The following is an 85,507-nucleotide window of genomic DNA, read 5'->3' as shown; positions in this document are numbered from 1 at the left end:
TTCAACCCCTCCCAACCTCCCCTTACTAAGGGGAGGTGCCGTAGGCGGTGGGGTACATCCATATCAGCCTTTTCGTGAAATAGTATTACTAAAACAAATAGATTAAGTTATCGGATAAAACTGAATAAGACATATGAGGTATGCTGCAAGTGATTGTGACGTACCATTTTTGAGTTATGCAACCTATACAATGAGTTATCTAAACTAGAGAAGATATATAAACTTGAGCATCTAATGAGCATGATATATGTATAAAAAAAACTTAAATTTATTTAGGATTTACTTAGAGTAGCAATTTTGAGCATAATTTGAGCATTTTAAATAATTTGATGACTAAAAGTATTGATTTTACATTAATTGTATGGAATTTCACCTTTCCGTAACTCCAGTAGGGCAAAGTGACTACTTAGTGCGGACGGAACAAGTCGCGCCTGGGGTGCCTTTGGCAGAAGAATTAGTGACTTGGCCTGTAGCTGATTGGTTAACGGCTGCTGGACATTTGATGAATGACCCTTTGAAGTCGATGTTACAGGGGGATGCGATCGCACTCAACTCTGTCAACTTGGTAGCATTAGGTCAGCAACTTTATAATACGCTGTTTCAAGGCACTCTCAGAGATAGTTGGATTACTGCCCAGGGTATTGCTCAAAATCACCAACAAGTACTGCGCTTACGTTTGGGGCTAAAAGATACCAGGTTAGCACGTCTGCCTTGGGAAGTGATGCATGCAGGCGATCGCCCAATAGCAACAGGCCCTTACATCGCTTTTTCACGTTATCAAAGTGGGATGAATGGGGTATCTAGGCTACCATCCACAAATATGCCCATACCTCTGGAAGAAGGTGGAATCAGAGTATTAATGATCATTTCTTCTCCCACGGATCAAGTTCGTTTGGATTTGCTGAAACAAGAAGCGATCAAACTGCAAGAGGAACTTCACCGTCAATCACCACGCATCAGCGAAACTGGCCATTTTCTGCCGAGAATTGAACTCACCTTACTAGAACAACCGGGGCGAGAGGAATTAACACAAGCCCTAGAACAAGGAAGGTTCCATGTTCTGCACTACTCCGGTCATAGTAATGTTGGTGCTAATGGTGGTGAAATTTATCTTGTCAGTCGGAGAACTGGCTTAACAGAAGTCCTCAGTGGTGATGATTTAGCCGGTTTGCTTGTCAATAATAATATTCAAATAGCTGTATTTAATTCCTGTTTGGGAGCATACCCAGCCACTGTCAACCTACAGGGAGAGACAGGCGAACGCAACTTGACGGAAAGTTTGGTGAGGCGGGGGATCAGAGGGGTTTTGGCAATGTCAGAGCGCATTCCCGACGAAGTAGCGCTGACACTTACACAATTGTTTTATCGGAATCTTGCTCAAGGATATCCAGTAGATTTGTGTGTCAGTCGAGTACGCCAAGGCTTAATTTCTGCCTATGGTTCGCACCAGATATACTGGGCATTACCAATTTTATATCTCCAACGTGAGTTTGACGGTTATCTCAACCCAGAAATTTATTTACCCCAAATGGGGCAGTTTTATAACGATTACGATTCGGCTTTAAGCTCCACCTCAACCATATTCTTGACAAGGGCAGATGATGCCGATATGCCCTTACCAATTGATGAAATTATGCCTTCGGGTTTGGTAGATGACTCTTGTGATTGGTTAGGTGAAGATACTTGGGGTGATTTAGTCGATGAAATTGAGTATGACGATCCAGGCTATGCAGAAGATTCTGCTATAGTTTCTGATTTGCTGCGCCAACTAGAACAATCAACGGTGGCGAATGAGGAAACAGCGATCGCACCGGAAGTAGTGCAGCAGGTTGGGGAAGATAATATTGACAACCAAGAGGTTTCAGGACAGGCAACATCGCCAGATCATAATCTCAGCAGCAATTTGCGGGCAGAACTGCCAGAGGAGACGGCTCAAGACAGTCAAGTTGGAGCAGAACGTCAGGCACTAGTAAATGATGCTAACTTGACAAGAGATTTGCGCAATGCTTTTCCCTCATCGGTTAATTTCATTCCACCCCAAAAACCTAATTTCAGACAACGCGCTCAACGTCGATTTTGGTCTAGAGTTGGGATTGTAGGAGTAAGTGCGATCGCAGCAGTTATTGGTTTAAGTGTGTGGAATAGTCACCAAAAGTCACAATTACCTGATCTACCATTAACTCCGACTGTCCAGTCTCAAACTAACCCTAATGTCTCTGAACGTAATTTAAAAACAGAGGAAACCGGAATTGTTACAGCCTATGCGATCGAAAAAGTCAGCAAAGGAGAATTGCAAAAGGGACTATTAGCTGTGGAAGAATTACTAAATCGTAATGCTCTTTCTAATGCTAAAGCGGCTCTAGCTCTTGTTCCTAATAATAATATTGAAGATCCATCTGTTAACTTTTTGAAGGGACGGTTAGCGTGGCAATCAGTTCAAACAGGAGATAAAAACTATAGTATTGATGATGCCCGCCGTTATTGGGAAAGTGCTGTCAAAGCCGAACCTGATTCGCTATTATATGCTAATGCCTTAGGTTTTGCTTACTATGCAGAAGGTAATATCAACCGTGCTAATGATGCTTGGTTCAAGGCATTGAATGCAGCTATCAAACAACAAAATACATCTGCCAGTGCCATAGCACCCACACCGAAAGAAATTAATCATGATGCTTTGACTGCCTATGCTGGTTTAGCTATTGGATTGTATAAATCTGCCCTTAACCAGCCAGTTTCTAAAAGAGAGCGATATTTTAATGAAGCCATCAAGCTACGCCAAATGGTAGTCAAAGACGATCCCAGCCATTTTCAAATTAATAAATTAGCCAACAATTGGCTATGGCCACAGAAAGCAGTTAAAGATTGGAACTCGCTCCTTCAGCTACCCTCTTCCCCATCTCAAGAAGGGGAATCATAATACCAATTTTGGATTTTGGATTTTGGATTTTGGATTAAAATTATTGATTGAGATACTATCCCAGAATTTTGAAACCAAATGTCTATGTCGATTTGCTATAAGCTATTGCTGCTAATAGAATCTCTGCTACCGAACTACAGCACCATCAAAGCAAACATAGGATAAAGGAGTTTCCTAAATTTGCTACTAGAATTTTACTTATGATTTGAATATTGTTGCGTCAATTATTGCATCAAATATGTTACCAAACAAGCTTAGACGCGGTAATATATGAGGGTGATTTTTTCTGTAGCTGCAATAACTTTTTGGGGCAACAAAGATGAGTCAAGCAGCAGGGGCAAGGGCAGATATTCTAACGCTGGGTACAATAGACAGGCAGTACTGGTACGAACAGGGCAAGCAGTTCGATAATCAAGAGCTTTATGCAGAAGCAATTGTATGTTACGACAAAGCTTTAGCAGATTGTCTTGACGGGTACTGGATTTGGTACGATCGAGGCAGCGTTTTACGGGAATTAGGTGAATATGAACAGGCGGTAGCTAGTTTTGAGCGAGCATTGATAGTACGTCCTAATGATTATTGGGCTTTGTACAACCGAGGCTGTATTTTGTTAGAAGATTTAGATCTGTTTGAAGAAGCGATCGCAAGTTTTAATCAGGCTTTGGCAATACGCCCTAAAGACTACTGGTCATATTTTCGTCGAGGAGACGCCAAACGACAATTAGGACGTTACGAAGAGGCGATCGCTGATTACGATCTAGCTTTATCAATTCGTCGTGATGATTATTGGGCTTGGTTTCGGCGTGGAGATGCTTTGAGACATTTAGGTCGTTACAATGATGCAATCAAAAGTTACGATGAAGCTTTAGTGATAGAACCAGATGATTTCTGGGCTAATTACAAACTAGCAGATGTATTAAGATATGTAGGGCGTTATCGAGCTGCACTTACAACCTATCAAGAAGCCATTGAAATCAAACCAGATGATGAATACGCTTGGTATAACAGTGCCTGCTGTGCAGCCCAACTAGGAAATATCTCATTAGCAACACAATGCCTTGAGTCTGCGCTGCTAATTAATCCAAATTTTCAGGTACTGCTGAAAACAGATCCTGATTTACAAGTAATTCGAGATCAAGGATTGTTGGGAGACTTGCTACGCGAAACTAATTGTTTATATTGATGTTTTCTCAACTTTGCTCATGTCAATCTTGTCGAAAAGTAGTGGATCTCGGTAATGTACCAATTGAAAGCATTGGATTAACAAGTTATTGCTATGACAAATAATGTCCTTGGAAAACCATTAGATATTTGTTGCACCTCGCCAATGACAGGTTTTTACCGAGATGGAATATGTAACACAGGTGCGGGTGATATTGGTGCTCATGTTGTCTGCGCACAACTCACAGAAGAGTTCCTGGCATTTACCAAGTCAAGGGGAAACGATTTGAGTACACCCGTTCCCATATTTGACTTTCCAGGTTTAAAACCAGGCGATCGCTGGTGTTTGTGCGCTTCTCGTTGGAAAGAAGCATTGGATGCTGGAGTTGCACCACCTGTAATTTTGTCAGCCACTCACGCATCAGCTTTGGAATATGTTTCTTTAGATGAATTGAAGCAACACGCTCTCGATGAAGTGTAAGTCAGTAGAATAACCAGATTAAAGGATAAAATTTGCCCTATAAGATTCCCGGCTTTTGAGATAAGTCGGGAATCTATGTTTTTGTTTATTTAATAGTAAAGAGTGGCTGCTTTTTTAGATAATAATCACTAAATTTGGCTACCGTGTATAGAAATTTTCTTTTTGGAAAGCACAACAGATGAAGTTTTACAAATATCACGCTCTTGGCAATGACTATGTGGTGTTAGATCCTAAAGATTTTTCCTTTCCCTTAAACCCAGAGATAATTAGAGTTATTTGCCATCGCAATTTTGGGATTGGATCTGATGGTATATTGTGGGGGCCACTTCCATCTGACACCGCACAGTTTGTATTACGTATTTATAATCCTGATGGCAGTGAAGCGGAAAAGAGTGGTAATGGCTTGCGGATATTTTCTCGCTATCTATGGGATAAGAAACTTGTTGGCGAACAACTATTCTCAATTCAAACCTTAGGCGGATTGGTTCAATCGGTGGTAAAAGACGCTGGGAGAACTGTTCAAGTAGAAATGGGAAAAGTTAGTTTTTGGAGCGATGAAATCCCAGTTATAGGCGATCGCAGAGAAGTAATTCAAGAGCAGATCAATTGTTGTGATCGCACGTTTTCCTTTTGTGCTGCCACAATTGGGAATCCACATTGCGTGATTCCTCTCTCCGAAATTACGCCAGCGATCGCAAAACAGTATGGGCAGCTTTTAGAAGTTCATCCTTTCTTTCCCAATCGTACCAATGTTCAGTTCATGAAAGTACTGAATCGAAACAGTATCCAAATTGAAATATGGGAGCGGGGCGCTGGTTACACCTTAGCATCAGGTAGTAGCAGCAGTGCAGCAGCAGCAGTGGCACATAAACTTGGTTTGTGTGATCCCTCAATTACCGTGCAAATGCCTGGTGGTGTGATTTCGATAGAAGTAAACGACGATTTTATGATTTCAATGACGGGTGCTGTGACAAAAGTAGCAGAAGGAGAAATCTCAGCAGAATTGTTTGATGAACTAAACAAAACAATTAATTTCTCTTTGTATTCTTGATATAATTTGGTGCAGAGTTGGGCTACCAGCGCCAACTTTTTTAGCCTTTTTTAGCCAATTTTTTGCCTGCTCTTCATTACCCAAAAAGTAATCTGCTTTAGCAATATAGCAACAACTAACTACTATATCGATAGTATCATTGCCTGCTTCCGTTAAAGGTAAAAGCATTTCTTTACCTTCATTATATCTACCTAATTCTATCAGAATAGAACCTCTCGTTCCCTGCACAGTCTTGATATCATTAGCTAATAAAAGTGCTTCTCCTGACCATTTATCAGCTTTTTGTAGATATTTATTTTCTCCATGATTTATCACAATAGAAGCTAAAATGTCGATAATATAAATTTTATCTCTTGTTATAAAATGAGAATTATTTAAAAGTAACTCCAGTAATTCAACTGCATCATCAAAATTTTGTCTATTAATTTGAGCTTGTGCTTTAAATAGTAACTGTAAACTTTTTAAATCATTGTTGAAAAATTGATTTGAAGAATTATCTTGTTTTGATGTGTATCTTGATAATCCTAATAGTTTTTGAATAAACTGCTGATTGCTTTTAGTTAAAGCATCTATTACTTGTTTACCATCACTTCCAACATTCATGCCATACTGTTTAGCTTCTAACGGTAAAATATTAAAAATAAATAGTAAAATTTCTATATAAGCTAAAAAATTTATGATTTCTACAAAACTTACATCAACTAAAATTTCACCATCATAGTAGTTAGAAAGTTTTGTGAGTGCAAAAAAAAGAATAAAATTAACAATTGGCCCACCTAAATACATAAGTATAAGTTTCGACTTGAGCCATTTTAGTTCTAAATTAGATATATAAGTTATACCGCCACCAGGAATACTTCCAAACTCAATTACAGAGCTAAATAGCTTGAATTGCAAGATTTTTTTGCCCATTCCTATTTTAACAAGATATGGATTAAAACCTACTATCTTAGCTGTGAGAAAATGTCCCATTTCATGGCAAAAAATTGAAAAGTAAAGCCATATAAAAAGAATTAAAACAAATTCTAATTGCATATTTAATTGCAATCTTACTATCAAGACACTACTTAGGAAGGTAATAAATATACTCTTCTTTTATTTAGTGTTCCCAACCAATCAATATTTGTTATCAGTATAAATACGACTTTTAAATAAAGTTTTTAATTTTACTACAATAATAGTGTCAAAATTAATAAGTAAGTGGGCAAGAGAAATTCGACGTATATGAATAAATATAAATTAATTGTAGGGTGCGTTATGCCGTAGGAATCGCGCACCTTGAAATATCAGGTAATGCTGGCGACAAAACAAGAACAGACAAGTTGAAATGTAGGCGATCGCCAATAATCTTATAGCGCTTAGGAGTAGCTGGCGATGGAAAAAGTGTAGTTTCAACCTGTTCCCCACTATTATCTCTTTAAATAAGTGGAAATCTGATTTATTAATCCACAGAGGAACCTAATACCTGCTGTATGCTTTTAGCGATCGCCTATCTTAGTGCTGATACGCAGGAACATTTAAACGCATCATAATTCTTTCTGGTTCTGTTAAATTTTTAAAACCATAGCGACGGTAAAGCCCATGAGCATCCTTTGTTCCTAACAGCCACCTTTGCACGTCTTGCAGTTCTGGATATTCCAAAATAAACTCAACAAACCATTTTCCTAAACCCTGTCCGCGATAAGGCTCTAATATGAAAACATCTTTTAATAACGCAGAAGTTGCATAGTCAGTAATGACTCTGGCAAAACCAACTTGTTTGTTGCTTTCATACAGTCCAAAACATAAAGAATTTTGAACTGCCTTTTCTACAATCGCTAATGGTATATTTTCAGCCCAATAGGAATCTTTTAAGAAACCATGAATCATTCTTATATCTAATTTTGTTTTATCAGTGCTGATATAAAACTTATGCTGTAACTCTTCTTTCATATTGTTGTAGCATTTTTATATCACGATTTATGAGAAATAATTCTAATTTATAGTAAAATGAACAGTTTAAATCTTGAGGAAATAATAATTTACAGACACTTTAAATATATTACGCTTCATTAGTACAACGCCTGAACCCTTTAATCAGCTTGTTTAGAAGCGTCATTTCTCGCTTTGGCCATGTTCGCCCCCATTGCTCTTCAAAATTGTCACAAAATTCCATCTGACGTAATGCACGCCAGAAAGGTAACACTATTAATTCGTATGAGTCATTTATTCTAAATACAACTTCACCTTGAGATTGAATTCTCCGACTATCAGGAAATCTCACAACTTCTAAAGTTATCTCATCATTATTTCTAGATAAATTAAATTCATATTCTATTGGTTCAGTATTCCATCTTACAATTGTTTGACTATAACCATTTATTAATACTATAAGTGCATCCACAAGTTCAAAAAATGAATTGTAAGGTATTGAAGAAGCTATGAATAATAGCTGCTGTTCCATACTTTTTATGTCCACAGTTATACTACCTTTCTCTGGCTTACCAAAACGAACTTTAAATCTGTGACACATAAACTGATAAAAGTAATGAGATGGAAGTGATTGGAATAGATAGTCAGGATGAGTTGTACTCATTTAAAAAGCCAAGCAATTAACTTCAATAAAAATTTGAATAAAAGCGATCGCACTAGAGTATACTCGCTTTTTATACATTTATCAAAATCCTATAAACATATAAATAACTGATAAAACTACTGAACCAGTAACTCAACAGCAGAGGATATATTCAAAATCAAGCCCATCTACTACTACTTATGAATAACTCTGCACCTACATCCTGGAATGAAGTTCGGGCTGCATTTCAAAAAATCTGGGGTTACGAAGATTTTCGTCCACCACAGGGAGAAATTATCCGCAGTTTGTTGGCGAAAAAAGACGCACTAATTATTATGCCAACGGGTGGGGGCAAATCAATTTGCTTTCAACTTCCAGCTTTATTACAAACAGGGCTAACTTTGGTAGTTTCACCCTTGGTGGCATTGATGGAAAACCAAGTGCAAGAACTACGCGATCGCAATTTAAGTGCAGAGTTATTACACAGCGAATTGTCTTCTTTCCAACGGCGACAAATTCTTAAGGCATTAGAACAACAAAAGCTAAGATTACTCTACTTATCGCCCGAAACTTTACTCAGCAAGCCCGTGTGGGAAAGATTATGTCAGCCGCAACTTGTAATCAATGGTTTAATTTTGGATGAAGCCCATTGCCTAGTGCAGTGGGGAGAGACATTTCGACCTGCTTATCGAAGAATTGGGGCAGTGCGACCAGCATTGCTAAAATTAAAACCACCAGGAACAAAAATAGTACTAGCTGCCTTTACTGCCACCGCCGATCCCCTAGCCCAAAAAATCATTCAAGAAACTTTACAATTACACCAACCAACAATTTTCCGTTTGAATCCTTATCGCTCCAATCTTAGCCCCACAGTCCAGATAGTTTGGACACCACGAGGCAGAAAGCAAAAATTATTAAAATTTATCCAACAAAGACAGCAAACCACGGGATTAGTTTACGTTCGCAGCAGACGAGATAGTGAGAATTTAGCTATATGGCTGCAAGAAATGGGTTATACTACAGCTAGTTATCATGCGGGACTGAGCGCTGAGGAACGCCGCGCTGTAGAAGGTGACTGGTTAGGAGGAAAAATACCTTTTGTAGTTTGTACCTCTGCCTTTGGCATGGGAATAAATAAACCAGATTGCCGTTGGGTAATTCACTTTCACGCACCGTTGTTGTTATCAGAATACGTGCAGGAAATAGGACGTGCCGGAAGGGATGGTAAACCAGCCCAAGCATTAACGTTAATCAGTGAACCGACAGGGTGGTTAGATCCACAAGATAAGCAAAGACAGAAATTTTTTGAGGAAAAAGTGCGACCGCAACACCTACAAGCACGACGATTTATCAACAAACTACCAAAAACAGGAGAAGTAGATGCAGTAGCCCGACAATTTCCCGATGGTGCTATTACTCTTTCTCTCTTACACAGTTGCAGTCAGCTAAAGTGGATTGACCCTTTCCACTACACAATTGTTAGTAGTCCGAAAAGTAGCTCACTTACACAACTCCAAACAGCTACACAGATGAATAAATACCTCACTAGCAAACAGTGCCGTTGGCAATTTTTATTATCTGCTTTTGGTTTTGAAAAAGAAGCAGCTAATTGGCGCTGCGGACATTGTGATAATTGTCAATAATCCTTTGTTATTAGTCCTTGGTCTTTAGTCATTAGCTAAAGACTAATGACTATATTCACGTCTAAATTCAATTTTATGGTAATAACGACCACCGATAAACATAGATGCACACCGATGATTTATCTGTGCTTATCTGTGTCCATCTGTGGTCGATTTCTAAAACTGCCTTAAAAAGCGTAAATCGCTGGCATACACGCGCCGAATATCATCAAGCTGATGTAGCACCATTGCAAAGCGCTCCACACCAAAACCGGCGGCAAAGCCTGTATAAATTTCTGGATCGTAACCTACAGCTTTTAAGACATTTGGATCGACCATACCACAACCCATAACTTCCAACCAGCGACCATTCCATTGCAAATCAACCTCAGCAGATGGTTCGGTAAACGGGAAATAACTAGCACGGAAGCGAATCGGTAACTCACCAAACATTGCCTGCAAAAATACCTTAATAGTACCTTTGAGGTCGGTAAAAGTCAGTCCCTCGTCAATTGCCAAAAGTTCGATTTGATGAAAAACTGCCGCGTGAGTAGCATCTACGTTATCTCTCCGATAGACTCTGCCAGGGGCAACAATGCGGATCGGTGGTTCTTCGTTTTCCATGTAGCGAATTTGTACCGACGAGGTATGAGTCCGCAGCAAATTGCCATCTGGTAGGTAGAAAGTATCCTGCATATCGCGAGCAGGGTGATCGGGTGGAGTATTTAGAGCCTCAAAATTATAGTAATCTGTTTCCATTTCTGGGCCAGAAGCCACTGTGTAGCCCATACCCACAAAGATATCTAGCGCCTTGTCGATCATGCCATTAATCGGATGAACTCGACCTTGGGGATAGTAAATTCCTGGCATTGTCACATCCAGAGTTTCAGCTTCTAGCTGTGCCTGAATTTTTGCTGCTTCCAAGGCTGTATGTTGCCGATCAAGGCTTGTTTGCAAGGCTTCTTTAACTGTATTGGCAACAGCCCCTATTTTTGGTCGTTCTTCTGCTGGAAGTTTGCCCATGCCGCCCAAAAGCACTGAGAGGCTACCTTTTTTGCCAAGATACTTGACTCTCAGTTCTTCTAAGCTTTCTAGGGTGTCGGCAGCTGCGATCGCCTTTTCTCCTTCCTCTCGCAATGCCAAAAGTTGAGCTTCTAAGTTACTTGTCATTACTCAATAGTTAATAGTCAATAGTCATCGGTCATCGGTCATCGGTCATTAGCCATTGGTCATTAACTGTGGACTAATGACAAAGGACAAATGACAAAAGACTAATCAAATTAATTAATAAGCCAATTGTGCATCAAAGGCAATGGTTGAAACCCAACGCACTAATATCAGTTTAGAGGTGATTGATGTAGATAAGCATATTTTTATTCCGTACTTGTGACACATAACATTGACAATTGATTCATGAGCGTTGACTAATGACTTAATGATTAGTGAGTATTTATATTTACGAATGAAACATGAAATTGCTGATTAGTAACGATGATGGTATTTATGCTTTAGGTATTCGGACACTCGCTAACTCTTTAGCCCAAGCAGGACATGAAGTTAGCGTAGTTTGTCCAGACAGAGAACGTTCTGCCACAGGTCATGGATTAACCCTACACCAACCAATTCGTGCCGAAATAGTCGAGTCGATTTTTCATCCCACCGTTAAAGCTTGGGCTTGTGATGGTACTCCCTCTGACTGTGTAAAATTGGCATTGTGGGCTTTGCTTGACTCTCCTCCCGATTTAGTTCTTTCTGGAATTAATCAAGGTGCGAACCTGGGAACAGAAATTCTCTATTCTGGTACTGTTTCCGCAGCAATGGAAGGCTTAATTGAAGGCATTCCCAGTGTGGCACTGAGTTTGGCTAGTTTCTCGTCCAAAGATTTTCAACCCGCAGCTAAATTTGCCAATATTCTAGTGGAACAGATAGCGAAAAAGCCTCTTCCTGATTTGATGTTGCTTAATGTTAATATTCCTGCTGTCAAGTGGGAAGAAATTGCGGGAGTTGCCATCACCCGCCAAGGAGTACGACGCTACGTAGATGTTTTCGACAAGCGAATTGACCCACGTGGTAAAACTTATTACTGGTTAACAGGAGAAGTTTTAGAAGATGTGGAACCACCAACAGGTCTAAATTTACCTCAAAATTTACCCATGGATGTACACATCATCCGCAAAAACTACATTAGTATAACTCCATTGCAATATAATCTCACCTACGTAACAGGGTTGCATGATTTATCTCAATGGAATTTTACCTTTCCGTAAGGTATGGCAAGAATAATTACCGTAATAACTGAGTTAAATGCATTACAAATAAATATAAGTTATAACGTAGAAAATCACTGACCATTGACCCTATAAGAAAGCCAAAAACTTTCAATCAAGTTCTTTGGATGTCTTACTTAAATTGAGTAAATTCGGCTAGAGAAAAGTATAATGAGTTACCAGTAGAGTAACAATCTGCCAACAATGGTGAGACAGCATAAACGTTACCAGTTAAGTAACATCTTTATATTGCTCGCCCGCTCAATCTTTGCAAGCCAACACCCATGTCCAGGATAGAAAATCAATTTAAAGTGCATTTTTGGGGCGTTCGCGGCAGTATCCCCTGCCCTGGGCCTAGCACCGTCCGTTACGGAGGTAATACCTCTTGCGTCGAGATGCAAGTGGACGGCAAACATTTAATTTTTGATGGTGGTACTGGGCTGCATGTTTTGGGGCAATCTTTATTGTCCAAAATGCCGATAGAAGCTCATATATTTTTCACCCACTCCCATTGGGATCATATGCAGGGTTTTCCTTTTTTTACACCGGGGTTTGTGAAAGGAAATACTTTTCATATCTATGGCGCGATCGCTCCTGATGGTTCCACAGTCGAACAGCGTCTTAATGACCAGATGCTGCATCCAAATTTTCCAGTACCTTTACAAATCATGCAGGCAAATTTGGATTTTTGTAACGTCATACCAGGCCAATCCATCCAAATCGATGACATCACCGTTGAGACAGCACCTTTAAACCATCCGGGTGAAGCCGTGGGATATCGAGTTACCTGGCGTGGCGGCACTGCTGTTTACGTTACCGATACCGAACATTTCCCCGACAGGTTAGATGAAAATGTTCTGCGACTAGCTCGTGATGCCGACATTCTAATTTACGACTCCACCTACACGGACGAGGAATATCATTCACCAACTAGACCAAAAATCGGTTGGGGACATTCTACATGGCAAGAAGCTGTAAAGGTTGCCAAAGCGGCTAATGTTAAAAATTTGGTAATTTTTCACCACGATCCAGCTCATGATGATGATTTTTTGGATCGTGTGGGAGAAGAAGCACGTCAAATCTTTCCTCGTGCAATCATGGCACGCGAAGGAATGGAGCTTCAGGTTCCGATTTCAGTTAGCTTATCAGAATCTTTTCCTGTTAGTAAGTTTTTTGCATAGATTTTACTTTCGGAGCAATTACAAATTTTAGATTAGATTGGTGATCAGAGGCTTACCCTACGCTTGGATGACTTCTAAACGTCTGGTGAAAGTTGGCTATTGGCTTTGCAAAGTTAGTTATTAGGCAAAAGCTGATAGTACAATCAACCTTAAAAGTGGTCTTTTGAGGCTAGACACAAGACCCGCCAGGGCAACTTCCCGTAGGGTTGGCCAAAAGCCGAACAAACCTCAAATCCCAGAATCGACGTGCTAAATCTGTCTCAAAATGGGTGTTCTGTGTGGGTTACTTCTTCAACCGAATTAGCTCTAGTGCCAACTGCTGTGGCACTTGGGAAATTTGACGGTGTACATCGCGGTCATCGACAGGTTATTCAACCAATTTTGGAAGACATAGGAACACGGGAAGGTGGGGACATAAAAACATTTTCACCCTCCGTGACATCCAAAGATCGCATCTACTCGACAGTTGTCACCTTTAATCCTCATCCACAAGAGTTTTTTACCGGTCAACCCCGTACTTTGCTGACGCCGCTAGATGAAAAAGTCCAACAATTGCGATCGCTTGGGGTGGAACAACTGGTACTATTGCCTTTCGACAAAGAGTTATGCGCTTTGACTCCCGAAGAATTTGTAGAAAAAATTCTCATTGAGCAATTGCAAGCAGTACAAATTAGTGTTGGGCAAGATTTTCGTTTTGGTTCTAAACGCACTGGTACTGCTCAAGATTTGCAAGTAATCGCTGCCAAGCACGGCGTTCCAGTTACCATAGTCCCCTTAGAAAGTTGTTCTGAGGAAGTTTTTCCTGAGGCTCCCATTAGCAGTTCACTGATTCGTCAGACCCTCAGTAGCGGCGATCTTCAATACGCAAACAAACTATTGGGGCGTCCGTACTCTCTCATCGGTACAGTAGTTAAAGGCCAACAACTTGGCAGAACAATTGGCTTTCCCACCGCCAACCTACAATTGCCCAAAGATAAGTTTTTACCCCTCCAAGGTGTTTACGCTGTGCGTGTCTTTATCACTGATGAGACTCTAGAACTCGATGGAAATGGCTATTTAGGTGTAATGAATATAGGTAATCGCCCCACGGTAAATGGTACTCAAATCTCAGTGGAAGTACATCTTTTCAATTGGTTTGGTGACTTATATGGTAAAAAGCTAACTGTGCAGCTAGAAAAATTCTTACGCCCGGAACAAAAATTTCCTAATCTAGAAGCCTTAAAAACACAAATTCAATTAGACTGCAATGCCGCTAAAGCTTTTTTTGGTTGCTAAGTGTTAATTTCGTCTTGCTAAGGGAACACTAGGGATTAGGGACTAGGGATTAGGGATTAGGGACTAGGAATAAAGAAATCTTAATACCCAATATTTCAGTACCAAATCACCAATACCCAATCCCCAATCCCTAGTACCCTATCCATAATTGCTGTATGAGAGACAAAATTGACGCTCTGACTAAAAATTTGGCTCATACCATCGTTGGTAAATCTGAGGCGATACGTTTAGTATTAGTCGCCTTGCTAGCCGGCGGTCATTCTTTATTGGAAGATGTGCCTGGAGTAGGCAAAACTCTCCTTGCAAAAACCCTGGCTCGATCCATAGATGGGCAGTTTCAAAGATTACAATGTACCCCCGATCTATTACCAACTGATATTACTGGCACTAACATTTGGAATCCCAAAAGCGGCGAGTTTCACTTTCTCCCTGGCCCTGTATTTGCTAATGTGCTATTAGCTGACGAAATCAACCGCGCTACACCCCGTACTCAGTCGGCTTTGCTGGAAGTGATGGAAGAGCATCAGGTAACAGTCGATGGCGTCTCTCGTGCAGTTCCTACACCCTTTTTTGTCATTGCCACCCAGAATCCGATCGAATACCAAGGTACATTTCCCCTACCAGAAGCACAAATGGATCGGTTTATGCTGTCTTTAAGCCTGGGCTATCCTTCTGAAGAGGAAGAATTGCAAATGCTGCAAAATCTTGATGGTAGTGTTAAACGAGGAGATTTACAGCCTTGCATTACCTTAGCTGAAGTTCAACAACTACAGCAAATCTGCTCTCGCGTCAAAGTGGATATTTCCCTGCAACAATATATGCTCGACTTGGTGCGGGCAACACGGTGCGATGAGGAAATTACTCTTGGAGTTAGTCCACGCGGCTCTGTAGCCTTACATAGGGCGACTCAGGCGCTAGCTTTTATTTTGGGGCGTGATTACGCTATTCCCGACGATGTAAAATTTCTTGCTCCTTACGTTCTTTGCCATCGCCTCATTCCTGCTGGCGGACGTAGGGCAAAAACAGTGATGGAAAGATTGTTACGGGCTGTACCAATTCCTTAGTTCAGACTTGAAGCTTGCCGTCCGCCTAAGCGTTGGTTTTGCGATGCAGGCAGAATGTTAACAGAGATAGTTGCATAAGCACCTTGTTGCTGACCAATTATGATTAGGCGAATAAAATCTCCTAAGCCTTCTACCAATCGAGCATTACGTAAAATTCCGGAGTCTATTGGTACAAATCCTATCTCTTTTGCAAGCTGCATTACTGTTTTTCTCGCTTGCCCATCATCTCCTGCAACAAATACAGAAACTCCATAATCTCTTAACGGCTCAGGTGCTAATTCAAACACTTCCTGCGCCATTGTGTTAAAAGCTTTGACTACACGAGCATTCGGCACATCTTTGGCAAGCTTTTCTGCTAACGATTCTACTATTGGCGGATAAGCAAATCCTTCAGGAATTTCCTGATTATTACAATCAATAACTATTTTACCGTTGAGAACTTCAGGATTAGATAGCAATTTCCTTGGCATAATCCCGCGTGCTGTCCATAAAATGACATCAGCAAACGCTATCGCCTCATCGTTTGTACCGCCTTGGGTTCCACGTTCTGCCAACTTTGCGACTGCTTTTCCTTTTTCGGCATCACGGGAGCCAAAAAATACTTGATGTCCCTGCTCTGCCCAAAGAATACCTAAAGAACGTCCCATGTTTCCACTACCAACAATTCCAATTTTCATGGCTCGATATTTCCTATACAAAACAGACAGGTCTGTATCGTTGTTATGATTGTTATATTACAGACAGGTCTGTATCATGTCAATAGAGATATTGGGAGAATTAGGTGCCAAAAACTCGCCTTGTAGCAAAGCAGGACGAAGCAAAGCCTGCGCTCAGAGAACATATCCTCAACATTGCCGATGAACTATTCTATCGCCAAGGGATTCGAGCCACAGGGGTAGATACGATCATTGCCAAGTCAGGGGTGGCGAAAACAACTTTATATCGCTATTTCCCATCAAAAGATGATTTGGTGGTGGCGTATCTGGAACGACGCAACCAGTGCTTTTGGGAACTGATGGAAGTAGAAATTGCCAAGCATCTTAATCAGCCTACCGAACAATTATTTGCAGTTTTTAAATGGTTGGATGAACTATTGACAAAGCCAGATTGTTTAGGCTGTCCCTTCCTAATTGCCACAGCAGAATATGCAGAATTAGACTATCCAGGACATCAGATTGCGATCGCTCACAAAGAAGCGGTACGCGATCGCCTGATGCAATTAGCCGAAAACGCGGGTGCCAGCAATCCGCGCGAACTTGCTGCAAATCTACTGTTGCTAATTGACGGCGCGTTTGCCCAACGGCGGTTATTTGGTCAATTTGTGGAGGTATCTTTAGAAAAAGCAGCAGCTACGCTAATTAATGCGTACTGATCTGCATAAATCTGATAACGCACCCTCTCAATCCTCTGTTATGAGTGCAAATAGATTCGATTTTGAAGCGCTGTTCGATGAAGATTATCTCTATTTCTATGAACCGCTATTAACATCAGAACGGACGGAGCGCAATGTTGATTTAATCTGTCGTCTGCTGAACGTGCAGCCGGAAATGGCTGTATTAGATTTAGCTTGTGGACACGGGCGAATTTCTAATCAACTGGCTAAACGTGGCTGTAATGTGACTGGGCTTGATGCTACAGCTTTATTTTTGGACAAAGCCCGTCAAGATGCAGCTAATAGCGGTGTGGAAGTTGAGTACATCCAAGGTGATATGCGTTCTCTGCCGTGGAGCGATCGCTTTGACTGCATTATTAACTGGTTTACCGCTTTCGGGTACTTTGATGACAATGAAAATCGCTTGGTGCTAGCTCAAGCCGATCGCGCCTTGAAAGTTGGTGGCAAGTTGTTGATTGACACTCAAAACTTGTACCGCATCATCAAAGACTTTCATCCTAGCTTTGTTACTGAACGCGAAGGCAATTTCATGATTGATACTAACCGCTACGATATCTCTACTGGTCGCACATACAACGAACGAATTATCATTCGTGATGGGCAGATACGTCGCTTCAATTTTTTTGTTCGCCATTTTACCTTTACAGAACTCAGCGACTGGTTATGCCAAGTTGGTTTCCGTCATGTTGAGGGTTACGGACACGATGGTGAGCCATTTGCACTGGATAGCCGCAGAATGATTGTAGTAGCAACAAAATGAAGGAATTGGGAACTAGGGATTAAGTAATAGGTCATGGGTGATGGGAAAAAATTACCAATTTTCTATCTTCAATTCAAAATCCAAATTCTACAATCCAGAATCAAATGGGTGTGAGGAATGTCAAATCTTGTTAAGCATCGCAACCGCCGCAAAATCAAGGGCAAGTCTATCGGTTTACTTTTGGTAGTCTTTACTTGGAGTTTGGCGATGGGTTGGTTAATATCCTTTGCGACAAATGTCCAAAGTGCTACTCCCGTCTCCGAAATTGGTACTGTTGATGTAGTACCTAGTCAATATCAATTGGGGCAAGAACTTTACTTAGAAAACTGTTCCACTTGCCACATCGCCTTACCACCCGCAGTACTGCCTACTGAAACTTGGAAAAATCTTTTGCAAGACTCAGAACATTATGGCGCACAACTCAAACCATTAATCGATCCGCCGCGCATTTTGGTTTGGAGATATCTGTCAACTTTTTCGCGCCTGCTGCAAAAAGATGAACAAGTACCCTACCGCGTCAATAACTCTCGTTATTTCAAAGCTTTACATCCCCAAGTCAAATTGCCACGTCCTGTAGACATAAATAGCTGTGTGAGTTGTCATCCTGGTGCTGCCGACTTCAACTTCCGTCGCCTCAGTTCTGAATGGGAAAAATCATAGTGATAAGCATTGGGCAATGGGCATTGGGAATAGGGCATTGGGCATGGGTTATGGTTGATGGATGGGTTTTGGGTGTTTTGGATGGCACGACCCGATTTTGAAGATTTGCAAGTTTATCAACTAGCTGAGAAGCTAGCTAATGAGATTTGGCAGATTGTTAAGCAATGGGACTATTTCACCAAGGACACTATCGGCAAGCAAATTGTTCGATCTGCTGATAGTGTTTGTGCCAACAGAGCAGAAGGACGGGACAGGTATAATGACCCAGATAATCGACGTTGTGTCAAAATTGCTAGAGGCTCTTTATATGAAACAGTCAGTTGGTTGAGACTAGCCTACGCTCGACAACTTTTAACAAATGAACAAGTAAATCAATTTAAACCAATCATTGACGAGCTATAACCCAAACTCAATGCTTATCTAAACTCTATAGGGAATAGAGAATATAAATAACCAATGCCCCATGCCCATTGCCCATTGCCCCAGTCCCTAATCCCTAATGGTGGGCGATCGCTACTTGAGCTTGGTCGGGGTTCACTGCCCCATCTGGGGGTGAAATGATACTATTAATTAAAGCTTCAAATATAAGCTGTAGTTTAAAGCCATTATTTAAGTAACCTAGATTGGCTGATTTCGTTGCTGTTTTTGAGGAAATTCTCACTGGCAACTCATTACTTGAGTGTTAAAGCTCAATTGGATTAAACACTTATAATTATCCATCCAAATCTAAAATTCCCATCTTCACTTGAGTTTGTTCAATAACCTGCCATGCTAAAAACTTTGTTGGGCGATCCCAACGCTCGTAAGCTTAAAAAATACCAACCTTACATTAGTGAAATTAACCTCTTAGAGGAAGACATTAAAGCCCTTTCTGATGAAGATATTAAAGGCAAAACCACAGAGTTTAAACAGCGTCTTGCCAACGGCGAAACTCTGGATGACATTCTACCAGAAGCCTTTGCTGTAGTTAGGGAGGCCGGACGACGAGTTTTAGGATTGCGGCACTTTGATGTGCAACTCTTGGGTGGTGTCATTTTGCACACAGGTCAGATAGCTGAAATGAAAACTGGTGAGGGCAAAACCCTAGTTGCTACCTTACCTAGTTATTTGAATGCTCTTACGGGCAAAGGTGTACACGTTGTTACCGTCAACGATTACCTAGCTCGTAGGGACGCGGAATGGATGGGACAAGTACATCGTTTCTTAGGCTTGAGTGTAGGGCTAATTCAGGCTAGCATGACTCCTCAAGAGCGGAAGAAAAATTACGATTGTGATATTACCTACGTCACTAACAGCGAGGTTGGCTTTGACTACCTGCGCGACAATATGGCAACGTCGATGGCAGATGTGGTACAGCGTCCGTTCAACTATTGTGTGATTGACGAGGTAGACTCGATTTTAATTGACGAGGCGCGGACTCCGTTAATTATTTCCGGGCAAGTCGAACGACCAACAGAAAAATACACCGAAGCTGCCCGAATTGCCAACGCACTCAAAAAAGACGAGCATTACGAGGTGGATGAAAAAGCTCGTAACGTGCTATTGACAGACGAGGGTTTTGCCGAAGCAGAAAGGCTTTTAGAAGTAAAAGATTTGTTTGATCCGGAAGATCCGTGGGCGCATTTTGTCTTTAACGCCATTAAAGCCAAAGAACTTTTCCTCAAGGATGTAAATTACATCGTTCGTAATGGAGAAGTAGTAATTGTAGACGAATTTACTGGGCGGGTGCTTCCCGGAAGGCGCTGGAGCGACGGACTACACCAGGCTATTGAAGCAAAAGAAAGAGTAGAAATTCAGCCGGAAACCCAAACTCTAGCAACAATTACCTATCAAAATCTGTTTTTGCTGTATCCAAAATTAGCTGGTATGACTGGAACAGCAAAGACAGAAGAAGCAGAATTTGAAAAAATTTACAAACTAGAAGTAACTGTCATCCCCACCAACAGAACCAGAAGACGCCAAGATTTGTCTGATATGGTGTTTAAGACCGAAGCAGGAAAATGGCGGGCGATCGCTCAAGAATGTGCTGAAATGCACAACCTTGGTAGACCTGTACTGGTGGGAACCACAAGCGTAGAAAAATCAGAATATCTCAGTCAGTTATTAAAGCAGATGAGTGTTCCCCACGAACTGCTCAACGCTCGACCAGAGAACGTGGAGCGTGAAGCGGAGATTGTGGCTCAGGCAGGACGCAAGGGAGCCGTAACTATCGCGACAAACATGGCTGGTAGAGGTACGGATATTATTTTGGGTGGTAACTCAGAATATATGGCTCGTCTGAAGCTGCGGGAATACCTCCTACCTCGAATTGTCAAGCCAGAAGATGAAGATATATTTGCCATTCACAGGGCTGGTGGTTTACCTCCTGCTGCCACTGGTGGCGGACAAGGTTTTGCCCCAGGCAGGAAAGTCAAAACTTGGAAGGCTTCGCCTCAGGTTTTCCCAACTCAACTTTCTAAAGAAACAGAACAGTTACTCAGACAAGCAGTGGAATCTGCGGTGCGAGAGTATGGCGATCGCAGTCTACCAGAGCTAGAAGCAGAAGACAAGGTAGCTATAGCCGCAGAAAAAGCTCCCACTGACGATCCCATAGTTCAACAATTGCGACAAGCATACAACCGCGTTAAGCAAGAATACGAAGCGTTTACCAATCGTGAACACCAAGAAGTAGTTGACTTGGGAGGTTTGCACGTAATTGGTACAGAACGCCACGAGTCGCGGCGGATTGACAACCAATTGCGGGGACGTGCCGGAAGACAAGGCGATCCTGGTTCAACCAGATTTTTCCTCAGTTTAGAGGATAACTTGATGCGGATTTTTGGAGGCGATCGCGTAGCGCGGTTAATGGATGCCTTCAATGTCGAAGAAGATATGCCGATTGAATCGGGGATGTTGACTCGCAGTTTGGAAGGCGCACAGAAAAAAGTTGAAACCTACTACTACGACATCCGTAAGCAGGTATTTGAGTATGACGAGGTAATGAACAATCAGCGTAAAGCCATTTACGCTGAACGCCGCCGGGTATTGGAAGGGCAAGACTTAAAAGAACAAGTAATTGAGTACGCTGAAAGAACGATGGATGACATCGTTAACTACTACATCAACCCCGATTTACCCTCAGAAGAGTGGGAATTGGACAAGTTGGTGGAAAAAGTTAAAGAATTTGTCTATTTACTGGCAGACTTGCAGCCAACTCAATTAGAAGATATGTCAATGGGCGAGATTAAAGCATTTCTGCACGAACAGGTGCGAATCGCCTACGACATGAAGGAAGCTCAAATAGATCAAATCCAACCCGGATTGATGCGCCAAGCCGAAAGGTTCTTTATCTTGCAGCGAATTGATACATTGTGGCGAGAACACCTACAACAAATGGATGCTCTGCGCGAATCTGTCGGATTGCGGGGTTATGGTCAAAAAGATCCGTTGATTGAGTACAAAACCGAGGGTTATGAACTCTTCTTGGATATGATGGTCAATATCCGCAGAGATGTGGTGTACTCGTTGTTCATGTTCCAACCCCAACCACAACCAGTAGTGCAAACATCCTCAGAGATGGTTTAAAGTTTGCAAGTAGTTTAAGAGTTAGTCTGTAAATTAAGTAGTTAAGCGGGTTAAGGTTTGAGAGAAACTTTTACCCGTTTTTTTATATTTGGATTTGATTTTTAATTGCTGCCAAGATATTCGGGGATCTGAAACTTGCGGCTTGTCACAATCAATGTGGTGGAGTACTAGCAAGTCACTCCAAAGGATTTGGGTTATACTTATGCCAATTCAGCGTGACTAGAGTTGATATTTAACTCAGCCTGTGTTATATTACTCAAGTTGAAAGTTTGCGGGCATAGTTTAGTGGTAAAACCATAGCCTTCCAAGCTATTGATGCGAGTTCGATTCTCGCTGCCCGCTTCAAGAGTCAATCCTAGTGTTTGCTATTTATCGCTTCTCAAGCTTAATTAGGATATTTACTGTAGTACATAAGTATCATTTAAATACGATCGCCTAGCCATACACCTCGAAGCTGGCTTTTTGAGGTGAGATTGAACCTTTAACACTATTGATGTTTGTGCGATCGCAGCTTAATAAAACCAGTAATACTAAATTTATATAATGACCAATAAATATGGTAATTAAATGCGGGTGTTGTATGACTGTTAGTCAATCTCACTCCTATCTTTCTCCAGAAGATTATCTAGAGGCTGAAAAATCTAGCCCAATTAAACACGAATACATTCAAGGAAAAATTTATGCGATGTCAGGGGTAAGCGATGCCCACGTCACAATTGCGACTAATCTCATCGCCTTCCTCAGAAATCATGTGCGTGGAACAGGCTGTCGTCTCTATGCCACAGATATGAAAGCCCGCATCGAATCACTGAATATTTTCTATTATCCTGATATCATGATTACTTGCGATCAACGAGATACAAATTTTGAATATTTCAAACGCTATCCTTGTTTAATTATTGAAGTTCTATCTCCATCTACAGAAGCTTTTGACCGAGGTGATAAATTTAGTGACTATCAAGAATTAGAAACGTTGCAAGAATATATCCTCATCAGTCAAACCCGCAAGCGAGTTGATTGTTTTCGTCGCAATTGTGAGGGTAGATGGGTGCTTTATAGCTATCGAGGAAATCAAGAATTACAGTTCACCAGCGTGAATTTTTCTTGTTCCCTCGCAGATATTTATAAAGATGTATCTTTTCCTGAAAATGTTAATCCTACTTCCGTTTAATTAAAGCGATCGCTTCATAGCAGACTTTTGCCCTCAAACTAAGCAATTTGAGTGATGCGCTGATTTACACGGGGCTTACCAAACCGCTCCCAAGCATTACCACCACGTAGAAATAGCTCCATCCAGCGTATTGGTTCTCCTCCTGAGGCTGATTGCCAACCAGAGCTACCAGGAGCAAAAGCTAAAGTTCCTTCGGGTACCTTAAAGCTACCATCGGAATACACTGCATCGCTGACTACATCTCCAATCCTAATCACTACTTTGGTTTCAGGTTCTAAGTTGATCGTATCTGCCGGAATTGTGGTTTTAATGTTACCGTAACCATCAATCCAAGCAATCCGATCAAGGGGAACATCTGGAATTTGCTCAGGATCGATGCTATCTCCCAAAAGACTAAAATCTTCATTTACGATCGCAGCCGCAGCAGGAGGAAATACATCCCGTGAGCGAAACTGGGAACCACCACGAGAAACGTTGACAACTTTCAACAACTTAGTATGATTTTTGACGAAGGAAAGGGTATAACCCGCATTCACACCAACCACTTTTACGTCATTGGATAACAAAGCATAGGTTAATCCTTCACCCTCATTGTCTCGACGAGATTGCGGATCGTCTTGGCGAGGTGCGCAGTTGTGATAAATTAGGCGATCGCTATAACCAGGATTTAAGCCTAGTTGAGCAATCCAGAAACCCGTTGCCAGGGTACTGAATGGAGGAACCGAAAGTGAATGAACCTGAGCATGGGGAAAAGCCATCAACAGACGTTGCACGACTTCAGTAAATGCTGGATCTCCTGTACCGTAGTCTGCAATAACACAGATATACATTCTGCCCCTCCAAATCAGGGTATTAATGGGAATCTTATACCATTTCGGATTTTAGATTTTGGATTGGAAATCGTCTTTTTTGTCCGGGTTCCGTGAATCCATCTAAAAATCTGCCTCATCAGCAGTCTAAGTGCGATCGCGATGATAGGCAATAGGCTCAGAGAAAAGTTGCAAATTCCAATGATAAGAATAGGCAAACACAATCTTGCTTTTAGTTTTAAATAACTAATGTATTGCTTTAAAAATTGACATTTTACAAATCGAGTGTATCTGGATAACCATAAGAGTAAGATTACTCACGCCAAAAGTTATTGGAGGCAGCAGCGTATGGTTGTACTTACTGCTCGATCTGAAAATACCAAACCGCAAGGTCGCTTGACCATGCAAACAGTCGAGATCGGATCTGAAACATTGTGTCTTCGTTCTCTTGATTGGGATCGCGATCGCTTTGATATTGAGTTTGGATTGCAGAATGGTACAACTTATAACTCGTTTCTTGTTCAAGGTGAAAAGACTGCCTTAATCGACACCTCTCACCGCAAGTTTCAGGAGTTGTATTTGGACGCGTTGACAGGGTTAATTGACCTTTCAACTCTGGATTATTTAATTATTAGTCACACCGAACCGGATCACAGTGGCTTAGTTAAGGAAGTATTGCAGTTAGCCCCCCAAGTGACAGTAGTTGGGGCAAAGGTTGCAATCCAATTCCTCCAAAATATGGTGCATCAGCCATTTCAATCTCTGATTGTCAAGAATGGTGATCGCTTGAATCTAGGCAATGGACATGAGTTAGAATTCGTTTCTGCCCCGAATCTGCACTGGCCTGATACTATCTTTACCTATGATGCTAAAACCCGCATCCTGTTCACTTGCGATGCATTTGGGATGCATTATTGCAACGATTACACTTTTGATGAAGATCCAGAGCTAATTGAAGCAGATTTTAAATATTACTACGACTGCTTGATGGCTCCAAATGCTCGTTCTGTTTTGTCTGCAATCAAGCGGATAGATAAATTAGATGTGGGTATAATCGCTACCGGACACGGGCCACTTCTGCAACATCATCTGTCAAACTGGGTAAATTGCTATCAGCAGTGGAGTCAAGAACAAGCGAAGGCAGATACTTTAGTTGCCCTTTTCTACTCTGAAGATTACGGCTATAGCGACCAATTGGCAAGGGCGATCGCTCATGGTATTCAGAGAAATGGAGTGGCGGTAGAACTGGTAGATTTAAGTGATGCTGAACCCCATGAAGTACGAGAGTTGGTAAATCAAGCGACAGGTTTAGTTATTGGGATGCCATCCCAATCGAATCAAAATGCCCACGCAGCTTTAAGTACAATTCTTGCAGCCGCACACAACAAGCAAGCGATCGGACTGTTTGAAACTGGGGGTGGAGAAGATGAGCCAATTTATCCCCTGCGGAACAAGTTTCAAGAAATTGGGCTAACCGAAGCTTTTCCACCAATTTTGATTAAAGAACCACCGACGCAGATTACCGAACAGATGTGTGATGAGGCGGGGACAGATATCGGACAATGGCTAACTCGCGATCGCACGATCAAACAAATTAAAGCTTTAGATAATGATTTAGAACGATCACTGGGGCGTCTTAGCAGTGGGCTTTATATTATTACTGCTCGCAAAGGAGACGTAAAGAGTGCCATGTTAGCCTCTTGGGTAATGCAGGCGAGCATGAATCCTTTGGGAATAGCGATCGCAGTTGCCAAAGATCGGGCAATTGAATCATTACTACACGTAGGCGATCGCTTTATTCTTAACGTTTTAGAGGAAGATAACTACCAAAGCTTAATGAAACATTTCCTCAAGCGTTTCTCTCCTGGTGCAGATCGGTTTGCAGGCATTAAAACCTATTCTGCTAGCAATGGCTGTCCAATTTTGGCGGAAGCACTAGCATACATGGAATGTGAAGTTACGATGCGAATGGAGTGTAGCGATCACTGGATTATTTACAGCAACGTCCAAACTGGAAGAGTCGCCAAAATAGATGCTTTGACTGCCGTTCATCATCGCAAGGTTGGAAATCATTATTAGGAAAGGCAGCTACGCTGAGGGCAGAAGGCAGAAGGAATATTCTTAATTTTCCCCCTGCTTCCCATACTCTTCGCCTACCCATTCACCTTCATCGGAGTCTTTACACAATGCTATTACTTAAAGACGTGCCAGTTAAGCCCGTGAAGCGGGAAAGCTGGTTAAATCTGGGACGAATTGTGCAAGCACTGGAATTGATTCAGGATTTGATTGTAATTTCGCTGTGCATCGGTTTATTTAGCTTCATGGTGCTACAAATTCAAACCATGTTCCTCTCTCTTATCCCCCCAATTCAATTCCATACTGTGATGGCAGATATCCTGTCATTGCTGATTTTGGTAGAGTTATTTCGCTTGCTAATCATTTACCTGCAAGAGCAACGAGTTTCGATTGGAGTTGCTGTTGAAGTTTCTATAGTTTCTGTGTTGCGAGAAATGATTGTGCGTGGCGTGCTCGAAACGACTTTTGTGCAAGTTTTAGCTGCCTGTGCTTTTTTACTTGTTTTAGGCGTGTTAATGGTTCTTAGAGTTTGGCTACCTCCAACCTTTGAAGGTATCGATCCTGAGCAACAAGTTTCAAAGCGTTACAAAAAGCGTTTTGCCCAAGAAATCGCTGAAATGAATCCTCATTCTGATTATTGATTGTTAATTGCCCATTGTTAATTGTTCATTGCCATTAACCATTAGCTATTAGCCGTTAGCCCTTAGCCCCTTATCCACCAACAAACTTTTATGTCTCTCCAAACTGTGATTCCTACAACCACCCACCCTCGTGACGTTCAAGTTGCTGAAATTAGTACTAATACGTTAGTGTTGCGATCGCGTACTTGGGAACGCCTTAAGTTTGAAGTTGAATATGCTCGCCAAAAAGGAACAACAGCCAACTCCTACCTGATCCAAGGCGATCGCACTGCTTTAATCGATCCTCCCGGCGAGTCTTTCACCCAAATTTTCTTACAAGAATTACAAAAACATTTGGATTTGACGCGGTTAGATTATATTCTTCTCAATCACGTCAATCCCAATCGCATGGCAACTCTCAAAGTTCTCCTTGAACAAGCACCCCAAGCCACAATTATTTGCTCTAAACCTGGTGCTAATGCCTTAAAAGTGACTTTCCCGAATTGGGAATCGAAAATTCAAATTGTCCGTTCTGAAGACACTCTTGACTTGGGAGGAGGACACCAACTGCAATTTGTGAGTGTACCAACCCCTCGTTGGGCAGATGGATTATGTACTTATGACCCTGCTACCTGTATTCTGTATACTGATAAGTTCTTCGGGGTTCATGTCTGTAATGATGTTCTGTTTGATGAAAACTGGAAAGAACTGGATGAGGATCGGCGCTACTATTTTGACTGTCTCCATGCTACCCAGGCAAAACAAGTTGAAGTAGCTCTAGAGAAATTAGCACCCTTAAAAACTAAATTTTACGCCCCTGGACACGGCCCGATCATCCGCTACAGTCTCAGTCGCTTTACCTACGATTACCGTAAGTGGTGCCAAGAACAAAAAACCCAACAATTGCGAGTAGCCTTGCTTTTTGCCTCTGCTTACGGCAATACAGCGACATTGGCAGTTGCGATCGCTCAAGGTTTAATTCAAAGTGGAATTGCTGTCGAATCTATCAACTGCGAACTAGCAGAACCCTCTGAAATTACTCGTGCGATTGAGTCTTGCGATGGTTTTATGATCGGTTCCCCTACTTTAGGTGGCCATGCACCTACTCAAATCCAAACTGCCTTGGGTATTGTACTGTCTACGGCAGCGAAAACTAAGCTAGCGGGAGTTTTTGGTTCTTATGGTTGGAGTGGCGAGGCTGTCGATTTAATTGAAAGTAAGTTGCTGGATGCTAATTACCGTTTGGGGTTTGAAAGTATCCGCGTTCGCTTCAGTCCTACTGAATTTACCTTACAGCAGTGCCAAGATGCAGGAGCAGAATTTGCCCAAATATTGAAAAAGAATAAAAAACTTCGCGCTCCTCGCCAAGCTCTAACAGAAGCGCATATTGATCGCACAGAACAAGCTGTCGGGCGGATTGTTGGTTCTTTGTGCGTTTTGACTACCCAACAGGATAACAACCACAGTGGAATCTTAACATCTTGGGTATCCCAAGCTACTTTTACTCCCCCTGGTTTAATGATTGCCATTGCCCAGGAACAAAATGCTGATGCCCTCATTCATCCAGATGATCAGTTTGTTCTTAATATCCTTAAAGAAGGACGCAATCTCAGACGGCATTTTTCTTCTCGCAATACACCTCAAGAAAATCCTTTTAGTCAATTGGCAACTCAAACAGCTAACAACGGTTGCCTAATTCTCAGTGATGCTCTTGCCTATTTAGAATGCACTGTCCAAAATTTAATGGAATGTGGCGATCGCTGGTTAATTTATGCAACTGTAGATAAAGGAGAAGTGTTAGAACCTACGGGCATGACAGCCATCCAGCACCGCAAATCAGGTAGCCATGATTATTAAATCCAAAAAGCTAGTCCTGACTAACCGCCAAAGAACCAGCTTCACACAATATGTACCATTAATTGCTGTAATGAAAGTTACTTATTTTAACCGAATTTACCGCTAACGTACTCTTTAGTAGCTTCCTGTTGAGGATTTTGGAAAATAGCCTCTGTGCGGTCAAATTCAACTAAGTAACCAGTCCGGCTACCTTTTTCTGAAGTCTGAACGTTGAAAAATGCTGTCATATCTGATACACGCGATGCTTGTTGCATATTATGAGTCACAATCACCACAGTAAATCGCTGCTTGAGTTCGTGAATCAATTCTTCAACTTGCAGTGTCGAAATCGGATCGAGAGCCGAACAAGGCTCATCCATTAAAATTACATCTGGTTGAACAGCGATCGCGCGGGCAATACACAAGCGCTGTTGTTGTCCACCAGATAAAGACAAACCACTTTGCTTGAGTTTATCTTTAACCTCATCCCATAAAGCAGCTTGCTTGAGCGATCGCTCCACCAATTCATCCATATCACCTTTGTAACCGTTAATTTTCGGTCCAAAAGCAATATTTTCATAAATCGATTTCGGAAACGGGTTCGGTCTTTGAAATACCATCCCGATTTTACGCCGCACCTCTACCGGATCGATGTGAGGAGCATACAAATTTTCACCATAGTAAAAAACTTTACCCTCTGCCCGAAACGATTCAATCAAGTCGTTCAAGCGATTATAACAACGTAATAGCGTACTCTTACCACATCCACTAGGGCCAATGAAAGCAGTCACTCGATTTCTGGGAACATTCATCCAAACGTCACGTACTGCCAAAAATTTACCGTAGTAAATGTTCAGCGCTTCTGTACGTAAAACTGTTTCAGTTTGATTTGCAGTACTAACGTCAGTAGCCATAAATAAATCCTGGGTTTGAAATTTAACTGTGCTAAACTTGTCAATCAAAAAATTAGTATGCTTTGCGACTAGTTGCCCAACGAGCAATAATACTGGTAATTAAAACCATCAGTACCAAAATCAAAGATGCTGCCCAAGCCAATGACTGCCAGTTTCTGAATGGAGCAATGGCAAAGTTGAAAACTAAAACTGCAAGGGAAGCAGTTGGTTCCAATAAACCACTAGGCCAGTATTGAGAGAATAAAGCTGTGAATAGGAGGGGTGCGGTTTCTCCTGCGGCTCTAGCAATTGATAATGTTGCCCCAGTCACAATTGCTGGTAATGCTGCCGGCAGTACCACTAACATCACAGTCTGAAAGTTTGTTGCTCCAATTCCAAATGCTGCTTGACGCAAGTCTTGTGATACTAATTGCAAAGCTTCATCTGTTGTTCGCACAATAATCGGTAACATTAGTACTGCTAGCGCTGCTCCTCCGGCGATCGCAGAAAATGTACCTAGTGTTGTCACCACAATTGCATAGGCAAATACACCCGCAATAATCGAGGGTACCCCACTGAGAATATTTGTGGCAAAACGTACCCAACGAGATATCTTCCCGGAGCTAAACTCAGTCAGATAAATCGCTGCTAACACACCAAAAGGAATGCTAATCAGAGCGCCGATGCCTACCATGATTAATGTGCCGACGATCGCATTACCAAACCCACCCCCTTGCACCAATGGTGGTGGTGGCAATTCGGTAAATAGACTCAACCGAAAACTGCCTAAGCCTTGAATAATGACGTAAGAAAGTACTGCTAGTAAAGGCAAAAGTGCCAATGCCCCGCATAAAAATGCTAAAACTGTCATCACTGTGCTAAACAGCGTTCGTCCTGACATCGAAGTGCGAGTCAGACTGCTGCGGATCAATTTGGGATCGGGCTGATTGGGGACAAAAGAAGACATACTTTAAAACACGCAAACAACAAATGTCTACAGCCGCTTCATCCGCAGAACGATAAACTCTGCGAGAATATTGACTAGTAATGTCAAAACAAACAAAATTAATGCCGCATACATCAGAGCAGCCACTTGCAAACCGCTTGCTTCTGCAAATTGATTTGCTAGAAGAGAAGAAATTGTATTGGCTGGTGCAAATAATGAGGGGCTGATTGTGTTAGCATTTCCAATCAACATTGTTACAGCCATTGTTTCTCCCATTGCTCTACCTAAGGCAAGCATGACTGCACTGACTATGCCAGAGAAAGCTGCGGGAATAATCACTTTTAAAATTGCTTCCCAACGCGTTGCTCCCAGTCCAACTGCTGCTTCGCGTAAGTTCCGAGGCACCGCAATTAAAGCATCGCGCGAAATTGCCGTGATGATCGGCAATGTCATAATTGCCAAGATAACTCCTGCTGGTAACATTCCAGGGCCTGTAGGAGGGGTGCTAAATATTGGTAGCCAACCTAGATAAGTATTCAGCCATCTGCCTATGGCTGTGATGATCGGTACCAAAACAAATATTCCCCAAATCCCGTAAACTACACTCGGAATCGCTGCTAGCAGTTCGACTAAGAATACTAATACTGTCCGTACTGATACTGGTAATAGATTTTCACTCAATAGCACTGCTGTTCCAACACCAATTGGCACTGCTATTAATAGACCGAGAAAGGAACTTACTAATGTTCCATATATTGCTGGTAATACACCGTAATCGTTATTTACTGGATTCCAAACACTTTTACTTAAAAAGTTGGCACCAAATTTTTGGATTGCTGGCATTGCATCTGCGCCAACTTGAATTGCTATCCATAATAAAATGCCTGCGATCGCCAGTGCAAATATTCGCGTCAGCCAAATAAAGCCACGATCCAACGACTTTTCAAATTCTGAACGTGGTTTTACTGTTGGCTGATGATGATTGGCTGATGTATTCATGAATGACTTTATCCATCAACGGTTAAAAAAGTGGGAGCGAACCACATAACCACATTAGTAATTGGATTAGTAAGTTGGTTAATTACAGCAAATCACAAAAGCACAAAATGCTATTTGTTGGCGCTAGGACTATTGCTTGAACCCACAGCAATTTTGTAATCCGGGCTAATAGCATCGGCTGCTGCTGCCACTTTCTCAATTACATTTTGAGGTAAAGCAACGTAACCTAGTTCTGGAGCTACTTTCTGTCCTTCGGTCAAGCCATACTCAATCATTGCTTCAACTGCTTTGGCTTTTGCTGCATCGGGGTATTTCTTATAAGCTAAAATCCAGCTGTAACTAATGATGGGATAAGATGCATCACCTTGTGGATCTGGTTCAAAGGCACGCATATTTGTTGGTAAAGTAATAGCTTCTAAGGTTTTAGATGCTGATTCATCGTTAGGTGTCACAAATTTACCAGCCTTATTTTCCAAAGCTGCAAATTTGAGATTGTTTTGCTTGGCATAACCATACTCTATATAGCCAATTGAACCTTGAGTTTGTTGAACTTGGGCTGTAACGCCTTCGTTACCCTTTGCACCAACTCCCACAGGCCAACTGACTGTTTTGCCTTCACCAACTTTGCTTTTCCATTCTGGGCTAATCGTACTCATGTGTTTGGTAAAGACACCAGTGGTTCCACTACCATCTGAGCGATACACAACTGTAATTGGTTCGTTAGGGAGGTTAACTCCAGAGTTAGCAGCAGCAATTTTCGGATCATTCCAGGTCTTAATTTTGCCTAGTAATATATCTGTATATACTGCTCTTGGTAAATTTAACTGCTCAACACCAGGCAGGTTATATGCCAGTACAATAGTACCAGCTGTCATTGGTAACAGTAATACACCTTTATCCTGTGGTACTTTTTGGATTTCGTCGTCCTTCATTGCCACATCACTAGCACCAAAGTCCACAGTACCTTTGGTAAATTGCTCAACTCCAGCACCACTACCAACTGACTGATAACTCACTTGGAGGCTAGGATATTTCTTGTTCAAATTCTGAAACCAAGTTTGATACAGTGGCGCGGGGAAAGAGGCACCAGCTCCAGTTAATCGTACAGTTCCACCAAGATCCAGTTTTCCTGGGCTAGAGGCAGTAGCATCAGTAGCAGTATTAGGGGATGCATCGTTAGTCGCAGTATTGTTTTCACCACCACAAGCTGCCAAGCTCATCGCTAAAACTAATACTGAAACTGTTTTTGATAAAAGAGACTGATTAATTGCAGGTGTACGGAAAAGCATGGATGTGATTTTAGTGTTTTTTACAACTAATGCCTCTACAAAGTATATATTCGCTTGGTTAAGCAAAGGTTAAGCCAGGTCAAACAATCACATTTTTATCCTGTAATTTTTGGAAAGTTTACTTTCGTTTGTTAGCTAAAACTTGGCACGTATAATTTATTTAAATTGCTTGTTAAATGTTTACCAGTACATTTGTATTTATGAAATTCAAATAAAGTGATTTCAAAAAAATATTAAATATTGATTAAGTTATTTAAAATTGAAAAACAAGAAGTAATAAAGTCTTCTAATAAGTTAGTAAATTTGCATATCACCATAATGATGTTTTTGTATTAATATTCAGTAAATTTTACTAGAGAGTATGAGCAGATGAATCTGGAACAAAGCACCAGAAACAAAAGCGATCGCCGTAGCTTGAGTAGTCAATTACTACATATCTCACATCTCAATTATTTAGTATCAATAGTATCTTTATACTCCAAACACCAAGAATATTTATAAGTATATTTACGCCAGCAAGGCAATTGTTTGCCACATACAAGCTACTGTTTTAGACCAGCCTATAATTGAGAACATCGATCAGTTCTTGACAACTTTGAGTGTGTAGATAGTAATTGTGGCAAAATCCCAAGCAGACTGTTAATTGCTTTACATCTATGCTGAAATTTGTATAATTCAGAGTAACTTTAAAATATGGCAATTTTTTCAGTAAAAGGTAAAAATACAATATTTTATTTTAATTTTCTACTGTGACATGAGAATTATTGGCACGAGTATTTGTAAATGTTAGCTGCATCCAATCAACTGTTATGGTCTATGATTGGCTTACTGCTAACGATGGGTGGTACCTTCTTAGAAGCGCATATCACTACCCTACCTTTAAGTTGGAGTAAGCACGGAATTCATACTTTTTCTCTGGGCGTCACCTTTCAAATTGGCGGAGTGCTCCTAGTGGGTTGTTTAGGCGGCAAAAATGCAGGTGCGCTTTCACAAATTGCCTATTTAGTTATGGGCTTAACTTTGTTACCTGTGTTTGCTGACGGTGGTGGTATAGGGTATGTTAGATTATCTCAGTTTGGCTATTTATTAGGTTTTATTCCTGGAGCTTGGATTTGTGGCTTTTTTGCCTTTAAAGCTAGACCTAGACTCGAAACTTTGGCTTTTAGTTGCATTTGTGGCTTGTTAACTGTTCATATCTGCGGTATTTGTTATTTAATTCTCAGTTATTTTTTTCAGTGGCAAGGTACAGAAACTTTGTCACTAACGCAAGCAATTCTTAAATATTCTTGGTTTGCACTACCAGGACAAATAGCAGTTATCTGCGCCATTACACTCATAGCATATGTACTGCGGCAAATAATGTTCTATTAGCTTTCAATTGCCGCGTCTTTGCTTGTGTATTAATGTTTGCTTTTAATAAGAGTATCTGTATTACAGCGATTCCCTATTAAGTGAGGTACACAACCAATGTTTTAAACGCAGAGGCACACTAAAGTGGCGCACAGAGAAGTATGAGCTTCGGCTTCCGGCAATTATAACTTCGGTGGGTACGCGGAGGTTTGCCCAATTTTATTAAGTATCTAAACAAAATTAATTACACATTTTTTGCTGTTCCCTGTTCCCCGTTAAGAGTTCCCTTGCCTCCACCCATAACTTTAATTTTGCTTCACCACTTAGCAATGTACTCAGTACCTCAGTAGATTAGAAAACGCCATAACGCAAGTTATTGACTATTGACTATAAACCATTGACTATTGACTATTGAACGGACACTTTGTAACCTGCGGGAACCCTTCTTGTGCAAGTGTCCTCCTCTTGACTAACTAGCTATGCATTTAAAAAATTCCCTCTTTTGGATCGCCGCCCTCATAGTTTTTTTATTAGACCAATTGACAAAATACTGGGTTGCTCAAACCTTTAACTTGGGGCAGACGTTGCCACTTTTACCTGGAATCTTTCATTTTACCTATGTTACCAATACTGGTGCAGCTTTTAGTTTACTCTCAGGCAAAGTAGAATGGTTGCGCTGGCTATCATTGGGAGTAAGTTTAGCATTGATAGCTTTAGCCTGGTTTGGCCCAATTTTACATCGCTGGGATCAACTGGGTTATGGACTGATATTAGGTGGTGCAATGGGTAATGGAATAGATCGCTTTGTGTTGGGTTATGTTATTGATTTTCTTGATTTTCGACTGATCAACTTTCCAGTGTTTAATCTTGCAGATGTGTTTATTAACGTTGGTATTGCTTGTTTGCTAATTGCTACTTTTAAAAAAACACCAACTTCAAATCGCAGACCACGGTAAAAGTCTGATCACCTACTACAAATAAACAGGAGACAGATACAATCTGCCTCCTATTTTCTGGCTAAAAATCTTCCTGTGATTTTTTCAACTCATCATCAAAATGCTATTAACTAGTCTCAGATTGAATCTCAACTAGCTTAAAGCCATAATTTGTTAGTTGCCAGTATTAGGAACTGTTTCCACACCGCTAGGAACGCTGGAAGGAGATGTATTGGTTGGATCGCCCATGCTGCCGGGAGTAGTTGTGCTTCCTGGTTCAGTGGTGCTGCCAGGAGCGGGGGTGATTTTAATTGTGTTGCCAGAGTCAGGACTTTGAGTTGCGTCCGGGGCGGGTACTGTTTGAGGAGCGGGAGTAATGTTGCTTGGGCTGCTGCCAGGTACTGGCTCAATTGTGCTGCCGGGTGCTGGCTCAATTGTGCTGCCAGGCGCTGGTTCAAGTGTGCTGCCAGGCGCTGGTTCAATTGTGCTGCCAGGTGCTGGTTCAGTTGTATTGTCAGGAGTAGTCGTGCTTCCTGGAGTCTCAGTGGTACCTTCTGGAGCAGGTGATGCCTCAGGTGATGCCTCAGGTGATGCCTCAGGTGTTGTTGTCGGAGTTGCTTCAGGAGTTGTTGTGGTTCCTTGAGCGCTGCCGCCACAGCGTGAATTAAGTGGGAAACGCTTACACAAAATTTCCTGTGCTTCTGGAGAAAGCTTAATTTCTGCGGCAGACTCACCCGTTTCTAACTCTTGAACTTCTTTTGGAGTTGGATTTCTTGGATCTCCTGGTTGTGGAGTTCTTGATTGGGAGCTTTGAGCAAGAACTAGACTGCTAGTTAGTGCCAAAATCATGCCTGTACCAATCAGGGTTACAAATTTCCCCTTCATATAACTTAACCTCAACACCTAAATACAAAGAAGTACTCGCCCCATTAAATCAAACAATGGGATCAAGAAAATCTTCCTAAAAGAAGATGTATTTTTTTCTTATAGGGTGTAAGAGGGTGTAGCTATTGTAAAAATTAAATCATTCGTTGATTTGTCTATAGTTATAAAAGAATAATACAGAAAAAGCAATTATTGCTGTTTAACAAGTAAATACGGTGTATAACTACAGAATATTAGAATAGCAGGAATCAAATATTAGACTGCAAACAGAAGTTACAAAATTAACAAAACGAGTCATATTACTATATATTATCTTGGTGTCATAGAGAATTAGGAACGAAACCGTACTGTCAACGTCTATGCGGCTCTATGGGTACAATTGTGAAATACAAACATAGAGATTGCGTTTTGCCTCGATTTTCTACTCTTTAAGCGTGGTTCGATTAGCCGATGAGTTCTCCCCCACCTCCCCACAAGCCACAAACACTGCTTGGTCAGATAACGCAAGCAGTACAAACAATCCAAGCTAGGGTAGATTTTTCTAAGCTGGCACTTAAGCCCAATGCCAGAGTACCAGAACTTTGGGTGCAGGACGCGGGGACGGACAAAGCAGAAGTATATCCGCTATTGGGCGATCGCTATGTACTTGGTCGCAGTTCCAAATCCTGCGATATTGTTGTGCGCAACCCAGTTGTCAGTCAAATCCACTTGTCACTATCGCGGGATTCTACTCAAAGAAAACCAGTTTTCGTTATTAAAGATGAAAACTCAACGAATGGTATTTATCGTGGCAAGCGTCGAGTTACCTCCCTAGAGTTGCGTCACGGCGATATCCTGACGTTAGGGCCACCAGAGCTTGCAGCTTCAGTGCGTCTGCAATATGTCGATCCGCCTCCAGTGTATGTCAAAGCGGCAACTTGGGGAGCTTATGGTGTTGGTGGTGTCAGTGCCTTAATGGCATTAATCATCGGCGTAGAATGGTTAAAGTTTTCTGTTAGACCATTACCAATCGCCACCCGTGCTCCAGTTATTGTATATGCCCGTGATGGAGAAACACCGCTACGTGAACCACGGACAACTGCCCATATAGATATGAAACGGTTGGAGGATTTTGGTCCTTATTTGCCTTCGGCTGTAGTTGCTTCGGAAGACAGTCGCTATTATTGGCACTTTGGAGTCGATCCCTATGGAATTTTACGAGCCATATTTATAAACACCAAAAGTGGGGATGTTCAGCAAGGAGCTAGTACAGTCACTCAGCAAGTTGCCCGGAGTTTGTTTCGCGAATATGTGGGCAGACAGGATTCTTTGGGGCGTAAATTAAGAGAAGCAATTGTTTCTTTTAAATTGGAAACTTTTTACAGCAAAGATTACATTTTGTTGACTTACTTAAATCGGGTGTTTTTAGGAGCGGATACTTCCGGCTTTGAGGATGCTGCTAGATATTACTTTGATAAGTCAGCAAAAGAGTTAACTTTGGCAGAGTCAGCAACATTAGTAGGAATTTTACCAGGGCCTAATAGTTTCAATTTTTGTGGGGATAACGAAAGTAGAAGACGGGTGGTAGAGTACCGCAATCGGGTGCTGCGGCGGATGTTGAACGCAGGCAAAATCAAACAAGATGAGTATAACCGAGCGAGGCGATCGCCTGTGGAAATTAGCCCCAAGGTTTGCGAAACTCAAGCCAAGACAATTGCTCCATATTTTTATAGTTACGTCTTTCAAGAACTCGAATCCATCTTGGGAAAAGACATAGCGGGTGAAGGCAACTTTATTATTGAGACTCAGCTAGATCCCGCAATTCAATCACAGGCAGAAACAGCGTTGCGCAATCATGTCAATGACGCTGGCAGAAGTTTCAACTTTTCTCAAGGGGCGATCGTTACCCTTGATTCTAGTACTGGCGCTGTCTTAGCAATGGCGGGGGGTACCGACTATGCCAAAAGTCAATTCAACCGTGCTTTTCAAGCTCAACGGCAACCCGGTTCTACCTTCAAAATTTTTGCTTATACCACCGCTATAGAACAGGGAATTTCACCAAGTACAAGTTATTCATGTAGTTCCTTAACTTGGCAAGGATTTACCTACAAACCCTGTCGAGCCGGTGCTGATGTTAGTTTAGATGTTGCCACAGGGCTTGCCCAATCAGAAAATCCCATTGCCTTGAGAATTGCAAGGCAGGTAGGATTAAATAAAGTCGTAAGCATGGCACAACGCTTAGGGGTTAAATCACAATTAGATCCAGTGCCTGGATTGGTATTGGGACAAAGTGTGGTTAATGTTTTGGAAATGACTGGCGCTTTTGGTGCAATTAGCAATCGCGGCGTCTGGAATCGTCCTCATGCGATTAGCAGGATTTTAGACAGTAGTGATTGTAAGGATCGCAATGACTTAAAAACTTGCCGCGTCATCTACTCCTTTGATCAAGATGCCGATGCCAATAGACGGGTACTGCGCACTGAGGTAGCTAACACCATGACTCGTTTGCTACGTGGGGTAGTTACAAGTGGTACTGGTACTCGTGCTGCCATTGGTGATTTTGCAGTATCTGGAAAAACAGGCACAACTGATAAAAACGTTGACTTGTGGTTTATTGGTTATATTCCCAGCCGCCGCATCGCCACAGGTGTTTGGCTGGGTAACGACAATAACTCTCCTACATCTGGTAGTAGTGCTCAAGCAGCTCAGTTGTGGGGAAATTATATGCGTAGAGTAGTTCGCTAGAAAATAGGTTACAGGTGACAGTTTTTACTGTCCCCTATTCCCTAGTCCCTAGTCCCCTATTTATATCCCCGCCAAGGATTAACTTGCAGTTTGCCACTGGGCTGGAAAACTACTTCAAAGTGAGCAAGGGGTTCTTTGGTATTAGGTGCTGCAACAGTTGAGCCGTAAACGCTATGGAACATTCGCGGCAAAGGTGTCTCTCGAAAATAGTCAAATGCAACTTGGTTTAGTGGTTCATAATCGGCAATAATGCCATCTTTGTTAACTGCGACGCGATATTTCAAGTCACGTGTATAACTAGGAGTGCCTTGCCAATTTTGACGAACAACACTATAAAGCTTTTGATTTAATTCTTTGATTTTATTAGAGTCAGTAATTTTTTGTCCGGTAACATCGGGCGTTTTAGTGTATCCACGCCAAGGACTAATTTGAAGTATACCTTCGTTAGTAAAGACCACTTTGAATTGAGCGATCGCTTCTTTTGGAACAGAAGTACGATTTGTAGGATTGGAGAGTAAATCAGGTAAGGGAGTTTGATTAACTACCTGATTTGATTCAGAATCAACAGCTTTATAACCAATGATCGTACCATCAGCAGCCACACCTACACGAAAAACTGCATTTTGCTGCAATGCTTTGCGATTTTTCCAAGTAGGATTAATTTGGTTATAAATTTGACGGTTTAATGCCCGTAGTTGGGATGCATCCGTAATTTCTGGAACTGTATTTAAAAGTGCTTCTAAATTTGCAACAGTAGGCGATGGAGTAGGTGTCAGATTTTTAGTTGCTGCGGAAATCGGTGTCGGAGTTGGTGTCGAATTTGCTGCTACTTGTTGATTGGCGAGCGGTAAAGGAGTGCTAGGAACTGGTTCAGAAGTATTGGCATTAGGATTAGTTGAACTAGATTGCTCCTGGGTTTCTGGCTGGGGTGAACGCACTTGAGGAGGTGGGATCATGCCGAAAGCGATCGCTGCTGCGGCTAAACTAGTCGCCCCTACACTAGCTGGCAGTGTCTGTTTAAACAAAGCTTGACTGTTGCTGCCATAGCGTTTTGGAACTGGTTGTAATTCCAGTGATAGCTCAGGTAAAGTTTGACTGTCAGCAAAAAATTGGTCAACAGCTTCCACTAAATCAAACAATTGCACTGTATTCAAATCCATTTGAATAGGCTGTTTACCGTTGTGGGAGCTAACCTCTAAATCTTGACCAGGAATTTCTGAATGTACAATTAGCCTATGGCGATTGACATCTATTTTTTGCAACTGCACCAACTCTGACTCAAAGTTATGAGCTTGCGGATGGTTAACATTACTCAAAAATTCTTGAGCATAGGCACTAACTGTCCTCGTCAAACTTTCAAAAAATTCCCGTCCTCCAGATAAAGGTTGACGATAACCAGATAAGTAGCATTCTGCATTCACTAAGATTGAAAGTGCAGGGCGCAATTCTTGATATTGTGCAGTTTGGGCAGCATCACTGAGACCTTCTAAAACCAACGTGCAATTGGGTAGGCTGTACTTACGTTGAATATTCATTCTACTTCACCGTCAAAAAGGCTAATCCAGAACCGCTGCATTCCAGCCGTACCGGTACAAAATAGTAATTTAGCTAATAAATCTATAGCCAATTCATCTAATTTTTCATCTGAATTTAATGCCAGTACACCAGAACGTCGCGGGTTCATTCGGCTTTTAAAATGCGCTCTAAACCGTTCTAAGTAATTAGATAAACGCAAATTTTGTTCGAGAGGAATTTGTTTCTCATTTAGCTGTTGATATATCATCAGCATCTGGCGAATCACAACTGTTAACCGCCGCGCTAAATAGCAAGTAATTACTACTAAGGCTTTTGCCTCCATAATGCTTAAAGAACGGCGGATATGTGCTCGTCTTAAAGGGTTGGAGCTACGCATTCGCCACAAATTCACCCTATCTTTAATGATTCCTTTTAAATCCAATTCTTCGGCAAATGCCAGGATAGCTTCTGAACCACCAAGTTCTAGAGCTTCAATTGCCAGTAAAATCAAGTCAATTTGCACCCGTGTTTTTCTGGGACATCCCTGTCCTTCAATCGCAGGATCAGGTAAAGAATCTAGAATCATTGGTAGCGATTGGGAAGTTGGACTATTAAAAGGCGTTACACTAGCAGAGACATTCATTATAAATACCTTGTGCGGCTGCGACAGACTCGGTAAAACTAATTTAAGATAGATAGCTTAAGCGGGAAATGTTCACTTGTGGCAGTAGAATAACTGCCCGACTATGATACATACATTAGTTACTCTTTCTATTCAAATATTTCCGCATACACAGCTTAATGTTTTCAAAGCGTAAATTTTATTTTCTATTGTTTATTGTTGTTACTATCATTCCATCCTTAGCTTGGTGTAGATTCAGATAATCGTCAATGGATAGCAACAGAGTGCTAATTCCATGCGTATGACATTATAGTGTACGATTTGTCAGGTATCTGCCCGCAACCACCCGATAGATTCCTATCGGCAGATGGGAGCAAGGATGTACTGCTGTATCTTGATCAAAGCTATCTTTAATCTATGGATCTGAAGTCTCTGATTCGTGATATTCCAGATTTTCCTAAACCCGGAATTGTATTTCGGGATATCACTACACTTTTGCGCGATCCAGAAGGTTTGCGCCATACTATTGACTTATTCACACAAAAGATTCTCGATGCCAGGCTGAAGGCAGATTACGTGGTGGGAATGGAGTCACGAGGCTTTATGTTTGGCACGCCTCTGGCTTATAAAATCGGAGCAGGTTTTATCCCTGTTCGCAAACCAGGTAAGCTACCAGCAGCAGTGCATTCTATTGAGTATGAACTGGAATATGGTACAGACTGCTTGGAAATGCATCAAGATGCTTTGCAACCAGAGTGCCGAGTCTTGATTGTAGACGATTTGATCGCCACAGGTGGAACCGCCAGTGCAACAGCACAGCTAGTACAGAAAATAGGCTGCGAACTGGTCGGGTTTGGGTTTATCATCGAGCTACGGGATTTACAAGGGCGTAAAAATCTGCCGGACGTGCCGATTATCACCCTGGTTGAATATTAGTCATTGGTCATTGGTCATTAGTCCTTGGCTAATGACTAAGGATAAAGGACAAAGGACAAATCACAAATGACTACTACGAGAATTTCGGTGGAGGCAAGTCGGGATTGGCTGGTAAGGCTGATTACAAGTGAGACTTTTCTTTATGTCATCAAGCGAGCATTGCAGGCTTTGTTGACTTTGTTATTGGCGTCGGCGTTGTCGTTTTTTATCATTCAACTTGCTCCTGGTGATTATGTAGATACACTACGGCAAAACCCAAAAATTTCTCCGGAACGCATTGAGGAACTTCAGCAACAATTTGGATTGGATAAATCTTGGCCAGAGCAGTATTTTCTTTGGCTTTGGCGAATCCTGACTAAAGGAGATTTTGGCACAAGTTTTGTTTACCAGCGCTCCGTAGCCTCACTGATTTGGGAACGAGTACCTGCAACTTTGTTATTGGCGATCGCATCTTTGATTATTACTTGGGCGATCGCTATTCCATTGGGCATTGTTGCTGCCGTCAAACAAAATCGTTTTACCGATAGGATTTTGCAAGTGGTTAGTTATGCTGGACAAGGATTTCCTAGTTTCATCACTGCCCTGTTACTGTTAATTTTTGCCCAAATGACAGCCCCACTCTTCCCAGTCGGTGGCATAACTAGCATCAATCACGGTGATCTGACATGGTTTGGTAAAATACTCGATGTCGGCTGGCATATGATCTTACCTACCATCGCTTTGAGTATCACCAGCTTTGCTGGTTTACAGCGCATTACTCGCGGTGAACTACTTGATGTGTTGCGCCAAGATTACATTCAAACAGCCCGTGCGAAGGGATTGCCAGAAAATCGAGTTATTTATGTTCACGCTCTGCGCAACGCCATTAACCCGTTAATTACTTTATTGGGTTTTGAATTGGCAGGTTTACTAAGCGGTGCATTCATTGCCGAATTTTTCTTTAACTGGCCTGGTTTAGGAAGGTTAACACTACAGGCAGTACAAGCTCAAGATTTATATTTATTGATGGCAAGTTTGATCATGGGTGCAGTTTTGCTGATCGTGGGCAATTTAATAGCAGATTTACTACTGAAAGTTGCCGATCCTCGCATCCGTTTAGAAAATCTCAATTAGTTATTAGTCATTAGTCATTAGTAAAAAACGTCTAGACTTTTGACTATGGACTATTGACTGTTGATTATGTTTTCTGAAGTTTATTATCTAATACGGTCAAAAACTGACGGTAGTTATCTTGCAGCTCGCCCTAATTCGGAAAAACTGGGTTACTTGTTGTTGTTTCGCGAGCATTTTGACGCCTTGAGCTATCTCAACACCCATGCTACAGAAGTAGCAAACCGCTTTGCAGTAGAGTCTATTGCTGGATCGCAAATAGGAAATTTGCTGAAACGTTGGGGTTTTCTCGGTGTGGGTGTTGTTTCCGATCCTTTATTACCAAAAATTGAATTTTTACAGAAAAGTTAAATTGGGGATCGGGGATTGGGTATTGCTCCTGGTGCTCCTGAAGCCCCTCTGTCCCTGGAGCTTCTTTCCAAGTCCCTAGTCACCTGTCCCCGATCCCTAACTTACACCACCACTTTTTCCAACATCAGCTTAGTACGCTTCATTGGTTCTGGCACAGGAATCGGATAATCTCCTGTGAAGCAAGCAGAGCAAAAGCTTTGTGGATCTTCTCGTGTTGCTGCGAGCATTCCCTGCCAGCTGAGATAGGCAAGACTGTCTACCTCTAGCTGCTTGGTTATTTCCTCTACTGATTTAGTTGCAGCGATCAGTTGATCCTGGGTATCAGTATCAATGCCGTAGAAGCAGGGATGAGTTACCGGCGGCGAGGAAATTCGCATATGTACCTCTAGCGCACCGGCTTCACGCAAGGTTTTGACCAATTTTCGGCTAGTCGTGCCGCGCACAATTGAGTCATCTACAATTACAACTCGTTTGCCATATAACACGTCTTTGAGTGGGTTTAGTTTCATGCGAATGCCCGACTCACGCATAGATTGGGTAGGCTGAATAAAAGTGCGCCCCACATAGCGATTTTTGATCAGTCCTTCCGCATAAGGGATGCCGGAAGCTTGAGAAAATCCAATAGCTGCTGGTACACCAGAATCAGGAACACCAATGACGATATCGGCTTCTGTGGGTGATTCTTCTGCTAGGTGCCGCCCTAATCGCATCCGGTAGCTGTATAAACTTTCTCCCCGCATCACGCTATCAGGGCGGGCAAAGTAAATCATCTCAAAGATACACAACTTACGTTGTGGCTGTTGGTACCAATGATAGGAAGTCAAACCCTCTTCTGTAATCCAAACTAGCTCACCTGGTTGCACATCCCGCAGAAATTCGGCACCGATGATATCTAAAGCACAAGTTTCAGAAGCAAGGACGTAACGCACTGGATCGCTTTCCAAAATACCAATGACGAGGGGACGAATACCATTGGGATCGCGAACACCCATGACACCACTGGGCGTGCCTATGACTAAACTAAAAGCTCCCTGACAACGACCAAAAGCTTTAATGCAACCTTCTAACCAATCTCTACCTACGTTGACTTCTTCGGCGATCGCAAAAGCAATCATCTCTGAATCAGTTGTAGTGACTAAGTTGCAGTTTTTTTGCAGTAACTCTTCCCGCAATTGTGCAACGTTGACTAAATTGCCATTATGTGCTAGCACTATTTTCCCTAAACGAGTATCAACTAGGGCTGGTTGGGCATTAACTTTGCGGCTAGAACCTGTGGTGGAATAACGAGTGTGACCAACAGCTATACTGCCAGGTAAATCACTCAAATTAGTTTCATTAAAGACTTGGGATACCAATCCCATATCTTTGTGCAAGTGTACTTGCTCACCCTCAAATGTGGCAATGCCAGCCGATTCTTGCCCCCGGTGCTGGAGAGCATACAATCCAAAGTAGGTGAGTTTGGCAACGTCTTCTCCTGGTGCATAAATGCCAAATACACCACAAGCTTCTTCTGGCTTGTCTGTTCGAGTTTGTTGATCGTTCATTAAGTTGTTCTGTCGGGGGTAGTCATCCGAAGTGACGCTATGTTTGGGGATCATGCTCGCTTTGCTCCTGGTCGGGGGTGTCAAGTCACTAGGATTATGTAAAGGGATAGTTGTGTGATGATTAATAAAAAATTAACCATCCATTAAAACAGTACCTTAATTACGCTTGTGGTAGCCAGTACAAGTGATGAGTTATTAGTTAAAACCTTTACTTTCAACTTCTTATTTCTAACTCTGTAAGTAATAGAGTTAAGGAGTCGCAGTAGACATGGCTAAACGTTTTTCAATCGCATTGAAGTAGCGATCGCTCATCACCTCAATCCTAACGTTTATTAAAGTTTGCTTATCAGAGGATAAAACCCGCAAACCCATTTCGGAATTCCCAACTTTACCCAGTTTTTGCCACTCTTGAGCAAGATTTTCTCGTAAGTAAGATTCCCAAATATCTTGTTGTTCTGGCGTTACGGAAACTACTATTCGCGCACCACCTTCACCAAACAGCACTTCATCTAGTCGTCGGGAATTATTTTCAGCTAAATCTAAGTTAACTACTGCACCAAGTTTGCTAGTTATACAACTTTCAGCAATGGCAGTTACCAAACCACCCTCAGCACAATCATGAGCTGAACGTATCCAATCTTGACGAATTCCCTCACGACAAACTTTTTGCACCCGCCGTTCCAATTCAAAATCTACCCGTGGTGGTTTTCCAGCAATAGTATTGTGAATAGTCGCTAAATACTCTGAACCACCTAAAGTGGAATCAGAAGATAATCCACCCAATAAATAAATTACATCGCCTTCTGCTTGCCAAGCTTGACCGCAAATTTTGCTCAAATCGGGAATCAAACCCACCATTCCGACAACAGGAGTTGGATAAATAGGTTGGGGTAGCCCTTGAGAATCAAGAGTTTCGTTGTACAGAGAAACATTACCGCCTGTAACTGGGGTTGCCATTTCTCGACACCCTTCCGCCAATCCGCGACAAGCTTCAGCTAATTGCCAGTAACCAATTGGTTTCTCTGGGCTACCAAAATTAAGGTTATCAGTGACTGCCAATGGTTCCGCACCGACACAACTAAGATTACGTGCTGCTTCTGCTACTACTGCTTTCGCCCCCTCATAAGGATCGAGATAAACGTAGCGAGGATTGCAGTCTACAGTTGCTGCTACACCGCATTTGTAAGAAGACGCACAGACGCGGAGAGGGTGAGACGCGGAGAAATTATCAAACATATTCCCCGTGTCACCGTGTCCCTGTGTCCCCGTGTCCTCTTTTTTAAGGGGACGCAACCTAATCACGGCAGCATCTGCGCCACCAGGTAACATCACGGTGTTGTTCTGTACTTGATGATCGTACTGGCGATAAACCCAACGTTTGGAGGCGATCGTCGGAGTATCTAGCAAAGTTAGTAGAATATCATTCCAATTATACTGGCGTCCCTGAATATTAATCCCAGCCATTGTGCAGGCAGGGAGAGAATTAGGTGTCCATTCCCAAGCTTGACGTACATATTCTGGTGGTTCTGCCAAAACTTCTCGCTCATACAAAGGAGTATTTTCTGCCAAAGCCGTAGCAGGGATTTCTGCTGCAACTTTGCCTCGAAATAGAATCCGCACTACTGGTTCGGCAATTACAGTACCGGCAACAACCGCATGCAGTCCCCAACGGTGAAAGATATCAATTAATTCTTGTTCGCGCCCCTTTTGGGCAACAAATAGCATTCTTTCTTGGGACTCGGAAAGCAAGTATTCATAGGGAACCATCCCAAATTCTCTGACAGGAACTTTATCTAAATCGAATTCAATTCCCACGCCACCTTTGGCTGCCATTTCTGAGGTAGAACAGGTAATGCCAGCTGCACCCATATCCTGCGCAGCAACAACTACACCTGTTTTAAAAGCTTCCAAGCAAGCTTCAATTAGTGACTTTTCTAAAAAGGGATCGCCTACTTGTACTGCCGGGCGATCGTCTAATGATGCGTTACTAAGTTCAGCACTGGCAAAGCTCGCACCTCCCATGCCATCGCGCCCCGTGGTGGAACCGACATAAAGCACGGGATTTCCGATCCCAGAAGCTCCAGATTTAACGATTTCTGAAGTTTCCATCAATCCTAATGCCATAACGTTCACCAGAGGATTGCCGGAATAAGCGGGGTCAAAGTATACTTCACCGCCAATGGTAGGTACACCAACACAGTTACCATAGTGGCTGATACCTGCTACCACACCACTAAAAAGCCTTTGGGTTTTTGCATCTTTTAAAGAACCGAAGCGGAGGGAGTTTAATATGGCAATGGGACGCGCACCCATTGTAAAGATATCACGGAGAATCCCTCCTACGCCTGTCGCAGCTCCTTGGAAAGGTTCTACAGCAGAAGGGTGATTGTGAGATTCTATTTTAAACGCCAGCCGCAATCCATCACCTAAGTCTACAACACCAGCATTTTCACCGGGTCCAACTAGAATGCGATCGCCTGTAGTGGGAAATTGTTTTAATAAAGGCCGAGAATTTTTGTAACAGCAATGTTCTGACCACATGACTCCAAACATTCCCAATTCAGCTTTGTTTGGATGACGTCCTAACCGCCGCACAATTTCTTGATATTCTTCAGGCTTAATACCTTCAGATGCAATTTCTTCGGGAGAGAAGGGAACTTCGGAGGTGGTGGTCATATTAAGTCATGCGCCAAGGGGACAAAGGTCTATTGTATCGATTTCTGAACCATTACCGTAAAGTACTTAAATCTTGGTTTATCTATCTAAATCAGTGGAAATTATTAGGTATTTTCACGATTACTAGAGAATTGATTATTTTGTATATTTAGTCAACTAAGTATAACTGACAAGTATATGTAAGTATAAATACGATAAACTCAATCTTCTTCTTGATTTGGCAAAGTTACACTTGCTGAAATCTGAATTTGGACAAATCTATTGACTATGTTTGCATTTGTAGTTGTGAGGGGAACTCTCGCGATTGCAACTATCAATGTGATGAGGTTTATTACAAGTATATTCAAAACTTAAATCATAGTACTTGTAACAAAAATTAATTTTCCCAATAGTAAAAACGCGATCGCACCATTGTTCAAAACAACCAGCACGATTAGTGCATTTTTGCGATCGCAAGCTTCTTCTGTGGGATTAAAGCTTGTTTGGTTACAAAAATGTTTGCAATGCCTGCTACTCATACCATTTCACTTTTTGAGTGATTCATATTCAACCCCTCCCAACCTCCCCTTAGTAAGGGGAGGTGCCGTAGGCGGTGGGGTACATCCATATCAGCCTTTTCGTGAAATAGTATCACTCGTTCTGTCAAGAAAGTTTTTTGATATCGACAAGTTATTTGGCTGTAGACATTAAGTTTGAATATCAGACGCTTAAAAAGCGCTTAAAATGATGTTGTGATAAAAATCACAATTATATATGATTGAGATCCTATCCCTATGATTGGCTAATAAAGACAATATAAGATAACTGAACTCTAGCCGAGTCAATAATAGGGAACACACTGATTGCCGATAGCCTTCTTAAGAATGCTGTTGGCATTTTTGTTGTCTACATGATCTGGGGTGTTGCCCAATCGCGGTTTGAATTTGGATGCCCTGATGTAATACATCGCGTCTACCTAAGGGTTTTGGCTCTGGCAAAATTATTGTCACGCCATCAAATCAGCAAAGCCTGATTTGCTAAATAGTAGACTAAGTGACAATGGTACGCTGCTTTCCCTGCCAATTGTTTCTCTTAAACCAAGAAATAATTTGACTGCTTCTGTAGACTACAAAATTTCCCCACAACTGGTTAGTAACTTGACAAAAATTCTGCCAGAGCCACTACAAGTGTGGGGAGATATGATGGTATTAACAAATATGATAAATTTCAGGTGCTAGTACTCTGCACTGAATTTTAGAGTAGCAGAAGTCCACACAAAGATAGCGTCAGAACTTACTTTGGATTAAGACATTGCTTGGATGATGTAATCAAAGTAAGGGGCAGCTTCGATGGCGTCTTCAGCAGTGAGTAGATCCAGGGAGGCTTTCTTCAAACAGTTAATGGCTTCAACCATTCCAGGCACGGGAACGCCCAGAGAATTGTACATTTCCCGAACGCCTACCAAACCAATTTTTTCAATTGGTTCTTTATCACCAGCAAGCACGCCATAGGTAATTAGGCGCAAGTACCAGCCAAAGTCGCGGATACATAGAGCACGCTGGCGCTCTCCGTAAGCATTGCCTCCTGGCGCAATAAAGTCGGGGCGCTTCTGCCAAAGCTGTTTAGTAGCTTCCTGCACGATTTTTTTTTCGTTTTCAGCCAGGGTGTTGGCAATACGTACCCGTTGTTCACCTGTTTGCAAAAAGTCTTTAATACTTTTGAGTTCACCACTGCTGGGATAACGCAGTTCGTCGTCGGCTTTGAGAATAACTTGGCTTACTACAGTCATGATTATTTAAATCACAAGATTTATTATTTGCTAGTTTAACGAGTCTTGTAGACACAAGGGAAGAGTGGGAGACAAGGAGAGTGGGAGATGGGGAGATGGGGAGAACAACTAACTATAGTAACCACTAACTAATGACCAATAACTAATAACAAAGAACTAATGACAGACACACTTTGGAAACAAGGCGAATTAATAGAAGTTAACATTACTGATTTAAGTGATACAGGCGATGGTGTAGGACGATCGCAGGAGCGGGTGGTGTTCGTGCCGGATACTGTGCCTGGCGATCGCGCTATTGTCCGCTTGGTATACGTCAAAGCCACATTTGCCCACGGTAAGCTTAAACAATTGTTAAAATCTTCTCCTCACCGAATTCGCCCAAGTTGTATTGTGGCCGATAAATGCGGTGGATGCCAGTGGCAGCATATCGATTATGAATATCAGCTAGTAGCCAAACGCAATCAAGTTATTCAAGCTTTAGAACGTATTGGCGGTTTGGCACAACCACCAGTAAATCCGGTTTTAGCTCCTTTGAGTGCTTTGGGCTACCGTAATAAAGCCACCTATCCTGTTGGTTTATCGGCAGCTGGAAATGTCCAAGCTGGTTACTACCAAAAAGGTAGTCATCAATTAATCAATTTAAATCAATGCCCTGTCCAAGATGTGCGATTAAATCCTTTGTTGGCTCAAGTCAAACAAGATATTCAAAAGCGGGGTTGGCAAGTCTATGAGGAACACAGTCACACTGGGGTAGTACGCCACATTGGATTACGCATCGGTCGCCGCCCTGGAGAAATCCTGCTAACTTTAGTGGTGAAAGATTGGAATTTACCAGGCATCAAAAATCAAGCACAAGAATGGCTTAAGCGTTATCCGGATTTAGTGGGAGTTTGTTTAAACCGGAACTCTCAACGCACAAATTCCATCTTTGGATCTGAAACTCGCTGTGTTGCTGGTGTTCCTTACCTGCGAGAAAAATTTGCTGGGCTAGAGTTTCAAGTACGACCAGACACATTTTTTCAAGTGTATACAGAGACTGCGGAAGCATTGTTACAGGTCATTCAATCACAGTTGAATCTCCAAGGGCATGAAGTCTTACTTGATGCCTACTGTGGCATTGGCACATTGACTTTGCCTTTGGCAAAACAAGTGCGCCAGGCGATCGGTTTGGAAATACAACCAGAGGCAGTGGAACAGGCGATTTTAAATGCACACTCTAACCAAATAAATAATGTGTCTTTTATTACAGGAGAAGTAGAAAAAATACTGCCGCAATTGCAAATAAAACCGGATATTGTTTTGCTAGATCCACCACGTAAAGGATGCGATCGCCAAGTTATAGAAACTTTGTTGTCCAATCAACCCCAGCGAATTGTTTATGTCAGTTGTAAAGCCACAACCCTTGCCCGTGACCTCAAATTACTTTGTAAGCATGGAGTTTATACCGTTAAACTTGTCCAGCCAGCTGATTTCTTTCCTCAAACCGCCCATGTGGAAGCAGCAGCATTTCTTGTGCTATCACATATAGATGAAGGTACTGATACCTTTACAAAAACTCAAAATTTAAATTTGTAGTCTAGTGCATAGTAACAATGCTAAACTAGAATTAAGGTAAAAATATAATCCTTCTGTTCATAATAAATAGAAGTAGTATGAGCTACTCAGAAGACGTGAATTAGGTTGTCTAAAAATATAAGTCGGTAGTTAAAAGAGTAAGTTAATACTCTTTTGTTCATGTATACAAAGCATTTTTGAGTTGCTGACTGTAATAGCAGATTTATTTAGGCCGTTTTATATGAGAACAACCCAATGTCAAAAAGAGAGCTTATGCTCCCTGGCATTTTCAAAATTTAGTTTTAAAGACTTAAGTTTGAAGGCAACATGACCACCTCAAAATTTAATCAGGGTGCCTGTGACACCAAACTGATGTCTAGCTAACTCTGAAGCTGCGGGGTTTCTCTTGTGATTACCATTTCACTTCGTCCAATCGGACGTAATTGGGGTACAATTAGCTTTGCCTCAACGCTATATCTCTGTCCAATACTAGATTTACTCTTGGCAGAAATTCCAGTCAAAATGCAAGCGGAATTGCGGCTAGGACTCCAAGAAGCCTTAGTTAATGCAGCCAAACATGGCAACAACCTTGACCCCAGTAAAAAGGTCGTAGTACGTTTTTCCTTAATAGATAATCAGTATTGGTGGGTTATCTCAGATCAAGGCAAGGGTTTTACTCCGCTATGCAATTGCGATACTGACCCATCACAATTCTTGCCTTCGGATGAGGCAGAGAGTGGTCGTGGTTTATCGATTTTACATCAAATTTTTGACCAAGTAGAGTGGAACAAAAGGGGTACAGAGTTAAGACTTTGCAAATTATTAGATCAGCATCGACTTCGGATACCGCTATTACGCAATTAGGATAGTGGTTAGTAGGGGAACCCGACGCCAGGTGCACTCGACGCGCTTGCTTAACCCGTAAAGGCGCACTGGCTCCGCAACGCGCTGCCTCCCGTACAGTAGTTAATAGTGAACGACTAACCACTAACCACTAACCATTAACTATCTTTGTTATGTCCGTGAGTTGGGCAAGGTGGTGCAGTAATAGAGCGATCTAACCATCCCGTTGCCACTTCTAATCTTGTGAGAGCTTCTTGTTGTTGATCCTTAAGAAGGAAGACAAGAGCTGCTGCTAGTTGTTCGCTAGCGCGAGCTTTGCGATTAGATTTGAGGCGGTGCCAATCGTTAGGGGAGATGCTCAGTTTCTCCATCAAAGCTTGGGCAAGCTCCAAGGTCGTGTGGTCATTCAGTTGACTGTTTTGAGGCTGCTGTGTAAATTGAGACATACACTTTTAGCAAAGTCGCATTTATCTTTACTGTACTACTTTAATGAAGCAGCCTCCAAAATCACGAGAACCATCAGACGAGGAACATCCAGAACTAGATTTTGAACAAGAACTGTTGGAAGTCGGGCGATCGCTTGGGGCATTAAAACAGCGCTATAGGCAGGTAAAACGCGATAGTCATCGACAAAAACAATTGCAACAACAGTTTGAGCAGCTCAATCAAACTAAAAATCTGACGCCAGAAATGAAAGCCGAGTTACGGCAAATTCAACAACAATTGGAAGTGCTAGAAGTGTGCTTAGAAAGCCAGCTGTTTTCTTGGCGTGGATTAAAAGATCCTTTTTGGCAAGCCGTCCGCTTCGGCGGATTGGGCGTTATCATAGGCTGGATATTAAAGTCTTGTGCTGGATGATATGGTAGCTCGAAGGATTGCAGAAATCTTAAGAAATGGTCAGCCTGATGAATCAATTAAGATTCAAGGCTGGGTTCGGACAAAGCGTGAATTAAAAGATTTTGCTTTTATTGAAGTAAATGACGGCTCTTGTTTGGCTAATTTGCAGGTAGTAATCAATGCAGAATTGCCAGACTACGAAGGTATCCTCAAAAAATTAAATACGGGTACCTCTGTAGAAGTAGCGGGGGTGTTGGTAGCTTCTCCAGCGAAAGGACAACGCATTGAGTTGAAAGCAGATAGCTTAGAAGTCTACGGAGAAGCTGATCCCGAAACCTATCCTTTGCAGAAAAAACGTCATTCTTTTGAGTTTCTGCGCACTATTGGACATTTGCGATCGCGCACCAATTCTTTTGGCGCAGTTTTCCGCGTCCGTAATGCTTGTGCTACTGCTATTCACCAATTTTTCCAAGAACGTGGTTTTTTATGGGTGCATACTCCCATCATTACAGCAAGTGACTGCGAAGGCGCGGGAGAACTTTTCAATGTCACTAGTTTAGACTTGAAAAACGTTCCTCGCACAGAAAACCAAACAGTAGACTATAGTAAAGACTTCTTTGGTAGACCGACATATTTAACAGTTAGCGGTCAATTAGAAGCCGAAATCATGGCGATGGCATTTACCAACGTCTACACATTTGGCCCTACTTTCCGTGCCGAAAACTCCAATACCTCTCGCCACTTAGCAGAATTCTGGATGATTGAACCAGAAATGGCTTTTTGCGATCTCCACGGTGATATGGATTTAGCTGAAGAGTTTCTCAAACATATATTCAAATATGTGATGGAAAAATGTCCAGAAGACATGGAATTTTTTAACCAGCGCATTGATAACACTGTGGTTGCAACGGCAGATAATATTATTAACAATCAATTTGAACGCATTACTTATACAGAAGCAATCAAACTTTTAGAAAAAGCTGATGTTAAGTTTGAATATCCGGTTAGTTGGGGCTTAGATTTGCAATCAGAACATGAACGCTATCTCTGCGAGCAAATGTTCAAAAAGCCAGTTATTGTTACCGACTATCCAACTCAAATAAAAGCCTTTTATATGCGCTTAAATGACGATGAAAAAACTGTAGCCGCAATGGATATTCTCGCGCCCAAAATTGGTGAAATTATCGGGGGATCGCAGCGTGAAGAACGACTAGAAGTGTTGGAAAAGCGGATACAAGCGCAAGGAATGAAGCCAGAAGATTTGTGGTGGTATCTTGACTTACGTCGTTATGGTACAGTGCCTCATGCTGGCTTTGGATTGGGATTTGAAAGACTTGTGCAATTTATGACAGGAATGGGAAATATCCGTGATGTGATCCCCTTCCCACGCACACCAGAAAATGCGGAGTTTTAAGGATATTTATAAACCTGGTTTTAAAATACGCATGATCAGATCCCCGATTTTTCTAAAAAGTCGGGGATCCTGTGTTTTTACCTTTCGATTGAAAGAGCTAGAGGCTCTAGTTATCGTTACTAGGTTCAACCTGGTAACGAGGGTTTCTAAACTTGCAGGCTACTGCTGAATTCTTGGAATCCTCCTTCAAGCAGGCTGGTTATGTTGTGAAGCGACAACAGTACAGTGTAAATAATCAAAGCCTCGCCAACTTGGAGGTAGAAATCCCTGGAGTTGAACAGGATTATCGGCATCGTCCATCCTTAAATTTTGTGTTTTAATATTTACCAATAAAATTAAGTAACGAAACCCAAAATAATTTACTTCATGAGTTAAAACTGTTTGATAAATAAGTAAGCAACAACTTGGGTAACTTCTTTGCCAATGTAAACTAATGTTATTTTTACTACTAAATATAGAAAATGAACGTTACGCGCTGGAAAGTCAGCAAGTTGTAGAAATTTTACCGCTTGTCGTCCTCAAATCGGTACCTCATGCACCCGATTATGTAGCTGGTATTTTTAACTATCGAGGGCAAATTGTGACGGTGATAGATATGTGTTATATGATACATAAAAACCCCTGTCCCGATTATTTGAGTACTCGGATCGTACTAGTCAATTATCGAGGAAACAATGGAGTTGGTGTCTCAGAATCTCAAGCTCCCCATATTTTAGGTTTGATGGCACAAAGAGTAGTCGAAATGTTACAGGTGCCGGATGCTGAGTTGGTTGATGCAAATATTCAGGTGGGTTCAGCACCTTACCTGGGCAAGATCATATTAAATGACCACAAGATGATTCAGTGTATCCTAATCGAACATTTATTATCAGAGGCGTCTCAAGTTTATTTCTTGCCAGAAAAGCACAACATCGGATTGCTTGAAACATTAAACCAATGACACAATCTGGCATCGAAAGTTTACTGAGTGAAAAGATAGGTTTAGATGCAAACTCAATTGGTTCTCATCATATCCAAAGAACAATTGAGCGGCGGATGGCAGATTGTGCGATCACCAATATAACAACTTACCTGGAGCATTTACAAAATTCTAGTGAGGAATGGCAAGCACTAATTGAAAGCATCGTTGTTCCAGAAACATGGTTTTTCCGAGAGCAAAAAGCGTTTGCTTTTCTGAAAAATTTACATCCAGTCTGAATGGTTTCCATCCCAATCTGGGCGCATTCTGCGAGTTCTCAGCATACCTTGTTCCACAGGTGAAGAGCCGTATTCAATCGCTATGTCTTTGTTAGAAGTTGGTTTGAGTTCTACCAAAGTTCATATTGATGCCGTTGATATTAGTAAACACTGTCTGCGGATTGCTCAAAGAGGAATGTACAACAAGAACTCATTTCGTGGCAGCAATCTCTATTTTCAGGAGCGCTACTTTCAACCAACACAGACAGGATATCAACTGTGCGAACAAGTGAGAAACATGGTTAATTTTATCCACGATAATTTAGCTGCTGCTAATTTTCTAGCTGGAATGCAGCCTTATGATGTTGTCTTTTGCCGCAACTTGCTGATTTATTTCAATTGGGCAACTAAACAGCACACTATTAAAGTTTTAGAAAAATTGCTTACCCAAGGAGGGTTGTTGTCTGTGGGGCATGCAGAAGCTGGATTGCTGCTTAATACTAGATTTACTCCAGTTCGTTACCCCGGAGCTTTTACCTATCGTAAGTCAACTGTGTCTCCTGTTTCGCTACCATACGGCAACAGAAATTTTGCCAAAAGTCATCGTGCCAGCGATCAGAAAAAATCCATCCCAGATAAACTTTCTTCCCAGCTAAGTGTCAATATAGAAACTCAAAATCTCGTAAAAGATTCCGAGACGAACTTCTTAGAAACAGCAAAAATAATAGCCGATCAAGGTAAGTTAGACGAGGCAAATCAATTATGTCAACACTATCTTAGCCAAAATCCTGATTGTGCCGAGGCATATGTCCTGTTGGGGCAGGTGCAGCAAGCAATGGGGCAAGATGAACAAGCTGCACAGTCTTTTCGCAAGGCAATCTATCTGCAACCTTCGCATCAAGATGCACTCATTCATCTGGCATTACTTAGGGAAAATCAGGGAGACGTGGGTAGCGCAACTCTCTTATGGCGACGAATTCAGCGAATGCAGAAATAGATATGAATTGCTGGAAGAAACTAATTGTTAATCTCATATCTTATTTGGGAAATATGGGGAAAGAAATTGTTTTTAATACCTTTGTCAGGAGGAAAAATTAAAATGCTCAATAACTGGAAATTTAGAGACTTGACTTTACTTGGATTTTCTATTCCTACATCCTTAATTTTTTTATTTTGTGGCATGGTTTATTTAACTTCTAATCAAGCGGGAGGAACATTTAGACAAATCGGTATTTCATCTACTGCAATTGTTGAAACAGATAAGATGATTTTAAATATTACAGATATGGATCGAATAATTCGCCGATATTTACTCGCTCCAGAAGAAAAAAAGGAAATACTAGAAATATATGCTAAGGATAGACAGAAATTTCAGGAGGCATTAAAACTTGCAGTCAATGTTGTTGAAGACACCGCCCAGAAAGATTGCAAAAGATGAAGGAACTAGAGGAGGAATTTAATTTTAAAGTTCAACAACTACTTATCAATTTTGATAATATTGATAATCCCAAAAAAGTAATAATTAATTACTTGAATCAGAGTCGGGAATTCATGAATAATTTTAAAATCATTAATGATAATTTTAATAATAGAGAAGAAGAAATTCTTGGAAAAAGTCTAGATTCAACTAGAGTTACTATCAATTTTTTGACTGTATTATCATTAGCTTTTTCAATATTATCTTTAATAATTGCAGCTATCGCCACTTTATTAATTGCAAAATTTCTAGGTAATAGAGTTTCTACAGCTATAAAAGTGGCAGAAAAAATCTCAGTTGGTGATTTAACTTCATTTATTGCTGAAGATGTATCACAAAATAAGGACGAAATCGGGCAATTATTAAAAGCCTTTAAAACTATGACTCATAGTCTGAATAACCTCATCCGTAAACTACAGCAATCAGGTATTCAGGTAAGTAGCTCAACTACGCAAATAGCGGCTTCTGGCAAGCAATTGGAAGCAACGATCACCGAACAGGTAGCCTCTACTAATGAAGTAGCAGCCGCAGCCAAAGAAATATCTGCTACCTCTAGAGAATTATTGAAAACAATGGAAAAAGTGGCTATGACGTCGCAAACTACAACTATAAAAGCCAGCGATAGCCAAAAAGATTTAATTCGTATGGAAACTACTATGCGTCAACTTATAGAAGCTACCAATAATATTGCTACACGATTGGGAGTAATCAGTGAAAAAGCAAATAACATTAACAGTATCGTGGTGACGATTACCAAAGTGGCAGATCAAACCAATTTGCTCTCATTAAATGCTGCAATTGAGGCGGAAAAAGCCGGAGAGTATGGATTGGGTTTTGCCGTTGTCGCTAGAGAAATTCGTCGTTTGGCTGATCAAACCGCAGTCGCTACTCTTGATATTGAGCAAATGGTTAAGCAAATGCAATCCTCGGTGTCTACAGGCGTGATGGAGATGGATAAATTTGCTACTGAGGTGGGAAGGACAGTAGAAGATGTTGCCCGGATTGGTTCACAAATTGGGCAAGTTATTGAACAAGTGCAAGATTTAACACCGCAATTTGAAGCTGTAAATGAGGGGATGGAAACTCAGTCACAGGGAGCACAGCAAATTAGTGATGCGATGGTGCAGTTAAGCAGTACCTCGATACAAACTGCGGATTCATTGAGAGAAATTAATAGTGCGATCGCCCAACTCAATCAAGTTGCTAATGGGCTGCGTCAAGAAATTTCTCGTTTCAAAATTGTGGCAGAAAATTCAACTCACACTCTGAGTGAACTTATGCCATCACAGTTATATAGTAGTCCTATTTGATGAGTGAAAAAGCAAATAACAAGATATACTTGCTTTTCTCAGCAGCTTTTTATGGATACTATTACTGTTTCATCTGATATTTATCATTGCTGGAATATCATTGGCATTATGGGCGATCGCTCCTGCCCAGAATTATCAAATTTCATTCACTGCCGTAATTGTCCCATCTATTCTGCTGGTGGGCATCAACTGCTAGAGCGTTGTGTACCCAATAACTACCGCCAATAATGGACTCAGTTAGTCGCTCAATCTAGCGCTAAGGTAGAAAAAAAATCGGTAATTTCCTCACAAGACTCTCCCATTGCTGATGGCATCAACGTTGAAGTCGCACTGACAGTTGTGATTTTTCGCCTGCAACAAGAATGGCTAGCTCTATCTGCCCAAGTTTTGAAGGAAACTACCCCACCCAAGGTAATTCATTCTTTACCTCATCGCAGCAACCAGATTCTATGGGGATTGGTGAATATCCGAGGTGAGTTGCATATGTGTATCTCATTAAGCCACTTTCTAAATTTAGAAAATAGCGATCGCCCAGGAGCAACAATCAGCCCAGTAGTTTATCAACGCATGGTGGTAATAGAACAAGCGGGTAATGCTTGGGTGTTTGCTGTGGATGAACTCTACGGATTACATAAATTTCACCAATATGAGTTAAAAAACGCTCCTAATTCTCTAACAGCCACAAGTCAAACTTATGCCAAAGGCTTATTCACCTGGCATACTCGCAGCGTTACCTATCTAGATGAAGAACTTATATTTGCCACCTTGGCGAGAAAGGTGCTGCCATGAACAAAGAATTAGACTTTAGCAATTTTTCCTTACTTGATTTATTCAGTATGGAAGTCAAGGCTCAGGTTGCTGCCATGAATAATAGCCTGTTGGCACTGGAGAGGAACCCCCACCCCAAAGCAGAACTAGCAGCTTTAATGCGGGCAGCCCACTCGATCAAAGGAGCAGCACGAATTGTCCAGATGGATAATGTAGTCTCTCTTGTGCATACGATGGAAGACTGTTTTGCCGCAGCTCAAGCAGGTAAAATTTGTCTGAATCCCGATGCTATTGATGTGTTTTTGCAAGGAGCAGATATGCTCTTGCATATAGCTGAGGTTTGTATCACGAACCCCAATATTGATCGAGAACTGCAAATTCAATCCCTGATCGCAGAAATTACTCAGCTCCAAACTCACGAGGTAGTACCCCTTCTTTCTAGCCAAATTTTAAATGTTCCCGATTCTTCTGTCACAGATATTTATCCATTACCGACAACAGATTTAGTCACCCAGTTGCCACCAGCCGCGAATGAGATTCCCCAAAGTAGTCACTCTTTATCTGCACCCACCACCACTGAAGAATTACGGACTAACTACAACTCAGTTATGCGCGTGAGTACCGACAATCTCAATCACTTAATGGCATTAGCGGGAGAGTCGTTAGTTGAAGCAAACTGGTTAGAGCCATTTGCCAACTCTTTATTGCAATTGAAAGGTTCTCAGACAGAGTTGTCTGGTTTATTAGAAAAGTTAGAGGTATTGCTAAGTCAACAGGGTATTAACAGCCATGTCAAAGAAATTTTAAGTCTGGCGCGTCAAAAAGCTAGCGAATGTCGCCAAATCTTAGGCGATCGCCAAAATGAATTGGAATTGTTTTCCCAACGTTCTGTCAACCTTGCCGATCACTTGTATCGGCAAGTCGTCACCACTCGGATGTGTCAGTTTGAGGAGGGAGGACAAGGTTTTCCCCGCATGGTGCGCGATGTGGCAAAAAAGTTGGGCAAACAAGTGAACTTAGAAATTATCGGCAAGTCTACCTTGTTGGATCGAGATATTCTCGAACGCCTAGAAGCACCACTCACCCAGATCCTGCGAAATGCGATCGATCACGGTATTGAGTCACCTCAGGAACGTTTAGCAGCAGGTAAAAAAGAAGTAGGCACAATCCGAGTTGAAGTTCTCCATCGCGCCGGAATGCTGTTTATTGCCGTCAGCGATGATGGGCGGGGAATTGAACCAGAAATTTTGCGTCAAGAAATTGTCAATAAACAATTGACAAATGCAGAAATGGCTGTTCAACTCTCAGAAGCAGAACTGATGGAATTTCTATTTCTACCCGGTTTTTCCACTGCCAAGAACGTGACTGAGATTTCTGGGCGGGGGGTAGGGCTGGATATTGCCTATAGTACTGTGCGCCAATTAGGCGGAATTATGCGGGCTATTTCCTCTGTGGGAAATGGCATGACTTTTTCTTTGCAATTGCCGCTAACGCTGTCTGTGATTCGTACCCTGCTAGTGGAAATTGCTAACGAACCCTATGCATTTGGATTGACTCATATTGAGCGAGTAGTGGTTTTATCTAGATCTGATATTCAGTTATCAGAAAATCAGCCCTTTTTTATGCTCAATCATCAGCCCGTGCAATTAATCTCTGCACATCAAGTTTTGGAATTGCCATCATCTCCTACCCATTCTGAATGGCTGAGTGCGATCATACTTAGCGATCGCCAAAGTATTTATGGATTGGTTATTGATCGGTTTTTGGGTGAGCGCAATTTAGTAGTACGTCCTTTAAACCCGCGTTTGGGCAAAGTTCCCAACATTAGTGCTGCTTCTTTGATGGACGATGGTTCTCCAGTATTGATTGTAGATGTGGAGGATTTGGTACGTTCTATTGCCAAAGTTCTCTCTACCAAACAAATCAATCAAGTCAATCAGTCTCACCATCAAGCTATTACCACAACCTACAAGCGAATACTAGTGGTTGATGATTCGATCACAGTCCGCGAAATGGAACGCAAACTCTTAGAAAACAAAGGTTACAAAGTTGAAGTTGCCGTCAATGGTATCGATGCTTGGAACACGGTACGCAGTGGAGATTATGACTTAGTGGTGACTGATATTGATATGCCCCGCATGAATGGCTTTGAACTTACAAGCCAGATTAAAACCCATGCTAATTTGAAGCATACTCCTGTGATTATTGTTTCATACAAAGACCGAGAAGAAGACCGACTGCAAGGATTAGAAGTAGGTGCAGATTATTATCTAACCAAGAGCCACTTTCATGATAATAGACTGGTGCAAGCAGTGATTGACTTGATTGGAGAGGCTTAAAGCATGAGGATTGCCATCGTTAACGATACGCTCATGGCAGTGGAGACAATGCGTCGGATAGTCAAAAAACAGCCAAATTACAAGTTGGCGTGGGTTGCCTACGATGGTGTAGAAGCTGTCGGGAAATGTGCAGCAGATACCCCCGATTTAATTTTGATGGATGTACTCATGCCCAGAATGGATGGAGTAGAAGCCACAAAACGAATTATGAGCCAATCTCCTTGTGCAATTTTGATGGTAACTGCTAGTATTAATCGCTATGCAGCTCAAGTTTTTGAGGCGATCGGTTATGGAGCTTTAGACGCGATCAATACACCTGTATGGAGTTACGATTTTTCGCCTGAGAATAATTATGGATTATTGCAGAAAATAGCCACTATCGCCCGATTACTTGGTAAATCTTCGCGCCAGCAATTGTTATGTAGCACAGCGTCTGCACCTAGCCACAATCTCAACCAACTGCCTCCACTGATTGTAATTGGTGCTTCCACTGGTGGCCCTAGAGCATTAACAACAATTCTTTCTCAATTTTCCCAGCAGAATTTTCAGGCTGCAATCCTTATTGTCCAGCACCTAGATGCCCAGTTTGCACCAAGTTTGGCTAACTGGTTGAACGAACAAACTTCTTTATCAGTTAGGCTTGCATCTGTTGGCTGTTTGCCAGAACCAGGAAAAGTTTTGGTTGCTGGTACAAACCATCATTTGATGATGCGTCCAAACTTGACGCTTGACTATAGCCAAGAACCTGTTGATTGTTTTTACCGCCCATCAGTTGATGTTTTCTTCAGCAGTGTAGCTAGGCATTGGACAAACAAGGGAATTGGCATACTGCTAACAGGCATGGGTGGGGATGGTGCTCGCGGTTTAAGCTTATTGCGGCAAGCAGGTTGGCATACCATTGCCCAAGACGAAAAAACTTGCGTTGTTTATGGTATGCCCAAAGCAGCAGTAGATTTAGGAGCAGCAATAGAAGTTTTGCCTGTGGAAGCGATCGCCTCAACCTGTGTCAAATATTTATCTATTTACTAAACATTTTGTAACTCATTTTTATACTTATTTTAAACTAAATATACTATTCAAACATTACAATTTTTAAAATTAAAAAACGCACATTATCGGTTAATTTAGGGGATTTCAATGATTACATATTCTTTGAATATTATTTATAATTAATTTTTTAATATTGAGTCCTTACGGTTCAACTCGCAATATCAGGAGTTGTAGTATGCATCTGCAAACACAAACCTTAGATAGGGTATCTAAGAAAGTAGTAAAACCATTAACACATGATAAAAGTCAATCACAAAATTCGCAAAGTTTTTTATCTGTTTTAGACCTTAATATACCAGCAGTAACAGTTCTGCTCATCGACGATCAAGTAATTATCGGTGAGGCTATCCGTAGAATAATGGAGCCAGAAACAGATATTTCCCTGCACTTCATTAGTGAACCTACTCAGGCAATTCAAAAGGCCATAGAGATTTCCCCTACAGTAATTCTTCTGGATCTAGTGATGCCAGAAATCGATGGATTAATGCTGTTGCGTTGGTTTCGAGTTCATCCAGCAACTCAGGACATTCCAATCGTCATGTTATCTAGTCAAAAAGAATCACTGGTAAAAGCAGATGCGTTTGCTACAGGCGCAAATGATTATCTGATCAAATTACCTGATTCAGTAGAGCTAATAGCCCGTATTCGCTATCATTCCAGAGCATATAACAATCTCAAAGCACTCACTCATACAACTACTACTGCCCAACTTCAAGCACAGCAATTAGAGAATACTTTACAGGAATTAAAAGCAGCCCAGATGCAATTGGTTCAAACTGAGAAAATGTCGAGTTTGGGCAGGATGTTAGCAGGAATAACTCATGAAATTAATAATCCTATTAACTTTATTCATGGTAATTTCCAACATCTAAATAACTATATTGAATATCTACTAAATTTAATTAAACTCTATCAAAAAGAATATTCCCATACATCTAATGATATTGAGGAGTATATTACAGAAAATAATCTTGATTTTATTATTGAAGATGCTCCCAAAATACTTTCATCAATGAAGTTAGGGACTGAACGCATTCGTGAAATAGTTAAGTCATTACGAAATTTTTCACGATTAGACAACTCTGAAAAAATAGCAGTTAATATTAATGACGGTATCGATAGTAATTTATTAATTTTAAGCCATCGTTATAAAGGAAAAATAGCAGTTCATAAGAAATACGAAGATTTACCATTAGTTGAATGTTATCCAGCCCAACTTAACCAGGTATTTATGAATATTATTAGTAATGCGATCGATGCTTTGCTAGAGCAAGAAGAACAAGAAAATAAACACATTTTGATTCAGACGGAAACAATTGATGAAAAATATATTAGAGTTATAATTCAAGACAATGGGCCGGGAATTGAGCTAGAAAACCAAAGTAAAATCTTCGAGCCATTTTTTACGACTAAGCCAGTAAATAAAGGCACAGGCATAGGATTAGCAATTAGCGGTCAAATTATTGATAAGCATCAGGGCAAAATTTTCGTTAAGTCTGAACCTGCATACGGAACCGAATTTATCATTGAAATTCCAATAAAAATAGATTAATAAGTAAAACTACTAGTTTGTCATATTTAAATTGATGAATCGCAAAGTTCGTAGTCAGGGCTTTGATCCTGAATTTTTAAGTACTAAAGTACTTACTACAAACCCTCAAAATTAACTTGACAGGCAAAACTACATTCAATAAATTGAATAAAGAAAATCGAGAGTAGGAAATAGATATTGAGGAAACTGGGGATTTCGCTAGGAAGTAATTTACAGATGGTAGGGTATTACAGTCAGAGCATCCCCAAAAGTTGCCACAAGATGAGCATCCATACTGGCATTCCCAGAAAATTGCATGAGGAGCAGTAATTTCACAAGTATGTGCGACAATATGGCTGCTTGAAGGTGGCACTACAAAGTCTAACTTTGCAGATTCTCAAGTTTAGATTAAATCAGCTAGATATATCCATTCACTAGTAGAGCCAATCAACGCTCCTGTTATGAGTTTTGAGTTATGCGTTTGTAAAGTAAAAACTTACTCATAACTCAACTCTCATGACTTAACGCTTTATTTATGCCATTTGATTTTCAATCGCCCACCGCGCTAGTTCAGTGCGGTTGTGTAGATTGGTTTTGCCCAACATATTGGACACATGGCTTTCAACTGTACGCTGACTGACATTTAATTCTTCAGCAATTTCGCGGTTTGCTAAACCCCTGGCAACAAACTGCACCACTTTTAATTCTGTGGGGGTTAGTTGTACATCGAAGGGAACTTGGATACGGGAGCCATTCTCCCCTCCTTTTGCCTGATGTTCTTTCCAACGAATGGTTTGCTTTAGAGAAGATTCTACCTGTGCTACTAGTTCCTCAGGCTCAAAGGGCTTGACCATGTATACATCAGCACCTTTATTCAGACCTTTAACTCGGTCTGCGCTTTGTCCCTTAGCCGAAAGGAATAAAACGGGAATCCAACTGGTGCGTTCGTTTTGCCGGACTTGCTCTACAAAAGTATAACCGTCCATTTCCGGCATCATCACGTCACAAATGATCATGTCTGGAATATCCTGCTCTAAAATTTCCAGAGCTTCTCGACCATTTTCTGCGGTGATGACTTCATATCCCCGAAATTCCAAGTAATCCTTCACCAGCAAAATCAGGTTGGGGTCATCATCAATGAGTAGAAGTCGTTTGTGATCTTTCATGCTGGGTTCTTTCATAGCAGTGGCACTTGTCGCGCTTAGATCCATCAAGGTCTTGAATAGCAATCCTTTTTGGTGGTTTGTTGTGATTTTGTGCTTTTTCCTACTTAACTTGCCTTTGGTTCGTAAATATCTCAAAATAATAATTGCTTTTGAGAAACTACTATATCAATGGCAAAAGTCCAGTGAGGATACGTAGAGCATTAGTATTTATAATGCGTTATTATATATCGCTTTGAAAGGAGCGGGCAAAAAACTTCAATTGAATAATAATCTTTCAGATTATCAAATTCTTTTTGGCTAAATATGCTCCCTGTTAACAATTAACCCGCACTTTCTCTAGCTTGCTGTCTTACCATATCCTTCGGCTATTAAGCTGATATCAGTTGATTGCGAAAAACCGAAGCATTTTCTGACAAGGAATGGACTAGAAAAGCATACTCTTCAACCACCTTATTTCCTATTAAGTGTTTTTGTATAACTCGCTCAGTAACTTCTACAGTTGTTTAGCGATCCCAGACTCTATCCGGGTAAACAACTATTATCGGCCCAGAGCAACAAACTCGCAAGCTGTCGGCTTTGCTTGGAAGTATGCAACTGGGATGACTCTGTTGGGAAAAATCTAGCTCCAGCTGTTTTTAGGCGCTTGTTCAAGTTTTCCCTTGTTTCCAGACTAGCTTCTTTTGCACAATATTTAGGCATATTTTGAACAGTACAGATAAAAATATGTCTCTGAATTTTTCTGAAGTCCCAAAGTTTCTATACAATTACTTAAGGCTTTTGTTTGTGGCTGTTGAGTGGTTTTTCTTATTTCTAGACTAGGTTGGATCACTTGAGTTTTTACCTATTTCACACTCTCTGATTTCTGTTCTATAACAATTTCCATGCTTTGCAAATAAATTTGACCATATATAAATATTCGTAACTTAATCAAAAAAACCTGAAAGACCCAACAATTAGAGTATTTTTACTCAAAATTCTTCTGGAACTGGAAAGTTCGGGAACCCGTACACCCCAAATTGTTGCTATTGGGCATCATCCTTCGCTAAATTAGCACTCAGGAGTTGAGAGTGCTAACAAGGCACGAAATTCGTATGGCAGCTGTATCTCTAAGCGTTTCTACCGTTAAACCTTTGGGCGATCGCGTTTTTGTGAAAGTGAGCGCCTCTGAAGAAAAAACCGCAGGCGGACTGTATTTACCCGATACTGCAAAAGAAAAGCCCCAAGTAGGCGAAGTAGTTGCAGTTGGTGATGGTAAAGTCAAAGACGATGGCGGCCGTCAGCCAATGGATGTAAAGGTAGGAGACAAAGTCCTTTACTCCAAGTATGCCGGTACCGACATCAAACTGGGTACCGATGAATATGTACTACTTTCAGAAAAAGACATTTTGGCGATCGTTTCGTAGTCATTAGTCATTAGTCATAAAAAATGACTGCTGAATCAATGGCAAGTGACAACTAAAACATAAAGAATTGAACTAGAGAATTATGGCAAAGCGCATTATTTACAACGAAAACGCTCGTCGCGCCTTAGAAAGAGGCATGGATATCCTGGCTGAGGCAGTAGCTGTTACCCTCGGTCCTAAAGGTCGTAACGTAGTACTAGAGAAGAAGTTTGGCGCACCACAAATCGTTAATGATGGTGTAACCATTGCCAAAGAAATTGAATTAGAAGATCACGTTGAAAACACTGGTGTTTCTTTGATTCGCCAGGCTGCTTCCAAGACCAACGATGCTGCTGGTGATGGTACCACCACTGCTACTGTTTTGGCACACGCAGTAGTAAAAGAAGGCTTGCGTAACGTTGCAGCTGGCGCAAACGCTATTCTGCTCAAGCGCGGTATTGATAAAGCTACTAACTTCTTGGTAGAAAAAATCAAAGAACACGCCCGTCCCGTTGAAGATTCCAAAGCTATTGCTCAAGTAGGTGCCATCTCGGCTGGTAACGACGAAGAAGTTGGCCAGATGATTGCCGAAGCAATGGATAAGGTAGGCAAAGAAGGTGTAATTTCCCTAGAAGAAGGGAAGTCTATGACCACCGAATTGGAAATTACTGAAGGGATGCGCTTTGACAAAGGCTACATCTCTCCCTACTTCGCCACCGACGCAGAGCGGATGGAAGCAATCTTCGATGAGCCTTTCATACTGCTCACCGATAAGAAAATTGCCTTGGTACAAGACCTCGTACCCGTTCTAGAGCAAGTAGCTCGTGCTGGTCGTCCTTTAGTAATTATCGCCGAAGATATCGAGAAAGAAGCTTTAGCAACCCTGGTAGTTAACCGCTTGCGTGGTGTCCTCAACGTGGCTGCGGTGAAGGCTCCTGGTTTTGGCGATCGCCGCAAAGCAATGCTCGAAGACATTGCGATTTTAACTGGCGGTCAAGTCATCACCGAAGATGCTGGACTGAAGTTAGAAAACGCCAAGCTGGATTCTTTGGGTAAAGCTCGTCGCATCACCATCACCAAAGACAACACCACTATTGTTGCGGAAGGTAACGAACAAGCTGTTAAAGCTCGCGTCGAGCAAATTCGCCGTCAAATGGAAGAAACAGAATCTTCCTACGACAAAGAAAAATTGCAAGAGCGTCTGGCTAAGTTAGCTGGTGGTGTAGCTGTCGTCAAGGTTGGCGCTGCTACCGAAACCGAAATGAAAGATAAGAAGTTGCGCCTAGAAGACGCCATCAACGCTACCAAAGCTGCGGTAGAAGAAGGTATCGTTCCTGGTGGTGGTACAACTCTGGCTCACCTCTCTCCCCAACTCGAAGAGTGGGCAAACAGCAACCTTAAGGGTGAAGAATTGACTGGTGCGTTGATCGTAGCTCGCGCTCTGGCTGCTCCCCTGAAGCGTATTGCTGAAAACGCCGGTCAGAATGGCGCTGTGATTGCCGAGCGCGTGAAAGAGAAAGAGTTCAACGTTGGCTACGATGCTGCTAAGAACGAGTTTGTTGACTTGTTTACTGCTGGTATCGTCGATCCTGCGAAAGTGACTCGTTCTGCTCTGCAAAACGCAGCTTCCATCGCTGGTATGGTGTTGACAACTGAGTGTATCGTTGTTGACAAGCCTGAACCCAAGGACAATGCTCCTGCTGGTGCCGGCGCTGGCATGGGTGGCGGCGACTTCGATTACTAAGATTTATCTTGTGGGACGGGCAAGATGCCCGTCTAAGTGCAAAAACAGCTGCTTCTTGTGGGGGGTGGCTGTTTTGTTTTTTTATTGAACCGCCATAGACGCCCGTCAGGGCGGCTTCCCGTAGGGTAGACGCGAAGGACACGAAGGAGGCGAGAGCAAGTTTTTAAGCTGTACCAAGAGCATATAATTTAAACTTGAGAAATATTTAAGCTCATTTATTTCACTCATCTGTAAAATAGTCTGAATCTATTTTTTTAATTTCATAAGTAGATACTATTGATACTCCTACATTATTATCAATCATTAATTGAGCTAGCTCTTGTCCATCTATTAATACAATTTTGCTATCAATGAGTGCTACATATTCTTTAGCATCTTGTGAGAATCTTGAAGTTGTAATAAAAACTCCTTTTTTAGCTCTTTGACCATGTAAAGCGCCCACAAATTTTTGAATTTCTGGTCTGCCTACAACAGTGTTATCCCATCTTTTAGTCTGAATATAAACAATATCTAAACCTAATTTATCTTCTTTTATAATTCAATCTATTCCACCATCACCACTTTTACCTATGGCTCTACCTGCATCAAGCCTTGAACCTCCATATCCCATTTTGATAAGTAAATCTACTACCAATCTTTCAAAAAATTCAGGAGAGCAGCTTTTAACACGATTGATAATTTCTATCTCTAACTCTTTTCGTATTTGTTGATATCCGATTTCTATAGACTCTTGAGGAGTATTATCTAAAATAGATGTATTCTTAGGTAACTCTTCTAAAGAATCAATGAGTAAATTACTATTATTAGCTAATTTTTTATTGTTTTTAAATTGAATGTATTCAGGAAACTGTTCGAGAAACGGTATGTTTATTGCCGATGGGCTGTGACTTAATATTTTAGTACCGCGCTCAGTAATCTTAAAAAATCCTCTTTTTGGAGCTTCTAATAACCCTGCTTTTTTAAGATAAGTTTTTGCCCATGCTACCCGATTATCAAATATTGCTTGTTGTCCACTAGGTAACAATTCCTTTCTTTCTTCTTCACTCAAATTAAACTCATCAGTAAGAGTTTCAATAGCTTCCCTGAGAGAGTGCTCTTGTTCGTCACTGGCATATTTCAGTAAAGGAAGCATAATTTGTTGAAAATCAGGTATTGTCATATTCAGACATTTAAAAGTGTGGTTTCATAATATACTAATAAATAAAATTTAAGCTAAGGAAAAATACTCAGTTAAGGTAGATATTATTTTTTGTATTCGAGATTTTGGCTAGGTTGCGGTTTGAAAAAGATATGATTCGTCAATTTTTACGGGAGGATATTATGCGAGAGTCAGTAATTTATCAAGATATAGTCCAAAAGGAAGCGTTTAAATTAATTAGTCGTCAACTAAATCGGCGTTTTGGAGAACTTAATTCTTCATTAATTAAGCAAGTGCGAGAGTTATCTGCTGAACAGTTAGAAGATTTAGGAGAAGCGTGATTAGATTTTTCTGAGATTGCTGATTTAGTAGCTTATTTAGAGCAGTTGAAGAGGAGTTAAAACTTTAGATGTGAATGGTACATATCTCATATAAATACTAAGAACGCTCAATAAATTCATCTGGATAAATACCAGCTTGTCCTAGAATCGCACGTAACGTTCCTTCTGGCATATCACCAGAATGGTTAGGAATTGTTGTATAACGCTTTGTGTCTGGATTAAACCAGATTTCGTGGCTTCCTGCTGCTTGACGGTGAAAAACCAAACCGAAAGATTTCAAAATTTTAATGATCTTTTTGTAGCTAAACCCAGCCAATCTACCCATAAATTGACTACTGACCCACAATCAAAGGATAGTTAAACTGATCGGCTATTGGTTGCAAATCATCTAGTTCTTGATTCTGAGATTGTGCTTCTAGCAACTTACGTGCTACATCACGGGCAATTTCTAAAGTTTCAGTAACTGTCTGTCCTTGGACAACTAAACCTTGAATTTCGTCTGATGTTGCTAAGTAAACGCCTTCTGGTAATTTTTCGATGTGTAGGTTAACTATTCTTTCCATAAATTGATGTAGCTAGTAGGAAAAGAGCTGTTAGTAAAAAAGAAGGGGTAATGTAGTGAAATCCTTCCTTCAATAGTAGAACATTAGTTCTGATAATCCTATAACTTCCATAGTAGTTTTAAAAACGATCGCCCATCCTACAAAAAATATTATGAAAGTTGTAGAGTGTAAAAAATAGCGCGATCGCAGTCCTTTGAATTTCTCTCTCTGTTTCTCTGCGCCTCTGTTGTTCAATTTTTTAACTACAACTGATGAGCCAAAATCACCCCGCATCCACACCCCTGCACACACTCAACCCCCTGAATCGCTTTTCCGATAGAGTCGAGGATTATGTCAAATACCGCCCAAGCTACCCAGCCGCAGCCATTGATAAAATCTTGGAAGGGTTAGCACCTCCCTCCCAACTGGTAGCCGCAGATATTGGTGCGGGTACAGGAATTTCTTCGCGGTTGTTAGGCGATCGCGGCGTTAGAGTAATCGCCATTGAACCAAACGCAGCCATGAGAGAAGCGGCTGAACTTCATCCTTTAGTTGAATTTCGGGATGGAACAGCAGAATTTACCCACCTCAACGATGCTTCTGTGGATTTGGTAACTTGTTTTCAAGCTTTCCACTGGTTCAATCCCCAGCCAAGTTTATCTGAGTTCCGCCGTATTCTCAAGCGATTGGGACGATTAGCAGTAGTGTGGAATAACCGCGACAAGGAAGATACTTTGACTGTGGAATATAGTCGCTTGATACGTGCAGCGTCGAATAATCATCCAGCCGAGTCGCGGATGCAGACAGTAGAACCACTATTTGTAACTAAGCACTTTGTTAATATTCGTGAATACACGTTTGTCTATAAACAAGAGTTAGATTTAACTGGACTTATTGGGCGTGCGATCAGTGCTTCTTACGTTCCGCGTCAAGGTTTAGCTTACGAACAACTTATTTCTGGTTTGCAAGAATTGTATGAGTGCTGTTGTGATGAGCGTGGTTTTATTGACATGGTTTATCGTACCAGCGTTCATCTTGCCGAGCCAGCATAATTCTGTAGAAAGTCGGGAAAAGCTGAGATCTCACGCTTTTAACCGACTTGCACTTGTGGTGTGTGAATTTGTAAAAAATCTCCTACTGTCCGCAAATAAGTGGGGGCATCTTCTAACATTGGAAAATGAGCTGTCTTGGGAATCACCACAAACTCTATTTTGTCGTTTAATGCAGCTGCTTGACGTCCCATCTCGGCGGGGATAATTTTATCGTACTCCCCTGATACTATCAATGTTGGTGGCGTTATTTGAGCAAATTCCTGGGGCATCAACTCCGCAGCAGCTTTGCTAACAGAAGTAAAAATTGTACCTAATGCAGCATCATAATCTGCTATTAGAAAATCTTGCAAGAAAGCGCGACGTTCCTGAGCAGGTATGGAGCTATACAAAAATCGCGCCATAAACATTCTGTCTACAAATGGTATTTTTTCTAACCATTTAGGACGAAACTTAACCACGTAGCCGCCAAATTTGTAAAAGGCTGCAAACGCTTTTTCATCATACTCAAAAATCCCGCTACACGTTAAAATTGCTTTTTCCACGCGATCGCTGTAACGGTTAAGAAACAAAGTTCCAACAGAAGCACCCATCGAATGAGCCTGGATATAGGTACGTTGAATTTTTAACTCACCTAACAACGTTGCCAAATCGTGCGCATATTCTTCTAATTCGTAGGTTAGTTCTCTTGCTGCTTCTGATTCTTGCTGCGGTGAATGCGATTCAATGACTGCTTCACTAGCTTGAGCTACAGCAGTAGGTTTACCACGAGAACGTCCAAATCCCCGCAGATCGTAAAGCAAACAATCAAATTGTTCTGATAGAGCTGCGGCAGTACTTCGCCAGTAACGAGCCGAACCAGCCCAACCGTGAATGAAAACCATCACTGGCTTTTCTAAGGCAGATGATTTTCGTATCCATTCATAGTAGTGCTCAACGCCACGAACATTAATGTATGGCATCTGAGAGTTTCGAGTTCTAAGTTTTGAGTTCTTAATTTTTTGCTAACGGCTAATAGTTAATAGCTAATAGGCAACTAGCTACTAGCAATTAGCAATTGATACTTTAAGCTGATTCTGGCTTAGGCATCGTGGACGGATGCATAATTAGTTCGGCAGTGGAACGTTTTTCCACCATCTCCTTCGTTACTGTACAACGAGTCACATCTTTACGAGACGGCAACTCGTACATCACATCCAGCATCAGTTCTTCAACAATACCACGCAGCGCTCTTGCTCCAGTTTTACGGCGATAGGCTTCTTGAGCGATCGCTCGCAAAGCTTCTTGTTTAAACTCTAACTGGACATTATCCATCTTCAACAGTTTTTGATACTGCTTCACTAAAGCACTACGAGGTTGGGTTAATATCGCCATCAGCGCTTCTTCATCTAACGGATCTACCACCGCTACCATTGGTACTCTACCAATGAATTCTGGAATCATGCCAAACTTAACTAAATCGTCTGGTTCAAGATAGCGGAGAGTGTCTGCTGCCCGTTTTTCTTTTGTCTGCCCTTCTCCTGGTTGCACAAAACCGATTGACTTTTTACCTGTTCTCTGCTCTACTACTTTTTCTAAGCCGACAAAAGCACCACCGCAAATGAACAAGATATTACTGGTATCAATTTGAATACAGTCTTGATAGGGGTGCTTACGCCCGCCTTGGGGTGGCACGTTAGCAATTGTTCCCTCTAACATTTTCAGCAATGCCTGCTGAACACCTTCACCAGATACATCTCGCGTGATGGAGGGATTTTCGCTCTTACGGGCAATTTTATCAATTTCGTCAATATAGATAATTCCCCTCTGTGCCTCTTCGACATCTAAGTCTGCTACTTGCAAAAGTCGCAGCAAGATATTTTCTACATCTTCACCCACATAACCTGCTTCGGTTAGAGTGGTAGCATCGGCGACTGCAAAGGGTACATCAAGGACTTTTGCCAAAGTTTGTGCCAAAAGGGTTTTGCCGCAGCCTGTAGGCCCTATCAGCAGAATATTAGACTTTTGCAGTTCAACGGCATCATCTGTCGCTCCCTTGCCATTATTTTTGGACTGAACCAGTGACAACCGTTTGTAGTGATTGTAAACAGCTACTGACAAAACTTTTTTGGCTTCGTCTTGACCAATTACGTGTTCGTCCAAATATTTTTTAATCTCTCGCGGTTTGGGGATTTGATTTAACGAGAGACTGGCAGAGCGGGTGCGGCGTTTTTGAGGAGGCTCTGACCGAGGTGCTGGTTGTGACGCTGCACTATTGGTATCGAGTAATTCCTCATCGAGGATTTCATTGCACAAGTCAACGCACTCATCACAGATGTAGACTCCCGGGCCAGCGATGAGTTTACGCACCTGCTCCTGAGACTTGCCACAAAACGAACATTTCAAATGGGAGTCGTATTTAGACATACCAGCCTCTTATTTCACAATGGTGACGTTTTCCCCTGCTGTGGGAAGATTTTGTCTATGGATGACCTGATCGATCAATCCGTAATTTTTGGCTTCTTCAGCCGACATAAAAAAGTCCCGTTCAGTATCAGCTTCGATTCTTTCTAATGGTTGACCAGTATGCTGGGCAAGTAACTGATTCAACTTAGATTTATGATAAAGAATTTCTTTGGCTTGTATTTCGATATCAACGGCTTGGCCCTGAGCACCACCTAAGGGTTGGTGAATCATAATCCGGGAATCTGGTAAAGACATTCGTTTGCCAGCAGTGCCTGCACACAACAAAAATGCCCCCATACTCGCCGCTAGACCAAAACAGATTGTGACTACGTCAGGACGGATTTGTTGAATGGTATCATAAATTGCCATGCCTGCTGTGACAGAGCCGCCAGGAGAATTTATGTACAGTTGAATGTCTTTTTCTGGATCTTCAGCGTCTAGAAACAACAATTGGGCAACTATTGAATTGGCAACATTGTCGTCAATTGGCGTTCCCAAAAAAATAATCCGCTCTCGCAGCAGGCGGGAGTAGATATCAAAAGCTCGTTCTCCCATGCCAGATTGCTCTACAACCATGGGAAGTATGTTACTGGGAAGGCTTTGGGAGCGCATTTCAAATTTATTTAAACTGCTGATAGGATAATTTCCCGACTGCGATACAAGCATAGAAAATTTTTGATAACCAAAGAATAACAGCGATTTAGACAGCCTACGCTGACTATGATAGCGATTGGTTTTATGTTGTTAGGTATGTGTTAACCATTATGCCTCATATAAATTCTTCTCGTGTAAACACAGTATCAAGCCAAGGCGGTAAAGTGCGAGGCAATTTATTTAAGTTTCCTTAAATGTTCCGCCTTGGAACGGGAAATGTTACCTTTGGCAAGTTATTGCACTTCTGTTACAGCAATTTCTTCTGCCGGGGAAGTTACTTCGCTTGCTTGTTCCTGGCTTTCAGTGGCTTCTAGTGTTGTTTCCTCTGTCGCCTTTAAAGAACCTTCGGGTACTAGTTCAACTTTTGAGTGTTCTAAGAGCCAGTCGATAGTTTTTTCTGTGATTAGTTCGTTTTCGACGACTTCTTGCAGTCTATCTTGGTCAACCTCTTGCTCTGAGTACTGCTCTAGAAGTTCTTTCACTCTGGCTGCGACTTCTGCCTCACTGACTTTGATAGATTCGCGTTTGCCAATTTCTTCTAGAGCAAGTGATCGCTTCAAACGCTCAACAGCTTCATCGCGAGAACGTTGCCGCAACTGAGGAATAACATCAGGGGTAAACAATTTTTTGATATCTAGCCCTTGCTGCGATAGCCGAATAGCAGTTTGCGTCAACATATTATCGACTTCCTGCTCAATCATTGTTTCTGGCAAATCGACTTCTACATACTTCAACAGTTCCTGAACTAGGGCTTCTTGCTGATTTCCTTTTGTTTTTTGTTCAGCCTCTTTTTGAAATCTTTCCTCTAAAGAAGTACGTAACTCTGCCAAAGTCTCAAACTCACTGACTTCTTGTGCAAAATCATCATCCAATTCTGGCAGTTCTTTTTCCTTAAGTTCTTTGAGGGTGACTGTGAAAATAGCTGGTTTTCCGGCTAGTTCTTCATTGGCATATGGATCTGGAAAGGTGGCTGAAACTTCCTTAGTTTCGCCAGGATTCATTCCGACAATGCCTAAAACAAAGCCGGGAATAAATCTATCTTCTTGTAACTCGACTTGAAAGTCGGTGGCTTCTCCACCGGGAATAGCTTTAAGTTCTGTTGCTTCATCCTCACCCTCAACTTTCGCCAGCACGCCTTTAAAATCTACTACAGCAACATCCCCCAATTGTGCTGGGCGTCCTTCTACAGGGATTAATGTTGCCATTTGCTGGCGTTCGCTTTCTAGGACTTTGTCTACTCGCTCTGGATCGTACTTGATTTCTTCAGCTTTGATTTGCAAATCAGTGTACTGAGCTAAATTAACTTCGGGTGGTACATCAACAGCAGCAGAAATAGTCAGAGCTTTACCTGGTTCATAATTATTAATTAATTCTTCATACGAAGAACGTAATCGCGGTTGCCCGATCGCATTAATGTCCTCTTGTTTTACTGCTTCTGTAATTCCATCTTGAATTAGTTCTTCCAGCGCTGCTGCCTTGATTCGAGTTGCCCCTAGACGCTGCAGCAATATCTGCCGTGGCACTTTGCCTTTGCGAAACCCAGGAATATTGGCAGAACGAGTGAAATTTTGAATTACCTGTTCGTAGGTTTGCTTGGTCTTTTCGGGCGTAATTTCTATTTCCAGACCTATTTGACTGGCGGGAAGTTTTTCCTGGGTAACTTTCATGCTTCGTCTCTATTGCTTTGTTGCTACTATTTCTTTTTGTTACTTTTACCAAAGACGCGATCTGCATAGCTCCTGAAAATAAAGCTCACTCGCATCTCTAGTTTTACGATTTCTAAACTTTGGGGCGGGAGCTACCCCTAAATTTCATCAGCTTTCCCGATGTATGGGTGCTTCTGAATAGAGATCCAGTTTACTGCCAATGCGAAAGCTCTTGATACTCTAGCGCAAATCAGTCTATATTATTTAACCTCCTCAGTAGCTTTTACCAGATAACTGATGGCGTAATATCCTAATTTGCATAATTTGCAACAAGTAGTTGCAATTTGCAATTGCTTGTTGCAACATCTGAGTGAACTGCTGAATCAGGAGAGTTGTTACTACTGCTTAGGTATTACCCAGAGTAAAAATTTGGGTCTCTAGCCTACTGCACTTAATCCATTTGGATCATAGTACATCCATAGTCTAGACAACTTTATATTTTTAATAGGGATTTTGTTGCTAGCTTGGGACTTTACTATCAGTCTTTAATAGCAAAACTGCGATTTGCTGTATAATATATATAATTTATAATTTTGCACTTGGTAAAAAACTAATAGCTAGTTGTTGTAAAATGCAACATTTTTTTTGTAAAAGTAAAAAGTAAGTGAATCACTGTATAAATTAGAAATTAATAGAAATTAAATTTTATTAATGACCAGTATTAGAGTATTCAAAGGGTTATTTAAATTTTTGTGTTGTTATTTTCAGTTAATTTAACTATGAAACATGAGTAAAATCTGAGTTTAGAAAGTTTCCGAGAAAAGTAAAAACTAAAAAGTGTTAAGGAGGAAGCAAATTTGTCTAAATCCTATCGTTTAGCTATTTTAGGAGCGACTGGTGCAGTTGGCAGAGAGTTATTGGAAATTTTAGAAAGCCGTAGTTTCCCCGTTTCAGATTTGAAGTTATTGGCATCAGAACGTAGTGCCGGACAGATGTTACCCTTCAAAGGTGAAAAGATTCGGGTAGAGCCAGTAAGCGATGCAATGTTGGAAAAAGTGGATATATTGCTGGCAAGTGCAGGAGGTTCAACATCCAAAACTTGGGCATCTGTAGCAGTAGAAAAAGGAGCAGTGGTAATAGATAATTCCAGTGCTTTTCGGATGAACTCCGATGTTCCTCTGGTAGTTCCAGAAGTAAATCCCCAAGCAGCAGCAAAACACAAGGGAATTATCGCCAACCCCAACTGCACCACAATTTTAATGGCAGTAGCAGTATGGCCTTTGCATCAAGTCAAACCCGTCAAACGTATTGTGGCTGCAACCTACCAATCTGCAAGCGGTGCGGGTGCGCAAGCAATGGCAGAAGTAAAAACTCAAGCTAGCGCAATTTTAGAAGGCAAAGAACCTACTGCGGAAGTATTTCCTTATCCATTGGCATTTAATTTATTTCCGCACAATTCCCCATTAAATGATTGGGGATATTGTGAAGAAGAAATGAAAATGGTCAACGAAACGCGGAAAATTTTTGACAATCAGCAGATCAAAATTACCGCTACTTGTGTACGAGTACCCGTGCTTCGTGCTCATTCAGAAGCCATAAATCTAGAATTTGAGACACCATTTAGTCCAGACGAAGCCAGAGAAATCCTAAAAGTATCTCCTGGAGTAAAACTATTAGAAGATTGGCAAAAAAATTATTTTCCTATGCCTATGGAAGCAACAGGTAAAGATGAGGTTTTAGTAGGTAGAATTCGTCAGGATATTTCTCAACCTTACGGTTTAGAATTATGGTTATGTGGCGATCAAATCCGTAAAGGCGCTGCGTTGAATGCTGTACAAATTGCTGAATTATTAGTAGAAAAAAAACTACTGCAACCGCAGGCAGCAACATACGTTAGTTAATAGTCAATCAAGTCCATAGCTCATAGTTAGAAAGTCTAGTTATGATAATGTTAGCTGTTTACAATTGACTAATGACTAATGAGTTGAAACATATTTACGGATAGGTGATTAATAGAGAACCACCAAAACAAAACAACGAAGACTCAGGAGTGTAAAAAGGGTGGTAGATTTTGGTAGAGTTCTAACCGCAATAATTACGCCGTTCAAAGAAGACGGTAGTGTAAATTATGATATTGCAGCACAACTGGCAGAACATTTAGCAAACAATGGTACAGAGACAGTTGTGGTATGTGGCACAACAGGAGAATCTCCTACTTTGAGCTGGGAAGAGGAGTACCAATTGTTTTCCACTGTCTTAGAAGCAGTGGCAGGGAAGGCATTGGTAATGGCAGGATGTGGTTCTAATTCCACGAAAGAGGCGATCGCTGCGACCCAAAAAGCAGCTAAAATAGGAGTACACGGTGCCTTACAAGTTGTTCCTTATTACAATAAACCACCGCAAGAGGGTCTTTACCAGCATTTTCAAGCCATAGCCTCTTCTGGTGACTTGCCTATTTTGATATATAATGTACCAGGTCGTACTAGTCAAAATCTTAGCCCCGAAACAGTTGCTCGGCTAGCAGAAATTGAAAATATTATTGGTATAAAAGAAGCTAGTGGAAATTTAGACCAAGTCAGTGAAATTCGTCGCTTGACACCAAAAGAATTTCAGATTTACTCTGGAGATGATTCTTTAACATTGCCGATGTTAGCAATCGGGGCAAAGGGTGTAGTTAGTGTTGCTTCTCATCTAGTAGGTAATGAACTACAGCAGATGATTCAATTATTGAATTCGGGTAAAATCAAAGCTGCTACTGACATTCATCTGCGACTATTCCCTCTATTTAAAGCTTTGTTTGTCACAACAAATCCAATTCCAGTTAAAAAAGCACTACAAATTCAAGGGTGGCAGGTTGGTTCTACTCGCCCACCATTATGCGAAGCTGACGTAAAAGTCACTCAAAAGTTAGAGGCAGTTATGAAGGAACTTGGTTTAATTTAGCAGGAACTGCCAGAAACTAAGAGACTTTTATAATTAGAAGCCATAATCAGTATTATAAGTAATTTTAGCAGTGTGACAGGTATAATTCCTGTGCTACTAAAGAAAAATTACCGTTGAATCTGCTTGGTCAAAGTACATTTTTATTGAAGATTACCAAACAATAAAACATTCAGATAAAAACTAGACTAGTTCCTCGACTTCTTAACTAACTTAATAGACAGATATTCTCAACTGTCTTAAAAGACTTCTAAATTCCAACATTATTTACAGAACAATCTAAGGAGAAAATGACTAAAAACGAAAACAATTCCGCCTTAAAAATTATTCCATTAGGCGGCTTACATGAAATTGGCAAAAATACCTGTGTTTTTGAATATGATGATGAGATTATTCTGTTAGATGCAGGTTTAGCATTTCCTACAGATGGAATGCACGGAGTTAATATTGTCCTCCCAGACATGACATACGTGCGGGAAAATCGTCACAAAATTAAAGGCATGATCGTCACTCACGGTCATGAAGATCATATTGGTGGAATTGCCTTTCACCTCAAGCAATTTGAAATTCCCGTAATCTATGGTCCCAGATTAGCAATGGCAATGCTAGAGGGCAAATTAGAAGAGGCTGGGGTACGCGATCACACCGAATTAAGAACCGTTCTTCCCCGCGATGTGGTGCGAATTGGCAAACACTTTTTTGTGGAATATATTCGCAATACCCACTCAATTGCCGACAGCTTCAGTGTTGCTATTCATACACCACTCGGTGTAATTATCCACACGGGAGATTTTAAATTTGACCACACTCCTGTGGACGGCGAACGTTTTGATTTGCAGCGATTAGCCGAACACGGTGAAAAAGGTGTTCTTTGCTTGATGAGTGATTCAACTAACTCAGAAGTACCTGGATTCACCCCCTCAGAAAGTTCTGTCGCTGCTAACCTTGATAGAGTTTTCTCTCAAGCCTCTGGAAGACTTTTTGTCACCACCTTCGCCTCTAGCGTACACCGTATCAACATCATTTTGCAGTTGGCGCAGAAGCATAATCGTATCGTCGGGGTAGTTGGACGTTCGATGCTGAATTTAATTGCCCATGCTCGCAACCTTGGTTACATCAAATGTAAAGATGATTTGTTGCAGCCACTGAATGCAATCCGCAATATACCAGATGAAAACGTATTAATTTTGACAACTGGTTCCCAAGGCGAACCGATGTCAGCCCTGACACGCATAGCTAACAAAGAACATCCTCATATCAAAATTCGACAAGGAGACACAGTAGTCTTCTCAGCTAACCCAATTCCCGGCAATACGATAGCTGTTGTCAACGTCATCGATAAATTGATGATGCAAGGTGCGAATGTAGTTTACGGCAGAGAAAAAGGCATTCACGTCTCCGGTCACGGTTGTCAAGAAGACCAAAAGTTGATGTTAGCATTGACTCGTCCCAAGTTTTTCTTACCCGTTCACGGCGAACATCGAATGCTGGTGAAGCACTCCCAGACAGCTCAAAATATGGGTATTCCCGCCGAGAATATGGTGATTATTCAGAATGGTGATATTGTGGAATTGACACAAGAATCCATTGCTGTGGCGGGCAAAGTGCCATCAGGTCTAGAATTGGTCGATACTTCTAGCTCTGGCATGGTTAGTGCTAAAGTCCTGCAAGAACGGCAAAAGATGGCAGAGGAAGGTATTGTTACCATTGCCACCGCCATTGATTGGAGTGGCAAGTTGATGGCAAAACCAGAAATTCACCTGCGGGGTGTAGTGACAAGCATTGAGCGATCGCTTCTGCAAAAGTGGGTACAACAGCGGATCGAAGAAATACTCAGTGTGCGCTGGACAGAATTTGCTCAAACTTTTGATGGCGAACAGCCAGAGGTGGATTGGGGTGGATTGCAAGAAGTGCTGGAGCGGGAAATGGCGCGTTCCATCCGTCGCGAATTGCAATGTCAGCCATCTGTAACATTACTGATGCAAATACCAGACGAGCCTCCCGTCAAAGTTGCCGATGGTAGAAGGCGGCGTACACGTACTGCTGCTCAGGTAGCATCGTAGTAGCCTCTTTAGCGGAAATTGCTCTCGTTTGTAGAGACGCGTAGCCCCAGGTGTTCCTGGAGAGTAATTTCGCGTCTCTACTGTGTCTTAGAAGTACTTTTCTAGCTAACTCAAATTCTTTTTGAAATAGTTTTTTAGTATAGGGCTACGACGAAGGAACTCAATTAATATCATTATCAAATTCATCAAATTTCACTTCAGTCCCGGTATCAAGCATCAAAGGGTATGGAGAGCGAGGAATGCCTATAGTGGGTGAATCGTCATCATTATTCAACAATGGGAGATAATGAGCTAGCAAAGGATCACGAGGGTTGAGTTTGTTGGCTTGACGGAAGTGGTATATTGCTAAATCCTTCAAGTCTAATCCTAGACAAGCAACACCCATTAAAGAATGATATTCTGCCTCAGAGTCGTTAATTTCCAAAGCTTTACGGAGTATCAAAATTACATCAGCCCAAGCACCTTCTTTTCCACTATCTAAAGCTTGGTTGTAAAGTTCAATATCTTGACGCATGGCAGCATGACAAATCTTTGTATCTATAACTATTTTGATAGAATAAAGTTAAAGCTTGACTTAATGAAATAGTTCTATATTTAATCTTTAATAACCACTATCTGTATCTTTACTTAAACTAGGTAAGGACATTTTTGAATGCTTATTTTTTAGTGAACCCATAGAAAAACTAGAAGCAAAGTTAACAAGGTTATTGGTACGCCAAAGCGCAAATGCTCAAGAAAAGTTAGCTGGTACCCTAACTCAGCAGCTGCTTCTACGACTATCAAATTTGCTACCGAACCAAATAAAGTTAAGTTACCCGCTAAGGTTGATCCTGCTGCTAGTAATAACCAGGATTGAGTATCCTCATTAGGAATTAGGGGTTGTAGCAGAAGTACAGCAGGAACATTAGAAATCAGGTTAGACAAAATTACTGCTACACCCAAAAGTCCAGCAGAAGAGTTAACTGCATAGGTGAAAGGTTTGAGCAAATTTAACTGTTGGGTAACTTTAGTTAAAATAAACAATCCGGAAAACATCACCAACAAGTTCCAATCCACCCTTTTGAGAATACGTTGAGGTTTAACACGACGAGTAACAAGTAGTAAGCTAGCAACAACCAAGGCTGACTCTGCTACAGGTAAACCGACAATAAAGGCAATTAACAATCCAGTGGTGAGTACTAAGGTTTTATAAAAAAGGGGTTTGAAGACGCGTTGTTTACGGATAAATAATTCTGTACAAGGCACAGTTGAGCGTACATTTGGATAAAGCAGGCACAGTAGGATTACTTGAATAGCTAAACCAGTTACAGCAACTGGAGTTAATGCCCTCATAAAATCAAGGAAGCCGATGCCCGAAAAGGAACCAATTAAAATATTTTGGGGATTACCGCTTAAAGTGGCAACAGAACCTATGTTAGTAGCCCCTGCGATCGCCAACAAATAAGGTATTGGGTTCAACCGCAATGCTTGAGTGAGGCTGATTGTCAATGGCGTAAAAACTAGTACTAAGGTATCATTGAGAAAAAAAGCGGAGAGAATGCCACTGCCAAAAGTTAGGGCAATCAATATACCAAAAGGACTGCGGGTAAAGCGCAATAGAAATGAGAGTACTTGTGGAAAAAACCCGGCATAGGAAAGATTGGCATTAACCACCATCATGCTTAACAAAAATACAATGGTCGTAGAATCAATTGCATCCCATGCTTGCCGCAAACTCAGCACGCCCGTCGCAATCAAAAAACCAGATCCTACCAAGGCGATCGTGGCACGGTTCATGCGAAAGCCAGGAACATAACCCAATGCCAATCCCAAGTAAGTAAGCCCTAAAACACCATAAATAGCTAATTTGTCAATTGTCATTGGTTTATTATTGAGCTATTTTTCTCTCATCATAAAAACTAGTATTTATACTTACAGACAATTAATACAAGAAATAGATATGATTTGTCTGCAAATAAGTTTTGTAAATGTTAAATTAATATCTGTCTGTAGGTAGATGTCTTTATTAGAATTTTAATTATGTCAAGTTATGAACAAGATAGCATTATCACACTTCCGATTCCGGGAAAATTGCGATTAACTTGACGTATTAATAAGTAGATTCTGATGCGAGTGGCTACCGAAACATTAGATCTAAGCTTTGTCTAAACCACATTCTTCCGGGAAATGCGATTTTTACCTTGTATATCTTCAGCGAAGTGGTGAAGACCCTCACGAAAAAAGAGGAGTAAAACATGAAGGTATTCGATAATACCACAAAAAAGATTTTTTTGGCTAGCTGGGTATCGTTAAATTCAACCGAAGCTACAAACGCTAACGTTATTCAGCTAGGCTCTACAGCCCCCAAGCATTACTTTCCTATTCTCCAACCATTACGTCATTGGTTAGACAGCCTACAAGTTCGCGATCGCCAATTCGCTCATCGTTTATGTACACTCATTCCTGCCCAATGTCCCTTTGAGCGTGATGTCAAGTTATTTGGTAGAACCTTTTTTCACATTCCACCGATGTGCAAACTCAACCCTTTATACGAACAATTGGTTGGCTTGCGTTTCCGAGCGCTATGCTATTTAGCCGATGAATGCGGCGAGGACGTATCACAGTACTGTTAAAGACTAGGAATTGTTAGTAGTTAGTAAGGGCGGGTTTTGTTTATTTATCTTTCGGTTAAAAACGAGAATTTGTATTCTAAACCCGCCCGTACACTAGTTAGTGATTAGTAGATAGTAGTTAGTGGTTAACCGCTAACTCTATTGCTGTTGCCACTTTTGCAGTGCTTGTTGAGCCTTTTTGTAAGCAGATGACTCTTGTGGAACTAAAAGAACGGTTGCAATTGCTGCTTGGAATTGTCTTTGCGAAGCTCGTTTTATAGCTATATCTAAGATTTTTTCACTCCATTGGTTGATCGACTTTTGAGCTTGCTCGAAACCAGGTTCACCTGGTGCTACTTTTTTGGCTACTTCAATAGCACGATTATAAGTAGATGCCTGTCCAGGCATAATTAAGGCATTAGCAGCATCTAAAAGAGTTTTATTACTCATATATTGCTTTGCCTCAATTCGCCATAGGCTAATAGATGCTTGTGCTTGTGGGTAAATAGATTCATCTTTGCCAACCAATTGAGCTGCGGCTATAGCTTTGGCGTACTGTCTTCGCTGTGCGCGACTTTCGGCTAAATCTAAGATCATCCTGCTCCAAATTTGGATATTATCTTGAGCTTGTTGATAAAGTGGTTGATCAGGCTGAATTTTTCGCGCTTTGGCGATCGCTAAACTGAGATCGCTAGCTTGATTTGGACGAAGAGACATTTTTGCCAATTCCAACCTTGCCTTGTTATGCTTAATGGCTTGGGAATTAGCACTGATTGACGATGGTAACTGGCTTTTTGGTGCAGGTGCTAAAGTTACAGGAGAAGTCTTAATAAAATTGGTATCGTAAGACGTATCAGGTGATATTGGCAAAATCTCCGTTTCAGTATCATCATTAACTGCTTTAGTTGATGCTGAAAGCATTTCCACCACTTTCAAACCTCCTTGGTTGCGTAGATAAACTACTGTAACTAAGCCCAACGTGAGCATTGTACCTGCACTCCATAAAAGTAGTGGATTCGACAACCAAGTGTTTCCTGCCCTTTTACTTTTCTTAATCTTAGTTGAGGACAAAGAAGATTTAAGAGAGTGGGAAGATATGGGAACAGTTTGTTTGTTTCCATATTGATGCATGTTTGTGTCAGTATCAGGATTTGTGGTTGACTGCCACGCAGAATAATTTATTTGAGGATTAGGGTGGAGCGAAGGAGCAGGAAGTGCAGCAGCTAAGATTTCTCTAGAACCAATCATTGGTGATTCTTCCCTATCTTCATCCACTTCTGAGGTTGGCAAAATATCTTGCTCCCTCGAAGGGATAACAGTAACGGGATTTTGTGTCGGACGCCAGTAGTGTTGACATAGCTCTGGTGTGCGCAGACTAAGATATCTTTCTAAGCCCTCCAAGGTGTTGCCATGATGAGAACGCAAAGCCTCTAATAGTGCTGCTGTAAAGAATCCGTGACCTAATTCGCTACTTTCGTGGGAGAATTGCTCCGGTTGGCAAGAAAGAATTGTGGGAATTTCTAGTTCTTGAGCCAGTTCAATAATTTCTTGTCCTACAAGATCATTCCCTTTATTTGCAAAAGCACGGTTAATATCAAACATCAGCACTATGTCTAGTTCCGCAACTAGCAAGCTTTGCATAATTGCTCTGACTTCGATGCCTGTTTCTTCTATCTGTTCGGGGTTTGCTTCTGCTGGCATCAAATAATCTTGTCCATTGTGGTTAACACCGTAACCACTAAAGAAGAACCATACTTTGTCTTGCGGTTGCCAACATGCTGCTGCTAAATCCTCCAGCAAAAGCAGAATATTCTCCTTTGTAGGATAGGTAGATCTATCACCTAAAGGTGGTGAAGTATCTGTCATCAACAGACACTGTTGTTGCAAAAACCCTGCTTCTACTATTAAAAAATCCTTTAAGGCCTCGGCATCAGCTTGCGCACACCCTAAAGGTTGAAAGAACTGATATTGATTTATGCCAATGGCGATCGCCCAATTATTTGCCATCGCGCTCTCTGCCGGTTATTTTTTACTTACTTGAAATCGCGGTTGGCTTTGCTGAAAAACAAAGCTAACCTAGTGTTTTATAACTAATACGAACATCATCTCATCAACAGATGAGATGTTATTTTTATTACTTGTTTATCCGGGAAATTGCCAATATCGAATTCCACTTGATTATTCATATCCAGGAGTATATAGGTTATGAGGAGTTGCAGTCATCAATCATTAAGCAGATCTTCTTCAGCAAAGCAAAATCCTCTTGAGAGGTTCATTCAACTTATGCCATTAATTGCAAAGAAAATCCGGATCTCTCATGCATTAGTTTTGCTGAGTCTTGCAGCTCCTATATGGCTGTTAACAGAAGCGATCGCCCCGAAGATTGTGCAAGCTTACACCACCAGAGTTGACTTAGCTATTGACCGCTTGCCAGAGGAGAACTACGAAACCCTGTTACGAAGGGCAGAAAATGCTGCCAGAGCCGCTGCTCAACGCAGTTTT

75 protein-coding genes, 1 tRNA gene and 4 pseudogenes (1 of these 80 only partly in view) are annotated in these 85,507 nt (G+C 41.4%); 49 read left to right on the top strand and 31 right to left on the bottom strand.

All coding sequences use genetic code 11. From position 1 onward, the window contains the following. Positions 1–361: 361 nt before the first annotated feature. From hetF to dapF, 4 genes are all read left to right on the top strand, one after another. Positions 362–2,917 carry a cell division protein HetF gene (hetF, locus tag QUB80_RS27050; protein ID WP_289792569.1) on the top strand — a complete coding sequence of 852 codons (2,556 nt, stop codon included), beginning with the start codon at positions 362–364 and terminating at the stop codon, positions 2,915–2,917. A gap of 319 nt (positions 2,918–3,236) precedes the next feature. Next, on the top strand, positions 3,237–4,100 hold the full coding sequence (locus QUB80_RS27045) for a tetratricopeptide repeat protein (RefSeq protein ID WP_289792568.1): 864 nt from the start codon (positions 3,237–3,239) through the stop codon (positions 4,098–4,100). Positions 4,101–4,193: 93 nt separating this feature from the next. Beyond that, entirely contained in the window at positions 4,194–4,559 is a 366-nt protein-coding gene (locus tag QUB80_RS27040) for a DUF2237 family protein (RefSeq protein ID WP_289792567.1), read from the top strand. 178 nt (positions 4,560–4,737) lie between these two features. Further along, positions 4,738–5,610, top strand: a complete 873-nt coding sequence (gene dapF, locus QUB80_RS27035) for a diaminopimelate epimerase (RefSeq protein ID WP_289792566.1) — start codon at positions 4,738–4,740, stop codon at positions 5,608–5,610. On the opposite strand, the gene QUB80_RS27030 is transcribed toward dapF, so the two are convergent. The 3 genes from QUB80_RS27030 to QUB80_RS27020 all read right to left on the bottom strand — a co-directional run bounded on the left by QUB80_RS27030 (position 5,575) and on the right by QUB80_RS27020 (position 8,053). Beyond that, positions 5,575–6,645 (bottom strand): M50 family metallopeptidase, encoded by a 1,071-nt coding sequence (locus QUB80_RS27030; protein ID WP_289792565.1) that lies wholly within the window; start codon positions 6,643–6,645, stop codon positions 5,575–5,577. The two genes, dapF and QUB80_RS27030, sit on opposite strands and share 36 nt — an antisense overlap. A gap of 459 nt (positions 6,646–7,104) precedes the next feature. Beyond that, positions 7,105–7,542, bottom strand: a complete 438-nt coding sequence (locus QUB80_RS27025) for a GNAT family N-acetyltransferase (protein ID WP_289792564.1) — start codon at positions 7,540–7,542, stop codon at positions 7,105–7,107. Between the two features lie 109 nt (positions 7,543–7,651). After that, the gene (locus QUB80_RS27020) at positions 7,652–8,053 is read right to left on the bottom strand and encodes a hypothetical protein (RefSeq protein ID WP_289792563.1); all 402 of its coding nucleotides are present in this window, start codon (positions 8,051–8,053) and stop codon (positions 7,652–7,654) included. Between the two features lie 311 nt (positions 8,054–8,364). Here QUB80_RS27020 and QUB80_RS27015 point away from each other — a divergent pair, with 311 nt between their 5' ends. Next, complete coding sequence (locus QUB80_RS27015; protein WP_289792562.1) at positions 8,365–9,807, top strand: RecQ family ATP-dependent DNA helicase; 1,443 nt, start codon at positions 8,365–8,367, stop codon at positions 9,805–9,807. A 156-nt stretch (positions 9,808–9,963) separates the two neighbouring features. On the opposite strand, the gene pheS is transcribed toward QUB80_RS27015, so the two are convergent. After that, the gene (pheS, locus tag QUB80_RS27010; RefSeq protein WP_289792561.1) at positions 9,964–10,956 is read right to left on the bottom strand and encodes a phenylalanine--tRNA ligase subunit alpha; all 993 of its coding nucleotides are present in this window, start codon (positions 10,954–10,956) and stop codon (positions 9,964–9,966) included. Between the two features lie 299 nt (positions 10,957–11,255). Between pheS and surE the strand changes: the two genes are divergently transcribed. The 4 genes from surE to QUB80_RS26990 all read left to right on the top strand — a co-directional run bounded on the left by surE (position 11,256) and on the right by QUB80_RS26990 (position 15,573). Further along, the gene (gene surE, locus QUB80_RS27005; RefSeq protein WP_289792560.1) at positions 11,256–12,053 is read left to right on the top strand and encodes a 5'/3'-nucleotidase SurE; all 798 of its coding nucleotides are present in this window, start codon (positions 11,256–11,258) and stop codon (positions 12,051–12,053) included. A gap of 284 nt (positions 12,054–12,337) precedes the next feature. Then, positions 12,338–13,234 (top strand): MBL fold metallo-hydrolase, encoded by an 897-nt coding sequence (locus QUB80_RS27000; RefSeq protein WP_289792559.1) that lies wholly within the window; start codon positions 12,338–12,340, stop codon positions 13,232–13,234. A 246-nt stretch (positions 13,235–13,480) separates the two neighbouring features. Continuing rightward, complete coding sequence (locus QUB80_RS26995) at positions 13,481–14,509, top strand: bifunctional riboflavin kinase/FAD synthetase (RefSeq protein WP_289792558.1); 1,029 nt, start codon at positions 13,481–13,483, stop codon at positions 14,507–14,509. 155 nt (positions 14,510–14,664) lie between these two features. After that, positions 14,665–15,573 carry an AAA family ATPase gene (locus QUB80_RS26990; protein WP_289792557.1) on the top strand — a complete coding sequence of 303 codons (909 nt, stop codon included), beginning with the start codon at positions 14,665–14,667 and terminating at the stop codon, positions 15,571–15,573. Here QUB80_RS26990 and QUB80_RS26985 read toward each other — a convergent pair. Continuing rightward, positions 15,570–16,250 (bottom strand): NADPH-dependent F420 reductase, encoded by a 681-nt coding sequence (locus QUB80_RS26985; protein ID WP_289792556.1) that lies wholly within the window; start codon positions 16,248–16,250, stop codon positions 15,570–15,572. The two genes, QUB80_RS26990 and QUB80_RS26985, sit on opposite strands and share 4 nt — an antisense overlap. Before the next feature lie 104 nt (positions 16,251–16,354). Here QUB80_RS26985 and QUB80_RS26980 point away from each other — a divergent pair, with 104 nt between their 5' ends. From QUB80_RS26980 to QUB80_RS26965, 4 genes are all read left to right on the top strand, one after another. Next, positions 16,355–16,945, top strand: a complete 591-nt coding sequence (locus tag QUB80_RS26980; protein ID WP_289792555.1) for a TetR/AcrR family transcriptional regulator — start codon at positions 16,355–16,357, stop codon at positions 16,943–16,945. 40 nt (positions 16,946–16,985) lie between these two features. Next, a complete protein-coding gene (locus QUB80_RS26975; protein ID WP_289792554.1) occupies positions 16,986–17,726 on the top strand; it encodes an SAM-dependent methyltransferase in 741 nt (246 codons plus the stop codon). Positions 17,727–17,843: 117 nt separating this feature from the next. Then, on the top strand, positions 17,844–18,386 hold the full coding sequence (locus tag QUB80_RS26970) for a diheme cytochrome c (RefSeq protein ID WP_289792553.1): 543 nt from the start codon (positions 17,844–17,846) through the stop codon (positions 18,384–18,386). Between the two features lie 81 nt (positions 18,387–18,467). Beyond that, a complete protein-coding gene (locus QUB80_RS26965; protein WP_289792575.1) occupies positions 18,468–18,788 on the top strand; it encodes a four helix bundle protein in 321 nt (106 codons plus the stop codon). Positions 18,789–18,882: 94 nt separating this feature from the next. On the opposite strand, the gene QUB80_RS26960 is transcribed toward QUB80_RS26965, so the two are convergent. Beyond that, positions 18,883–19,047 carry a hypothetical protein gene (locus QUB80_RS26960; RefSeq protein WP_289792552.1) on the bottom strand — a complete coding sequence of 55 codons (165 nt, stop codon included), beginning with the start codon at positions 19,045–19,047 and terminating at the stop codon, positions 18,883–18,885. A 107-nt stretch (positions 19,048–19,154) separates the two neighbouring features. On the opposite strand from QUB80_RS26960, the gene secA reads away from it, so the two are divergent. From secA to QUB80_RS26945, 3 genes are all read left to right on the top strand, one after another. Beyond that, positions 19,155–21,950, top strand: a complete 2,796-nt coding sequence (gene secA, locus QUB80_RS26955; RefSeq protein ID WP_289792551.1) for a preprotein translocase subunit SecA — start codon at positions 19,155–19,157, stop codon at positions 21,948–21,950. A gap of 271 nt (positions 21,951–22,221) precedes the next feature. Beyond that, positions 22,222–22,292 (top strand) — tRNA-Gly (locus tag QUB80_RS26950). Between the two features lie 238 nt (positions 22,293–22,530). Continuing rightward, positions 22,531–23,121, top strand: coding sequence for a Uma2 family endonuclease (locus QUB80_RS26945; RefSeq protein WP_289792550.1), 591 nt, complete (start codon positions 22,531–22,533; stop codon positions 23,119–23,121). Between the two features lie 38 nt (positions 23,122–23,159). On the opposite strand, the gene QUB80_RS26940 is transcribed toward QUB80_RS26945, so the two are convergent. After that, positions 23,160–23,951 carry an SAM hydrolase/SAM-dependent halogenase family protein gene (locus tag QUB80_RS26940; RefSeq protein WP_289792549.1) on the bottom strand — a complete coding sequence of 264 codons (792 nt, stop codon included), beginning with the start codon at positions 23,949–23,951 and terminating at the stop codon, positions 23,160–23,162. A gap of 327 nt (positions 23,952–24,278) precedes the next feature. Here QUB80_RS26940 and QUB80_RS26935 point away from each other — a divergent pair, with 327 nt between their 5' ends. The 3 genes from QUB80_RS26935 to QUB80_RS26925 all read left to right on the top strand — a co-directional run bounded on the left by QUB80_RS26935 (position 24,279) and on the right by QUB80_RS26925 (position 28,483). Next, positions 24,279–26,009, top strand: coding sequence for a diflavin flavoprotein (locus tag QUB80_RS26935; RefSeq protein WP_289792548.1), 1,731 nt, complete (start codon positions 24,279–24,281; stop codon positions 26,007–26,009). Between the two features lie 107 nt (positions 26,010–26,116). Continuing rightward, a complete protein-coding gene (locus tag QUB80_RS26930; protein ID WP_289792547.1) occupies positions 26,117–26,647 on the top strand; it encodes a phosphate-starvation-inducible PsiE family protein in 531 nt (176 codons plus the stop codon). Between the two features lie 90 nt (positions 26,648–26,737). Then, on the top strand, positions 26,738–28,483 hold the full coding sequence (locus QUB80_RS26925) for a diflavin flavoprotein (protein ID WP_289792546.1): 1,746 nt from the start codon (positions 26,738–26,740) through the stop codon (positions 28,481–28,483). Between the two features lie 86 nt (positions 28,484–28,569). Here the strand turns inward: QUB80_RS26925 and pstB are convergent, their stop codons facing one another. The 4 genes from pstB to pstS all read right to left on the bottom strand — a co-directional run bounded on the left by pstB (position 28,570) and on the right by pstS (position 32,589). Continuing rightward, complete coding sequence (pstB, locus tag QUB80_RS26920) at positions 28,570–29,376, bottom strand: phosphate ABC transporter ATP-binding protein PstB (RefSeq protein ID WP_289792545.1); 807 nt, start codon at positions 29,374–29,376, stop codon at positions 28,570–28,572. A gap of 52 nt (positions 29,377–29,428) precedes the next feature. Beyond that, positions 29,429–30,322 carry a phosphate ABC transporter permease PstA gene (gene pstA, locus QUB80_RS26915; RefSeq protein WP_289792544.1) on the bottom strand — a complete coding sequence of 298 codons (894 nt, stop codon included), beginning with the start codon at positions 30,320–30,322 and terminating at the stop codon, positions 29,429–29,431. Positions 30,323–30,349: 27 nt separating this feature from the next. Continuing rightward, complete coding sequence (pstC, locus tag QUB80_RS26910; protein ID WP_289792543.1) at positions 30,350–31,300, bottom strand: phosphate ABC transporter permease subunit PstC; 951 nt, start codon at positions 31,298–31,300, stop codon at positions 30,350–30,352. Between the two features lie 110 nt (positions 31,301–31,410). Further along, positions 31,411–32,589, bottom strand: a complete 1,179-nt coding sequence (pstS, locus tag QUB80_RS26905; RefSeq protein WP_289792542.1) for a phosphate ABC transporter substrate-binding protein PstS — start codon at positions 32,587–32,589, stop codon at positions 31,411–31,413. 783 nt (positions 32,590–33,372) lie between these two features. Here pstS and QUB80_RS26900 point away from each other — a divergent pair. Together QUB80_RS26900 and lspA are read left to right on the top strand one after the other, a co-directional pair. Further along, on the top strand, positions 33,373–33,960 hold the full coding sequence (locus QUB80_RS26900) for a biotin transporter BioY (protein WP_289792541.1): 588 nt from the start codon (positions 33,373–33,375) through the stop codon (positions 33,958–33,960). 458 nt (positions 33,961–34,418) lie between these two features. Next, positions 34,419–34,895, top strand: a complete 477-nt coding sequence (gene lspA / locus QUB80_RS26895) for a signal peptidase II (protein WP_289792540.1) — start codon at positions 34,419–34,421, stop codon at positions 34,893–34,895. Positions 34,896–35,048: 153 nt separating this feature from the next. On the opposite strand, the gene QUB80_RS26890 is transcribed toward lspA, so the two are convergent. After that, the gene (locus tag QUB80_RS26890; protein WP_289792539.1) at positions 35,049–35,759 is read right to left on the bottom strand and encodes a hypothetical protein; all 711 of its coding nucleotides are present in this window, start codon (positions 35,757–35,759) and stop codon (positions 35,049–35,051) included. A 450-nt stretch (positions 35,760–36,209) separates the two neighbouring features. Between QUB80_RS26890 and QUB80_RS26885 the strand changes: the two genes are divergently transcribed. Further along, positions 36,210–38,483, top strand: a complete 2,274-nt coding sequence (locus QUB80_RS26885; protein WP_289792538.1) for a transglycosylase domain-containing protein — start codon at positions 36,210–36,212, stop codon at positions 38,481–38,483. A 56-nt stretch (positions 38,484–38,539) separates the two neighbouring features. Here the strand turns inward: QUB80_RS26885 and QUB80_RS26880 are convergent, their stop codons facing one another. After that, on the bottom strand, positions 38,540–40,018 hold the full coding sequence (locus tag QUB80_RS26880; RefSeq protein WP_289792537.1) for a DUF4335 domain-containing protein: 1,479 nt from the start codon (positions 40,016–40,018) through the stop codon (positions 38,540–38,542). Then, positions 40,015–40,641, bottom strand: a complete 627-nt coding sequence (locus QUB80_RS26875) for a DUF3038 domain-containing protein (RefSeq protein ID WP_289792536.1) — start codon at positions 40,639–40,641, stop codon at positions 40,015–40,017. Before QUB80_RS26875 ends, QUB80_RS26880 begins: the two co-directional genes overlap by 4 nt. Positions 40,642–41,037: 396 nt before the next feature. Here QUB80_RS26875 and QUB80_RS26870 point away from each other — a divergent pair, with 396 nt between their 5' ends. From QUB80_RS26870 to QUB80_RS26860, 3 genes are all read left to right on the top strand, one after another. Continuing rightward, positions 41,038–41,556: an adenine phosphoribosyltransferase gene (locus tag QUB80_RS26870; protein ID WP_289792535.1), complete on the top strand. Its 519-nt coding sequence runs from the start codon at positions 41,038–41,040 to the stop codon at positions 41,554–41,556. A gap of 66 nt (positions 41,557–41,622) precedes the next feature. Further along, the gene (locus QUB80_RS26865; RefSeq protein ID WP_289792534.1) at positions 41,623–42,669 is read left to right on the top strand and encodes an ABC transporter permease; all 1,047 of its coding nucleotides are present in this window, start codon (positions 41,623–41,625) and stop codon (positions 42,667–42,669) included. A gap of 66 nt (positions 42,670–42,735) precedes the next feature. Further along, entirely contained in the window at positions 42,736–43,017 is a 282-nt protein-coding gene (locus tag QUB80_RS26860; RefSeq protein WP_289792533.1) for a hypothetical protein, read from the top strand. A 101-nt stretch (positions 43,018–43,118) separates the two neighbouring features. Here QUB80_RS26860 and purF read toward each other — a convergent pair whose 3' ends face one another. The 4 genes from purF to QUB80_RS26840 all read right to left on the bottom strand — a co-directional run bounded on the left by purF (position 43,119) and on the right by QUB80_RS26840 (position 49,005). Continuing rightward, positions 43,119–44,615, bottom strand: a complete 1,497-nt coding sequence (gene purF, locus QUB80_RS26855) for an amidophosphoribosyltransferase (protein WP_289792532.1) — start codon at positions 44,613–44,615, stop codon at positions 43,119–43,121. Positions 44,616–44,810: 195 nt separating this feature from the next. Next, a complete protein-coding gene (gene purL / locus QUB80_RS26850; RefSeq protein WP_289792531.1) occupies positions 44,811–47,237 on the bottom strand; it encodes a phosphoribosylformylglycinamidine synthase subunit PurL in 2,427 nt (808 codons plus the stop codon). 350 nt (positions 47,238–47,587) lie between these two features. Further along, entirely contained in the window at positions 47,588–47,755 is a 168-nt protein-coding gene (locus tag QUB80_RS26845) for a hypothetical protein (protein WP_289792530.1), read from the bottom strand. A 764-nt stretch (positions 47,756–48,519) separates the two neighbouring features. After that, positions 48,520–49,005 (bottom strand): allophycocyanin subunit alpha-B, encoded by a 486-nt coding sequence (locus tag QUB80_RS26840; RefSeq protein ID WP_289792529.1) that lies wholly within the window; start codon positions 49,003–49,005, stop codon positions 48,520–48,522. A gap of 159 nt (positions 49,006–49,164) precedes the next feature. Between QUB80_RS26840 and rlmD the strand changes: the two genes are divergently transcribed. Together rlmD and QUB80_RS26830 are read left to right on the top strand one after the other, a co-directional pair. Then, positions 49,165–50,580 (top strand): 23S rRNA (uracil(1939)-C(5))-methyltransferase RlmD, encoded by a 1,416-nt coding sequence (gene rlmD / locus QUB80_RS26835; protein WP_289792528.1) that lies wholly within the window; start codon positions 49,165–49,167, stop codon positions 50,578–50,580. Between the two features lie 387 nt (positions 50,581–50,967). Then, the gene (locus tag QUB80_RS26830) at positions 50,968–51,423 is read left to right on the top strand and encodes an ATP-binding protein (protein WP_289792527.1); all 456 of its coding nucleotides are present in this window, start codon (positions 50,968–50,970) and stop codon (positions 51,421–51,423) included. Between the two features lie 137 nt (positions 51,424–51,560). Here the strand turns inward: QUB80_RS26830 and QUB80_RS26825 are convergent, their stop codons facing one another. Further along, positions 51,561–51,848 (bottom strand): DUF6439 family protein, encoded by a 288-nt coding sequence (locus QUB80_RS26825; RefSeq protein WP_289792526.1) that lies wholly within the window; start codon positions 51,846–51,848, stop codon positions 51,561–51,563. A 43-nt stretch (positions 51,849–51,891) separates the two neighbouring features. Here QUB80_RS26825 and QUB80_RS26820 point away from each other — a divergent pair, with 43 nt between their 5' ends. The 13 genes and pseudogenes from QUB80_RS26820 (at position 51,892) to QUB80_RS26760 (ending at position 63,325) form a co-directional block, all read left to right on the top strand. Then, on the top strand, positions 51,892–52,260 hold the full coding sequence (locus tag QUB80_RS26820) for a sll0565 family protein (protein ID WP_289792525.1): 369 nt from the start codon (positions 51,892–51,894) through the stop codon (positions 52,258–52,260). A gap of 1 nt (position 52,261) precedes the next feature. Continuing rightward, on the top strand, positions 52,262–53,653 hold the full coding sequence (gene asnS, locus QUB80_RS26815; protein WP_289792524.1) for an asparagine--tRNA ligase: 1,392 nt from the start codon (positions 52,262–52,264) through the stop codon (positions 53,651–53,653). Positions 53,654–53,805: 152 nt separating this feature from the next. Then, positions 53,806–53,973, top strand: a complete 168-nt coding sequence (locus tag QUB80_RS26810; RefSeq protein ID WP_289792523.1) for a hypothetical protein — start codon at positions 53,806–53,808, stop codon at positions 53,971–53,973. A gap of 113 nt (positions 53,974–54,086) precedes the next feature. Then, positions 54,087–54,593: a chemotaxis protein CheW gene (locus QUB80_RS26805; protein WP_289792522.1), complete on the top strand. Its 507-nt coding sequence runs from the start codon at positions 54,087–54,089 to the stop codon at positions 54,591–54,593. After that, on the top strand, positions 54,590–54,850 hold the full coding sequence (locus tag QUB80_RS26800; RefSeq protein ID WP_289792521.1) for a protein-glutamate O-methyltransferase CheR: 261 nt from the start codon (positions 54,590–54,592) through the stop codon (positions 54,848–54,850). Before QUB80_RS26805 ends, QUB80_RS26800 begins: the two co-directional genes overlap by 4 nt. Further along, complete coding sequence (locus tag QUB80_RS26795; RefSeq protein ID WP_336622352.1) at positions 54,834–55,826, top strand: CheR family methyltransferase; 993 nt, start codon at positions 54,834–54,836, stop codon at positions 55,824–55,826. The genes QUB80_RS26800 and QUB80_RS26795 overlap by 17 nt, the downstream gene beginning before the upstream one ends. A 102-nt stretch (positions 55,827–55,928) precedes the next feature. Continuing rightward, the gene (locus QUB80_RS26790) at positions 55,929–56,267 is read left to right on the top strand and encodes a CHASE3 domain-containing protein (protein WP_289792520.1); all 339 of its coding nucleotides are present in this window, start codon (positions 55,929–55,931) and stop codon (positions 56,265–56,267) included. A gap of 314 nt (positions 56,268–56,581) precedes the next feature. Then, a pseudogene (locus tag QUB80_RS26785) lies at positions 56,582–57,616 on the top strand (methyl-accepting chemotaxis protein); the annotation flags it as partial. Positions 57,617–57,667: 51 nt separating this feature from the next. Then, the gene (locus QUB80_RS26780; RefSeq protein WP_289792519.1) at positions 57,668–57,844 is read left to right on the top strand and encodes a hypothetical protein; all 177 of its coding nucleotides are present in this window, start codon (positions 57,668–57,670) and stop codon (positions 57,842–57,844) included. Between the two features lie 111 nt (positions 57,845–57,955). Then, complete coding sequence (locus QUB80_RS26775; protein WP_289792518.1) at positions 57,956–58,405, top strand: chemotaxis protein CheW; 450 nt, start codon at positions 57,956–57,958, stop codon at positions 58,403–58,405. Further along, the gene (locus QUB80_RS26770; RefSeq protein ID WP_289792517.1) at positions 58,402–60,723 is read left to right on the top strand and encodes a hybrid sensor histidine kinase/response regulator; all 2,322 of its coding nucleotides are present in this window, start codon (positions 58,402–58,404) and stop codon (positions 60,721–60,723) included. Before QUB80_RS26775 ends, QUB80_RS26770 begins: the two co-directional genes overlap by 4 nt. Before the next feature lie 3 nt (positions 60,724–60,726). Next, positions 60,727–61,752, top strand: coding sequence for a chemotaxis response regulator protein-glutamate methylesterase (locus QUB80_RS26765; protein WP_289792516.1), 1,026 nt, complete (start codon positions 60,727–60,729; stop codon positions 61,750–61,752). A 196-nt stretch (positions 61,753–61,948) separates the two neighbouring features. Next, positions 61,949–63,325 (top strand): hybrid sensor histidine kinase/response regulator, encoded by a 1,377-nt coding sequence (locus QUB80_RS26760; protein ID WP_289792515.1) that lies wholly within the window; start codon positions 61,949–61,951, stop codon positions 63,323–63,325. Between the two features lie 512 nt (positions 63,326–63,837). Here QUB80_RS26760 and QUB80_RS26755 read toward each other — a convergent pair. Then, a complete protein-coding gene (locus QUB80_RS26755) occupies positions 63,838–64,515 on the bottom strand; it encodes a response regulator transcription factor (RefSeq protein ID WP_026087726.1) in 678 nt (225 codons plus the stop codon). 1,046 nt (positions 64,516–65,561) lie between these two features. Here QUB80_RS26755 and groES point away from each other — a divergent pair. Both groES and groL read left to right on the top strand, forming a co-directional pair. After that, positions 65,562–65,873: a co-chaperone GroES gene (gene groES, locus QUB80_RS26750; RefSeq protein WP_016878545.1), complete on the top strand. Its 312-nt coding sequence runs from the start codon at positions 65,562–65,564 to the stop codon at positions 65,871–65,873. A gap of 82 nt (positions 65,874–65,955) precedes the next feature. After that, positions 65,956–67,596: a chaperonin GroEL gene (groL, locus tag QUB80_RS26745; protein WP_289792514.1), complete on the top strand. Its 1,641-nt coding sequence runs from the start codon at positions 65,956–65,958 to the stop codon at positions 67,594–67,596. Between the two features lie 220 nt (positions 67,597–67,816). Here groL and QUB80_RS34960 read toward each other — a convergent pair. Both QUB80_RS34960 and QUB80_RS34955 read right to left on the bottom strand, forming a co-directional pair. Beyond that, positions 67,817–68,272: pseudogene (locus QUB80_RS34960) on the bottom strand (restriction endonuclease). A gap of 222 nt (positions 68,273–68,494) precedes the next feature. Then, positions 68,495–68,728 (bottom strand): annotated as a pseudogene (locus tag QUB80_RS34955) (winged helix-turn-helix domain-containing protein); the annotation flags it as partial. A gap of 125 nt (positions 68,729–68,853) precedes the next feature. On the opposite strand from QUB80_RS34955, the pseudogene QUB80_RS26735 reads away from it, so the two are divergent. After that, a pseudogene (locus tag QUB80_RS26735) lies at positions 68,854–69,075 on the top strand (DUF4351 domain-containing protein); the annotation flags it as partial. Between the two features lie 97 nt (positions 69,076–69,172). Here the strand turns inward: QUB80_RS26735 and QUB80_RS26730 are convergent. Beyond that, a complete protein-coding gene (locus tag QUB80_RS26730; protein ID WP_289792513.1) occupies positions 69,173–69,400 on the bottom strand; it encodes a type II toxin-antitoxin system HicA family toxin in 228 nt (75 codons plus the stop codon). 7 nt (positions 69,401–69,407) lie between these two features. Next, positions 69,408–69,638, bottom strand: a complete 231-nt coding sequence (locus QUB80_RS26725) for a type II toxin-antitoxin system HicB family antitoxin (RefSeq protein ID WP_289792512.1) — start codon at positions 69,636–69,638, stop codon at positions 69,408–69,410. A 251-nt stretch (positions 69,639–69,889) separates the two neighbouring features. Between QUB80_RS26725 and QUB80_RS26720 the strand changes: the two genes are divergently transcribed. After that, positions 69,890–70,669 (top strand): class I SAM-dependent methyltransferase, encoded by a 780-nt coding sequence (locus QUB80_RS26720; RefSeq protein WP_289792511.1) that lies wholly within the window; start codon positions 69,890–69,892, stop codon positions 70,667–70,669. A 38-nt stretch (positions 70,670–70,707) separates the two neighbouring features. Here QUB80_RS26720 and QUB80_RS26715 read toward each other — a convergent pair whose 3' ends face one another. From QUB80_RS26715 to tig, 4 genes are all read right to left on the bottom strand, one after another. After that, on the bottom strand, positions 70,708–71,628 hold the full coding sequence (locus QUB80_RS26715) for an alpha/beta fold hydrolase (protein ID WP_289792510.1): 921 nt from the start codon (positions 71,626–71,628) through the stop codon (positions 70,708–70,710). 103 nt (positions 71,629–71,731) lie between these two features. Further along, positions 71,732–73,072 carry an ATP-dependent protease ATP-binding subunit ClpX gene (gene clpX / locus QUB80_RS26710; protein ID WP_289792509.1) on the bottom strand — a complete coding sequence of 447 codons (1,341 nt, stop codon included), beginning with the start codon at positions 73,070–73,072 and terminating at the stop codon, positions 71,732–71,734. 9 nt (positions 73,073–73,081) lie between these two features. After that, entirely contained in the window at positions 73,082–73,777 is a 696-nt protein-coding gene (gene clpP, locus QUB80_RS26705; RefSeq protein ID WP_289792508.1) for an ATP-dependent Clp endopeptidase proteolytic subunit ClpP, read from the bottom strand. A 221-nt stretch (positions 73,778–73,998) separates the two neighbouring features. Beyond that, positions 73,999–75,432: a trigger factor gene (gene tig / locus QUB80_RS26700; RefSeq protein ID WP_289792507.1), complete on the bottom strand. Its 1,434-nt coding sequence runs from the start codon at positions 75,430–75,432 to the stop codon at positions 73,999–74,001. Positions 75,433–76,268: 836 nt separating this feature from the next. On the opposite strand from tig, the gene QUB80_RS26695 reads away from it, so the two are divergent. The 3 genes from QUB80_RS26695 to QUB80_RS26685 all read left to right on the top strand — a co-directional run bounded on the left by QUB80_RS26695 (position 76,269) and on the right by QUB80_RS26685 (position 80,414). Next, positions 76,269–77,312, top strand: a complete 1,044-nt coding sequence (locus QUB80_RS26695; RefSeq protein WP_289792506.1) for an aspartate-semialdehyde dehydrogenase — start codon at positions 76,269–76,271, stop codon at positions 77,310–77,312. Positions 77,313–77,472: 160 nt separating this feature from the next. Continuing rightward, complete coding sequence (gene dapA, locus QUB80_RS26690) at positions 77,473–78,354, top strand: 4-hydroxy-tetrahydrodipicolinate synthase (protein WP_289792505.1); 882 nt, start codon at positions 77,473–77,475, stop codon at positions 78,352–78,354. Positions 78,355–78,641: 287 nt separating this feature from the next. Continuing rightward, a complete protein-coding gene (locus QUB80_RS26685) occupies positions 78,642–80,414 on the top strand; it encodes a ribonuclease J (protein WP_289792504.1) in 1,773 nt (590 codons plus the stop codon). 160 nt (positions 80,415–80,574) lie between these two features. On the opposite strand, the gene QUB80_RS26680 is transcribed toward QUB80_RS26685, so the two are convergent. Together QUB80_RS26680 and QUB80_RS26675 are read right to left on the bottom strand one after the other, a co-directional pair. Then, positions 80,575–80,928: a hypothetical protein gene (locus QUB80_RS26680; RefSeq protein ID WP_289792503.1), complete on the bottom strand. Its 354-nt coding sequence runs from the start codon at positions 80,926–80,928 to the stop codon at positions 80,575–80,577. A gap of 149 nt (positions 80,929–81,077) precedes the next feature. Further along, positions 81,078–82,274: an anion transporter gene (locus tag QUB80_RS26675; protein WP_289792502.1), complete on the bottom strand. Its 1,197-nt coding sequence runs from the start codon at positions 82,272–82,274 to the stop codon at positions 81,078–81,080. A gap of 374 nt (positions 82,275–82,648) precedes the next feature. Here QUB80_RS26675 and QUB80_RS26670 point away from each other — a divergent pair, with 374 nt between their 5' ends. Beyond that, positions 82,649–83,026: a Mo-dependent nitrogenase C-terminal domain-containing protein gene (locus tag QUB80_RS26670; protein ID WP_289792501.1), complete on the top strand. Its 378-nt coding sequence runs from the start codon at positions 82,649–82,651 to the stop codon at positions 83,024–83,026. 138 nt (positions 83,027–83,164) lie between these two features. On the opposite strand, the gene QUB80_RS26665 is transcribed toward QUB80_RS26670, so the two are convergent. Beyond that, complete coding sequence (locus tag QUB80_RS26665; RefSeq protein WP_289792500.1) at positions 83,165–85,012, bottom strand: caspase family protein; 1,848 nt, start codon at positions 85,010–85,012, stop codon at positions 83,165–83,167. 276 nt (positions 85,013–85,288) lie between these two features. On the opposite strand from QUB80_RS26665, the gene QUB80_RS26660 reads away from it, so the two are divergent. Then, positions 85,289–85,507, top strand: partial view of a hypothetical protein gene (locus tag QUB80_RS26660; RefSeq protein WP_289792499.1) — the 5' end (the start) only. 222 nt of this gene lie beyond the right edge of the window; 219 of the gene's 441 nt are visible here — the first part of the coding sequence; its start codon is at positions 85,289–85,291; its stop codon lies beyond the right edge, outside the window.

Origin of the sequence: Chlorogloeopsis sp. ULAP01, assembly GCF_030381805.1 — a bacterium.
Taxonomy (GTDB): Bacteria; Cyanobacteriota; Cyanobacteriia; order Cyanobacteriales; family Nostocaceae; genus Chlorogloeopsis.
This window is presented reverse-complemented; position numbering and strand designations above follow the sequence as displayed.

Coding starts and splice junctions, on each gene's coding strand:
- QUB80_RS26985 (WP_289792556.1), bottom strand. CDS start 16,250: ATGAAAATTGGAATTGTTGGTAGTGGAAACATGGGACGTTCTTTAGGT.
- QUB80_RS26945 (WP_289792550.1), top strand. CDS start 22,531: ATGACTGTTAGTCAATCTCACTCCTATCTTTCTCCAGAAGATTATCTA.
- QUB80_RS26935 (WP_289792548.1), top strand. CDS start 24,279: ATGGTTGTACTTACTGCTCGATCTGAAAATACCAAACCGCAAGGTCGC.
- QUB80_RS26840 (WP_289792529.1), bottom strand. CDS start 49,005: ATGACTGTAGTAAGCCAAGTTATTCTCAAAGCCGACGACGAACTGCGT.
- clpX (WP_289792509.1), bottom strand. CDS start 73,072: ATGTCTAAATACGACTCCCATTTGAAATGTTCGTTTTGTGGCAAGTCT.
- dapF (WP_289792566.1), top strand. CDS start 4,738: ATGAAGTTTTACAAATATCACGCTCTTGGCAATGACTATGTGGTGTTA.
- QUB80_RS26940 (WP_289792549.1), bottom strand. CDS start 23,951: ATGTATATCTGTGTTATTGCAGACTACGGTACAGGAGATCCAGCATTT.
- QUB80_RS26845 (WP_289792530.1), bottom strand. CDS start 47,755: ATGAGTAGCAGGCATTGCAAACATTTTTGTAACCAAACAAGCTTTAAT.
- QUB80_RS26715 (WP_289792510.1), bottom strand. CDS start 71,628: ATGCCATACATTAATGTTCGTGGCGTTGAGCACTACTATGAATGGATA.
- purL (WP_289792531.1), bottom strand. CDS start 47,237: ATGACCACCACCTCCGAAGTTCCCTTCTCTCCCGAAGAAATTGCATCT.
- QUB80_RS26890 (WP_289792539.1), bottom strand. CDS start 35,759: ATGAAGGGGAAATTTGTAACCCTGATTGGTACAGGCATGATTTTGGCA.
- QUB80_RS26730 (WP_289792513.1), bottom strand. CDS start 69,400: ATGGGTAGATTGGCTGGGTTTAGCTACAAAAAGATCATTAAAATTTTG.
- QUB80_RS26800 (WP_289792521.1), top strand. CDS start 54,590: ATGACACAATCTGGCATCGAAAGTTTACTGAGTGAAAAGATAGGTTTA.
- QUB80_RS26685 (WP_289792504.1), top strand. CDS start 78,642: ATGACTAAAAACGAAAACAATTCCGCCTTAAAAATTATTCCATTAGGC.
- QUB80_RS26870 (WP_289792535.1), top strand. CDS start 41,038: ATGGATCTGAAGTCTCTGATTCGTGATATTCCAGATTTTCCTAAACCC.
- QUB80_RS26885 (WP_289792538.1), top strand. CDS start 36,210: ATGAGTTCTCCCCCACCTCCCCACAAGCCACAAACACTGCTTGGTCAG.
- pstA (WP_289792544.1), bottom strand. CDS start 30,322: ATGTCTTCTTTTGTCCCCAATCAGCCCGATCCCAAATTGATCCGCAGC.
- QUB80_RS26860 (WP_289792533.1), top strand. CDS start 42,736: ATGTTTTCTGAAGTTTATTATCTAATACGGTCAAAAACTGACGGTAGT.
- QUB80_RS26675 (WP_289792502.1), bottom strand. CDS start 82,274: ATGACAATTGACAAATTAGCTATTTATGGTGTTTTAGGGCTTACTTAC.
- QUB80_RS26880 (WP_289792537.1), bottom strand. CDS start 40,018: ATGAATATTCAACGTAAGTACAGCCTACCCAATTGCACGTTGGTTTTA.
- QUB80_RS26975 (WP_289792554.1), top strand. CDS start 16,986: ATGAGTGCAAATAGATTCGATTTTGAAGCGCTGTTCGATGAAGATTAT.
- pheS (WP_289792561.1), bottom strand. CDS start 10,956: ATGACAAGTAACTTAGAAGCTCAACTTTTGGCATTGCGAGAGGAAGGA.
- QUB80_RS26770 (WP_289792517.1), top strand. CDS start 58,402: ATGAACAAAGAATTAGACTTTAGCAATTTTTCCTTACTTGATTTATTC.
- hetF (WP_289792569.1), top strand. CDS start 362: ATGGAATTTCACCTTTCCGTAACTCCAGTAGGGCAAAGTGACTACTTA.
- QUB80_RS26875 (WP_289792536.1), bottom strand. CDS start 40,641: ATGAATGTCTCTGCTAGTGTAACGCCTTTTAATAGTCCAACTTCCCAA.
- rlmD (WP_289792528.1), top strand. CDS start 49,165: ATGACAGACACACTTTGGAAACAAGGCGAATTAATAGAAGTTAACATT.
- QUB80_RS26765 (WP_289792516.1), top strand. CDS start 60,727: ATGAGGATTGCCATCGTTAACGATACGCTCATGGCAGTGGAGACAATG.
- QUB80_RS26760 (WP_289792515.1), top strand. CDS start 61,949: ATGCATCTGCAAACACAAACCTTAGATAGGGTATCTAAGAAAGTAGTA.
- QUB80_RS26725 (WP_289792512.1), bottom strand. CDS start 69,638: ATGGAAAGAATAGTTAACCTACACATCGAAAAATTACCAGAAGGCGTT.
- QUB80_RS27000 (WP_289792559.1), top strand. CDS start 12,338: ATGTCCAGGATAGAAAATCAATTTAAAGTGCATTTTTGGGGCGTTCGC.
- groES (WP_016878545.1), top strand. CDS start 65,562: ATGGCAGCTGTATCTCTAAGCGTTTCTACCGTTAAACCTTTGGGCGAT.
- QUB80_RS26990 (WP_289792557.1), top strand. CDS start 14,665: ATGAGAGACAAAATTGACGCTCTGACTAAAAATTTGGCTCATACCATC.
- lspA (WP_289792540.1), top strand. CDS start 34,419: ATGCATTTAAAAAATTCCCTCTTTTGGATCGCCGCCCTCATAGTTTTT.
- QUB80_RS27045 (WP_289792568.1), top strand. CDS start 3,237: ATGAGTCAAGCAGCAGGGGCAAGGGCAGATATTCTAACGCTGGGTACA.
- QUB80_RS27025 (WP_289792564.1), bottom strand. CDS start 7,542: ATGAAAGAAGAGTTACAGCATAAGTTTTATATCAGCACTGATAAAACA.
- asnS (WP_289792524.1), top strand. CDS start 52,262: ATGGTAGCTCGAAGGATTGCAGAAATCTTAAGAAATGGTCAGCCTGAT.
- pstB (WP_289792545.1), bottom strand. CDS start 29,376: ATGGCTACTGACGTTAGTACTGCAAATCAAACTGAAACAGTTTTACGT.
- QUB80_RS27020 (WP_289792563.1), bottom strand. CDS start 8,053: ATGGAACAGCAGCTATTATTCATAGCTTCTTCAATACCTTACAATTCA.
- QUB80_RS26805 (WP_289792522.1), top strand. CDS start 54,087: ATGTTATTTTTACTACTAAATATAGAAAATGAACGTTACGCGCTGGAA.
- QUB80_RS27030 (WP_289792565.1), bottom strand. CDS start 6,645: ATGCAATTAGAATTTGTTTTAATTCTTTTTATATGGCTTTACTTTTCA.
- QUB80_RS27015 (WP_289792562.1), top strand. CDS start 8,365: ATGAATAACTCTGCACCTACATCCTGGAATGAAGTTCGGGCTGCATTT.
- QUB80_RS26865 (WP_289792534.1), top strand. CDS start 41,623: ATGACTACTACGAGAATTTCGGTGGAGGCAAGTCGGGATTGGCTGGTA.
- QUB80_RS26670 (WP_289792501.1), top strand. CDS start 82,649: ATGAAGGTATTCGATAATACCACAAAAAAGATTTTTTTGGCTAGCTGG.
- pstS (WP_289792542.1), bottom strand. CDS start 32,589: ATGCTTTTCCGTACACCTGCAATTAATCAGTCTCTTTTATCAAAAACA.
- QUB80_RS26820 (WP_289792525.1), top strand. CDS start 51,892: ATGAAGCAGCCTCCAAAATCACGAGAACCATCAGACGAGGAACATCCA.
- purF (WP_289792532.1), bottom strand. CDS start 44,615: ATGATCCCCAAACATAGCGTCACTTCGGATGACTACCCCCGACAGAAC.
- QUB80_RS26900 (WP_289792541.1), top strand. CDS start 33,373: ATGTTAGCTGCATCCAATCAACTGTTATGGTCTATGATTGGCTTACTG.
- surE (WP_289792560.1), top strand. CDS start 11,256: ATGAAATTGCTGATTAGTAACGATGATGGTATTTATGCTTTAGGTATT.
- pstC (WP_289792543.1), bottom strand. CDS start 31,300: ATGAATACATCAGCCAATCATCATCAGCCAACAGTAAAACCACGTTCA.
- secA (WP_289792551.1), top strand. CDS start 19,155: ATGCTAAAAACTTTGTTGGGCGATCCCAACGCTCGTAAGCTTAAAAAA.
- QUB80_RS26790 (WP_289792520.1), top strand. CDS start 55,929: ATGCTCAATAACTGGAAATTTAGAGACTTGACTTTACTTGGATTTTCT.
- QUB80_RS26665 (WP_289792500.1), bottom strand. CDS start 85,012: ATGGCAAATAATTGGGCGATCGCCATTGGCATAAATCAATATCAGTTC.
- tig (WP_289792507.1), bottom strand. CDS start 75,432: ATGAAAGTTACCCAGGAAAAACTTCCCGCCAGTCAAATAGGTCTGGAA.
- QUB80_RS26755 (WP_026087726.1), bottom strand. CDS start 64,515: ATGGATCTAAGCGCGACAAGTGCCACTGCTATGAAAGAACCCAGCATG.
- QUB80_RS26825 (WP_289792526.1), bottom strand. CDS start 51,848: ATGTCTCAATTTACACAGCAGCCTCAAAACAGTCAACTGAATGACCAC.
- QUB80_RS26680 (WP_289792503.1), bottom strand. CDS start 80,928: ATGCGTCAAGATATTGAACTTTACAACCAAGCTTTAGATAGTGGAAAA.
- clpP (WP_289792508.1), bottom strand. CDS start 73,777: ATGCTTGTATCGCAGTCGGGAAATTATCCTATCAGCAGTTTAAATAAA.
- QUB80_RS26720 (WP_289792511.1), top strand. CDS start 69,890: ATGAGCCAAAATCACCCCGCATCCACACCCCTGCACACACTCAACCCC.
- QUB80_RS26970 (WP_289792553.1), top strand. CDS start 17,844: ATGTCAAATCTTGTTAAGCATCGCAACCGCCGCAAAATCAAGGGCAAG.
- QUB80_RS26930 (WP_289792547.1), top strand. CDS start 26,117: ATGCTATTACTTAAAGACGTGCCAGTTAAGCCCGTGAAGCGGGAAAGC.
- QUB80_RS26925 (WP_289792546.1), top strand. CDS start 26,738: ATGTCTCTCCAAACTGTGATTCCTACAACCACCCACCCTCGTGACGTT.
- groL (WP_289792514.1), top strand. CDS start 65,956: ATGGCAAAGCGCATTATTTACAACGAAAACGCTCGTCGCGCCTTAGAA.
- QUB80_RS26965 (WP_289792575.1), top strand. CDS start 18,468: ATGGCACGACCCGATTTTGAAGATTTGCAAGTTTATCAACTAGCTGAG.
- QUB80_RS27040 (WP_289792567.1), top strand. CDS start 4,194: ATGACAAATAATGTCCTTGGAAAACCATTAGATATTTGTTGCACCTCG.
- QUB80_RS26780 (WP_289792519.1), top strand. CDS start 57,668: ATGGATACTATTACTGTTTCATCTGATATTTATCATTGCTGGAATATC.